Origin of the sequence: Mesorhizobium sp. M0195 (assembly GCF_040322115.1) — a bacterium.
Lineage (GTDB): Bacteria > Pseudomonadota > Alphaproteobacteria > Rhizobiales > Rhizobiaceae > Mesorhizobium.
On sequence record NZ_JAMYSV010000001.1, the window covers coordinates 498763 to 609113 of the forward strand.

The 110351-nt window shown below is 63.3% G+C and carries 109 protein-coding genes, 1 tRNA gene and 2 pseudogenes (1 of these 112 running past the window's edge); 50 read left to right on the forward strand and 62 right to left on the reverse strand.

Going from position 1 to position 110351, the window contains the following annotated elements; genetic code table 11:
* Both NKJ12_RS02510 and NKJ12_RS02515 read left to right on the forward strand, forming a co-directional pair.
* On the forward strand, positions 1–234 hold the 3' end of the coding sequence (locus NKJ12_RS02510) for a PLP-dependent cysteine synthase family protein (RefSeq protein WP_352701151.1). The gene continues 852 nt to the left of window position 1, outside the view; the window shows 234 of its 1086 coding nt (coding positions 853–1086); its start codon lies off the left edge, out of view; the stop codon is at positions 232–234.
* Between the two features lie 25 nt (positions 235–259).
* Complete coding sequence (locus NKJ12_RS02515; RefSeq protein ID WP_352701152.1) at positions 260–1747, forward strand: pyridoxal phosphate-dependent decarboxylase family protein; 1488 nt, start codon at positions 260–262, stop codon at positions 1745–1747.
* 49 nt (positions 1748–1796) lie between these two features.
* Here the strand turns inward: NKJ12_RS02515 and NKJ12_RS02520 are convergent, their stop codons facing one another.
* The 4 genes from NKJ12_RS02520 to NKJ12_RS02535 all read right to left on the reverse strand — a co-directional run bounded on the left by NKJ12_RS02520 (position 1797) and on the right by NKJ12_RS02535 (position 6670).
* Positions 1797–3437 (reverse strand): ABC transporter substrate-binding protein, encoded by a 1641-nt coding sequence (locus NKJ12_RS02520; RefSeq protein ID WP_352689808.1) that lies wholly within the window; start codon positions 3435–3437, stop codon positions 1797–1799.
* Between the two features lie 212 nt (positions 3438–3649).
* A complete protein-coding gene (locus NKJ12_RS02525) occupies positions 3650–4651 on the reverse strand; it encodes an alpha/beta hydrolase (protein WP_352508622.1) in 1002 nt (333 codons plus the stop codon).
* Between the two features lie 16 nt (positions 4652–4667).
* Positions 4668–5345 (reverse strand): isochorismatase family protein, encoded by a 678-nt coding sequence (locus tag NKJ12_RS02530; protein ID WP_352701153.1) that lies wholly within the window; start codon positions 5343–5345, stop codon positions 4668–4670.
* Positions 5346–5365: 20 nt separating this feature from the next.
* The gene (locus tag NKJ12_RS02535; RefSeq protein ID WP_352701154.1) at positions 5366–6670 is read right to left on the reverse strand and encodes a M24 family metallopeptidase; all 1305 of its coding nucleotides are present in this window, start codon (positions 6668–6670) and stop codon (positions 5366–5368) included.
* 267 nt (positions 6671–6937) lie between these two features.
* On the opposite strand from NKJ12_RS02535, the pseudogene NKJ12_RS02540 reads away from it, so the two are divergent.
* A pseudogene (locus NKJ12_RS02540) lies at positions 6938–7219 on the forward strand (GIY-YIG nuclease family protein); the annotation flags it as partial.
* Between the two features lie 137 nt (positions 7220–7356).
* On the opposite strand, the gene NKJ12_RS02545 reads toward NKJ12_RS02540, so the two are convergent.
* From NKJ12_RS02545 to NKJ12_RS02585, 9 genes are all read right to left on the reverse strand, one after another.
* The gene (locus NKJ12_RS02545) at positions 7357–8334 is read right to left on the reverse strand and encodes a GlxA family transcriptional regulator (protein ID WP_352701155.1); all 978 of its coding nucleotides are present in this window, start codon (positions 8332–8334) and stop codon (positions 7357–7359) included.
* A 107-nt stretch (positions 8335–8441) separates the two neighbouring features.
* Entirely contained in the window at positions 8442–9206 is a 765-nt protein-coding gene (locus NKJ12_RS02550) for a DUF5131 family protein (RefSeq protein WP_352701156.1), read from the reverse strand.
* A 4-nt stretch (positions 9207–9210) separates the two neighbouring features.
* Positions 9211–10389, reverse strand: coding sequence for a three-Cys-motif partner protein TcmP (locus tag NKJ12_RS02555; RefSeq protein WP_352701157.1), 1179 nt, complete (start codon positions 10387–10389; stop codon positions 9211–9213).
* A 356-nt stretch (positions 10390–10745) separates the two neighbouring features.
* Positions 10746–11927, reverse strand: coding sequence for a cystathionine gamma-synthase (locus NKJ12_RS02560; RefSeq protein WP_352701158.1), 1182 nt, complete (start codon positions 11925–11927; stop codon positions 10746–10748).
* Positions 11924–13348, reverse strand: a complete 1425-nt coding sequence (locus tag NKJ12_RS02565; RefSeq protein ID WP_352476860.1) for a pyridoxal-phosphate dependent enzyme — start codon at positions 13346–13348, stop codon at positions 11924–11926. The genes NKJ12_RS02560 and NKJ12_RS02565 overlap by 4 nt, the downstream gene beginning before the upstream one ends.
* Before the next feature lie 319 nt (positions 13349–13667).
* A complete protein-coding gene (locus tag NKJ12_RS02570; RefSeq protein ID WP_352701159.1) occupies positions 13668–13874 on the reverse strand; it encodes a winged helix-turn-helix transcriptional regulator in 207 nt (68 codons plus the stop codon).
* Positions 13875–14185: 311 nt separating this feature from the next.
* Positions 14186–15532 carry an FAD/NAD(P)-binding protein gene (locus NKJ12_RS02575; RefSeq protein WP_352701160.1) on the reverse strand — a complete coding sequence of 449 codons (1347 nt, stop codon included), beginning with the start codon at positions 15530–15532 and terminating at the stop codon, positions 14186–14188.
* 49 nt (positions 15533–15581) lie between these two features.
* Positions 15582–16034, reverse strand: coding sequence for an RrF2 family transcriptional regulator (locus NKJ12_RS02580; protein WP_352476864.1), 453 nt, complete (start codon positions 16032–16034; stop codon positions 15582–15584).
* Between the two features lie 147 nt (positions 16035–16181).
* Complete coding sequence (locus NKJ12_RS02585; RefSeq protein WP_352701161.1) at positions 16182–16514, reverse strand: hypothetical protein; 333 nt, start codon at positions 16512–16514, stop codon at positions 16182–16184.
* A gap of 205 nt (positions 16515–16719) precedes the next feature.
* Between NKJ12_RS02585 and tauA the strand changes: the two genes are divergently transcribed.
* The 4 genes from tauA (at position 16720) to NKJ12_RS02605 (ending at position 19640) form a co-directional block, all read left to right on the forward strand.
* Complete coding sequence (tauA, locus tag NKJ12_RS02590) at positions 16720–17733, forward strand: taurine ABC transporter substrate-binding protein (RefSeq protein ID WP_352701162.1); 1014 nt, start codon at positions 16720–16722, stop codon at positions 17731–17733.
* 111 nt (positions 17734–17844) lie between these two features.
* Positions 17845–18588 (forward strand): taurine ABC transporter ATP-binding protein, encoded by a 744-nt coding sequence (locus NKJ12_RS02595; RefSeq protein ID WP_352701163.1) that lies wholly within the window; start codon positions 17845–17847, stop codon positions 18586–18588.
* A complete protein-coding gene (locus NKJ12_RS02600; protein ID WP_352701164.1) occupies positions 18585–19451 on the forward strand; it encodes an ABC transporter permease subunit in 867 nt (288 codons plus the stop codon). The genes NKJ12_RS02595 and NKJ12_RS02600 overlap by 4 nt, the downstream gene beginning before the upstream one ends.
* A gap of 6 nt (positions 19452–19457) precedes the next feature.
* Complete coding sequence (locus tag NKJ12_RS02605) at positions 19458–19640, forward strand: hypothetical protein (protein WP_254817964.1); 183 nt, start codon at positions 19458–19460, stop codon at positions 19638–19640.
* A gap of 58 nt (positions 19641–19698) precedes the next feature.
* Here NKJ12_RS02605 and NKJ12_RS02610 read toward each other — a convergent pair whose 3' ends face one another.
* Positions 19699–19884: a hypothetical protein gene (locus NKJ12_RS02610; protein WP_352701165.1), complete on the reverse strand. Its 186-nt coding sequence runs from the start codon at positions 19882–19884 to the stop codon at positions 19699–19701.
* A gap of 303 nt (positions 19885–20187) precedes the next feature.
* Between NKJ12_RS02610 and NKJ12_RS02615 the strand changes: the two genes are divergently transcribed.
* The 3 genes from NKJ12_RS02615 (at position 20188) to NKJ12_RS02625 (ending at position 22894) form a co-directional block, all read left to right on the forward strand.
* The gene (locus NKJ12_RS02615; protein WP_352701166.1) at positions 20188–20547 is read left to right on the forward strand and encodes a septal ring lytic transglycosylase RlpA family protein; all 360 of its coding nucleotides are present in this window, start codon (positions 20188–20190) and stop codon (positions 20545–20547) included.
* A 259-nt stretch (positions 20548–20806) separates the two neighbouring features.
* Positions 20807–22084, forward strand: coding sequence for a polyhydroxyalkanoate depolymerase (locus NKJ12_RS02620; RefSeq protein WP_352701168.1), 1278 nt, complete (start codon positions 20807–20809; stop codon positions 22082–22084).
* A gap of 192 nt (positions 22085–22276) precedes the next feature.
* Complete coding sequence (locus NKJ12_RS02625) at positions 22277–22894, forward strand: transglutaminase-like cysteine peptidase (RefSeq protein ID WP_352476804.1); 618 nt, start codon at positions 22277–22279, stop codon at positions 22892–22894.
* A 9-nt stretch (positions 22895–22903) separates the two neighbouring features.
* Here NKJ12_RS02625 and NKJ12_RS02630 read toward each other — a convergent pair whose 3' ends face one another.
* The 4 genes from NKJ12_RS02630 to NKJ12_RS02645 are packed head-to-tail and all read right to left on the reverse strand — an operon-like array spanning position 22904 to position 25696.
* Entirely contained in the window at positions 22904–23272 is a 369-nt protein-coding gene (locus NKJ12_RS02630; RefSeq protein ID WP_352701169.1) for a helix-turn-helix domain-containing protein, read from the reverse strand.
* Between the two features lie 53 nt (positions 23273–23325).
* Entirely contained in the window at positions 23326–23862 is a 537-nt protein-coding gene (locus NKJ12_RS02635) for a Smr/MutS family protein (protein WP_352701170.1), read from the reverse strand.
* Complete coding sequence (gene mltA / locus NKJ12_RS02640; protein ID WP_352701171.1) at positions 23859–24965, reverse strand: murein transglycosylase A; 1107 nt, start codon at positions 24963–24965, stop codon at positions 23859–23861. The genes NKJ12_RS02635 and mltA overlap by 4 nt, the downstream gene beginning before the upstream one ends.
* A gap of 23 nt (positions 24966–24988) precedes the next feature.
* Positions 24989–25696: a Tim44/TimA family putative adaptor protein gene (locus NKJ12_RS02645; RefSeq protein ID WP_352701172.1), complete on the reverse strand. Its 708-nt coding sequence runs from the start codon at positions 25694–25696 to the stop codon at positions 24989–24991.
* A gap of 198 nt (positions 25697–25894) precedes the next feature.
* Between NKJ12_RS02645 and NKJ12_RS02650 the strand changes: the two genes are divergently transcribed.
* Positions 25895–26386 carry an FxsA family protein gene (locus NKJ12_RS02650; RefSeq protein ID WP_352701173.1) on the forward strand — a complete coding sequence of 164 codons (492 nt, stop codon included), beginning with the start codon at positions 25895–25897 and terminating at the stop codon, positions 26384–26386.
* Positions 26387–26499: 113 nt separating this feature from the next.
* A complete protein-coding gene (gene secB, locus NKJ12_RS02655) occupies positions 26500–27000 on the forward strand; it encodes a protein-export chaperone SecB (RefSeq protein WP_254817954.1) in 501 nt (166 codons plus the stop codon).
* A 284-nt stretch (positions 27001–27284) separates the two neighbouring features.
* Here the strand turns inward: secB and dnaQ are convergent, their stop codons facing one another.
* The 5 genes from dnaQ to NKJ12_RS02680 all read right to left on the reverse strand — a co-directional run bounded on the left by dnaQ (position 27285) and on the right by NKJ12_RS02680 (position 31098).
* A complete protein-coding gene (dnaQ, locus tag NKJ12_RS02660; protein ID WP_352701174.1) occupies positions 27285–27989 on the reverse strand; it encodes a DNA polymerase III subunit epsilon in 705 nt (234 codons plus the stop codon).
* A gap of 85 nt (positions 27990–28074) precedes the next feature.
* A complete protein-coding gene (gene coaE, locus NKJ12_RS02665) occupies positions 28075–28677 on the reverse strand; it encodes a dephospho-CoA kinase (protein WP_352701175.1) in 603 nt (200 codons plus the stop codon).
* Positions 28674–29516, reverse strand: a complete 843-nt coding sequence (locus tag NKJ12_RS02670; RefSeq protein ID WP_352701176.1) for a shikimate dehydrogenase — start codon at positions 29514–29516, stop codon at positions 28674–28676. The genes coaE and NKJ12_RS02670 overlap by 4 nt, the downstream gene beginning before the upstream one ends.
* Positions 29509–30108, reverse strand: a complete 600-nt coding sequence (locus NKJ12_RS02675; protein WP_352701177.1) for a Maf-like protein — start codon at positions 30106–30108, stop codon at positions 29509–29511. The genes NKJ12_RS02670 and NKJ12_RS02675 overlap by 8 nt, the downstream gene beginning before the upstream one ends.
* A 171-nt stretch (positions 30109–30279) precedes the next feature.
* On the reverse strand, positions 30280–31098 hold the full coding sequence (locus tag NKJ12_RS02680) for a pyruvate, water dikinase regulatory protein (protein ID WP_254817949.1): 819 nt from the start codon (positions 31096–31098) through the stop codon (positions 30280–30282).
* 401 nt (positions 31099–31499) lie between these two features.
* On the opposite strand from NKJ12_RS02680, the gene hemE reads away from it, so the two are divergent.
* From hemE to rho, 3 genes are all read left to right on the forward strand, one after another.
* Positions 31500–32528, forward strand: coding sequence for a uroporphyrinogen decarboxylase (gene hemE / locus NKJ12_RS02685; protein ID WP_352701178.1), 1029 nt, complete (start codon positions 31500–31502; stop codon positions 32526–32528).
* Positions 32529–32530: 2 nt separating this feature from the next.
* Positions 32531–33076, forward strand: a complete 546-nt coding sequence (hemJ, locus tag NKJ12_RS02690) for a protoporphyrinogen oxidase HemJ (RefSeq protein ID WP_352701414.1) — start codon at positions 32531–32533, stop codon at positions 33074–33076.
* A gap of 166 nt (positions 33077–33242) precedes the next feature.
* Positions 33243–34508, forward strand: a complete 1266-nt coding sequence (gene rho, locus NKJ12_RS02695; protein ID WP_023675925.1) for a transcription termination factor Rho — start codon at positions 33243–33245, stop codon at positions 34506–34508.
* 135 nt (positions 34509–34643) lie between these two features.
* On the opposite strand, the gene NKJ12_RS02700 is transcribed toward rho, so the two are convergent.
* Positions 34644–36659, reverse strand: coding sequence for a thioredoxin domain-containing protein (locus tag NKJ12_RS02700; protein WP_352701180.1), 2016 nt, complete (start codon positions 36657–36659; stop codon positions 34644–34646).
* A gap of 59 nt (positions 36660–36718) precedes the next feature.
* Here NKJ12_RS02700 and mnmE point away from each other — a divergent pair, with 59 nt between their 5' ends.
* The 5 genes from mnmE to NKJ12_RS02725 all read left to right on the forward strand — a co-directional run bounded on the left by mnmE (position 36719) and on the right by NKJ12_RS02725 (position 42583).
* Positions 36719–38044, forward strand: a complete 1326-nt coding sequence (gene mnmE / locus NKJ12_RS02705) for a tRNA uridine-5-carboxymethylaminomethyl(34) synthesis GTPase MnmE (RefSeq protein ID WP_352701181.1) — start codon at positions 36719–36721, stop codon at positions 38042–38044.
* Between the two features lie 218 nt (positions 38045–38262).
* A complete protein-coding gene (gene mnmG / locus NKJ12_RS02710; RefSeq protein WP_352701182.1) occupies positions 38263–40137 on the forward strand; it encodes a tRNA uridine-5-carboxymethylaminomethyl(34) synthesis enzyme MnmG in 1875 nt (624 codons plus the stop codon).
* Positions 40134–40775 carry a 16S rRNA (guanine(527)-N(7))-methyltransferase RsmG gene (rsmG, locus tag NKJ12_RS02715; protein ID WP_352701183.1) on the forward strand — a complete coding sequence of 214 codons (642 nt, stop codon included), beginning with the start codon at positions 40134–40136 and terminating at the stop codon, positions 40773–40775. Before mnmG ends, rsmG begins: the two co-directional genes overlap by 4 nt.
* An 85-nt stretch (positions 40776–40860) precedes the next feature.
* Positions 40861–41661 (forward strand): ParA family protein, encoded by an 801-nt coding sequence (locus tag NKJ12_RS02720; protein WP_254817943.1) that lies wholly within the window; start codon positions 40861–40863, stop codon positions 41659–41661.
* A gap of 40 nt (positions 41662–41701) precedes the next feature.
* Entirely contained in the window at positions 41702–42583 is an 882-nt protein-coding gene (locus NKJ12_RS02725) for a ParB/RepB/Spo0J family partition protein (RefSeq protein WP_352701184.1), read from the forward strand.
* Positions 42584–42824: 241 nt separating this feature from the next.
* Here NKJ12_RS02725 and holA read toward each other — a convergent pair whose 3' ends face one another.
* The gene (holA, locus tag NKJ12_RS02730) at positions 42825–43871 is read right to left on the reverse strand and encodes a DNA polymerase III subunit delta (RefSeq protein WP_352701185.1); all 1047 of its coding nucleotides are present in this window, start codon (positions 43869–43871) and stop codon (positions 42825–42827) included.
* Between the two features lie 350 nt (positions 43872–44221).
* On the opposite strand from holA, the gene NKJ12_RS02735 reads away from it, so the two are divergent.
* The 4 genes from NKJ12_RS02735 (at position 44222) to lpdA (ending at position 49424) form a co-directional block, all read left to right on the forward strand.
* Positions 44222–45454, forward strand: coding sequence for a 3-methyl-2-oxobutanoate dehydrogenase (2-methylpropanoyl-transferring) subunit alpha (locus NKJ12_RS02735; RefSeq protein WP_254817940.1), 1233 nt, complete (start codon positions 44222–44224; stop codon positions 45452–45454).
* Between the two features lie 2 nt (positions 45455–45456).
* Positions 45457–46470, forward strand: coding sequence for an alpha-ketoacid dehydrogenase subunit beta (locus NKJ12_RS02740; RefSeq protein ID WP_352701186.1), 1014 nt, complete (start codon positions 45457–45459; stop codon positions 46468–46470).
* Positions 46471–46481: 11 nt separating this feature from the next.
* Complete coding sequence (locus NKJ12_RS02745) at positions 46482–47855, forward strand: dihydrolipoamide acetyltransferase family protein (RefSeq protein WP_352701187.1); 1374 nt, start codon at positions 46482–46484, stop codon at positions 47853–47855.
* Between the two features lie 174 nt (positions 47856–48029).
* Positions 48030–49424, forward strand: a complete 1395-nt coding sequence (lpdA, locus tag NKJ12_RS02750) for a dihydrolipoyl dehydrogenase (protein WP_352701189.1) — start codon at positions 48030–48032, stop codon at positions 49422–49424.
* Positions 49425–49591: 167 nt separating this feature from the next.
* Here the strand turns inward: lpdA and NKJ12_RS02755 are convergent, their stop codons facing one another.
* Positions 49592–50695 (reverse strand): saccharopine dehydrogenase family protein, encoded by a 1104-nt coding sequence (locus NKJ12_RS02755; RefSeq protein WP_352701190.1) that lies wholly within the window; start codon positions 50693–50695, stop codon positions 49592–49594.
* Positions 50696–50818: 123 nt separating this feature from the next.
* On the opposite strand from NKJ12_RS02755, the gene NKJ12_RS02760 reads away from it, so the two are divergent.
* From NKJ12_RS02760 to NKJ12_RS02770, 3 genes are all read left to right on the forward strand, one after another.
* The gene (locus NKJ12_RS02760; RefSeq protein WP_352701191.1) at positions 50819–51247 is read left to right on the forward strand and encodes an Lrp/AsnC family transcriptional regulator; all 429 of its coding nucleotides are present in this window, start codon (positions 50819–50821) and stop codon (positions 51245–51247) included.
* Between the two features lie 354 nt (positions 51248–51601).
* The gene (locus NKJ12_RS02765) at positions 51602–51967 is read left to right on the forward strand and encodes a RidA family protein (protein ID WP_254817935.1); all 366 of its coding nucleotides are present in this window, start codon (positions 51602–51604) and stop codon (positions 51965–51967) included.
* A 22-nt stretch (positions 51968–51989) separates the two neighbouring features.
* Complete coding sequence (locus NKJ12_RS02770; RefSeq protein WP_352701192.1) at positions 51990–53219, forward strand: amidohydrolase/deacetylase family metallohydrolase; 1230 nt, start codon at positions 51990–51992, stop codon at positions 53217–53219.
* 167 nt (positions 53220–53386) lie between these two features.
* Here NKJ12_RS02770 and NKJ12_RS02775 read toward each other — a convergent pair whose 3' ends face one another.
* The 6 genes from NKJ12_RS02775 to NKJ12_RS02800 form a co-directional block, all read right to left on the reverse strand.
* Positions 53387–55165: an NAD(P)-binding domain-containing protein gene (locus NKJ12_RS02775; protein ID WP_352701193.1), complete on the reverse strand. Its 1779-nt coding sequence runs from the start codon at positions 55163–55165 to the stop codon at positions 53387–53389.
* Between the two features lie 132 nt (positions 55166–55297).
* Positions 55298–57331, reverse strand: coding sequence for an aldo/keto reductase (locus NKJ12_RS02780; protein WP_352701194.1), 2034 nt, complete (start codon positions 57329–57331; stop codon positions 55298–55300).
* 59 nt (positions 57332–57390) lie between these two features.
* Positions 57391–58488 carry an ABC transporter ATP-binding protein gene (locus NKJ12_RS02785; RefSeq protein WP_352701195.1) on the reverse strand — a complete coding sequence of 366 codons (1098 nt, stop codon included), beginning with the start codon at positions 58486–58488 and terminating at the stop codon, positions 57391–57393.
* An 8-nt stretch (positions 58489–58496) separates the two neighbouring features.
* Positions 58497–59363, reverse strand: a complete 867-nt coding sequence (locus tag NKJ12_RS02790) for a carbohydrate ABC transporter permease (RefSeq protein ID WP_352701196.1) — start codon at positions 59361–59363, stop codon at positions 58497–58499.
* Positions 59360–60220 (reverse strand): carbohydrate ABC transporter permease, encoded by an 861-nt coding sequence (locus tag NKJ12_RS02795; protein WP_254817930.1) that lies wholly within the window; start codon positions 60218–60220, stop codon positions 59360–59362. The genes NKJ12_RS02790 and NKJ12_RS02795 overlap by 4 nt, the downstream gene beginning before the upstream one ends.
* Before the next feature lie 204 nt (positions 60221–60424).
* Positions 60425–61696 (reverse strand): extracellular solute-binding protein, encoded by a 1272-nt coding sequence (locus tag NKJ12_RS02800; protein ID WP_254817929.1) that lies wholly within the window; start codon positions 61694–61696, stop codon positions 60425–60427.
* Positions 61697–61802: 106 nt separating this feature from the next.
* Between NKJ12_RS02800 and NKJ12_RS02805 the strand changes: the two genes are divergently transcribed.
* The gene (locus NKJ12_RS02805) at positions 61803–62675 is read left to right on the forward strand and encodes a helix-turn-helix domain-containing protein (RefSeq protein ID WP_352701197.1); all 873 of its coding nucleotides are present in this window, start codon (positions 61803–61805) and stop codon (positions 62673–62675) included.
* A gap of 9 nt (positions 62676–62684) precedes the next feature.
* Here NKJ12_RS02805 and NKJ12_RS02810 read toward each other — a convergent pair whose 3' ends face one another.
* Both NKJ12_RS02810 and NKJ12_RS02815 read right to left on the reverse strand, forming a co-directional pair.
* Positions 62685–63923, reverse strand: a complete 1239-nt coding sequence (locus tag NKJ12_RS02810) for a M24 family metallopeptidase (RefSeq protein ID WP_352701198.1) — start codon at positions 63921–63923, stop codon at positions 62685–62687.
* A 187-nt stretch (positions 63924–64110) separates the two neighbouring features.
* On the reverse strand, positions 64111–64449 hold the full coding sequence (locus tag NKJ12_RS02815) for a hypothetical protein (RefSeq protein ID WP_254817926.1): 339 nt from the start codon (positions 64447–64449) through the stop codon (positions 64111–64113).
* A gap of 398 nt (positions 64450–64847) precedes the next feature.
* Between NKJ12_RS02815 and NKJ12_RS02820 the strand changes: the two genes are divergently transcribed.
* Entirely contained in the window at positions 64848–65720 is an 873-nt protein-coding gene (locus NKJ12_RS02820) for a ferritin-like domain-containing protein (RefSeq protein WP_352701199.1), read from the forward strand.
* A 141-nt stretch (positions 65721–65861) separates the two neighbouring features.
* On the opposite strand, the gene NKJ12_RS02825 is transcribed toward NKJ12_RS02820, so the two are convergent.
* Positions 65862–65936, reverse strand: a tRNA-Gly gene (locus NKJ12_RS02825).
* A gap of 232 nt (positions 65937–66168) precedes the next feature.
* Here NKJ12_RS02825 and NKJ12_RS02830 point away from each other — a divergent pair.
* From NKJ12_RS02830 to NKJ12_RS02845, 4 genes are all read left to right on the forward strand, one after another.
* A complete protein-coding gene (locus tag NKJ12_RS02830) occupies positions 66169–66666 on the forward strand; it encodes a prolyl-tRNA synthetase associated domain-containing protein (protein WP_254817917.1) in 498 nt (165 codons plus the stop codon).
* A gap of 102 nt (positions 66667–66768) precedes the next feature.
* Positions 66769–67761 (forward strand): thioredoxin, encoded by a 993-nt coding sequence (gene trxA, locus NKJ12_RS02835; RefSeq protein WP_352701200.1) that lies wholly within the window; start codon positions 66769–66771, stop codon positions 67759–67761.
* A gap of 163 nt (positions 67762–67924) precedes the next feature.
* Positions 67925–68596, forward strand: a complete 672-nt coding sequence (locus NKJ12_RS02840) for an LON peptidase substrate-binding domain-containing protein (protein WP_023675985.1) — start codon at positions 67925–67927, stop codon at positions 68594–68596.
* An 83-nt stretch (positions 68597–68679) separates the two neighbouring features.
* Positions 68680–68919: a Trm112 family protein gene (locus NKJ12_RS02845; RefSeq protein ID WP_352701201.1), complete on the forward strand. Its 240-nt coding sequence runs from the start codon at positions 68680–68682 to the stop codon at positions 68917–68919.
* A 37-nt stretch (positions 68920–68956) separates the two neighbouring features.
* Here NKJ12_RS02845 and NKJ12_RS02850 read toward each other — a convergent pair whose 3' ends face one another.
* From NKJ12_RS02850 to NKJ12_RS02860, 3 genes are read right to left on the reverse strand one after another with little or no spacing between them, the layout of a single operon-like run.
* Positions 68957–72265: an error-prone DNA polymerase gene (locus NKJ12_RS02850; RefSeq protein ID WP_352701202.1), complete on the reverse strand. Its 3309-nt coding sequence runs from the start codon at positions 72263–72265 to the stop codon at positions 68957–68959.
* Entirely contained in the window at positions 72262–73740 is a 1479-nt protein-coding gene (locus NKJ12_RS02855) for a DUF6504 family protein (RefSeq protein WP_352701203.1), read from the reverse strand. The genes NKJ12_RS02850 and NKJ12_RS02855 overlap by 4 nt, the downstream gene beginning before the upstream one ends.
* A complete protein-coding gene (locus tag NKJ12_RS02860; RefSeq protein WP_352701204.1) occupies positions 73682–74740 on the reverse strand; it encodes an ImuA family protein in 1059 nt (352 codons plus the stop codon). Before NKJ12_RS02860 ends, NKJ12_RS02855 begins: the two co-directional genes overlap by 59 nt.
* A 184-nt stretch (positions 74741–74924) precedes the next feature.
* Here NKJ12_RS02860 and NKJ12_RS02865 point away from each other — a divergent pair, with 184 nt between their 5' ends.
* Positions 74925–75347 carry a metallopeptidase family protein gene (locus NKJ12_RS02865; RefSeq protein WP_023680515.1) on the forward strand — a complete coding sequence of 141 codons (423 nt, stop codon included), beginning with the start codon at positions 74925–74927 and terminating at the stop codon, positions 75345–75347.
* Positions 75348–75619: 272 nt separating this feature from the next.
* On the opposite strand, the gene NKJ12_RS02870 is transcribed toward NKJ12_RS02865, so the two are convergent.
* A complete protein-coding gene (locus NKJ12_RS02870; RefSeq protein WP_352479716.1) occupies positions 75620–75826 on the reverse strand; it encodes a DUF1737 domain-containing protein in 207 nt (68 codons plus the stop codon).
* A 28-nt stretch (positions 75827–75854) separates the two neighbouring features.
* The gene (locus NKJ12_RS02875; RefSeq protein WP_352701415.1) at positions 75855–76733 is read right to left on the reverse strand and encodes an HpcH/HpaI aldolase/citrate lyase family protein; all 879 of its coding nucleotides are present in this window, start codon (positions 76731–76733) and stop codon (positions 75855–75857) included.
* 281 nt (positions 76734–77014) lie between these two features.
* Here NKJ12_RS02875 and NKJ12_RS02880 point away from each other — a divergent pair, with 281 nt between their 5' ends.
* The 4 genes from NKJ12_RS02880 to NKJ12_RS02895 are packed head-to-tail and all read left to right on the forward strand — an operon-like array spanning position 77015 to position 82027.
* The gene (locus NKJ12_RS02880) at positions 77015–78559 is read left to right on the forward strand and encodes a DUF4153 domain-containing protein (RefSeq protein ID WP_352701205.1); all 1545 of its coding nucleotides are present in this window, start codon (positions 77015–77017) and stop codon (positions 78557–78559) included.
* A gap of 4 nt (positions 78560–78563) precedes the next feature.
* Positions 78564–79256 (forward strand): response regulator, encoded by a 693-nt coding sequence (locus NKJ12_RS02885; protein ID WP_352479713.1) that lies wholly within the window; start codon positions 78564–78566, stop codon positions 79254–79256.
* The gene (locus NKJ12_RS02890; protein WP_352701206.1) at positions 79244–80830 is read left to right on the forward strand and encodes an ATP-binding protein; all 1587 of its coding nucleotides are present in this window, start codon (positions 79244–79246) and stop codon (positions 80828–80830) included. The genes NKJ12_RS02885 and NKJ12_RS02890 overlap by 13 nt, the downstream gene beginning before the upstream one ends.
* 30 nt (positions 80831–80860) lie before the next feature.
* Positions 80861–82027 carry an NAD(P)/FAD-dependent oxidoreductase gene (locus NKJ12_RS02895; RefSeq protein ID WP_352701208.1) on the forward strand — a complete coding sequence of 389 codons (1167 nt, stop codon included), beginning with the start codon at positions 80861–80863 and terminating at the stop codon, positions 82025–82027.
* Between the two features lie 36 nt (positions 82028–82063).
* On the opposite strand, the gene NKJ12_RS02900 is transcribed toward NKJ12_RS02895, so the two are convergent.
* From NKJ12_RS02900 to NKJ12_RS02915, 4 genes are all read right to left on the reverse strand, one after another.
* On the reverse strand, positions 82064–82552 hold the full coding sequence (locus NKJ12_RS02900; protein ID WP_352701209.1) for an SRPBCC family protein: 489 nt from the start codon (positions 82550–82552) through the stop codon (positions 82064–82066).
* Between the two features lie 37 nt (positions 82553–82589).
* Positions 82590–83033, reverse strand: coding sequence for an SRPBCC family protein (locus NKJ12_RS02905; RefSeq protein WP_352701210.1), 444 nt, complete (start codon positions 83031–83033; stop codon positions 82590–82592).
* Positions 83033–83344, reverse strand: coding sequence for an ArsR/SmtB family transcription factor (locus tag NKJ12_RS02910; protein WP_352507368.1), 312 nt, complete (start codon positions 83342–83344; stop codon positions 83033–83035). Before NKJ12_RS02910 ends, NKJ12_RS02905 begins: the two co-directional genes overlap by 1 nt.
* 92 nt (positions 83345–83436) lie before the next feature.
* A complete protein-coding gene (locus NKJ12_RS02915; RefSeq protein WP_352479709.1) occupies positions 83437–83862 on the reverse strand; it encodes a GNAT family N-acetyltransferase in 426 nt (141 codons plus the stop codon).
* A gap of 155 nt (positions 83863–84017) precedes the next feature.
* Here NKJ12_RS02915 and leuD point away from each other — a divergent pair, with 155 nt between their 5' ends.
* From leuD to NKJ12_RS02945, 6 genes are all read left to right on the forward strand, one after another.
* On the forward strand, positions 84018–84623 hold the full coding sequence (gene leuD, locus NKJ12_RS02920) for a 3-isopropylmalate dehydratase small subunit (RefSeq protein WP_254817902.1): 606 nt from the start codon (positions 84018–84020) through the stop codon (positions 84621–84623).
* A 61-nt stretch (positions 84624–84684) separates the two neighbouring features.
* On the forward strand, positions 84685–85611 hold the full coding sequence (locus NKJ12_RS02925) for an Ivy family c-type lysozyme inhibitor (RefSeq protein ID WP_352701211.1): 927 nt from the start codon (positions 84685–84687) through the stop codon (positions 85609–85611).
* A gap of 322 nt (positions 85612–85933) precedes the next feature.
* Positions 85934–86317, forward strand: coding sequence for a RidA family protein (locus tag NKJ12_RS02930; protein WP_254817900.1), 384 nt, complete (start codon positions 85934–85936; stop codon positions 86315–86317).
* 51 nt (positions 86318–86368) lie between these two features.
* Positions 86369–86719 carry a VOC family protein gene (locus NKJ12_RS02935; protein ID WP_352570210.1) on the forward strand — a complete coding sequence of 117 codons (351 nt, stop codon included), beginning with the start codon at positions 86369–86371 and terminating at the stop codon, positions 86717–86719.
* Positions 86720–86858: 139 nt separating this feature from the next.
* The gene (gene leuB, locus NKJ12_RS02940) at positions 86859–87962 is read left to right on the forward strand and encodes a 3-isopropylmalate dehydrogenase (protein WP_352701212.1); all 1104 of its coding nucleotides are present in this window, start codon (positions 86859–86861) and stop codon (positions 87960–87962) included.
* Positions 87963–87966: 4 nt separating this feature from the next.
* Positions 87967–88455 (forward strand): GNAT family N-acetyltransferase, encoded by a 489-nt coding sequence (locus NKJ12_RS02945; protein ID WP_352701213.1) that lies wholly within the window; start codon positions 87967–87969, stop codon positions 88453–88455.
* Here NKJ12_RS02945 and NKJ12_RS02950 read toward each other — a convergent pair.
* The 4 genes from NKJ12_RS02950 to NKJ12_RS02965 form a co-directional block, all read right to left on the reverse strand.
* On the reverse strand, positions 88445–88816 hold the full coding sequence (locus NKJ12_RS02950; RefSeq protein ID WP_352701214.1) for a DUF805 domain-containing protein: 372 nt from the start codon (positions 88814–88816) through the stop codon (positions 88445–88447). The genes NKJ12_RS02945 and NKJ12_RS02950 overlap by 11 nt on opposite strands.
* Complete coding sequence (locus NKJ12_RS02955; protein WP_352701215.1) at positions 88813–89088, reverse strand: hypothetical protein; 276 nt, start codon at positions 89086–89088, stop codon at positions 88813–88815. Before NKJ12_RS02955 ends, NKJ12_RS02950 begins: the two co-directional genes overlap by 4 nt.
* A 108-nt stretch (positions 89089–89196) precedes the next feature.
* Positions 89197–89910: a DUF805 domain-containing protein gene (locus NKJ12_RS02960; RefSeq protein ID WP_352701216.1), complete on the reverse strand. Its 714-nt coding sequence runs from the start codon at positions 89908–89910 to the stop codon at positions 89197–89199.
* Positions 89911–89997: 87 nt separating this feature from the next.
* Positions 89998–91845: a DEAD/DEAH box helicase gene (locus tag NKJ12_RS02965; protein WP_352701217.1), complete on the reverse strand. Its 1848-nt coding sequence runs from the start codon at positions 91843–91845 to the stop codon at positions 89998–90000.
* Between the two features lie 455 nt (positions 91846–92300).
* Here NKJ12_RS02965 and NKJ12_RS02970 point away from each other — a divergent pair, with 455 nt between their 5' ends.
* Complete coding sequence (locus tag NKJ12_RS02970) at positions 92301–93335, forward strand: aspartate-semialdehyde dehydrogenase (protein ID WP_352479700.1); 1035 nt, start codon at positions 92301–92303, stop codon at positions 93333–93335.
* A 523-nt stretch (positions 93336–93858) separates the two neighbouring features.
* Here NKJ12_RS02970 and NKJ12_RS02975 read toward each other — a convergent pair.
* Positions 93859–94257, reverse strand: a pseudogene (locus NKJ12_RS02975) (ACT domain-containing protein).
* Between the two features lie 253 nt (positions 94258–94510).
* On the opposite strand from NKJ12_RS02975, the gene NKJ12_RS02980 reads away from it, so the two are divergent.
* The gene (locus tag NKJ12_RS02980; protein WP_352507359.1) at positions 94511–94921 is read left to right on the forward strand and encodes a DoxX family protein; all 411 of its coding nucleotides are present in this window, start codon (positions 94511–94513) and stop codon (positions 94919–94921) included.
* 206 nt (positions 94922–95127) lie between these two features.
* Positions 95128–95391: a YMGG-like glycine zipper-containing protein gene (locus NKJ12_RS02985; protein WP_023680734.1), complete on the forward strand. Its 264-nt coding sequence runs from the start codon at positions 95128–95130 to the stop codon at positions 95389–95391.
* 71 nt (positions 95392–95462) lie between these two features.
* Here the strand turns inward: NKJ12_RS02985 and rpsP are convergent, their stop codons facing one another.
* The 7 genes from rpsP to NKJ12_RS03020 all read right to left on the reverse strand — a co-directional run bounded on the left by rpsP (position 95463) and on the right by NKJ12_RS03020 (position 102501).
* The gene (gene rpsP / locus NKJ12_RS02990; protein ID WP_254817891.1) at positions 95463–95864 is read right to left on the reverse strand and encodes a 30S ribosomal protein S16; all 402 of its coding nucleotides are present in this window, start codon (positions 95862–95864) and stop codon (positions 95463–95465) included.
* A 50-nt stretch (positions 95865–95914) separates the two neighbouring features.
* Positions 95915–96241, reverse strand: coding sequence for a chorismate mutase (locus tag NKJ12_RS02995; RefSeq protein WP_254817890.1), 327 nt, complete (start codon positions 96239–96241; stop codon positions 95915–95917).
* Between the two features lie 7 nt (positions 96242–96248).
* Positions 96249–97877, reverse strand: coding sequence for a signal recognition particle protein (gene ffh, locus NKJ12_RS03000; protein WP_352701218.1), 1629 nt, complete (start codon positions 97875–97877; stop codon positions 96249–96251).
* Between the two features lie 409 nt (positions 97878–98286).
* On the reverse strand, positions 98287–99255 hold the full coding sequence (locus NKJ12_RS03005) for a CPBP family intramembrane glutamic endopeptidase (protein ID WP_352701219.1): 969 nt from the start codon (positions 99253–99255) through the stop codon (positions 98287–98289).
* A 147-nt stretch (positions 99256–99402) separates the two neighbouring features.
* Positions 99403–100005 carry a DUF1236 domain-containing protein gene (locus tag NKJ12_RS03010; protein ID WP_352701221.1) on the reverse strand — a complete coding sequence of 201 codons (603 nt, stop codon included), beginning with the start codon at positions 100003–100005 and terminating at the stop codon, positions 99403–99405.
* 63 nt (positions 100006–100068) lie between these two features.
* On the reverse strand, positions 100069–101163 hold the full coding sequence (locus NKJ12_RS03015) for a zinc-binding metallopeptidase family protein (RefSeq protein WP_352701222.1): 1095 nt from the start codon (positions 101161–101163) through the stop codon (positions 100069–100071).
* 90 nt (positions 101164–101253) lie between these two features.
* Positions 101254–102501, reverse strand: coding sequence for a flavin monoamine oxidase family protein (locus NKJ12_RS03020; protein WP_352701223.1), 1248 nt, complete (start codon positions 102499–102501; stop codon positions 101254–101256).
* A 185-nt stretch (positions 102502–102686) separates the two neighbouring features.
* Here NKJ12_RS03020 and NKJ12_RS03025 point away from each other — a divergent pair, with 185 nt between their 5' ends.
* Complete coding sequence (locus tag NKJ12_RS03025; protein WP_352479692.1) at positions 102687–103481, forward strand: lytic murein transglycosylase; 795 nt, start codon at positions 102687–102689, stop codon at positions 103479–103481.
* Between the two features lie 92 nt (positions 103482–103573).
* Here the strand turns inward: NKJ12_RS03025 and NKJ12_RS03030 are convergent, their stop codons facing one another.
* On the reverse strand, positions 103574–104167 hold the full coding sequence (locus NKJ12_RS03030) for a hypothetical protein (RefSeq protein WP_352479691.1): 594 nt from the start codon (positions 104165–104167) through the stop codon (positions 103574–103576).
* Positions 104168–104358: 191 nt separating this feature from the next.
* Positions 104359–105582, reverse strand: a complete 1224-nt coding sequence (locus NKJ12_RS03035) for an argininosuccinate synthase (protein WP_352701224.1) — start codon at positions 105580–105582, stop codon at positions 104359–104361.
* A 168-nt stretch (positions 105583–105750) separates the two neighbouring features.
* Between NKJ12_RS03035 and NKJ12_RS03040 the strand changes: the two genes are divergently transcribed.
* Positions 105751–106392, forward strand: coding sequence for a LysE family translocator (locus NKJ12_RS03040; RefSeq protein ID WP_352701225.1), 642 nt, complete (start codon positions 105751–105753; stop codon positions 106390–106392).
* Positions 106393–106438: 46 nt separating this feature from the next.
* Here the strand turns inward: NKJ12_RS03040 and NKJ12_RS03045 are convergent, their stop codons facing one another.
* The 3 genes from NKJ12_RS03045 to NKJ12_RS03055 form a co-directional block, all read right to left on the reverse strand.
* Complete coding sequence (locus NKJ12_RS03045) at positions 106439–106891, reverse strand: hypothetical protein (RefSeq protein ID WP_352479688.1); 453 nt, start codon at positions 106889–106891, stop codon at positions 106439–106441.
* Positions 106888–108120, reverse strand: coding sequence for a dual-specificity RNA methyltransferase RlmN (rlmN, locus tag NKJ12_RS03050; protein ID WP_352701226.1), 1233 nt, complete (start codon positions 108118–108120; stop codon positions 106888–106890). Before rlmN ends, NKJ12_RS03045 begins: the two co-directional genes overlap by 4 nt.
* Positions 108121–108381: 261 nt before the next feature.
* Positions 108382–108888 (reverse strand): invasion associated locus B family protein, encoded by a 507-nt coding sequence (locus NKJ12_RS03055; RefSeq protein WP_023721899.1) that lies wholly within the window; start codon positions 108886–108888, stop codon positions 108382–108384.
* A 361-nt stretch (positions 108889–109249) separates the two neighbouring features.
* On the opposite strand from NKJ12_RS03055, the gene NKJ12_RS03060 reads away from it, so the two are divergent.
* A complete protein-coding gene (locus tag NKJ12_RS03060; RefSeq protein ID WP_352701227.1) occupies positions 109250–109858 on the forward strand; it encodes a methyltransferase family protein in 609 nt (202 codons plus the stop codon).
* A 40-nt stretch (positions 109859–109898) separates the two neighbouring features.
* On the opposite strand, the gene NKJ12_RS03065 is transcribed toward NKJ12_RS03060, so the two are convergent.
* Positions 109899–110261, reverse strand: a complete 363-nt coding sequence (locus tag NKJ12_RS03065; protein ID WP_352701228.1) for a YkvA family protein — start codon at positions 110259–110261, stop codon at positions 109899–109901.
* Positions 110262–110351: the final 90 nt, after the last annotated feature.

Consider the following 110351-nt stretch of genomic DNA (forward strand, 5'->3'; position numbering starts at 1 on the left):
AAGGCGCTGGCGCAGAAGGAAGGGATTTTCACCGGCATCTCCGGCGGGGCGACCTTCGCGGTGGCGCGGCAGATCGCGGAAAAGGCGCTACCCGGCTCGGTGATCCTGTGCATGCTTCCCGACACCGGCGAGCGTTACATGACCACGCCGCTGTTCGACGGCATCGAAGCGGAGATGGACGCCGAGGAGACCGCGCTTTCGCAGTCGACGCCCGGCTGCCAGTTTCCGGCGTGACGGCGGCACATCGGGAGCGGCCTGCATGGACACGAAACCTGGATTGGCCGTCACGGCCAGCGAGGAAACGCTTGACCCCTCGAACTGGGCCGATGTGCAGGTCCTGTCGCATCGGATCGTCGACGATGCCGTCGCTTACCTGCGCGATGTCAGAGAGCGTCCGGTGTGGCAGGAGATGCCGGTCGATGTGAGGACCTTCTTCACATCGCCGCTGCCGCGTTCGCCGGCGCCGCTGGCAGAAATCTATGGCGACGTCACCAGGAGCTTGATGCCCTATCCGATGGGCAACATCCATCCGCGCTTCTGGTCCTGGTATATGGGCTCGAGCAATTTCACCGGCGCGCTCGGCGATTTCCTGGCGGCGATCCAGGGCTCCAACCTCGGCGGCGGCAACCATTCCGCCGCGCTGATGGACAACCAGGTCGTCGACTGGTGCAAGGAAATGATGGGCTTTCCGCAATCGGCCAGCGGCACACTGGTCAGCGGCGGCTCGATGGCCAACATCATCGGTCTGACCGTGGCGCGCAACGCCAAGGCCGGCATCGACATACGCGAGCACGGCCTTGCTGGCATCGACAAGCCACTGCGTTTCTACGGCTCCGACCAGCTTCACTCCTGTCATCGCAAGGCGATGGAGGCGCTCGGCCTCGGCAACCGGGCGCTGCGCCGCATCCCGAGCGATGCCGGGCTGCGGATCGACATCGCTGCGTTACGGGCGGCGATCGCCGAGGACCGTGACGCCGGTTTCAAGCCGGCCTGCGTGATCGGTACGGCCGGCACGGTGAACACCGGCGCAATCGACGATCTGCAAGCGCTGGCCGACCTGGCGGCAAAAGAGGATCTGTGGTTTCACGTCGATGGCTGCATCGGCGCCTTGCTTGCGATTGCGCCGGACAATTCGCATCGCGTTGCCGGCATCGAGCACGCCCACTCAATCGCGCTCGATCCGCATAAATGGCTGCACGCGCCCTTCGAGGTCGGCTGCGCGCTGATCCGGGATGCCTCCGCGCATCGCCGCACGTTCGCGGTGACGCCGGAATATCTGGAATCGACGCCGCGCGGCCTGGCCTCCGGCCAATGGCTGCACGACTACGGCTTGCAGACCTCACGCGGCTTCCGGGCGCTGAAGGTGTGGATGGCGCTGCGAGAACACGGCATCGAAAAGTTCGGCCGGCTGATCGACCAGAACATCGCGCAAGGGCATTATCTCGGTGAGCTGATCGAGGCCGAACCGGCGCTCGAGCTGGTGGCGCCGGTGAACATCAACATCGTCTGCTTTCGCTATCGCGCCGATGGGTTGGACGCTGAGCGCCTGAAAGCGCTCAATACCGAGATCATGCTGAGGCTGCAGGAAGAAGGCATCGCCGCCATTTCCGACACGACGGTGCATGGCCAGCATTGCCTCAGGGTCGCCATCAACAACCACCGTACCCGGCGTGACGATCTGGACCTGCTGGTGCGGGAAACGGTGCGCCTCGGGCGGGAGATTTCAAGGGCGGGCACCGCCGGCTGACGCCGGCTTCCGCTGCCTTGGGCGCCGGCTTTCCGTCGGGCGGCACGAGTCACGCCTCGAGCCAAACCTTCTCGAAATGCTGCTCGAGCGACTGGTGCTGCTCGCAGCCGTGGACGCCCTTGCGGTAGGTGCGGTAGACCGAGCGCCAGTAGGGCTGGATGATAATGCCGGAATCGCGGAGATTCTGCTCGATCTTCGCCATGATCTCCTTGCGGTCGCCGGCATCGGGCATCGCCAGCGCCTTGTCGAGTAGGCTGTCGAATTCCGGATTGGCGTAAGCGCTCTCGTTCCAGGCGGCGCCCGATTTGTAGGCCAGCGCCAGCACCTGGATGCCCAGCGGCCGGCCGAGCCATTCGGTGCAGGAGAACGGATATTTGCTCCAGTCGTTCCAGAAGGTGGCGGCCGGCAGCACCGTGCGCTTGATCTTCAGCCCAGCCTCGCGCATCTGCGCTGCGATGGCGTCGCCGGTGGTCTTTTGCCAGTCGACGTCGACCGAAATGAGCTCGTATTCGTGATCGGCCTTGCCGGCCTCGGCGAGCAGGGCCTTGGCTTGATCGATGTTGCGCACGGCTGGGCCGATATCGGCATATTCGGGATGCATCGGCCCGACATGATGGTTCTCGGCCGGCTTGCCGCGGTTGTCCATGCCGATCTTCAGCACAGCGGCGTTGTCGACGGCGAGCTGGGCGGCGCGGCGCACCTTGATGTCGTCATAGGGCGGATTGGCGACATTGAAACGCGCGACGATCGTCGAGCCGGTGGCGATCTCGGAATTGCTCAGGCCCATCGAGTCGGTCTGCGCAACCGTGTCGGAGGCGGTTTCGTGGTCGGTGTCGATCTCGCCCGATTCGAAGGCCGACAGCATGGCGTTGGGGTCGGAGCCGTAGTCGACCCATTTGATGCCGTCGAGGTAGAACTCGCCCTTCCACCATGGCTTGTCTTTGCGGCGGACTTCGGCGCCGACCTCGGCGTCCCATGCCACGAGTTCGCACGGCCCGGTGGTGATCGCCAATGCCTTCAGCGGGTCGCCGTCGCCTTCATAGCTGCGGTGCATGATCAGTGCCGGATAGTCGGCCATGCCGGCAATCAGTGAAATGTCGGGCTTGGGCAAATTGAGCCGCACGGTGAAGTCGTCGACGCGTTCGATGCCGCCGTCGACGGCTTTCTTGGTGTCCGCGTTGACCAGCGCGCCCATCCGCGCGGCGACAGAATTGCCGGCGACGGACGCATCGCACCAGCGCGTCAGATTGTGAATGACATCGTCGGCGTTGAAGGTGTCGCCATTCGACCAGTTGACGCCTTTGCGGACATGCAGCGTCAGCACGCGGGCATCGTCGCTGGTCTCCCAGCTCTCGAGCAGCCATGGCTCGAAGGTGAAGTCGCGGTTCCAGCGCACCAGATATTCATTACACTGGCGGGCGACGTTGGACATCTCGACGCCGTCGAAGGTGCGCGGATCCTTCCAGCCCTTGACGTTCATGGCAACGCGCAAGACGCCACCGCGCTTCGCCTCCTCGGCCCTGGCCGGTGACGGAGCAAGCCCGCCAAGCGCCAGCGCGCCGGCAGCGCTGACACCAAACGCGGCCATGGTGGCGAGATATTCGCGCCGGTTCATCTGGCCCTTCTTGAAGCCGTCGGCGACGGGCGCGGCCTGCGGATGCAATTTCCGATCGGTCAGCATGAACTTCATCGTCGTTCCCTCTTTGTTGGGCGCCTCCGACCGACCGCGCCGCGGGGGTGGATGCGTTTCGCAGGGGCGCCTTACGTGAGGTGATGATAATGCTGGCCTGAGCGGGCAAGTGTTCAGGTTCCCGCAGTTGTTGTGCGCTGTTCCGCAGTGGGGAGCTTGAGGAGAGAGGATTTCTGCGCTTGCCTGGCCGGCATGAGAGCCGCACTCCGCCGTCACTCCGGCCACTTGCCCCCGCCCAGCGCGGCTATAGCCGCGACGATGCGATCAAAGGCCTCGCTGGCGCGCGGCACGGTCTTGCGGGCGCGCAGGAAACTGTGCACGAGGCGCGGCTCCTCGCGCCACCATGCCTTACCGCCGGCGGCAAGGATGCGGTCGCGATAGGTCTGGCCGTCCGATGACAGCGGATCGCATTGCGCGGTGACGATTACCGTCGGCGGCAGGCCGGAGAAGTCGCTATCGCCAAGTGGCGAAAATGTCGGGTCGTCCGGCGACTGCCCCTTCGCTGCCCGGATATGGCGATAGAATTCGACGTCCCGCAACGTCAGCAGCGGCGCTTCGGCGTGCTCGATATAGGAGCCGGTGCGCGCTTTGCGGTCCAGCTCTGGGCCGTCTAGCTCGTCACCGCCGAGCTCGGGATAGATCAGCACCTGGCCGATCGCGCGGCGAGGATGAGTGCGTGTCGCCTGCGCCACTGCTGCGGCCAGGTTGCCGCCGGCGCTCTCGCCGCAGAGCACGATCGGCAAGCCGGTCGTCGCCGCAGCCCATTCGAACACCGCCAGCGCATCCTCGAAGGCCGCCGGATGCAGATGTTCCGGCGCCAGCCGGTAGTCGGCGGACAGAACCGCAAAGCCGGTGCCGGCGCAGATCTCGGCGCAGATGTCGTCATGGCTGTCGAGCCCGCCAAGCACGAAACCGCCGCCGTGATAATAGACGACCATCGCCTGCGGCGCCGTTCCCGCCATATGGTAACGCCGGACCGGGATCGCACGGTCGCCGACGCTGCTGTCGCTGGCCTTGACGCCGGGTGGATAGGGCTCGCGAAACGCCCGGCACATGGCGTCATAGACCGCCCGCTGCCTGTCGATCGGCATGTAGACGATTTCGGGCGGATACCACTCGTTGACCCGATCGATATAGGCCCACAGCTCCGGATCGAGCAGCGTCAGGTATTTTCCGCGGTCTGTCGTTTCGGGTCGCTCGGCTTCGGTGACCATCGCGGCGCGATCCCGCTCAGAGCTCGGCGTAGAGCCGGGCGGCGTTTTCGTAGCTGAAACGCAGCGGCACCGAGCCCTCGACCTGCCAGGCATCGACCGTCTCGCCGGCCAGCAGCCGGCAGGCGGCCTCGGTGGTGGTGACGGCACCGCCATAGAGCCGGTTGGCGAGGTTGAGGATGGCCGTCTGGTGCATCGCCGTGCTGCCGCTGCCGCAGGCATCCTTGACCAGCAGCACGCGAAACCCGAGCGCCACCGCATCTTTGACGGTGGCATCGATGCAGGCCTCGGTCCAGACGCCGGCAACGACCAGCCATTCGATGCCGTCGGCCTTGAGCCGCCCGGCGGCAGGCCCTCCACCAAAGGCGCTGGCCTGCGTCTTGACCAGCATCGTCTCGCCGGCTGCAGGCGCCACTTCCGGACAGATCGCCGTCAGCGGATCGTCCTTGTCGGAGAAAGCCGACTTGCCGTTGGCCTCGACCGGATGGAACGGCTGTGCCGCGGCGAGATCGACGACATAGGCCCAGTGATACAAAGGCACATGATTGGCTCGTGCTGCTGCCTGCAGGCGCTGTACGTTGGCGAGGATGTCGCCATAGCCTTCGACCAAATAGCGCTTGTCCCGCCGATGCTCCTCCTGGAGATCGATGAACACCGCCGCCGCCTTGCCGGGCTTGATCGAGATGGGGCTTTTCATGCAAAACTGCCTGTCAGCACTCAAACGTGCGTGTCAAGAAAATCGTCCTCGTAGGGGAAGCGCGACAGAAGTTCGGTGCCGGTCTCGGTGATCAGGATCTCGTCCTCCAGCTTGACGCCCTCGCGGCCGCCCTTCTCGCCGATATAGCTTTCGACGCTGACCACCATGCCGGGCACGATGACACCGTCGCGACCATAGGTTTCGTAATCCATGGCGTGCGCGATGAACGGCGTCTCGCCATGCATGCCGACGCCGTGCATGACCGAGGTATAGCGCTGGTCGACGAAGCGGTCCGGGATCTTCCAGGCCTTTTCGGCAATCTGGCGAAACGCCATGCCGGGCTTGACGACCCCGATATTGTGCTGAACCTGGTCGTGCGCCATCTTGTAGAGCGACTTCTGGTAATCCGTCGGCCTGCCCGGGCCGCAGCGGAAGGTGCGCGAGAAATCCGAATAATAGCCGTAGCAGCCGATCGTGTCGGTATCGAGCGCCAAGAGTTCGCCCGGCCTGATCTTGCGGCCGCTCGCTTCGTTGAACCAAGGATTGGTGCGCTGGCCCGAGGTCAGCAAACGGGTTTCGATGAACTCGCCGCCCTGCCGGATCACCTCGCCATACATGATGGCGAACAGCTCGTTTTCGGAAACGCCGGGCTTGATCGCCTCGCGCACGGCATAGACGGCGGCCTCGGCGCCGGCCATCGACACCTGCAGGCATCTTACTTCCTCGGGCGTCTTGACCGCGCGCACCGCCAAAATCTCGCCCTGGCAATCGCGGACGTCGCAGCCGCGCTTTTTGAGCGCCAGCGCCTGCAGATGGCTGCAGCGGTCGAGGCCGAGCTTCATCGAGCCGCCGCCATGCGCCTTGAGCAAATCGGCGATCTCGTCGGCGAAGGGACCCGCGGTTTCGTCGTCGCGGCCCGACACCGAAGACCATACCAGCTTGGACGGACGCGCCTCGTCGATCGTGTCGAGCACCATCGAGACATGGTAGCTCTGCGGATATTCGAACAGCACGATCGGCCCTTCGGTGGGGATGAAGAAGTAGCGCGTCGAGTTGCGCAGGAAATAGCCGAACATGTTGCGCGAACCGGTGGCGTAACGCTGGTTGTAGGGGTCGAACAAAACGACGCCGCCATAGCCGGCCTCGCGCATCCAGGCACGCAGCTTGGCAAGGCGCCCCTTGCGCAGCGCGTCGGCGTCGATGAAGGACGGCTCGGTATCGGACAGCCACATGCCGCCGGCCGGATCGGCCGCCGCCGGATGGCGCATGCGGTCCTTGAAGTCGACGTCCTCGGTGCTGTCGGGGTCAAAAACGACAATGCTCATGGGTGCCTCCTGGAAGCGGCGAGGATGGGCCAAGGGTGGCGCAAAGTCTGTGCGAAATCCCGCAGGTGTTGTGCCGGATGCCGCTAGGCGGCAGCCCCCTTCAATTACCTCGGCGATTGACTGTGGGCCCGAACGTTTTCGTCATCCTAGGGCGGAGCAAGGAGCGAAGCGACGCAGCGCAGACCCTAGGATCCATGCCGTGACATTGGTCGTAGAATGCGGCGGAATGGCGCTTGTGCGCGCATCGATGCTCGCTACCCTGAAACCATGACCGGCTACGTTTACATGACCGCAAGCCAGAAGCGCGGCACGATCTATATCGGGGTTACGAATGATCTCGGCCGCCGCATGCCGGAGCACAAATCCGGCGAGGGCTCGCGGTTCACCAGCCGCTACGGTGTGCAGCGTCTGGTCTGGTATGAGGAACATTTCGACATTGTCGACGCCATCCAGCGCGAGAAGTCGCTGAAGCGCTGGCCACGCCAATGGAAGATCGAGCTCATCGAGAAGACCAATCCGGAATGGTTCGAGCTTTTTCGCGGGACGGGTCCGCAGGCGCACTGCCGCGAGGTAACGGCATGGATCCCAGGGTCCGCGCCGCGTCGCTTCGCTCCTTGCTCCGCCCTGGGATGACGAAGTGGAGGGGTGTTCGGCCAATCTCCGACGTTTGCGGCTTGCAGAGGCCCCTAATGCCTCCGCATCACCTTCGGCGCATGCCCATGCTCTTCCCGAAACGCGCGGGCAAAGCTCGACATCGAGGCAAAGCCGCAGGCGAGCGCCACGTCGCGCACCATCAGCGTGGAATGCGCCAGCAGGTCGGCGGCACGCTTCAGCCGCAGCCGGCGGTAGTAGCCGTTGGGCGAAATGCTGAGCTCGGAGCGAAAATTGCGTTCGAGCTTGTCGGAGGAGACGCCAAGCCTATTCGCCAACTCCGCCATGCCGAGCCGTTCCTCCACTGCATCCTCCATGATGGCGATGGCCGACAGCACCAGTTCATTCTGCACGCCGGTGCGTAAGCGCAGCGGCATCAGCTTGCGGTCGACGCTGGAGCGCAGCGGGCTGTGCACGAACCACTCGGCGACGCCGGCCGACAGCTCGGCGCCATAATCGCGGGTGATGATCTCCAGCATCATGTCGAGGCTGCCGACACCGCCGGCCGAGGTGAAGCGCTTGCGGTCGATGACGTAGAGATCGCGCCTGAGCTCGATGTCGGGAAAGGCCTCGGTGAAGGCGGCCTGGCTGGTCCAGTGCAAGGTGCAGGCATGGCCGTCGAGCAGGCCCGCGCGGGCAAGGAAGAACGCCGCATCCGCCACAGCACCGATATGGGCGCCACCGCGCAGGCTCTTGCGGATCCAGCTCACGGCATCGTACGCGACGAGATGATCGGCATCTCCGCCCGAGCAGACGACGATGCGATCGACCTTCGGCGCGTCATGGGCGGAAAAGCCGGGCTGGATGACGACGCCGTTCGAAGCCTCGACCGGGCCTTCGGCGGCGCCGACAATGATCCAGCGATAATAGTCCCGCTTGGCCAGCACGTTGGCGGCGCGCAACGGCTCGATGACCGAACTGAACGCCATCATCGGAAAGCCGGGGAAGACGAGGATGGCGAAAGTTAGGGGGGCGTCGGTGGGTTTTGATAGGTCGCGCGTGGGGGTGGTCATGGGTTCACCGTGCCTGTCGGCAACTGGACGGAACGCACAATTCTGCCGAATGCGGTCGAGGTCAATTCACAGCAGCGATGGCGATGAGACCCCGAAAGCTGTTGTTACTACGCTGGTGCGACAGATGCGGCCGTGACGGGAAGCTGGTCCCAGGTTCGGTTGTCTAAGAGGCGCCCATTGCGCTTTTTGTTCGCTCCACCCCATTGCTTGAAGTGAAACGCAACACTCGCGCGCTCGCATTGATCGCGTATCGACCTCACCCAATCCGGATCCATGAAACGAGCGCCCGGCCCGCTCTCGCCTCCTGCTATTACCCAATCAATTGCTTCGAGATCTAGCCGGTCCAAGGGGCCAAGTAGTGGCTCTAAACTTAAGAATTTGATTGCCGCGCCAGTCATTCGGAGGTCGTCCACGCGGGATAAGTAGTTGTCATTCTCAACGCTCACCCCCATCCAGACGTTTGAAGGCCAATCCAAGCTAGTCGACAAAATCCGAAGGCGTTCAGATCGTTTCGTAAGAATTTGATATGTGTGCTGCGGTGTCCCGTTCATTACCGCGAAGACGCTTTGAATGAACTCCAGGGGGACCTTTTCGTGAAAAAGGTCTGACATCGAATTGACGAAAATCAGCCGTCCTCGCTTCCATGTTCCTGGTAAGGCGAGTGTATCGTAGTCGAGCCTGATCGAGCCGTTCCATTTTGCCCGCCCGCCCGATATGCGGGTGGTTCCCGCATATTTGGGCTGCCCCATCGCCTCAAGGCGGCTTGCCATCCGCATGGCGTAGCAATTGGTGCAGCCAGGAGACAGAATTGTACACCCGGCGACGGGATTCCACGTTGCCTCCGTCCATTCTATGCCTGAATTAGTAGCCATCGTCTCAACCTTTGAACCTAATTCTAACATGCTCTGGATAGGTAAATGCTTTCCGTTTACCTGTGGTGGAATACGCTTTCACCTTAGTTTCTTTTTCAAGTTTTATGAGAATTTCACGATAGTTAGGCCTTACATACGGTGTATCGACGCTGTGTTTCTGATAAATTTGATCAAACGTGACCTCTTGGTTCGCATACTTGGCAAGCAAATCTCCTTCCAAGGCGTCAAGTGGCCGTTGAAGTGAAAAAAGCAGCGGCATATCTGCATCAGCGGGTGAATACGTCAGCGATGGGACCCCTTGGTCATGGGTCGAGCTTTCCTTGGCCATAATGCCCTTCATGATGTCGTAGCCTTTAAAATGCTTTGAGACAAAAATTAGCTTGTGAGACGTTCGGGTCCCTGCTGCATTCCTGAATGTGAATGGAAGGACAAACGTCCCTCCAAGATTCTTGATCTCATTCGCAAGAGCCTCGAGGATAAGAGCCTCTCTTAGATCCGGCTTTTTGCCTTCCAACTGCTTCCTAAGGGCATTAGCCCTGGCTTCCCCGAACAGAGCATTCATGTGACTTGTGACGGCGGGATTGTTTATACCCGCGTTAATGCGGTTGTAGTTAAAGAAGAAGACGCAATCGCATCCCCAATCTTTGATAACCCCGTTCACTATCTTGAGTGACAGGCCCTTATAGCCGAAGGGGTCTACGAACGAGAACGAAGGAATTAGCGTAGTTTGCATGAAGAACCTAGCCGCGTCTTCATCTATCTCCCCGCACGAAACTTCAGGCTTGAACTTAAGATTTTCGATTCCTTGAAGAGCATCTATTTCTTCTTGTAGTGTCGACGTGTTGTCCTTGTTTGCGTCATTGAGCAGAGCAACGAGCATTTTCGCCATTCTTGGGTTGCTGATAGCACGTTCCAGAACGAGTAGAGGCGTAGAGGCGGATCCGTCCCTATAACGACCAGGGCCAGCATACAGGTCAATATAGGCGATCTTGCCATTCTTGAGTTCAGCAGTCGGCATCACAACCGTCGCCCAAGCGCTGAAGTATTTTTCTACGATTCGAGCCTTGACCTCGGACTGGTCGCTGCGCTCCTCAAAAAAACCTCTTGCCCATATCGCTTCCCCAGCTTGGAACAAAACAAGAACGATGTCAATAGGTGATGTATCCTGGCAGAGAACTGCCAAAATAATCTCTCAGTAACTTTCTAATGTTGGTCAAGCGATTGTTGATTTTGACGCCGAAACACGCTCGGATCTTTGCGCTTACGCCTCGTAGCCGCCGTCGAAGCCAGTAGTCATCGTGACAGGCCTGCGCGAGGCCGGTCATAAATGGGTCCCATCATCCATGGTGTGTGAGCGGCATCGCGCGGCGGATCGCCGTGAGCGAGCTTGACGCCATCGGCATCATTGACGAGAGCGTACCTCTCCCGGTGTACGGGATGCCGGTAGGCAGGTGAGGGGCAGCGCCGGCATCGATAGTTGATCACCTCACATCCCTTAAGGGCTTTCAATGCCTGGAGTGCCCCACCACCGGCTCCCCCTCAGCCCTTCAGCGCCTGATCCAAATCCGCGATCAGATCGTCGCCATCCTCGATCCCGGCCGATAAGCGCACCAGCGAATCGGAAATCCCGATCTCGGCGCGTTTTTTCGCGGGGATCGAGCCGTGCGTCATCAGCGCCGGGTGCTCGATCAGGCTTTCGACGCCGCCGAGGCTTTCGGCCAGCGTGAACAGTTGCGTGTGTTCGAGGAAGCGCTTGGTGCCGGCGAGGTCGCGGTCGAGCTCGACGGTGATCATACCGCCGAAGGCGTGCATCTGCCGCCTGGCGATGGCGTGCTGCGGATGGCTGGGCAGGCCGGGATAGATGACACGACGGATGTCGGGGCGGCTTTCCAGCCAGTGCGCGATCTTCTGGCCGTTCGAGGAATGGCGCTCCATCCTGAGCGCCAGCGTCTTCAAGCCGCGCAGCGCCAGGAAACTGTCGAACGGCCCGGAAATGGCGCCGATGGCGTTCTGCAGGAATTTCAGCCGCTCAGTGAGATCCTTGTTGTCGCCGACCACGGCGACGCCGCCGACCATGTCGGAATGGCCATTGAGGTATTTGGTCGTCGAATGCACTGATATGTCGATGCCGAGCTCCAGCGGCCGCTGCAGATAGGGGCTGCAGAAGGTGTTGTCGGCGACCGAAAGCACGCCTTTGCGCCTGGCCAGTGCTGCGACCGCTTCCAGATCGACGACACGCAGCAGCGGATTGGTCGGCGTCTCGACCCAGAGCAGCTTGGTCTCAGGGCGGATCGCCGCTTCGACGGCGGCAAGATCGGTGAAGTCGACGAAGTCGACCTGCAAATTGGCCGAGCGCTTGCGCACCCGTTCCAGCAATCGGAACGTGCCGCCATAGATGTCGTCGGTGGCGACGATATGCGCGCCTGAATCGAGCAGTTCAAACACCGTGGCGATCGCCGCCAGCCCCGAAGCGAAGGCGAAAGCGGCTGTGCCGCTTTCGAGGTCGGCCACAGCGCGTTCGAAGGCAAAGCGGGTCGGGTTCTGGCTGCGGGCATATTCAAAGCCCTTGTGCACGCCCGGGCTCTGCTGGCCATAGGTCGAGGTGGCGTAGATCGGTACCATCACCGCGCCCGTCGTCGGGTCGTGGCTCTGGCCGCCATGGATGGTGCGGGTCGAGAAGGCGAGGCGGTTTTTGCCCGATACAGTGGCTTTTATGGTCATCGGGCGCGCCTCAGATGGTTGATCAGGTCGATGCGGGTTATCAGGCCAATAAATTCGTCGCCGTCGAAGACGATGGCGACCTCGTTGCGGTCGAACACCGGCAGCAGCGCGTCCAGCGTCTGGCTGGCCTGCAGCGTGTGCAGATTGGTGGTCATCGCCGTCCTAACCGGGGCCTTGAAGCGGTCCCAGCGACTGTCATAGGGGCCTTCGACCTTGGCCAGGATATCGCTTTCGTCGATGATGCCGACGAGCTTGCCCTCGTCCAGCACCGGCAGTTGCGAGACATCCGAGCGGCGCATGCGGCCATAGGCGTTGAGCAGGCTTTCGTCGGGGCCGACGGACACGACATCGCCGGTGCGGAGCGTGCGCATCACCAGGTCGCGCAGGTCGCCATGCTGCTCCTGCTCGGCAAGGCCCTGCTCGGCCAGCCAGAAGTCATCGAAGACTTTCGACAGGTACTTGTTGCCGCTGTCGCAGACGAAGGTGACGACGCGCTTCGGCACGGTCTGCTCGCGGCAATAGCGGAGTGCTGCCGAAAGCAGCGTGCCCGACGACGAGCCGGCGAGAATGCCTTCCTTCGAAAGCAGGTCGCGCACCGCAAGCATGCTCTGCTTGTCGGGGATGGAATAGGCCTTCCTGACCAGCGACAGATCGGCATTGGGCGGCACGAAATCCTCGCCGATGCCTTCGACGGTCCAGCTTCCGGCCTCTACCATCTTGCCGGTCTTGATCAGGGGCGCCAGCACCGAGCCAACCGGATCGGCGAGCACCATCTCGGTCTTCGGCGAGACTTTCGCAAAGTAGCGGCCGAGCCCGGTCAACGTGCCGCCTGAGCCGACACCGACGACAACCGCATCGACATCGCCTTCGAGCTGTTGAAAGATTTCCGGCCCGGTCGTGGTCTCGTGGGCGTGCGGATTGGCCGGATTGGCAAACTGGTTGGCATAGAAGGCGCCGGGCAGCTCGGCGGCGATCTTTTCGGCCATGTCCTGATAATATTCGGCATGGCCCTTGCCGACATCGGAACGGGTCATGCGCACTTCCGCGCCGAGCGCCCGCAGATGCTGGATCTTTTCGCGCGACATCTTGTCAGGCACGACGAGGATGATGTGGTAGCCCTTGGGGATGCCGACCTGGGCGAGACCAAGACCGGTGTTGCCGGCGGTCGCCTCGACGATCGTCCCGCCGCGTTTCAGTTTGCCCTGTTTTTCGGCGGCGGCAATCATCGACAGCGCGATGCGGTCCTTGATCGAGCCGCCGGGATTCTGGCTTTCGAGCTTGATGAACAGCCGGCACTTGCCGATGTCGAATTTGGTCAGCTCGACGACCGGCGTCTGCCCGATCAGGTCGAGAACCGAGGCATAGGGCGGGCGCAGGCGGGACGATGCATCGTCCTGTGCCACGATCTTGTGCTTGCTCATATCAGATGCTCCGTTGCCAGAATGAGCAACCGCCCTGGAAGACGGCAACCTATCGTCTTTTCCAGCCGTTTGCAGTTGGAAAGAAGATAGATCGTGCCAATCCGGCCGCCAGCAGGGGAATGGAATTTCGCGAAAGCTTCGCCGGCTCCAGGCAGGGCAAAAGATTTGCAGAACCTGCTTAGGGTTCAGGCGATCGCGGCCTGGGCTTCGATCTCGATCAGAAAATCCGGATTGCCGAGGCCGGCGACGCGCAGCACCTTAATGATCGGCGGCGCGCCACGGTTTGCCCAGAAGGCCATCCAGGCGCCGAAGGCCGGCCCTATGTCCAGGTCGCCGGCGATATAGACCGAGAGGCTGACGAGGTCTTCAGCATCTTGTCGGAAAGCGAAGGGATCAGCCGGCGCAGTTCGGAATAGCGCATCGGCTGTTCCTTGATGCGCGCCAGGATCACCGTCTTCCATTTGCCGCCGAGCGCGTCGAGCGCGAACTCGACCGGACAGCCGTAGAGTCTTCCGTGTTGGGTCATGCGCCATGGTAGGCAAGGCACAGTGACGACGAAAGCAGAATTTGCCCGGCCATCTGGCCAGGGTCGGGGCTTATGGCCTCGCCGACTACAAAATTCCTGGAGGAGAACGAAGACGAGCGTGCGCGACACCAATCCGGTCAATGCGAGACGGCCGAAACGTGGCGTCATCGCTTAGCTGTCTCGACCACCACGGGCTGGCTCTGGTGGAGCGAGCTCCCGCACCCCTTGTTCGCCTTCAGCGAACGCGGTCGAGATCTTTTCACCCAACGGCGACGGTCTTGCATCCGAATTGCGTCTAGACAAAGAGGTCCTCATCCGAGCAAGCGCTTGCTCAGCCGCGCGCACTGCACGCGAATATCGGGAATGGCGTCGATCTCGAAGAAGGTGCCGCGCGTCAGTGGCCCGACGGCGAGGATCTTGGCGGATACCGTGCCGTCGCCGGCAATGACCTCGCAGTTCGCGGTCACGTCGAGGCCGAGGCGCAGCGGATCCGGCCGTGCCAGTCCACGCTCGACCAGTGACCGCACCACGCTGTTCGAGGTGGTCGAGATGTCCCTGGCGATGCCTGTGCAATCATAGATGCGGGTGACGTCGAACCTTTCGAGCTGCTGTGTGTGGCGCGACTGGACCTGTACGCTGAAGCCGTCGCCGGCGGCGATCTCGACGACGCGCCCGGCGACAAGGCGGACGCGGCCCGCTTGCACCGCCTCGGCGACGCGGGTGTAGACTTCCGGCGCCATGCGATGGCGGTGGATGTCCCACCAGGCCTTGGTGTGCTCGACGAAGCGGCGCTTGGCCGAGGACGGCCAGTTCTGCCAGATCTTCTGGTTGAAGGGTCTCAGACCGTCGACGACGTCGCGCCAGTCAATACCGGCCTTCTGGTTTTCCCGGATCAGGTCGCGGAACCAGCCGACGAAATAGGAAAGCTGGGTGCCGAGCGGAATGTCGGCGACGTCGAGCTTGATCGGATTGCCCTTGCGATGTGGCGAAGGCAGCAGGCCGCGCCGCGACACCGCGACGATCGCGCCGCGGTGGCCGCGCTGCTCGAGCGACAGGAAGGCATCGACCATGCTCAAGCCGGTGCCCAGCACCAGGACTTGGGCTTCGGGGTCGAGCGCAGTGTCCGCCTCGGATCCCATTCTGATCGCATGCCCCTGCCCCGCCCCCGGCTCTTCGTCATGCCCGGTGGCGAGCACGGCAAGATGCGCGACCACGCTGGTGCCGTTGGCCAGCGCCACCTCGACGCCGGAGGCGGTCGGCGAGATCGACAGGCTCTCCTCGCGGATCAGGCGCAGCCGGCCCGTCTGCTGCTCACGCGTCTCGAGCTCGTCGAGCAGCTCCTTGAGATAGCGGGCGTAGACGCTGCGCGGTGCATAGACCGGCGCCTGTTCCGGCGTCGCTATCCCGCGTTCAAGCAGCCAGCGCAAGAAATTGCCCGGATCGTCGGCATAGGCGCTCATGCCCGACGCGCTGACATTCAGCACATGCGCCGACAGCAGCGTTGAATAGGCCATGCCTTGCCCAAAATGCGGGCGTTTTTCGATCAGGCTGACGCGGAGATCGGGATTGGGCGACTTCAGCAGATGCGCCGCAAGCACGACGCCGCTGGCGCCGCCACCGACAATGATGATCGAATTTGGCGTAACGCGCCCGGTCATACGCACACCAGCTGTGCTGGCGATCGTCGCCGGCTCAGGAGAGATTGGTTCAGGCCTGGATTTTCAACGCCGCCGAAAAGTCTTCGTCGCCGACGATATCGCGCATTTCGGCGAGGCTGCGCTGATCCAGCACCTCGGCGATGGCCTGCCGGACCTCCAGCATCAGGTGTCGGACTTGGCATGTCGCCTCGTTGCAGTCTTCGCAGCGCTGATACTGGGTGCGGCTGGCGCAAGGTATGGGGGCAAGCGGTCCGTCGAGCACACGCACGACGTGCCCGACCTTGATCTCGTCCGCCGGGCGCGCCAGGCGATAGCCGCCGTCCTTGCCCTTGCGGCTCTGGACGAACCCGGCATTGCGCAATTCGCCAAGAATGGCATCAAGGAACTTCTTCGGAATATTGTTTCCTGTGGCGATGTCGTTGACGAAGGCGAGCTGTCCAACCGGCAGGCGCGCCAGATGGACGAGCGCCTTGAGGCCGTATTTACCTTTTTTCGTGAGCATAACCCGAACGTTTCTCTGTCATGCGATGGCGCAAGGCCACCGGTTGCGAAACGCCTGGCGTGCCTCCCCGCCGCGTCCAAGCTGTCACTACAGATAAATTCTAGTAACATGATATACAAGCTCAGAAACGTTGATTTTGCTTCGTTTTCAAGCCGCAATGGCCATTTTGGTTGGGGCTTGTGCCCTTGCGAGCACAGGAGCCGCCGCGAATGGCACACCGGCAAACTGGCCGGCGGCAGGAATGTCCCGATCGGCTAGGATACCGACGGCAGCTTCTGCCCCTGAATTTGAAGGCCAAAGCATGCCGCGCACGGCAACAAGGAGGGTGGCGTCGCTCATCGTCCTCTCCAATCCTTCAATGTCGATAAGGATACTAGACTTAACCGCGAACACAGGGAACTTGTTTCCAATTTGTTGGCTATTCACAGCATGAATTTGCCGATGCAGGGGCGAACGCGGGAAAATCCTTGCTGCGCGCATGGACGGCGCGGAAGCGGTTCCCGGGCAAGGACGACGATTCTCACCCGGGGCCATCACCCAGAAGTGTGCGAATGGGCAACTGCCATAGCCAGATGACTTTTTCTAACAAGGCCGAACCGATTGGAAGAATTTAACTCTACAAGACCAATAGAGTTAGGTGACTATGAGACGCAATCCGGTTTTTCTCGTTTCCAAGGAGCCTTTCATGTCCACCATTTCGCGACGTATCGTTCTCTTGTCTTCGGCGGCCTTGGCTGGTGCCGCCTTTCTCGGCCCAGCCGATGCGCAGGACTTCAAGATCACTATCGGCTACCAGACGGTCGTCGAACCCTCGAAGGTGCCGCAGGCCGACGGCGCCTATGAGAGCGCGACCAAGGCGGCAATCGACTGGCGGAAATTCGATTCCGGCGCCGACGTGATCGCCGCCATCGCTTCCGGTTCGGTCGACATCGGTTATGTCGGCTCGAGCCCGCTGGCGGCGGCGGCGAGCCGCGAGCTTCCAATCCAGACAATCTTCATTGTCGGGCTGATCGGCGAATCCGAGGCCCTTGTCGCCCGCAACGGCGCCGGCATCGAGAAGGCCGCCGACCTTGCCGGCAAGAAGGTGGCGGTGCCCTTCGTTTCGACGACGCATTACAGCCTGCTTGCCGCGCTGAAGCATGAGGGTATCGACCCGAAGTCGGTCGATATTCTCAATCTGCGGCCACCGGAGATCGCGGCGGCATGGGCGCGCGGCGACATCGACGCCGCCTATGTCTGGGATCCGGCACTCGGCCAGATCAAGACGACGGGCAAGGTCGTGCTGGATTCCTCGCAGGTCGCCGCCTGGGGCGCGCCAACCTTCGACGCCTGGATCGTGCGCACCGACTTCGCCGAAAGGAACCCGGAAGCGGTGCGCGACTTCGTCAAAGTAACGGGCGCTGCCTATGCCGACTTCCTGGCCAAGCCGGATCAATGGTCGGTGTCCTCGCCGCAAGCGGCCAAGATCGCCAGGATCACCGGGGCCAAGCTCGAAGACGTGCCGCAACTGCTGAGGGGCTATGTCTTCCCGACGCTCGAGGAGCAAGCCTCGGAAAAGTTCCTCGGTGGCGGCACTGTCAAGGCGGTCGAGGCGACATCGGCCTTCCTCAAGGAGCAGGGCAAGATCGACGCCGTGTTGCCGGATTATTCGAAATACGTGTCGTCGAAATATGTCGGCGAGGCGCTGGCCTCGAATTAGCGGCGGCTCAATACCGCGCGTCCTCCCTTCCCTGACGCGCGTTGCCTGCCCCGGAGCCGCTGACGAGGAACGGCTTCGGGGCAGGCAGGTTCAGAATATCGGCGACCCCACATGACGCATCTCGTGCTCGACCAAGTCTCGGTTCACTATGACGGCCAGCCGGCGCCGGCCGTCGAACGCGTGTCGATTGACATCGCTAAGGACGACTTCGTTGTCCTGGTCGGCCGTTCCGGCTGCGGCAAGACCTCGTTGCTCAACGTCGCCGCGGGCCTGGTCGAGCCTGTGCGCGGACGCGCCACGATTGGCGGCAGGCCGATCACGGCGCCAGGCTCGGACCGCGCCGTCGTGTTCCAGAACGACGCATTGTTTCCGTGGCTGACCGCGCGGGAAAATGTCGCCTTTGCTCTCAGGCTGCGCGGTGTCAGGGCCGCCGAACGGGCGCGGACTGCCGACGACCTTCTGGCGCTGGTGAAGCTCGACGGCGACGGCGACAAGCGCATCTGGGAGCTTTCCGGCGGCATGCGCCAGCGCGTCGGCCTGGCCAGGGCGCTGGCAGCCGAGCCGCAATTCCTGCTGCTCGACGAACCGCTGGGCGCACTCGATGCGCTGACACGGGAACGCATGCAGACAACGCTGCTCGATCTGTGGACGGCAAGCCAGGTCGGCGTGCTGATGGTCACGCACGGCATCGACGAAGCGCTGGTGCTCGCCACTCGCATCATTGTGCTCGCTCCCGGCCCTGGCCGGGTGGTGCGGAGTGCCGGCGAGGCCATTCGTAGCATCAAGGCCGATCCCGCCTTCGCCGCGGCGCGCGGCGAGCTGACCGACGCGATCTTCGAAGGGGAGGCAGCATGACCGTTACCTCCTATACCGAGCGGCCGCAGCGCTCCAAAGTCGACGACGGAGCCGACGCGCTGTCGGTGCCATGGTCGCGGCCGCGGCCGAGACGCAGCCGCGTTTCGGCCCGCGTGGTCAGCGCGATCACCATTCTAATGGTGGTGGCGGTGTGGACGGCATCGGCCCGCCTGCAATTGGTGTCGCCGGTTTTCCTGCCGTCGCCTGTGGCAGTCTGGAACAAATTTGTCGTCGTCGCCGGTGACGGCTTTGTCGACGCGACGCTGCTCCAGCATATCGCCGCCAGTCTGTGGCGGGTGTTTGCAGCGCTGATCGTCGCCCTTGTCATCGGCGTTCCCATCGGGCTGGCTATCGGCATCAGCACGATCGGGCGCGGCATCTTCGATCCGCTGCTCGAATTCCTGCGGCCGATCCCGCCGCTGGCCTATCTGCCGCTGATCATTATCTGGTTCGGCATTGGCGAGCCGTCCAAGATCCTGGTGATTGCCATTGCCATGCTGGCGCCGGTTGCGCTGTCGACGGCATCGGGTGTTCGCGGCGTCTCGCAGGAACGCATCAATGCAGCGCGCTCGCTTGGCGCCACGCAGCGCCAAGTGATCAGGCACGTCACCCTGCCCAGCGCGCTGCCCTCGATCCTGACCGGTCTGCGCATCGCGCTTGGCGCCGGTTGGTCGACGCTGGTCGCCGCCGAGCTGGTGGCCGCGACGCGCGGGCTCGGTTTCATGATCCAGTCCGCTGCCCAGTTCCTCGTCACCGACGTGGTGGTGATGGGCATACTGGTGATCGCGGCCATTGCCTTCGTGCTCGAATTCATCATCCGCAGGATCGAGCGGGTGCTCGTCCCGTGGGCAGGGCGGGAATGACCGACAATGCCCCATTCCATCGCTGTATTGTTCGCGCATTTCGGCCATTGGCTCCGCCTGATCAAGGCCGGGGACAAACAGCCGCCTGACGGCGAACGCAAAACGCCGGTGCATCTGGACGCGGAGCGCAACCGCTTACCGCCGCGCGACGAAAGTTTCTACTGGGGCTGGCAGTACTGGTCGCGGTGACCGGCCGCCAGGGTCCGCTGTGCGCTGCTCTCAAGGGAGCTTGAGCATGGACGCCCGTTCAAACGCGCGAACGGTTCGCCCAGGCCAGGCCGGCCAGGCCGACCAGCGCGGTGACGATGCCGACATAGAGCCATTGCGACTGGCCGGTCATAAAGCTGCCGCCGATAACGCCGATGCCTTGCAACGTCCACAGCACGCCCATGGCGAGCACAATCAAGGCCAGCAGATTTTTGATCAATCTCATCGCTAGAACTCCGTTCCAAGTCGATCATAAACCGCGTTCCAGCCGGAATGGAACAGCGAAAAGAGGCCGCTCGATTACACCAACTTCTACTTGGATGCTAATCTCTGATCTTGTGCAAGACGCCCGGAGATCGGCGCAGACATCATCAAAGAAGCTGCGCCTCGCTGCGGAAAGTCTCTGACAAATTGTTTCGCGCCGACTCCAAACGTGTAACATTGCCATGGAACCGACAGATCATTGCCGCATTTGCTGCCTTGTTCCGCACCTAACGGCTTGGGTCTGTCAACGGAGCTAACCCCAAGCATGAAGAAAAGCTATCAGGCCGCGCTCGTCGCGGCCACGATTGCGGCCGGCCTGACGGTCGGCGCATCCACCGCCAACGCCGCCGCTCAGTGCGGCCGTGCCTCCTGGTACTCACTGCATTCCAGAACCGCTTCCGGCGAGCGCATGAACCCGTCGGCGCTGACCGCCGCGCATCGCAGCCTGCCGTTCGGCACCAAGCTGAAGGTGACCAATCGCAACAATGGCCGCAGCGTCGTCGTGCGCATCAACGACCGCGGCCCCTTTATCAGGGGCCGGATGCTCGATCTGTCGAAGGGCGCAGCCAGTCAGCTTGGCTTCATCAGCTCGGGCCATACGGCTGTCTGCATGGCACGGGTCTAACGGTCCGGCCGCCACGGCCGGACACCGCCTCCAACGATTGCCCCAATAGCCGCGCTCCCTGCCTGGCCTTCGCAGGCGCACATTGAGCCGGCTGTTGCCCTTCCAGGCGGATTCTCAATGCCTTGGACGAAAGAACGAGCATAAATCACGCAGGTTGACGTATTGCATCGCAGCAGATTGTTGCTAACTTCCCCGCAAAGCATTCAAGGCTCGGCGCTGCTCGTCGGCCCTTCGATCGCAGTCGGCAGCGGGGTTCTCGATGTTCTACCAGCTCTACGAACTGAACCACGCCGCCTTGCAGCCGGCGCGCCTCTATGCCGATGCGGTGCGCCTGTTCTACTCCAATCCGCTCAATCCGGTCTCACACACGTCCTGGGGCCGCTCGGTTGCGGCAACGGCCGAACTGTTCGAGCGCACGACGCGCCGCTACGGCAAGCCGCAATTCGGCCTGACCAAGACCGTGGTCGACTGGAAAAACGTCGAGGTCAGCGAACGCACCGTCTGGTCGCGGCCGTTCTGCAACCTGGTTCGTTTCGAGCGGGCGGTTCCTGCCGGGCGCCGGCCGGATCCGAAGCTGTTGATCGTCGCGCCGATGTCGGGCCACTACGCGACGCTGCTGCGCGGCACGGTGGAGGCGATGCTGCCCTATGCCGACGTGCATATCACCGACTGGGTCGACGCCCGCATGGTGCCGCTGGCCGACGGTAGCTTCGATCTTGACGACTATATCGACTACATCGTCGACATGCTGCATGCGCTGGGGCCCGACACCCATGTGATGGCGGTGTGCCAGCCTTCGGTGCCGGTGCTGGCGGCGGCGGCACTGATGGAAGCCAAGGGTGATCCGTTCGTGCCCTCGACGATGACGCTGATGGGCGGGCCGATCGACACGCGCCGCAATCCGACAGCGGTCAATCTGCTGGCGCAGGAAAAGGGGATCGACTGGTTCCGCGACAATGTCATCATGCGCGCGCCCTGGCCGGTGCCGGGCTTCGGCCGCGAGGTCTATCCCGGCTTCCTGCAGCTTTCGGGTTTCATGAGCATGAACCTCGACCGACACATCACCGCCCACAAGGACTTCTTCATGCATCTGGTGAAGCATGACGGTGACAATGCCGAGAAGCACCGCGAGTTCTACGACGAATATCTGGCGGTGATGGATCTGACGGCGGAATTCTACCTGCAGACCGTCGACACCGTGTTTGTCCGCCAGGCCTTGCCCAAGGGCACGATGACGCATCGCGGCGTGGCGGTCGACCCTTCGGCGATCCGTAATGTCGCCCTGTTTACGGTCGAGGGCGAGAACGACGACATCTCCGGCCTCGGCCAGACCAAGGCCGCGCACGATCTGTGCATCAACATCCCGGCCGACCGGCACGCCCATTACATGCAGCCTGCGGTCGGCCATTATGGTGTGTTCAACGGCTCGCGCTTCCGCTCCGAAATCGTGCCGCGCATCGTTGATTTCATTAGCAGCTACGGCCGTCAGAACCGCGTTGCGGTGAAGCCGAAACTGGTCCGGACCGGCAAGAAATAGGCGATCGACGATGACGCTGCGCCCGCGACTTCGCATCAGGTCGGGAACGGTCTAGTCCATCCGAGCTGTTGCACAATAGTCGCGTTGGCGCCACGCGGGTAACCATGCCGCAAAATCAATCCATCCTCATAATTGACACGGGCTGTAAATACCCCTTAACGTTTCGTTAATAACAAGGGACAAGCGGGGACAATGATTTCCTCACCAATGGCGAGAACGCTGCGCCTGTGCGCGCTGGCCGGACTTACTGTGGCGGCAGGTTGGGCCAGTTCGGCCTCGGCGGCCGGCCCGATGATAACGGGTGGCCCGACCTCGCAGCCGATCGGCCATTATGATTTCTGCAAGAGCTACGCGTCCGAATGCTCGATCCGCCCGAAGGATCTGTCGCCCGCCAGCCTGACCGGCTCGCTGTGGCGCAAGCTGCTCAGCGTCACGGCAAAGGTCAACGCCGCCGTCAAGCCGGAGAGCGACTTCGACATCTACGGCAAGGATGAGGTCTGGGCCTATCCCGACAAGGGCGTTGGCGATTGCGAGGACTATGTCCTGGAAAAGCGCCGTGAGCTGAACCGGCTGGGCGTCTCGTTTGCCGATCTGCTGATGACCGTCGTACGCAAGCCGGATGGCGAAGGCCACGCCGTGCTGACGGTGCGCACCGACAAGGGCGACTACATCCTTGACAATCTGACCGACCAGGTCCGTCCCTGGGACCAGACCGGCTATCGTTTCCTCAAGCGACAGGCGATCGACAATACCGGCCGCTGGGTCTCCATCCGCGGCGGCCAGCAGGTTCTGGTCGGCTCGGTCCAGTAACAAGGCAGCTCATTTCGGCCGTGCCAGCGCGGCGCGGATCGACGCAATGATTTGGCGAAGCTCGGCTTCGTCGAGCTTTTCAATGTTGTCGGCCAGGAGATTGGCAAGCTCGGTCGCCGCCGGGCTAAGGCCCGACGTGTCGAGCTTGACGCGCGGATGCGAGGTTTCGGCCAGCCGCGCCAGTTCCTCGGCGTCGTCCCAAATGATGTTGAAATAGCCGATGATCTTCTGGATCAGCGTCCAGCTCGGCGCACCGCGGCGGCCGTGTTCCAGCGCTGAGAGATAGGCTGCGCTGACGCCGATCGCCTTGGCCATGTCCTTCTGGCTGACGCCGCGCTCGTTTCGCAGCACGCGAAGCTTTTCGCCGAACGGGGTCACAAGCGCACCTTCATGGGTGCATCCTCATAGGTGCGTCCCTCATCGGCATGTCCTCATGAGCGCGCCCGCCGCAAGCGGACATAGAGCGCACCCGAGCCGCCATGTTTGCGGGCGGCATGGTCGTGGCTGGAGACGAGAGGCCGGAAGGCGGGTGTCGACAGCCATGAGGGCACGGCGCGCCGCAAGACGCCATCACCGCCCGACGAAGAGCCCTTGCCGGTGATCACCAGGACGTAGCGGATGCCGCCGGCATGCGCCCGGCACAGGAAGGAAAACAGCAGCGAATAGGCTTGGTCCTGGGTCAGGCCATGCAGGTCGACGCGGCCCTCGATCGGCAGCCGGCCCTTCGACAGCTTGTCCAGCGTCGGTTCGTCGAGTGCGTGGGAGACATGCTTCGCCTTCGGCTTTGCGGCCGCGGCAGGATTGCCCGCGCCCTGTGCCGGCGGCGGCGCCTGCCTGGTCTCGTCGATCTCCGGCCCAACGTGCGGAATTTCGACGGCAGTTCTGCCCTTCAGCGGTTTTGCCGTGCGCGCCACCAGGTTCCACAGCACCCGGTCGTCCTCGCTCAGCCTGTCGATGCGCCGGGTCATCGGCCTGCTCCTGAAACCAGCGACCGGGGGATCAGCGCATAAAAATCGGCGGCGTTGCGGATAACGCCGGCGATCTCGCCGGCCGCATCGCCCGACCCGGCAAACAGATCACCGCGGGCCGGCCCGGTGATCGCCGAACCGGTGTCCTGCGCGATCATCAGCCGCCGGAACGGTTTTCCGTCGAAGGCGGTCAGCGACGGCGCATCGATATAGAAGGGCGTGCCGAACGTGTGCAGCAGCCGGTCGACGGCGATCGAGCGGCCGGGTGTCAGCGGCACCTTGGCGGCAGCAATCGGGCCGAGCTCCCGGTCGTCGATGCCCGTTTCGCGGAAGAAGATATAGGAGCGGTTGCGCCACAGGGTCTCGTCGACGCGCTCCGGATGCGCCTTGAACCAGGCACGGATCGACTGCATCGTCACTTTCTCCGGCGGGATCTCGCCTTCCTCGCTCAGGATCTTGCCCGGTCCGGTAAAGCGCTGGCCGGATTTGGCGGCATAGGTGATGCGGCGAAGCCTGCCATCGGTCATGTTGAGCCGTGCCGCGCCCTGCACGTGAATGAAGAAGGCGTCGACCTTGTCGGCGAGCCAGGCGATTTCCAGCCCTTTTCCGGCAAGCGCGCCGCGTTCGATCTCGCCGCGGTCGAAATATTCGACCGGGCCGTTCGCCGCCGCACGAGCGAAGGCGAGATAAGGATCCAAGCCGGAAGGACGAGTGCCGTCGTCGATGTCGACCAGGTCGGCCGGGCGCGCCAGCAACGGCACCGAAAATCGTTCCGTGCGCACCGGCGAGGCTTCGACCTCCGGCTCATAAAAGCCGGTTACCAGGCCGGGACCACCATCTTCGGTATCGATACGGGCCGGAACGAAATGGCGCTCGAAAAAGCTTCGGGCCTGCAACCGATTCGCCGACGAAACGGTACGCGCTTCGGCGTAGGCATCGGCAAAGCCATTGTAGTCGACGCCGAGCGCGCCGGAGCGGTAGGGTTTGGTCAGGATATGAAAGGCCGAGCGGCGAAAGGCGTCAAAGGCAGGGAGATGGTCGTCCTCGCCCCAGCCCGGCAATTCGCCAAAGGATTTTTCGCTGAAGGCTCGAGAAAGCGACACGACAGCCTCCGCCGCCGTCCAGTTCACTCTTCTTCTTCGGTGGCGACGAGCTTCCAGTTCGGATCGCGCGAGCGCGTGTCGCGGGCGAAGGTCCAGACGTCCTTGACCTCGGCGACGGTCTCGGGATCGCCGTCGATGACAGCGCCGGCCTTGTCGCGGGTCGCCGAAATCAGCTCGCTGACAATGCGCAGCGTGATGTGCGCCTCGCTGCCCTTCATCTCGGCCGAAACGATGTCGGCCTTGTCGATGCCGACGAAGGAGGACTGGATCTTTTCGGCTTTCGCCTCACGGTCGCCGATGGCCGCGACGAAGCCGTCATAGACCTCGCGCGACAAAAGGTTCTTCAAGGTTTTGCGGTCGCCATCGGCGTAGGCCATGACGATCATCTCATAAGCCATCTTTGCGCCGTCGACGAAGGTCTTCGGGTCGAACGTCGGATCATTGTCCTTGATCGCCCGCAGGCCCCGGTTGAGATCGGTGTCGGGCTTGGCAAAGGCATCGATCGCCGCATAGGTGTCGGCCGCCGGCTCTCCTGTCAGGCGCTTGCGCGGCAGCGAAACCACGTTCTCGGGTTTCTGGGGGGCATCCTTGTCGTTTTTGCGCGCTGCCGTATATGGATCGAAGGGCGGGCGCTCGTTGCCCGTGCGTCGGCCAAGCACGTTGCGCAGCTGGAAGAAGATCACCACCGCCGCAATCAGAAAGAAAATCGTGCCGAAGTCGAAGAAGCCCATATCTTGCGCCGATCAATCCCTGCTTTGGCCGGACCAGCGGCCAAGCAGGGGCCGCGATCACATAGCGTTCGGTATCCAAAGCATATAGAACGCATGGCGCAATCATTCAAATCAAAGGCAGCCATACCTATCTAACAGCTCTGGTGCCAGCGGCGATTGCTCGCCGGCCGGCAAAACATCGAAACGATCGGTCAAGATTTGCGTATCTCGCTGTTTCCCCTGTTCATTCTTGCGCTCCCGCTGCTGGAGATAGCCGGTTTCGTCATTGTCGGCCGCCAGATCGGCGCGCTGGCGACGGTCGGGCTGGTGCTGGCCTCGAGCGTCGCCGGCGCCTTGCTCCTTCGACACCAGGGTTTTGGCGTCATGGCCAGGGTACGTGCCGAAATGGACGCCGGGCGTGATCCGAGCGGCCAGCTTGCGCATGGCGCCATGATCGTGCTGGCCGCGATCCTTTTGATCATCCCCGGCTTCCTCTCGGATATTTTCGGCATTCTGCTTTTCCTGCCGCCAGTGCGCGATCTTGCCTGGCGGATGCTGAAAGGCCGCATCGTGCTGGCCACCGATCTCAGCAGTGGTTTGCGGGCAAGGCAACGCGGCAAGGTCATCGATCTCGACGACGGCGACTATTCGCGTGCCGACGACCATACGCGCGGACCGGATTCTCCCTGGCGCCGCCTCAAGGACGAGTAGCCGCAAAGCAATCAGCGTCTTTTGCAAACTTGTCTTGTCGGGCCGGCCATGATAGCGAACGCCCGAATTTCAATCCGGTCAGCAACGCTGCCCAGGCAAAAGGACCACAGCTTATGGCCAGCAACGACGACGCGCCGACCGGCGCAGCCAACGGTAATGGAAATGCGGCGCAGCCTTCGCTCAACGTGCTTGCGCAATATGTGAAGGACCTGTCCTTCGAAAGCCCCGGTGCACCGAACTCGTTGCGCGGTCGCGACAAGGCTCCCGGCATCGCCATCAACGTCAACGTCAACGCCAACCCGCTTTCGGACAAGCAGTTCGACGTCAATTTGACGCTGAACGCAAAAGCGTCGTTCGACCAGGAAGTGCTGTTCAATGTCGAACTGGTCTATGGCGGCGTCTTCGCCATCAGCGGCTTCCCGCAGGAGCACATGCTGCCGATCCTGTTCATCGAATGCCCGCGGCTGCTGTTCCCGTTCGCCCGGCAGATCATTGCCGAGGCAACACGCAACGGCGGCTTCCCGCCGCTGATGCTGGACCCGATCGATTTCGCGCAGATGTTCCAGCAGAAGCTGGCAGAGGACCAGGCTGCCGCCAAGGTCAAGGTGAGCTGAGCGCGGCTGTCTCGCCAGCGTTTGAAAACCCGGCCTTGCGCCGGGTTTTTTGTTTGAGACGTCGGCGGGACAGCGCCCCCCTCTGTCCTGCCGGACATCTCCCCCGCAAGGGGGGAGATCGGCTATCATCCCGGCTTTCGCCAATCTCCACGCTGCAGGCCGCAGGAGTGAGCGGAGCGCTGAAGCTGCCAATCTCCCCCCTTGCGGGGGAGATGTCCGGCAGGACAGAGGGGGGTGTGAAGGATCGCTACAGAACGGCTTTCTGCATTTACTACACAGACGTCTTAGCTCGCCTCAACCCGCAGCCAGAGCGCCTTTTCGCCCAATGTGCCAACCATGCCCGCGTGCGCGGTGCGCTCGGCGTCGGTCAGGCGCGACGGCAAGGCGATCGGCCTGACGCCGATCGAAATATCGATGTCTTGGACATTCTGCCTGCCGCCCTTCGGAGTCAGGATGCTGTCGAGGATAAGGCTTGCCTGCTTGCCGCCGATGAGCTCGATATAGACCTCGGCCAGCAATTCCGAATCGAGCAGCGCGCCGTGCTTGGTGCGGCGGCCGTTGTCGATGCCATAGCGGCGGCAGAGCGCGTCGAGCGAATTGGGGCCCATCGGATGCTTGCGGCGCGCCAGCGCCAGCGTGTCGACGATCCGTCCCGGATCGATGGCCGGATGACCAAGCCGGCCGAATTCGAGATTGAGGAAGCCGATGTCGAAGCCGGCATTGTGCGCGACCAGTTTGGCGCCGTCGATGAAGGCCAGAAACTCCTCGGCGATCTCCATGAAAGTCGGCTTGCCGACGAGATCGGCGGCGCTGATGCCGTGCACGGCCTGCGCCTCGTGATGGATCTGGCGGCCTTGCGGGTTGATATATTTGTGGAAGGTTCGGCCGGTCGGGAAACGGTTGACCAACTCGACGCCGCCAAGCTCGATGACGCGGTCCTCGCGCGTGTCGAGGCCGGTGGTTTCCGTATCGAAGATGATCTCACGCATCGAATCAGTCCACTGGTGCCGGCATCATTCTAGCCGAATCACACCAGGAACAAAATGGCAACAACTATGTGGGTCTGCAAGCCTCTTAACCAGGCCTGGCTGCCTTATCCACGACTAGTTCGGCGATGATGGCCTTGACGGCTGCGCGAGCGGCGTCAAAGCCCTGACCAGTGTCGATGACAAAGTCAGCGCGCCGGCGCTTTTCGGCGTCGGGAACCTGCCTGGCCAGGATCGACGCCAGTTTCTCCTCGTTCATGCCCGGCCGCGCCAGCACGCGGGCGCGCTGAACTTCAGGCGGTGCGGTGACGACCACGACCTTGTCGACGCGGTTCCCACCACCGGTCTCGAACAGCAGCGGTATATCGAGCACGGCAAGCGGCGCGCCGGCGGCACGATTTTCAGCTAGGAACGCATCGGCATCGGCATGGACCATCGGATGGATGATCGCTTCCAGCCGTTTCAGCGCGGGGGCGTCGCCGAGCACGCGCTCCGCCAGTGCCGCGCGGTCGACCGCACCGGATCTGGTGGTGCCGGGAAAAGCCGCCTCGACCAAGGGCGCGGCCTTGCCGGCATAAAGGCGATGCACAGCCTCGTCGGAATCATGGACCGGCACGCCGGCCTCGGCAAACATCTTGGCCGTGGTCGATTTGCCCATGCCGATCGATCCGGTGAGGCCGAGCACGATCATTTTATCGCGCCGATATCGGCAATAACTATTTGCCGCAGTTCGGCGGTGACTTCTGGCCTGATGCCGAACCAGCGCTCGAAGCCGGGCACCGCCTGGTGCAGCAGCATGCCGAGCCCATCTACGGTTCTCAGGCCGCGCGCTTTGGCGGCGGCAAGCAGCGGCGTCTCCAGCGGTGCGTAGACGATGTCGGTGACGATGGCGCGGTCCGGCAGTCTGCCCGGATCCGCGGACAGGCCTTCATTGCCATGCATGCCGAGCGCTGTCGTGTTGACCAGCAGGCCGGCATCTTCGAGGAATTCGCCGGTCGCCGCCATGCCATGGGCGGAGACGCCGGCACCGAAGCGGTCGCGCAGCTCCTGCGCCCTCGCAAGCGTCCGGTTGACGATGCGGATGTCGTTGATGCCGCGCTGCTTCAGCGCATGGATGACCGCGCGAGCGGCGCCGCCGGCACCGAGCACCACGGCGGGGCCGTTGGCCGCCCAGCCCGGTGCATATTCGTCCAGATTGGCGGCAAAGCCATGGGCATCGGTGTTGCCGCCCCACAATTCGCCATTCTCGAACCACAGCGTATTGACCGCACCGATCTGTTCGGCGTCGGCGTCACGCCGCTCGGCCAAAGCGAAGGCGGCTTCCTTGTGCGGGATGGTGACGTTGCCGCCGCGATAGCCTTGTGCCTGAAGCGTCTGCAGGAATTCGGCAAAGGCCTCCGGTGCAACGTCAATGGCCTCGTAGACACCGTCGATGCCGTATTTCGCCAGCCAATGGCCGTGGATCTTCGGAGACCTGGAATGGGCGATCGGGTGGCCGGTGACGAAGGCTTTTTTCGAGGCCTCAGCCATCGATCGCACCGAACTCACGCAGCTTGGCCAGCACCGGCAAAAGTGGCAGACCGACAATGGTAAAATAATCGCCTTCGATTTTTTCGAATAGCTGGATGCCTTCGCCTTCGATCTGGTAGGCGCCGACGCTGGACAACGCCGTGGCGCCGACTCGCGCCAGATGGCGGCCGATGAAGGCCGGATCGAGCTTGCGCATGGTCAGACTGGCGATGCCGACATGCCGCCACAGAACCTGGCCGTCACGGGCGAGCACGACGGCGCTGTTGAGATGATGCGTCTTGCCCGACAGCGCCAGCAGATGACGGCGCGCCCCTTCCATGTCGGCCGGCTTGTGGAACAACTCGTCGCCGAGCGACAGCGTCTGGTCGCAGCCGAGCACCAGGGCGGCGGGCGTGCGCTCGCTGACTTCGGTGGCCTTGGCTTCGGCGAGCACCAGGGCGACGTCCTCCGGCGACACGCCAGTATTCTGCAGCGGCGCTTCCAGCGCGCGCTCATCGACAGAAGCCGGAACCGCTTCGACAGTGATGCCGGCATTGACGAGCAGCGCCTTGCGGAACGGGCTGCCCGAGGCAAGGATGATTTTTTCGGTCATTTTTTTCGCCCGTTTCCTGGCGTTCACTAGGGTGTGTCGGGATTCAGGTCAGGCCGAGTCGAGAATGGTGGGTTCCGAGAACCGGAACGGAGCGGACATTTGGGTCCGTGAGTGCCGGAAGCACAGGAAACCGCCGTTCGCAGGCCGGCATCACCTGAATATCGACATGCCCTACCGCGTCTTGCCGCGCAGGGCAACGATGGCCGCCGCCGTCTCCTCGATCGAACGGCGGCTGACGTCGATCATCGGCCAGCCATGCCGCGTGCATATCTGGCGGGCATAGGCGAGCTCTTCGGCGATCGCGGCACGGTCGACATAGTCGGTCGGTTCGTAGGCGCTGGTGCCGAGAATGCGGTTCTGCCGGACCTGCGATATCCGTTCGGCGGTGGCGACCAGGCCGACGATCAGGGGCCGCGTGGCATTGACCAGGCTTTCGGGCACCGGCACGCCGAGCACGATCGGGATGTTGGCGGTCTTGATGCCGCGATTGGCGAGATAGATGCTGGTCGGCGTCTTCGAGGTGCGGGAGATGCCGACGAGCACGATGTCGGCATCATCCATATTGGCCGGCAGCTGGCCATCGTCATGCTCCATGGTGAAGTTGAGCGCGTCGATGCGGCGGAAATATTCGGCGTCCAGCACATGCTGGGCACCGACGCGTCGGCCGGCAGGCGTGCCGAGATAGGACTGGAACACCGTCAGCACCGGTTCCAGCACCGAGACGCAAGGCAGGCCCATGGCCGCGCAGCGTTCGTCGATGCCGCGGGCAAGCTTCTGGTCGACCACCGTGTAGAGGATGATGCCTGGCTCCTCTTCGATGTCCTCGAACACCTTCGTCACCTGCTTTTCGGTGCGAATGAGCGGATAGATATGTTCGATGGCGCGCGCATCCTTGTATTGCGCGGAAGCCGCGCGGCCGGCAGCCAGCAGCGTTTCGCCGGTCGCGTCGGAAATCAGGTGAAGATGAAAGAAGCTTTGCGGTTTGTTCACAGGATACATTCCAGGCTGTGGGCCGATGTGGATAAGCCGGGCGGAAAACTCGGCCACCGCAAAGCGACTGTATCAGATGCCGGTTTGTCCACAATTCGATGTGCTGTCGGCTTCTCCTGGCGGTTGGGGACAAGTCCGGGGACGGAGCTTTTTGCCTTCGCTTCATCCACAGGGGCAATTTCCCTGGCGTGGCGGCAACGCATTGACTCCAGTCGTAAATTCGCGGTTTTCCACAAAGTCCTGCAATCCCGCTGGAGAAGCGCGCGACAATATGCTGGCTGGTCTTTTCCAGGGCAAAGCGGGACAGGAGACAACCACCACAACCAACAGACTCTTAGAATCATAAGATTCCTAAACATAGAATATTTAATTATAGGGAAGCCTGGAAAGGCTAGCGCTCAATGCCTCAAGACCGGATCGTGCTGGACGTGTTGAGAGGCAAGACGGCGCTTCCGCCACCGGTCTGGATGATGCGCCAGGCCGGCCGCTATCTGCCGGAATACCGGGAGACGAGGAGGCGGGCCGGATCCTTCCTCGATCTTTGTTACGACCCGGATCTCGCCGTCGAAGTGACGCTGCAGCCGATCGAACGCTTCGGCTTCGATGCATCGATCCTGTTTTCCGACATCCTTGTCGTGCCGCATGCGCTCGGCCGCGACGTGCGCTTCGAGGAAGGACGCGGCCCGCTGCTGACGCCGATCACGGCTGTGGAGATCGAGGCTCTCGACGGCGAAACGTTTCACGTGAATCTCGAGCCGGTCTACGAGACGGTGCGGCGATTGCGCGCCAGACTGCCCGATGAAACGACGCTGATCGGCTTCTGCGGTGCGCCCTGGACAGTGGCGACCTACATGATTGCCGGCCACGGTACGCCCGACCAGGCGCCGGCCAGGCTGTTCGCCTATCGCGAGCCGGCGGCCTTTCTTCGGCTGCTGAAGGTGCTCGCCGATCATTCGGCTGCCTATCTGATCCGCCAAATCGAAGCCGGCGCCGATGTGGTGCAGATCTTCGATTCGTGGTCAGGCGTGCTCGACGAAGCGTCTTTCGAATTGTTCTGCGTCGAGCCGGTGGCCGAAATCGTCCGGCAAGTGAAGGCCCTCCATCCCAATGTTCCGATCATCGGCTTTCCCAAGGGCGCGGGAGATCACTATCGAAGCTATCGCCAGAAGACCGGCGTGACCGGGATGGGCCTCGACTGGACTGTGCCCTTGTCGACGGCGAAGGAATTGCAGCGCGACGGCGCCGTGCAGGGCAATCTCGATCCGCTGAGGCTCGTAGCCGGCGGCAAGGCGCTTGCCGACGGTGTAGCGGCGATCCTGAAGGCGCTGGGCGACGGACCACTGATCTTCAACCTCGGCCACGGCATCACGCCGGAGACGCCGCTGGCGCATGTCGAGCAGATGGTGAAACTGGTGCGGAGCGCATCGTGACGATGATGGGCGCAGACAATGCGAACAGCACCAATAGCGGTCGAGGGGTGATGCGCCGCGCGGCAATTGCGATCGCCATCTTCCTGGTACTGGCCGGGCTGCTGTTTTTCTTCGGGCCCGATGATTTCTATCCCTGGGCGAAGGCGATCCATGTGATTGCCGTCATCTCCTGGATGGCGGGTATGCTCTATCTGCCGCGCTTGCTGGTCTATCATGCCGATGCCGAAAAAGGCTCCGTCCAGTCGGAGACTTTCAAGGTGATGGAGCGCCGCCTGCTGCGCGGCATCATCAATCCGGCAATGGTGATTACCTGGGCATTCGGCCTGTGGCTCGCCTGGAAAGGCTTTGGTTTTCAGGGCGGCTGGCTGCATGCCAAGATCGCTGCGGTGGTTGGTCTGTCGGCCGTGCATGGCTATCTCGCCGGCGCCGTCCGCAAATTTGCCGAAGACCGCAATGAAAAATCGGCAAGGCACTGGCGGATCGTCAATGAGATCCCTACATTGCTGATGATCGTCATCGTCGTCCTGGTTATCGTAAAACCGTTCTGACGTCCTCGGTTGCCCGCAAAAGGCGGCTTGCTCTTTCAACCGACCGACGATAAAAGACGGGTCTTCCTTCCCGTCATGCGCCGCCCATTTATCGCTTCGGCCGCGCCCGGCATTTGTCGCATCCCGCCGATATTTTTCCCAAAGCTTACTCAGAGTCCGTCTAATGATGCAAGAAATGAAGCTCACAGAGTTCAAGAACAAGAAACCACCAGAGCTGATCGCTTATGCGGAATCGCTCGAGGTCGAGAACGCCAGCGTCATGCGCAAGCAGGAGCTGATGTTCGCGATCCTGAAGAGACTGGCGACCCAGGATATCGAGATCATCGGCGACGGCGTCGTCGAAGTGCTGCAGGACGGTTTTGGCTTCCTGCGCTCCGCCAATGCCAACTATTTGCCAGGCCCCGACGATATCTACATTTCACCATCGCAGATTCGGCGGTTCTCACTGAAGACCGGCGATACGGTCGAAGGGCCGATCCGCAGCCCGAAAGAGGGCGAGCGCTATTTTGCGCTGCTCAAGGTCAACACGATCAATTTCGACGACCCTGAAAAAATCCGCCACAAGATCCATTTCGACAATCTGACGCCGCTTTATCCGACCTCGCGGCTGAAGATGGAGATGGAGGTTCCGACCTCCAAGGATATTTCGGCGCGCGTCATCGACCTGGTGGCGCCGCTCGGCAAGGGCCAGCGCGCCCTGATCGTGGCGCAGCCGCGCACCGGCAAGACGGTGCTGTTGCAGAACATCGCCCATTCGATCACTACCAACCACCCGGAATGCTACCTGATCGTGCTTCTGATCGACGAGCGGCCTGAGGAAGTGACCGACATGCAGCGCTCGGTGAAGGGCGAGGTCGTCTCCTCGACCTTCGACGAGCCGGCGGTTCGCCACGTCCAGGTTGCCGAAATGGTCATCGAGAAGGCCAAGCGCCTCGTCGAGCACGGCCGCGACGTCGTCATCCTGCTGGATTCGATCACCCGCCTCGGCCGCGCCTACAACACCGTCGTGCCGTCATCCGGCAAGGTGCTGACCGGCGGTGTCGACGCCAACGCGCTGCAACGGCCGAAGCGCTTCTTCGGTGCTGCCCGCAATATCGAGGAAGGCGGTTCGCTGACCATCATCGCCACGGCGTTGATCGACACCGGCAGCCGCATGGACGAAGTCATCTTCGAAGAGTTCAAGGGCACCGGCAATTCGGAAATCGTGCTCGACCGCAAGGTGGCGGACAAGCGCATCTACCCGGCCATGGACATCCTCAAGTCCGGCACCCGCAAGGAGGACCTTCTGGTTCCGCGCCAGGACCTGCAGAAGATCTTCGTGCTGCGCCGCATCCTGGCGCCGATGGGAACAACCGACGCTATCGAGTTCCTGATCGACAAGCTCAAGCAGACCAAGACCAACGCGGATTTCTTCGATTCGATGAATACGTAGGGTTGCGGGCCTTCCCTTCTCCCTGGTGGGAGCAGGTGGCGAGCGAAGCTCGGTCGGAGACGGGTGCTCCAGCTTGGCAACGACGGCACTCCGTTCAACACCCCTCGTCCGAGAAGGGACGGCGCGTCAGGTCCATCACCGCCGCAGCATCCGTTCCAACTCCCCAGCTTCCGTTATCACTGGCAGGCAGACCTGCCCGGTGCAGAGCCAGGCGCCGGACTTTTCGGTTGGTGGCAGGACGCCGCCTGGCAGCGTCGGCAGGTTTGTCGCAGAGCCGACAGGCACGACGATGTCCACCCGGCGCGGGTCCGGATTTCGATTCGCAACCGGAACAAGCCCGGGATTCTCTGGGTCATCCACAATCACCAATTTCAACGGCTCGAACGCCAAGGCACAGGCATTGACCATACCCGCCTGGCCATAGGGCTGGTGCTCGGCCCGGCCGGCCGCATGCTCGGCGACTGTCCAGGCTTTTTCCCAGAGATCGAGATCGCCGGTCAGCGACGACAATCGGACCAGGGCTTCGATGATCTGGCCGGTAGCCGAGGGAATGGCTTCGTCGACATCGCCTCGGATGCGGATCGGCACATCCGCGCTGTCGGACGCGGTCAGATAGTAGCCGGTCTTGTCGCTGTCCCGGTGCCAAAGATCGAGTTGCTCAATGAGGTTCCCGGCGCGATCGATATAGTCGGGATTGCCGGTCGCCTCGAACAGCGAGATAGCGGCATTGGCCATGGCCGCATAGTCGCTCGACAGCGCGGGAAACAATTTCTTTTCCCCGAGCATGGAATGCGGCAGGCGGGCGTCGCGAGCGGCGCCCGCAATGGCGGCAAAGGCCGCTTCCGCCGCTTCGATCCAGTCGGATCGGCCAAGCGATCGTCCGGCCTCGGCAAGGGTTGCGATCGTCAAGCCGTTCCAGTCGGTTAGGGCCTTGCCGTCACGCCCAGGCCGAACGCGCTGTTCCCTCGCTGCCAGCAGCCTTTGCTTGAGCGGAACCAGGAGGTCACGATCGACGACGCTTTGTATTTGCTGGGCTTCGGTTTGGTGGATGATCGGCTTGCCTTCCCAGCCATGCGGATCGGCAAGTGTGAAGTATTTGAAAAACAAGGCTGATTCGTAGCCAAGGGCGGTCTCGATTTCATCCCTGCTCCAGGTGTAGAACAACCCCTCCTCGCCCTCGCTATCGGCATCGAGGCTGGCGGCAAAGGCACCGCCCTCGACCCGCATTTCGCGCAACAGCCAGGCAATCGTCTCTTCGATTCGCAGCCGGAATAATTCCTCGCCGGTCGCCGCATAGGCCCAGTTGCATAGCCGGACGAGCTGGGCATTGTCGTAGAGCATTTTTTCGAAATGCGGCACCAGCCATCCAGCGTCGGTCGAGTAGCGGCTGAGTCCGCCGCCAATATGGTCGTAGATGCCGCCGGCCAGCATCTTTTCGAGGCTGAGGAGAACGGCGTCGCGGTGGGATGCGGTGCCATCGCGCAGCCAGGACAGCCAGAGGCTCTGCATGAAGGGCGCGTTGGGGAATTTCGGCGCGCCGCGCAGGCCGCCCAGCTCGCGGTCGATCATGCTGTCAATGCCGTTGGCGAACTTTGCCAGCATGCCGCGGTCGAGCACGGCCTTGGCATGGCTGCCCGCCAGCCGCGTCTCGACATACGTGGTTAAGCCGTCGGCACTTTGGTTAACGCTTTCTTTCTTCTCCCGCCAAGCCTTGTCAACCGCCTCCAGCACCTGCACGAAGCCCGGCCGGCCGTAGCGGGCCTCGCGCGGAAAGTAGGTGCCGCCCCAGAACGGCTTGCCATCCGGGGTCAGGAACATGGTCAGCGGCCAGCCGCCTTGCTCGCCCATCGAGGACAATGCCGCCATATAGATCTGGTCGATGTCGGGGCGCTCCTCGCGGTCGACCTTGATATTGACGAAGAGACGGTTCATGACGGCGGCGACGTCGTCGTTCTCGAAGCTCTCATGCGCCATGACGTGGCACCAATGGCACGCGGCGTAGCCGACAGAGAGCAGGATCGGACGCTCGCGCGCCTTTGCTTCGGCCAGAGCGGCGGGCGACCACGGCCGCCAGTGCACCGGATTGCCGCTGTGCTGCTGCAGATAGGGGCTGGCCTCTTCGGCAAGCAGGTTTTGTGCAGGCAATGTCACGGCGCTACTCGAAGGCGGAATGAACAGGCATAGCTAGGGCGCTTCGGCAGAGCGGGCAAATGATTTTGAAAGACTCCATCGTAGCGCTGTCGAGCGGGCGCCTGCCGGCCGGCATTGCGGTGATCCGGATTTCCGGGCCGCAGAGTCGATTCGTTGTCGAAACGATTTCCGGATCGACCGTGCCGAACCGCGTGGCCAGCTATCGCAAGCTCCGGGGGCGCGACGGATCGGTGCTGGACAGCGGCCTGGTCGTCTTCTTTGCCGGGCCCGACAGTTTCACAGGCGAGGACGTCGCCGAGTTCCACGTGCATGGCGGACGCGCCGTCGTGGCGAGGATGCTGGAAACGATCGCCGGCTTCGATGGCGTCAGGCATGCCGAGCCTGGCGAATTCACCCGCCGCGCCTTTCTCAACGGCAAGCTCGATCTGGTCGAGACCGAGGCGCTGGCCGATCTCATCAACGCTGAGACCGAAGCGCAGCGGCGCTTTGCCGTTCGCAACGCTCAGGGCGTGCAGAGCGAACTCTATCTGGGCTGGCGCCGACGGCTGATCCACGCCCGGGCGATGATCGAGGCCGAGATCGATTTTGCCGACGAGGACGCCGTGCCGGGTTCGGTCGCCGAGACGGTCTGGTCCGATGTTCAGACCATGATCGACGAAATCGAGCGCCATGTCGCCGGCTTTCGTGCCGCCGAAATTATCCGCGACGGGTTCGAAGTCGTCATCCTTGGCGCGCCGAATGCCGGCAAGTCCAGCCTGTTCAACGCCTTGGCGCGGCGCGAAGCGGCCATCGTCACCGACGAGCCCGGCACGACCCGCGACCTGCTAGAAGTGGTGCTGGACCTGGAAGGGGTGCGGGTCAGGGTAACCGACACCGCCGGTCTGCGCGAGGCGCCCGGCAAGATCGAGGCGATCGGCATCGAGAAGGCCAGGACCAAGGCGCACAGCGCTGATCTGCTGTTGCTGCTGGAGGATCTGGCGGAGCCAGTCGCGATCGGTGTGGTGCCGAGCGGCATTCCGGCGCTGAGGGTCGGAACAAAAATTGACCTGTTGGGAGGCAAGTCACCCTCGCCTACGGCGCACTATGATTTCGCCATCTCGACGCGGGACGGCACGGGTCTGGCCGAGTTGCTGGACGAGATCGGGCGTCGTGCCGCAGCGCAGATCGGCAAGGCCGGCGATATCCTGCCGTCGCGGCTGCGGCACGTCGAGTTGCTCAACGAGACGAAACGCTTCCTGGTCGCAGCAGCCAGTGGTCATCGCGGGCAGGAGCTACTTGCCGAGGAACTGCGCCTGGCAGCGGATCGGCTTGGACGAATCGTCGGGGCGGTCGATGTCGAGGATATGCTGGACGTTATCTTTTCGCAGTTCTGTATCGGCAAATGACTCACGTGAAACATTGCAAACAACGGTGGCGGAAGGCGAGCGACGGCGCTCCTTCGCCGTCCCGCCGATGTTCTGCGCCACCGAAGGGACCAACGCCGTGACTCACGTGAAACACCAGGCGCCGATACCGCTACATTGTTTCACGTGAAACGAGCAGTGTTCTTGACAGCATGTGGCTGTGGGCACATGTGTCGGCAGATTTGAATCGGAATATACAAATGACCAATCGCTACGATGTGGTTGTGGTAGGCGGCGGCCATGCTGGGTGCGAGGCCGCAAGCGCCGCTGCGCGGGCTGGCGCCAGAACGGCGCTGGTGACGCTGCGCTTCGACACGATCGGCGTGATGTCCTGCAATCCGGCGATCGGCGGCCTCGGCAAGGGCCATCTGGTTCGCGAGATCGACGCCATGGACGGGCTGATGGGCCGCGTTGCCGATGCGGCCGGCATCCAGTTCCGGCTGCTCAACCGCCGCAAAGGGCCGGCGGTGCGTGGTCCGCGAACGCAAGCCGACAGAAAGCTCTATCGCCTCGCCATGCAAGCGGCGATTCGCGAGCAGGCCGGTCTCGATGTGGTCGAGGGCGAGGTTCTCGATTTTGAAATCGACAATGGGCGCATCGCGGCGGTGCTGCTGGCGGATGGACGCCGGCTCGCCTGCGGCGCCGTGGTGCTGACGACCGGCACTTTCTTGCGCGGGCTGATCCATATCGGCGAGAAGAAGATCGTCGCCGGCCGCATGAACGAGCAGGCGAGCGTCGGCCTGTCGGCGACGATGAGCCGCGCCGGCTTCAAGCTCGGGCGGCTGAAGACCGGCACCCCGCCGCGGCTGGACGGCAGGACGATCGATTGGGCGTCGCTGGAGAGCCAGGCGGCGGACGAAGACCCCGTGCCGTTCTCGCTGCTCACCGAGCGCATCGAAAACCCGCAGATCCACTGCGGCATCACCCGAACGACCCACGCCACGCATGAGCTGATTCGCGCCAATCTCGGCCGCTCGGCCATGTATTCGGGGTCAATCGAAGGCGTCGGGCCGCGCTACTGCCCGTCGATCGAAGACAAGATCGTCAAATTCGGCGATCGCGACGGCCACCAGATCTTTCTGGAGCCGGAAGGGCTGGACGACGATACGGTGTACCCGAACGGCATTTCGACCTCGCTGCCCGAGGACGTGCAGCTCGACATGCTGAAGACCATTCCGGGGCTGGAGCGGGCAACCATGCTGCAGCCGGGCTATGCCATCGAGTATGACCATGTCGACCCGCGCGAGCTCAAGCCAACGCTGGAGACAAAGCGGATCGGCGGGCTTTTCCTCGCCGGTCAGATCAACGGCACCACCGGCTACGAGGAGGCCGGCGCGCAAGGACTGCTCGCCGGCCTCAACGCGGCGCGGAAGGCCTCGGCGAGCGATGAAATCGTGCTCAGCCGCACCGAAGCCTATATCGGGGTGATGGTCGACGATTTGACCAGCCGCGGCATCGCCGAACCCTACCGCATGTTCACCTCGCGCGCCGAGTTCCGGCTATCGCTGCGAGCCGACAACGCCGATGAACGGCTGACGCCGCTGGCGATGAGACTGGGGATCGCCTCGCCGGAGCGGATGCAGCGGTTCAACAATGTCGTGCAAAACCTTGAGAAGGCGCGACAGCTCGCCCTCGGCACCACCATGACTCCCAATGAGGCGGCGCGCCACGGGCTCGAAATCAACCGGGACGGCGTCCGTCGCTCGGCCTATGAGTTGCTGGCCTATCCCGGCGTGGACATCGCCTGGCTGGCGCGCATCGAACCGGCTTTCGCGGCGATCGACAGCAAAACGGCCGAACGTCTTGAAACGGAAGCTAAATATTCTGTCTATCTCGATCGCCAGCAGGCAGACGTCTCGCAGATCAGGCATGAGGAGAGCCGGCTGATTCCCGAATCGCTCGACTTTGCCTCTGTTCCCGGCCTGTCCAATGAGTTGAAGCAGAAGATGTTGGCACGCCAGCCGCGCTCCATTGCCGATGCGCAGCGTATGGAGGGCATGACGCCGGCGGCGCTGGCAATCATCGTCGCCCATGTGCGCAATGCCGAGGCCGCCGCGCGAAAGCAGGTCGCGTGAGCGCTGCGTCCTGGGCAAACCTGCAGGCGGCAGCGGGCCCAGTTTCACGTGAAACATTCGATCGCCTGGTCGAGTTCGAGGCCGTCTTCCAGAAATGGAACCGCCGGATCAATCTCGCCGCGCAATCGACGCAGGACGATGTCTGGCGCCGCCACATCCTCGACAGCGCGCAGCTGGCGCGAATCAAACCCGAGGCGAAGCGCTGGGTCGATCTCGGCTCGGGCGGCGGGTTTCCCGGCCTCGTGCTGGCCTTTTTGCTTGCCGAGCGGGACGGCGCCAGCATTGATCTTGTTGAAAGCAACCGGAAGAAAGCATCGTTCCTGCAAACGGTCGTCGGACAGTTCAATCTGCCCGCCACGGTCATCACGCGCCGCATCGACGATAGCTATCCTATTGTTCCGGCACCGCAAATCGTCACAGCCAGGGCACTCGCCTCGCTGCCCGACTTGCTCGACCTGGCGGCGCCGTGGCTGACCAAGGGGTCGCATGGCCTGTTTCACAAAGGCCGGGATTACCGCGCCGAAGTGGCAGAAAGCGCTCAACGATGGTCTTTCGATCTGGTAGAACATGCCAGTGCAACCGACGCGCAGGGCGTCATTCTCGAAGTATCCGACTTGCGACCGCACCCTGGCTTGTGACCGGCGACCCCAAATGAGTTTCTCGCCCAAATGAGTTTCTCGCCCAAATGAATTTCTGGCCCAAATGAATTTCTGGCATAGACCCATGATGAAGAACGGCCCCCGAATCATCACCGTCGCCAACCAGAAGGGCGGCGTCGGCAAGACGACGACGGCCATCAACCTGGCCACCGCACTGGCGGCCATAGGCGAACAGGTGCTGATCGTCGACCTCGACCCGCAGGGCAACGCCAGCACCGGGCTCGGCATCGACCGGCGCGACCGCACCGTCTCCTCCTATGATGTGCTGACCGGCGAACTGGACCTCGAAGCGGCGGCAATCCCGACGGCGGTGCCTGGCCTGTCGATCGTGCCGTCGACGCTCGACCTGCTCGGCATCGAGATGGAAATCGCCTCGGCGCCGGATCGGGTGCTGCGGCTGCGCAACGCGCTGCGGGCTTCGGCCGCGCGCTCGGCCAATTTCGGCTATGTGCTGATCGATTGCCCGCCCTCGCTCAACCTGCTGACACTGAATTCGATGGCTGCGGCAGATTCGGTGCTGGTGCCGCTGCAGTGCGAGTTTTTCGCGCTGGAGGGCCTGAGCCAGCTTTTGGAGACGGTCGAGCAGGTGCGCCGTTCGATCAACCCCGACCTGACGATCCAGGGCATCGTGCTAACCATGTTTGACGGGCGCAACAATCTCGCCAACCAGGTGGTGCAGGATGTCCGGGCACATATGGGCGACAAGGTCTATGAGACCGTCATTCCGCGCAATGTCCGCGTTTCCGAGGCGCCGTCCTATGGCAAGCCGGCGATTCTCTACGACCTCAAATGCTCGGGCAGCCAGGCCTATCTGCAGCTTGCCTCGGAAGTGATCCGCCGCGAGCGCAAATTGCGGGCCGCCTGAACGATAAGCCGATTCGACACCGAAACGATCTGGACGGACGATGAACGAAGACCCTTCGAGAAAAAGACTGGGACGGGGACTGGCGGCGCTGATCGGCGAAATCGATCGCCCGCCGGCTCCGGAAAAGCCCGGGCTGGCGGCCGACGGCAAGGTGCCGATCGAGTTCCTCAGCCCCAACCCGAAGAACCCGCGCCGGCATTTTGGCGACGCCGACCTGACCGACCTCGCACAGTCGATCCGCGAACATGGCGTGGTGCAGCCGGTGGTGGCGCGGCCGTCGAAAACCCAAGCGGGCCGCTACGAGATCATCGCCGGCGAGCGTCGTTGGCGCGCGGCGCAACGCGCCGGGCTGACCGAAATCCCGATCATCGTACGCGACGTCAACGACCGCACGGCGCTCGAGTTGGCGATCATCGAAAACGTCCAGCGCACCGACCTCAACCCGGTCGAGGAAGCGTTGGGCTACCAGCAGCTGATCGACGACCACGGCTATACCCAGGCCGATCTCGGCCAGGTGATCGGCAAGAGCCGCAGCCATGTCGCCAACACGTTGAGACTGCTCAAGCTGCCCGACGTCATCCGCGACATGCTGGTCGACGGCGCGCTCTCGGCCGGCCACGCCCGTACCCTGGTGACGGCCGACGACCCGGCCGGGCTCGCCAAGCGGATCATCGATGAAGGGCTTTCGGTGCGCCAGGCCGAGGCGCTGGCGCAAATGCCGGTCGGCGCGCCGGCGGCAAAGCGCCAGCCCGCGCCCCCGCCGCAAAAGGATGCCGACACGCTGGCGCTGGAAAAATTGATGACCAATACGATCGGCATGATCGTCACGATCGAGCACAACCAGCGCGGCGGCGTGATCAGCGTCGCTTACCGGACGCTGGAGCAGCTTGACGAGCTTTGCCGAAGGCTGAAGCGGGAGTAGTGGGTTGCTAAGACATCGAGGCCTTTAGCCGGCAAACAAAGTGTGGCTGCCGCCGCGCCGGTGATTGGCTAAATCGTCGAAGTAGTTAATCTCCCCCCTTGAGGGGGAGATGGCCGGCAGGCCAGAGGGGGTCGTCTCACATCAAGCGCCCACGTCGTCTGTCGTCGCGGAAGGCGCTGGCGCTTTACGCTCGCCGACCCCTCTGTCGCCTTCGGCGACGTCTCCCCCTCGAAGAGGGAGATCAGGCTCGCTGCGCCAGCCTTGCGCTCTCCACGGCAATGCCGAGCAGGGCCTGGCGTGCCAGCGCGATCGACAGATCCGGCCGCCGGCGTGTCTGCAGGACCGCCGTCTGCAGGCGGTTGAGTGCGCGGCCGAGCGCTTCGCTGCTCCAGCGTTCGAGGGCTTTCTCCACCAGCTTGCGCCGGGAGAAAAAAACCGGCGGGCGCGCCGCGGCAACGACCGAAGCGGCATTGCGGCCGCCGGCATCCATCTGGCCGCGCATGGCCTGGATCGTCTGCAGCTGCCGCATCGCCGATGAAAGCACCAGAAAGGGCTGGCCGCCGGACTGGCAATGGCGGGTAAAGGCGGTGTCGAAGTCGGCGATCCTGCCTTCGAGCAGAGCGTCGACCGCCGCATCGAAGGAGAGGCCTGAGACGTCGCCAGACGTCGCCTTGACGTCGTCAAGGCCGATTTCGGCCTGGCCATGCGCATAAAGCACAAGCTTTTCGATCTCGCCGCGCGAGGCCAGCCGGTCGCCGCCGAGATTGCGGCGCAGCGCCTGCCGGGCCTCCAGCGTCATCGACATGCCGGCCTTGCGCAGTTCGTCGTCGATGACCGTATCGATATCCCTGGCTTCATCGGCATAGCAAGGCAATGCCATGGCATTATCCGCCGCCTCCACCACGGCGCGCAGGCCGACGCCCTTCTTCAGGTCGCCGGCCTCGATAAGGATGATGGCGTCCCGTGCGGGCTCCGACGTCAGCGCCTTGACGTCGTCGGCAAGCGCCTTCTGGGCGCCGGCATTGCGCACCCATAGCAGGCGCCGCTCCGAAAACATCGGCACGGTGCGGGCCTCGTCGAGCAGGCGGCCCTCGTCGCGGTCGACTTCCGATCCGTCCAGCCTGACCACTGAGAACGGATCGTCAAGCGGCAGGCCGGTCTTGCCGGCAAAGGCCTTTGCCCGCTCGGCAACCAGCCCGCGATCGGGACCGTAAAGCAGCACGATCGAGACGCGCGGATCCGGCTTCGCGAGCCATGCATCGACTTCGTATGCTTTCTTCTGTGCCATGGGCGCTGATTAGCACGAGGCGGGCGCAGGGTGAACGGAGGGTTGGCGGGATTGTATCGCGACGCCTATGGGACAGCGCCCCCCTCTATCCTGCCGGACAGAGGGGGGCGCGAAGGAACTCGACAGAGGGATCTTGCCAGCAGGAATCCCTTCTCATGCGCCAGATCGGGCCGGACCATTCGCCAAATTGCGCATGGCGGAGGAAGATCGACAAGAAATTTCGCGGACATATCTTCATCTTGACGAGTGCTGGCCGGCGCGGTCGTTGGCCCGAAGCCGCGCCCGACGAATTGGCACTGGTCCGGCGGTGTGCAACTATCCTGGCCGGGCAACAGTGGAGGACCGAGATCATGGCCGATGCCGGAATGTTGCGCTTCCATGTTCCGGAACCGGAAGTGCGGCCGGGCGGGACGCCGGATTTCTCCAATGTGAGCATTCCAAAAGCTGGCTCGGTGCCGCGCCCGAAGATCGACGTCGACCCGCGCGACATCCGCGATCTGGCCTTCTCGATCATCCGCGTGCTCAACCGCGCTGGCGAGGCGGTCGGGCCGTGGGCAGGGCTGCTTTCGGACGACGAGTTGCTGGAGGGGCTGCGCCATATGATGACGCTGCGCAGCTTCGATGCGCGCATGCAGATGGCGCAGCGCCAGGGCAAGACCTCTTTCTACATGCAGCATCTCGGCGAAGAGGCAGTGAGCTGCGCCTTCCGCAAGGCGCTGTCGCGGGGCGATATGAATTTTCCGACCTATCGGCAGGCCGGCCTGCTCATCGCCGACGGCTACCCGATGGTCACGATGATGAACCAGATCTATTCGAACGAGGCCGATCCGCTGAAAGGGCGGCAATTGCCGATCATGTATTCGTCGAAGGAGCACGGCTTCTTCTCGATCTCCGGCAATCTGGCGACGCAGTACATCCAGGCGGTCGGCTGGGCGATGGCCTCGGCAATCAGCAACGATTCAAAGATCGCCGCCGCCTGGATCGGCGACGGCTCGACCGCCGAGTCCGACTTCCATTCGGCGCTGGTGTTCGCCTCGACCTACAAGGCGCCGGTCGTGCTTAACGTCGTCAACAACCAGTGGGCGATTTCGACCTTCCAGGGCATCGCCCGCGGTGGCTCCGGTACTTTTGCCGCCCGTGGCCTCGGCTTCGGCATCCCGTCGCTGCGCGTCGACGGCAACGACTATCTCGCCGTCCATGCGGTGGCCAAATGGGCGGCGGAACGGGCGCGCAGCAATCTCGGGCCGACGCTGGTCGAATACGTCACCTACCGCGTCGGCGCGCATTCGAGCTCCGACGACCCGTCGGCCTACAGGCCGAAGGCCGAGTCCGACGCCTGGCCGCTCGGCGACCCGATCGTCAGGCTGAAGAACCACCTCATCCAGCGCGGCGTCTGGTCTGACGAACGCCACGCCCAGGCCGAGGCGGAAATCCTCGATACGGTGATTTCAGCGCAGCGGGAGGCCGAGCGCCACGGCACGCTGCATGCCGGCGGCAAGCCTTCGGCGCGCGATATGTTCGAGGGCGTCTATGCCGAGATGCCGCCGCATCTCAGGCGCCAGCGCCAACAGGCCGGGGTCTGACCATGCCGCGGCGGACCATGATCGAGGCGATCCGCGACGCCATGGACGTGTCGATGGCGCGCGACGAACGCGTCATCGTGTTCGGCGAGGATGTCGGCTTCTTCGGCGGCGTCTTCCGCTGCACGCAAGGCCTGCAGGCGAAATACGGCAAGAGCCGCTGCTTCGATGCGCCGATCAGCGAATCCGGGATTGTCGGCGCGGCCATCGGCATGGCGGCCTACGGGCTGAAGCCTTGTGTCGAGGTGCAGTTTGCCGACTATGTTTATCCGGCCTATGACCAGATCGTCTCGGAAGCGGCGCGGCTGCGCTACCGGTCGAACGGCGATTTCACCTGCCCGATCGTCGTGAGAATGCCGACCGGCGGCGGCATTTTCGGCGGCCAGACCCACAGCCAGAGCCCGGAGGCGCTGTTCACGCATGTCTCCGGCCTGAAAGTCGTGGTGCCGTCGAACCCGCACGACGCCAAGGGCCTGCTGATCGCAGCGATCGAGGATCCCGACCCGGTGATCTTCCTGGAGCCGAAGCGGCTGTATAACGGCCCCTTCGACGGTCATCACGAGCGGCCGGTGACGCCATGGTCGAAGCATCAGCTCGGCGAAGTCGCCGATGGCCACTACACGGTGCCGCTCGGCAAGGCGGTGATCCGGCGGCCTGGTGCGGCAGTTACCGTGCTTGCCTACGGCACGATGGTCTATGTCGCCCAAGCAGCAGCCGAGGAGACCGGCATCGATGCCGAGATCATCGATCTGAGGACACTGCTGCCGCTGGATCTCGAGACGATCGTCGCCTCGGTCAACAAGACCGGGCGCTGCGTGGTCGTGCATGAGGCGACGCTGACATCCGGCTTCGGCGCCGAACTTTCGGCGCTGGTTCAGGAGAACTGCTTCTACCATCTGGAAGCGCCGGTGGCGCGGGTCACCGGCTGGGACACGCCCTATCCGCATGCGCAGGAGTGGGACTATTTTCCCGGTCCCGCCCGGCTAGGCCGCGCGCTCGTCGAAACGATGGAAGCCTGAGGGGGAAGACGATGGGCGAATATGTCATCAAGCTGCCCGATGTCGGCGAAGGCGTCGCCGAGGCCGAGCTGGTCGAATGGCAGGTCAAGGTCGGCGATCTCGTGCGCGAGGACGCCGTGCTTGCCGCGGTCATGACCGACAAGGCGACGGTCGAAATTCCTTCGCCCGTCGATGGCGAGATCCTCTGGCTGGGTGCGGAGATCGGCGACACTGTGGCGATCGGCTCGCCGATTGTCAGGTTGAAAGTGGCGGGCGAGGGGAACGTCAGGGTTGGCGCGACGCTTGCAGACGTTACGGCGGAGGGTGCCCCTGACGATGCGCGGGCTCGCCCGTCCTCGGGCTTGGAGCCGTCATTACCCAATTTGGCGCCGTCATCCTCGGGCTTGTCCCGAGGATCTGCCGTCCCACACGGATATGACGCAATCAGTTCCGAGAGGTCGGTAGATTCTCGGGACAAGCCCGAGGATGACGGCGCCAGGTCCAAGGTCAACAGCGCGCCGCGTCCCGAGGGAGAAAAGCCACTGGCCTCGCCGGCCGTCCGCCTCAGGGCGAAAGAGGCCGGCATCGACCTTCGGCAGGTTTCGGGAACCGGCCCGGCCGGTCGCATCCGGCATGAGGACATCGACGCCTTCCTGGCGCGGGGGCCACAGCTGGCGAAGGCCCCTGGCCTCGCCCGCAACGAGACGGTCGAGGACATCAAGATAGTCGGGCTCAGGCGAAAGATCGCCGAGAAGATGACGCTGGCCAAGTCGCGCATCCCGCACATCACCTATGTCGAGGAGATCGACGTCACCGCACTCGAGGATTTGCGCGCCGCGCTTAACAAGGAGAAGCGGCCGGGCGCGGACAGGCCGAAGCTGACGCTGCTGCCGTTCCTGATGCGGGCGATGGTCAAGGCCATTGCCGACCAGCCGAACCTCAATGCGCTGTTCGACGACGAAGCCGGCATCGTCCACCAGCATGGCGGCGTCCATATCGGCATCGCGGCGCAGACGCCTGCGGGGCTGATGGTGCCGGTGGTCAAGCACGCCGAGGCGCGCGACATCTGGGACTGCGCCGCCGAGGTTAACAGGCTCGCCGAGGCGGCCAGGTCGGGCACGGCGACACGCGACGAGCTTTCGGGCTCGACCATCACCATCACTTCGCTCGGCGCCATGGGTGGCGTGGCGACGACGCCGGTGATCAATCATCCGGAAGTGGCGATCGTCGGCGTCAACAAGATGATGGTGCGGCCGGTATGGGACGGCAGCCAGTTCATCCCGCGCAAGATGATGAACCTGTCCTCCAGCTTCGACCATCGCGTCGTCGACGGCTGGGACGCTGCGGTGTTTATCCAGCGCATCAAGACGCTGCTAGAGACGCCCGCGTTGATTTTTGTGGACTGAGGTAATGAGAACGGTCGCAACGGCCCCCTCACCCGGCCTCCGCTTCGCTACCCTCTCCCCGAGGGGAGAGGAGGTCGCCAGCGCCGGCGCTAGCCTCTTCTCCCCAGCGGGGAGAAGGTGGCCGCGAAGCGGCCGGATGAGGGGGCCTTTCTTCGCCAACAAGAGCCTATCGCCATGAAGGAAATCTCCTGCAAGTTGCTGGTCATCGGCGCCGGTCCGGGCGGCTATGTCTGCGCTATCCGTGCCGGGCAGCTCGGCATAGATACGGTTATCGTCGAGTTCGGCAGACCGGGCGGCACCTGTCTCAATGTCGGCTGCATTCCGTCCAAGGCGCTGATTCATGCGGCCGAAGAGTTCCAGAAGCTCTCGCACATGGCGGGTGGAAAAAGCCCGCTCGGCATTGCGATCGCCGCACCATCGCTTGATCTCGCCGCCACCATGGCCTGGAAAGACGGGATCGTTAGCCGGCTGAACAACGGTGTTGCCGGTCTGCTGAAGAAAGCTGGCGTGAAGACGGTGCATGGCTGGGCGACATTTCGCGACGGCAAGACCGTTGCCGTCGACACCGAGATCGGCATGCAGGTGATCCGCGCCGAAACGGTGGTGATTGCGACCGGCTCGGCGCCGGTCGAGTTGCTATCGCTGCCGTTCGGCGGACCGGTCATTTCGTCGACCGAGGCGCTGGCGCTGAGCGAAGTTCCGGAGAGGCTGGCGGTGGTCGGCGGCGGCTATATCGGGCTGGAACTCGGCATCGCCTTTGCCAAGCTGGGGGCCAAGGTGACCGTGGTCGAGGCGTTGCCGCGCGTGCTGGCGCAATACGATGCGGAACTGACCCGGCCGGTGGTTAAGCGGCTGGCCGAACTCGGCATCGAGGTGCTCGTGAACGCCAAGGCCAAGGGGCTGTCCACCAAGCGCGACGCGCTGCTGGTCGAGACGAATGGCGGCAAGAACGGCAAGATCGCTGCCGACAAGGTCCTGGTCACGGTCGGTCGCAAGCCGGTGACCGAAGGCTGGGGGTTGGAGCAGATCGACCTCGACATGGCCGGCCCCTTCATCCGCATCGACGACCAGTGCCGCAGCTCGATGCGCGGTATCTTTGCCATTGGCGACGTCACCGGCGAGCCGATGCTGGCGCACCGGGCGATGGCGCAGGGTGAAATGGTCGCCGAGATCGTCGCCGGCCACAGGCGCAGCTGGGACAGACGAGCGATCCCGGCTGTCTGCTTCACCGATCCGGAGCTGGTCGCCGCGGGCCTGTCGCCGGAAGAGGCCAAGACGCGTGGCGAGATCAAGGTCGGACTGTTTCCCTTCACCGCCAATGGCCGGGCAATGACGAAGTTGGGCGAGGACGGATTCGTTCGGGTCGTTGCCCGCGCCGACAACCATCTGGTGCTCGGCATCCAGGCCGTCGGCCAGGGCGTGTCGGAATTATCTACGGCCTTTGGCCTAGCGCTGGAGATGGGTGCGACGCTGGAGGATATCGCCGGAACGATCCATGCCCATCCAACACAGGGCGAGGGTTTTCAGGAAGCGGCGCTGAAGGCGCTGGGGCGGGCGGTGCATGTTTGAGGCTCGCGCTCTCCCCCCTTGAGGGGGAGATGGCCGGCAGGCCAGAGGGGGTCGGTTCGACTGGATGCGACCTCCCTTGCGACAGATGGAGGTTGGCGCTCTTCGCGAGGCGACCCCCTCTGTCGCCTTCGGCGACGTCTCCCCCTCGAGGGGGGAGATTACGCAGCTCATTCCGCAAGCCGGCTAACCATCTCGTGCTGCGCATAGGCGCGGCCGAAGCGGTTGGCCAGAAAAGCGTCGAGCGCGATGTCCTCCTGCTTGATGAAACCTCTTGCCGGCAAGGTGCCGTCGGCGAGCATGTCGAGCACGGCGCAGATCGCCGATGCGGTGGTGATCTGGATGGCGCTGCGCACCTTTTCGCCGTCGCGCCTGGCGTAGATCTTGTTGGCATAGGTCTCCTGCAGCAGACGGCCGTTCTTGCGGCCGCTGACGGTGACGAAGACGATAACCACGTCCTGCAGCGTTGCCGGCAGGGCGCTTTCGAAAATGTCCTTCAGCACGTCGCGGCGGTGGCGCAGGCCGAGGTCGTTGAGCAGCGCCTTCATGATCGCGGCATGGCCGGGATAACGGATGGTGCGGTAATTCAGCGTGCGCACCCTGCCTCTCAGCGTTTCGGCCAGCGTGCCCAGCCCGCCCGAGGTGTTGAACGCCTCATAGGTGACGCCGTCGAGCGAGAACTCCTCGCGCTCCTCGAGCGGCGGCACTTCGATCAGCTCGCCTTCGACGATCGCCTCGCAAGGCTCGCAATATTCGTTTATGACGCCGTCGGTGCTCCAGGTCAGATTGTAGTTCAGCGCATTCGACGGGTACTGCGGCAGCGCGCCGACCCGCATGCGCACGCTCTCCAGCGTGTCGAAGCGGCTGGCGAGGTCGTTGGCAACGATCGAGATGAAGCCGGGCGCCAGGCCGCATTGCGGAATGAAGGCGCTGCTGCCGGAGCGCGCCAGCTCCTTGACGCGCCTGGTGCTGACGACGTCCTCGGTCAGATCGAGATAGTGCACGCCGGCACTGGCCGCCGCCTCCGCGATGCGCGTCGTCAGATGGAAGGGCGCGGCGCTGAGCACCGCGAACTTGCCGGCCAAGGCCGCTTCGAGGGTGCCGGCGGCTTCGATGTCGAGTTCCAGCGTCTCGACTGTTTCAGGCAGTTCGGCCGCGCCGAGCTGCGCCGCCGAGCGGTCGACGAGCGTGACATGGTAGTTGCCCGTGGAAGCCAGCATCTCGGCAATGGTCGAGCCGATCTTGCCGGCGCCGACGACGATGATTTCCTTCATGACAGGTCCCTCGCACCAACATTGGATTGATGGCTAGAATCGCAGCTTGCCTGTCGAAAGGAAGCGTGAGACTGTACGAAACGCAGTCTCTCTTTGTGCAATGTGCCGGCAAGGTTCGTCGAAATGCTCAGCGATGCCGACCAGGCTCTGCTTTCCCTGCTGCGCATCAATGCACGCGCCTCGACCGCCGAACTGGCGCGGCGGCTGGGCGTGTCGCGGACCACGGTGCAGAGCCGGATCGAGCGGCTGGAGCAGCGCGGCATCATCACCGGCTATGGTGTCAGGCTTTCGCCCGACTACGAACAGGGGCTGGTCAGGGCGCATGTCCTGCTTACCGTCACCCCCAAGCTCGCCGACAAGGTGGTGCGCAGCCTGCAGGCGCTGGCACAGGTTCGAACCCTGCACTCGGTCAGCGGCAATTTCGACATGATCGTTGTCGTCGAAGCGCCGTCGATCAGGGATCTCGACACGCTCCTCGACCAGATCGGCGCCATGGACGGGGTCGAGCGGACGTCGTCGTCGATCATCCTGTCGACGCGGATCGACCGCTGAGCCGGCTGGCGTCGCGGGTCCAGACGCTGGCGGGACAGCGCTCGCCTCTGCCCTGCCGCGCATCTCCCGCTCCAGGGGAGATTGGATGTCACCGCGGCTTTCGCCAATCTCCAAGGTGGCTGAATGGATGCTATCGGCGAAGCTGCCGATCTCCCCGCCAGAGGGGGAGATGCCAAGTAGTGGGAAGAGGGCAGGACAGAGGGGGGCGCGAAGGATCACCAAGGGCGGTGATCGTTCTGGCGTTACCGCAGCAAAGCGATATAGGCTTTCAAAATGTGGATCGATGGCGTGCAGCCGCCCCCAATCTCTCGCAGCATCGCGCGTTCACCCAAAGGACCTAGACAGGAGGCCTCCTTGCCCAAGCAGTGTTTCGGAAAATCCCATGTGCCGTTGTCGCCCGCGGTCAGGGCCGGCGATTTCGTCTATGTCTCAGGCCAGGTGCCGGTCGGCAGCGACGGGCTGGTGGTCAAGGGCGGCATCGCCGAGCAGACCGAACAGGTGCTGTCGAACGTCAAGGCGGCACTGGCGCTGGCCGGCTGCACGCTCGACGACGTGGTCAAGACGACGGTCTGGCTCGAGGACGCGCGCGATTTCGGCATCTTCAATACGGTCTACGCCCGGCATTTCCCGAAAGATCCGCCGGCACGCACGACGGTGGAGTCACGGCTTATGATCGACATCAAGATCGAGGTCGAAGCCGTCGCCTACAGGCCGGCCTGACGGAAAAGCGGAGACAGGCGCAATGCAATTCGATCTCCTGATAAAGGGCGGCCGCCTCATCGATCCGGCGTCGGGCCTCGACGCACAACGCGATCTGGCGATTGCCGACGGCCGTATCGCCGCCATCGACGCCGAAATCCCCTTCGAACGTGCAGCCCGCGTCATCGACGCCACGGGCTCGATCGTCGCGCCCGGCCTGATCGACCTGCACAGCCATGTCTATTGGGGCGGCACGTCGCTCGGCGTCGATGCCGACCGGCTCGCCGCAAAGAGCGGCACCACCACCTTCGTCGATGCCGGAAGCGCCGGCGCCGGGAATTTCCTCGGCTTTCGCCGCCACGTCATCGAGCGCTCGAAGGTCCGTATCCTGGCTTACGTCAACATTTCCTTTGCCGGCATTTTCGGCTTTTCGCAGACCGTCGCGGTCGGCGAATGCAGCGACCTCAGGCTCTGCGAGCCGCGCGAAACGGTGGCGGCGGCGCGTGAGCACGCAGACGTGATCGTCGGCGTCAAGGTCCGCTCCGGTCGCCATGCCGGCGGCAGCAGCGGCATCGCGCCGGTCGATCTCGGGCTGGAAGCCGCCGACAAGGCTGGCCTGCCGCTGATGGCGCATATAGACGAGCCGCCGCCGGGCCGCTCGGAAGTGCTGCCGCGGCTGCGCAAAGGCGATATCCTCACCCACTGCTTCCGGCCGTTTCCCAACGCACCGGTCTTCGCTTCGGGCGCGGTGCGGCCGGACATGCGGCTGGCGCGCGAACGCGGCGTCATCTTCGATATCGGCCACGGCATGGGCTCGTTCGATTTCGAGGTGGCCAAGGCGATGCTGAGCGAGGGGCTGGCGCCGGACGTGATCAGCAGCGACGTGCACCTCTACTGCGTCGACGGACCGGCCTTCGACATTCTGGTGTGCATGTCGAAGCTGCTGGTCCTCGGCATGCCGCTGGTCGAGGTGCTGCGCGCCGCGACACAGCGGCCGGCCGAAGCGATCGCCAGGCCCGATTTGGGCAGGCTTGCGGTTGGTGCGGTCGGCGACATCGCGGTGCTGCGGCTGCGTCCGGGCCGCTTCACCTTTGTCGATTCGGTCGGCGCCTCGCTGGTCGCCGAGCAAAGGCTGGTCTCGGACGGCATCGTGGTCGGCGGCAACTGGTGGCCGAACGAGGCGCTGGACGATCTCGGCGAAACCGAGCGCTTCGAAGCGCATGCGCACGACACGCATGTCGAGGTTGCCGCCCGGCATTTCGGGCGTGGGTGATCTCCCCCCTTGAGGACCCCTTGAGGGGAGATGGCCGGCCGGCCAGAGGGGGTAGGTCCGACGGGGCTCGGCCTGCTGCTGCTGTAGAGGAGGCTGGCGCTCGGCGCGCGGCGACCCCCTCTGTCGCCTTTGGCGACATCTCCCGCTCAAGGGGGGAGATCACAGCTTCACCGCGGCGTCCCATAAACCGGCGTCGCAATGCCTTCCATCCTCGCCTTGATCTGCAGCGCCACGAACTTCGAATAAAAGCGCGACAGCGCCAGATTGCCGCCGTGGAACCACAGCGCTTCCTGCGCGGTCGGCTTCCACATGTTGCGCAATTCGCCTTGCCATGGACCCGGGTCGCCTTTCACGCCCGAGCCAATCCCCCAGCACGGCCCGACCTTGCCAGCAACTTCACGGGAGACGATCGACGCCACCGTTTCGTTCATCGAGAGATAGCCGGTGCAGGCAATGATCGCGTCGGCCGCCAGTTCGGTGCCGTCGTCGAAGAGGATGCCTGTCGGCGTCAGCGACTTGATCCCGACGCCGCTGCGGATGCCGATCTCGCCGTCGATGATCAGATCGCAGGCGCCGACATCGATGTAGAAGCCCGAGCCGGTGCGGTAGGCCTTCATCAAAAGCCCGGTCTCGTCGTCGCCGAAATCGATGGCGAAGCCGGCGCCGCGCAAGCGGTCGTAGAAGGCCGCGTCGCGCGCCTTGATGATGTCGTAGAGTGCGCGCTGGCCCTGTGGCAGCAGCGCGAACGGCGTCGAGGCGACGATCATGTCGGCCTTCTCAGTGGTGATGCCGCGGGCCAGCGCCTTTTCCGAAAAGATTTCGAAGCCGATTTCCATCAGCGTGTCCGACTTGACCACCGTCGTCGGCGAGCGCTGGACCATCGTCACCTCGGCGCCGCTCTCCCACAGATCGACGCTGACGTCATGGCCGGAACTTGCGGCGCCGATAACGGCGACCTTTTTGCCGCGGAATTTCTCGCCGCTGAAATATTGGCTGGAGTGCAGGATCTCGCCCTGGAAGGTCTCGGCGCCCGGCAGGTCGATCTGCCTGGGCGGGCCATAAGCACCGGTTGCAAAGACGATGTGCTTCGGCTTTAGCGTGATGCGCTGGCCGGCGCGGTCGACCTCGACCGTCCAGACCTTTTCGGCCTCGTCGTAGGACGCGCTGATGCATCTTGTGGAGGTCCAGTAGTTGAGCTCCATGACGCGCGTGTACATTTCCAGCCAGTCGCCCATCTTGTCCTTGGGCGTGAACACCGGCCAGTTCTCGGGAAACGGGATGTAGGGCAGATGGTCGTACCAGACCGGGTCGTGCAGCACGAGCGAGCGATAGCGACTGCGCCAGGAATCGCCGGCCTGCGCATTCTTCTCGATGATGATGGCCGGCACGCCGAGTTGCCTGAGCCGTGCGCCCAGCATGATGCCGCCCTGGCCGCCGCCGATGACCAGGCAATAAGGCTGCTGGCCGGCGCCGAGTTCACGCGTCTCGCGCGCCCTCGCCTCCAGCCAGGTCTCGCGCTCCGGATCGGCCTTGTGGCGGACGCCCAGAGGCCGCGCCGGGCCCTTGCGCTCCTCAAACCCCTTGAGATCGCTCATCGCCGTAAACAGTGTCCGGCATTTGCCGTCCCTGAGGCGCATGATACCTTGGCTCCACGCTGATGACGTCTCGAAAGAAAACCAGGCTTCGATAATGCCTTCGTCCGAAGTCGCTTCGCTGCTGAGCTGCCACCGAGCAGGCCTTGTCATTGCCAGCGTGGCTTCCAGCATGTCGCGGATCGCCGCGCGGCCTTCCATGGTCTTGATGTTCCAGGTGAAGGTCAGCAGGTCGCGCCAGTAACAGTCCTCGACGAACAGGTTGATTGCGGCCGCGACGTCGCCCGCCTCGAGCGCTCGCGCAAAAGAACCGAGCCAGGTGGCCGCCTGTTTCGACGGTGATATGTCGAGCATCTGTCTTCCCTATGTCCAGCGACTTCGGCGCTGCCCTTTAACCTTATCCTCTCTCCCGAAGAGCGGGGAGAGGGTAGGTGAGGGGCAGCGCAAACAGTCCGGAAATTAAGGGCGCAGCGCAAGACCCCGCTATCAGGCGCGCGCGCGGGCCTGATCCGAACCGCTATCAAGCCATGCAAGATCGTCCGGCGAAAGTGAGATGTCGAGCGCCTGGAGGCTGTCTTCCAACTCGTCGAGCGTGCGCGGCCCGATCAGCGGGACGGACGGAAAGGGCTGTGCCAGGACATAGGCGAGCGCGACGTGGATCGGGCTTTTGCCCAGCCGTTTGGCGAGCTCGATGGCGCGGTCGCGGCGGCCGAAGTTCCTCTCCGAGTACCAGACCCGGACCAGTTCCTCATTGTCGCGCCGGTCGCGGCCGGCGCGGTCGGTGAAGAAGCCGCGGCCCTGGCTCGACCAGGCGAAGTTCGGCATTTGCCGGGCGGTAAGCCAGGCCTTCCACTCGTCGCTGGAGGACGTGACGCAGCCTGCCCAGATCGGCTCCAGCATCTCGGCCAGCGAGAAATTGTTGGAAAGGGCGCCGGGTTTCTGCTTGCCGGTGCGCTCGGCATAGGCAATCGCCTCGTCCATGCGTTCCATCGTCCAGTTCGAGCCACCGAACGGACCGCGAATGCGGCCGGCCTTGACCTCGCGATCCATCGCATCGACGAACTCGTCGACCGGCACGTCCGGGTTGTCGCGATGCATGAAATAAACGTCGATATGGTCGGTCTGCAGCCGCTCAAGCGACTGGGTGAGCTGCTTGCCGATGACGTCGGGATAGCAGAGCGGCGAGTGCGCACCCTTGCCGATGACCACCGATTGCTCGCGCACGCCGCGGTTCTTCAGCCACTGGCCGAGCAGCGTCTCGGTATAGCCGGAACCGTAGACGAAGGCGGTGTCGAACAGATTGCCGCCGGCCTCAAAATAGGCGTCGAGCAGGATGGCGCCCGACGAAAAGGTGCGGAAATCCTCGAAGCCGAGCGCCAGGCACGAGGCCGGCCGCGGCAGGCCCGGAATGCCGCGCTTGGGGATGGCGGTCCCGCCGGAGCGCAGCTTCCGCCCGGAGATCGTGTTGACGCGCTTTGCCGGTTTCTCGATGTCATATTCGAGCCCGATGGCGGCCCGCCATCTATCGAGCACGCGCAGATTGCCGAGACTGTCGGCCCAGCTCATGCCCGGCCAGGCGAACTCCTGCTTCCCGCCGAGAATGGCCTCGCCGGCGGCGTCCACCTCGAATGCGTAAAGCCAGCCGTCCTCCTTGACCTCGACCACCTCGGTGTCACCCGGACGGATGATGCGGATTTCGCCGGTGCCGCCTTGCTGGCCGCCGGCATACCAGAAATCCGCCACCTCGATGCGGCCCTTGCTGCCGAGAATACGCAATACGTTGTCCTGCGCGAGCGAAATGCTGCAGGAGACTTCCGCGACGATGCCGCCCGGAAAATGCAACAGCGCCGACGCCCATTCGTCGACGCCGGATTGGCCGAGATGCGCAGCGCCGACCACTTTGTCCGGCTCGGCAAAGGGCTTTCCCGCCGCGGCGCCGGCAATCAGCCGCGCCATCGAGACGGGATAGCCGCCGACATCGAGAATGCCGCCGCCGGCGAGATCCTTGGCGTAAAGCCGGTGCTCCGGCATGAAGCCCGGCATGGCGAAGCCGAAACTGGATTTGATCATCTTGATGTCGCCGATCGCGCCGGCCCTGATCAGCTCGACCAGCCTGGCCGTCTGCGGATGCAGCCGGTACATGAAGGCTTCGCCGAGAAAGGTGCCGGTCTTGCGCGCGGCATGGATCATGGCGTCGGCCTCGAAGGCGGTCAGGCCAAGCGGCTTTTCGCAAAGCACATGTTTTCCGGCCTCGGCTGCCTTGATCGCCCATTCGGCATGGCTCGGATGCGGCGTTGAAATATAAATCGCGTCGACGTCCGGAGCGCTAAGCAAAGCCTCGTAGCCATCGAGGATGCGGGCGCCGGGGAAAGCCTCAGTGAGCCCGGCCTTGCCGGGATTACGCGCCCCTAAGGCGACCAATGTGCCGGTGCGCGAATGGGCGACGCCGCCGGCAAAGGCCTTGGCGATGTTGCCGGGCCCGAGAATGCCCCAGCGAATTTTTTCTGGCTTGGACGTCATGTCAAATCTCCGTGGGGTGGCCGCGACCAATCGCGATCGGACAAAAGAAACTAGATGGGTTAGCGAATGCGTGCGCCGGTGGCGTCGAAGAGAAGCGAGCGGTCGGCCTTGATCGACACCACCAGGTCGTCGCCGTTCGCGCGATGCCGCGAGGCCTCGCGCTCGATGATCAGTTCCTCGCGCTCGCCCCCGGTCCCGGAATTGGCATAGACATAACTCACCGATCCCAAGTGCTCGGCGACGTCGGCCTTGAGGGTAAGGTCGCAATCGCCCTGGCCGGCGTCGAAGAAATGCTCCGGCCGCACGCCAAGCACGACATCGCCGCCTGTCGCAGGCAGAGCATCCGAAAGCGGCTTGCGCAGTCGCGCGCCGCGATGATTGACCAGTTCGACGACCGCAGCGCCGTTGTCGGCCCCGACCATTTTCGCCGCCAGAAAGTTCATTTTCGGGGAGCCGACGAAGCCGGCAACGAAGCGGTTGGCGGGGTCGTCGTAGAGATCGAGCGGCGCGCCGATCTGCTCGATGTTGCCGGCGTTGAGGACGACGATCCTGTCGGCCAGTGTCATCGCCTCGGTCTGGTCGTGCGTCACATAGACCATGGTAACGCCAAGCTCCTTGTGAAGGCGCGATATCTCGACGCGCATCTGCACCCTGAGCTCGGCGTCGAGATTGCTGAGCGGTTCGTCGAACAGGAACACTTGCGGCTCGCGCACGATGGCGCGGCCGATGGCGACGCGCTGGCGCTGGCCGCCCGACAATTGCCGCGGCCGCCGCTTCATCAGCTCGGCGATGCGCAGGATTTCGGAAGCCCGCTTCACCCGCCGCTCGGTATCTGCCTTGGGGTTGCCGGTCATTCTCAGGCCGAAGCTCAGATTCTGCTCGACCGTCATGTGCGGATAGAGCGCGTAGGACTGGAACACCATGGCGATGCCGCGATCGGCCGCCTCGACGTCGTTCACCACCTTGCCGCCAATGGCGATCTCGCCGTCGCTGATGTCCTCGAGCCCGGCGATCATCCGGAGCAGCGTGGACTTGCCGCAGCCGGAAGGGCCGACGAAGACGACGAATTCGCCGTCATCGATATCGATATTGGCGCCGTGGACGATTTCGAAGACGCCGAAGCGCTTGATGACGTTTTTGAGTGTGACTGCAGCCATGCTGATCCTTACTTGATGGCGCCGGCGGCGATGCCGGCGACGAAATGGCGCTGCAGAAGCACGAACACGACGAGCATTGGCGCCGTCAGCATCACCGCGCCCGCCATGATGCCGCCCCAGGACACCTTGGTGAGACCGATCAGCGTGCCGAGCGCCACCGGCGCGGTCATTGCGCCCGGCTTGGAATTGATCAGCAGCGGCCACAGATAATTGTTCCAGGAAGCAAGGAAGAGAATGATGGCGAGCGCCGCCAGCATCGGCCGCGCCAGAGGCAATGCGACGAACAGGAATATCCGCCATTCCTTGACGCCCTCGACCTTGGCCGCGTCGAACAGCTCGTGCGGCATCATCGAAAAACTCTGCCGCATGAACAGCACGCCCAGCGAGTTGAACAGCGGCGGCACGATCAGCGCCACCCAGGTGTTGGCGAGCTTGAAGTCGCGCGCCACCATGATGAATTGCGGGATCAGCACGACCGCATAGGGCAGCGTGATGGTGCCGAAGATGATGGCTACGACCATGCCCTTGCCGAAGAAGTTGTAACGCGCCAGCGCCCAGCCGGCCATCGAGGTGAGCATCACCGACAGGAAGGTATAGGTCACCGCCACCGAGACGGAGATGCCGATGGCGCCGATGAAATTGGTGCCGCGCTGCAGATTGCTGACATTGTCGAGGAAATTGCCGTGCGGCAAAAGCTCGATGTCGGGGCTGAAGATGCCATTGTCGGGCATCGTGGAAAAGACCACCATCATCCACAGCGGAAACAGCCAGACCAGCGCCAGCGGCGTCAGGAACAGATGCAACGCGATGCTGCGGCCCAATCTGGCCTGGGAACGGCTGACCTGGGAATGGCTGATTGGGGAGCGCGAGGTCATTTCGGTTCCCTCGTCAGCCATATCTGCACCAGCGAAATGGCAATCGCCAGCCCGGCCATGGTGTAGGCGACGGCCGAAGCGTAGCCGAAATTGAGCGACCGGAAGCCCTGGCGGTAAAGCAGCAGCCCGAGCGTTTCGGTGCCGCCGCCCGGCCCGCCGCGCTCGGTAATCAGGAAGGGCTCGGTGAACAGCTGCATGGTGCCGATGATCGACAGCACGGCGCAGAACACGATGATCGGCTTGAGCAGCGGCAGCGTGATGTAAAAGAACTGTTTGACCTTGCTGACCCGGTCCAGGGTCGCCGCCTCGTAGACATCCTCGGGGATGGACTGCAGGCCGGCGAGCAGGATGATGGCGTTGTAGCCGGCCCAGCGCCAGGTCACCGCCATCATGATCACCGCCATCGCCGGGGTGACGTTGGTAAACCAGTCGACACTGGGCAGGCCGATGCTGTTCAGCAATTTGTTGATGATGCCGTAGTCGAGATTGAACATCAGCCGGAAAACCGCCGAATAGGCGACCTCACCGACCACGACTGGCGCGAAGAAGGCAAAGCGGAACAGGCCACGTGCCTTGAGCAGCGGCGAATTCAAAAGCACCGCCATCACTATCGCCAGGGAAATCATCACCGGCACCTGGATGACGAGGATCAGCAATGTGTTCTTCAAGGCATTGAAGAAGGCGGGATCGCCGATCAGCCGGCCCCAGTTGAAGGTCGGCGCGAACCGCCACGGCACGGTGCGCGTCGCCTGGAACGAGATCAGGAAGGAATCGATGATCGGCCACAGCCAGAAGATCGAGAAGATCAGCAGATAGGGCGCGAGAAAGCGATACGCCGTGGCGTTCTGGTAGCGCATCGTTTTCCTCCTTTCTGCTTTCAAGTTCTTGCCTTCTACCCTTGTGGAGAAGGTGGATCGGCGCATAGCGCTGAGACGGTTGAGGGGGGATGGCCGGAGTGCCGCCGGCGCCGAGCTGGAGCACCCCTCATCCGTTGCCTTCGGCGATACCTTCTCCCACAAGGGGAGAAGGGGAGCCGTGCGCTCGGAGCCGCCTCGTCTAGATCACGACTTGACCGGCAGGCCGGTCGCCGCGGCGATCTGGCTTGCGGCATCGTCGAGCGCTGCCTTGGCGTCGGGATAGCCGCCGGCCAGATATTTGGTCTGCACCGCGCGGATGATGATTTCGGCGTCGCTCTGGAACGGCGTGCCGCGGCTGGGGACGACCTTGGGCAAGGTGCCGAGGATGTCCTTCCACACGGCTTGGCCACCCCAATAGGGCAGGCCTTCGGAGACGTAAGGGTCGTTGAGCGCCGAGATCAGCGACGGTACCAGGCCGAAGCCTTTCAGCATGGTGATCTGGCCCTCATTCGTCCCTAGCGTGTATTTCAGATAGGCGTAGGCGGCTTCCTTGTTCTTCGACACCGAAGTGATGGCGAGCGAGGAGCCGCCGAGATTGGCGGCGCGCGGACCGTCGGCGGTCAGGCTCGGCATCAGATAGACGCCCCATTTGCCTGCGCCATCGGGCGACTCGGTGCGTATGGTGCCTTCATACCAGCCGCCATACATCTGGCTGGCGACCTTGCCGGCGGTGTTGTTGGTGATCTTGGTGCTCCAGTCGGCAGAGGAAATGATGCCGGCGTCCTTCATCTCCTTGATCTTGGTCATGGCATCGACGCATTTGGGCTGATTGACGGTGATCGATTGACCATCGGCGGAGAAATAGGCGCAGCCCTGCTCGTTGGAGATCATGCGGAAGAATTCGGAATCGCCGTTGAAATCGGCGTTGGTCATCGTCACGCCGGGATTGGCGGCCTGGATCTTCTTTGCGGCGGCGATGAAATCGTCCCAGGTCTTGATCGAAGACGGGTCGACGCCGGCCTTCTCATAGAAGTCGCGGCGGTAGAACATCGCTACAGGGCCCGAATCCCAGGGCATCGCATAGGCCTTGTCGTCCACCTCGAGCTCGGTGCGCTTGAAGTCGGGGAATTTTGCCTGGTCTTCCGCAGTGTAGCCGAGCGTATGCAGGTCGACGAAGCAATCCGGGAACTGGCTCCAGTAGTTTTCCGCCTCGCCGTTCTCGATCGTCACGATGTCCGGCAGCCCCTCGCCGCCGGCGGCACAGCCGGCGATCGATTTGTCGTAGGTCGGCTGGTTGCCGAGGTCCTCGACCGTGACCTTGATGTCGGGATACTGCTTGTTGAAGCCCGCTATGGTGGCCTTCAGCGACGAAGCGGCGATGTTCCAGCTCCAGATCGTGATTTCACCGGACTGCGCAAAGGCCGGGCTGGAGCCCAAGGCAAGCGCGAGCGCGGCGCAGGTCAATTTTAAGCGCATTGAAATCCTCCCATTTCAGTTGCTCTCTGTTTGCGAGCCTGGCTAGACTAGGCTTCGGGAAAGCCTTGTCCGCGACAAAGGGAATAAGAAATGAGCGGAAAGTAAGATGCCGGAAAGGCCGTTTTACCAGCCTGGCGCCAGCAGCGTGGAGGGCCTGCCGCTGCTGCTACAAATGTTCCACACCCAGCCCCTGGTGATGCTCAAGCCGCATTGGCATGCCCAGGTCGAGGTGAATTTCATCGTGCGTGGCGCCGTGCATTACCGCATGGACGGGCACGGGCTTTCGCTTTCTGCGGGCGACATGTGCCTGTTCTGGGGCGGCCTGCCGCACCAGATGGACGAAGCCTCCGACGATGCCATCTACGCCGGCGCGCATCTGCCGCTGGTGCATTTCTTCCGGCTGCATTTGCCCGTCGACGTCCGCAACAGGCTGATGACCGGCGCGACGCTAGTGACCGACGCCACAGACCGGTCGGACGACCACAATTTCGAGCGCTGGAACCGCTATGCCCGCTCCGGCGACCCGGTCAAGGCGGAGCATGCCGTCAACGAGCTTTTGCTGCGGCTTGAGCGGGTGCGATTCGAGCCCTACCGGCTGGTGCCGGAAACGCCGGTCGAACAGGAGCTTGGCAGCCCGTTCGATCAGCAATCGCTGCGCAATGTCGGGCGCATGTGCGACTTCATCGCCGAGAATTTCCTCTACGAGATCGATTGCGTCGACATCGCCGCGGCGGCCGACATCCATCCCAAATACGCCATGAGCATCTTCAAGAAATCGACCGGCATGACGCTCAATGAATATGTGAATTTGCTGCGCCTCAGCTACGCGCAGGCGCTGCTGATGCATCAGGATGCCAATGTGCTGCGCGTCGCCATGGAATCGGGCTTCGGCTCGCTCAGCGCGTTCAACAAGTCGTTCCGCAAGCTTGCCGGCATGTCGCCGTCGGATTTCCGCAGGGGCGTGGCCGGCGCCAGATAACGGCTGGATTCAGCCGATAACCCCCAGACGTCTCGGCAGGCGGTTCATCGGCGACGGCCCGTTGGCGGTGATCAGGAACTGGTCCTCGAGATTGAAGCCGGCGAGACCGTCGATGTAGAGCGGGATCTCGAATGCCAGCACCATGCCGGGTTCGATCGCGACATCGCAGTCGGCCGAAATGAACGGCCATTGCTCGGAAAACACGGAATGGCCGACGCTGTGCCCGAAATGGCCGCGGCGATAGGAACGCAGGCCCTGGCGCGCCAGGCTTTCGCTGGCGGCGCGATGCACGGCGGCCAACGGCCTTCCGGGCATAAGCGCGGCAAGCCCGTCGGCGAAGGCGCGTTCGGCTATCGCATGCAATTCGGCCTGTTCGGGCGACGGCGGCCCGAAGGTGAAATTCCGCGACATATCCGAGGCATAGCCGTTCACGCTGCACACCATGTCGGCCTTCAGCGGATCGCCGGCAGCGGCGATCGCGTCGGCGCCTTTTGGGCGAGCGCCCAGCGTGACGTATTCCGCCGTCGAGATTTGCTGTGACGACCCGGCGGCTGCATCCGCGACGCCTTGCCGGTAAAGCGCGACCAGCTCAGACTGACGCATGCCGGCCGCTGCATGCTGCTGCAGCCGCGTCAGGCCGGCCTCCGATAGGACGATGCCCTGCTCCAACAGGTCGATCTCGCTCTGCGACTTGATCGCCCGCAGCCGGTCGAGGATCGGCGAACCGTTGACCAGGGCAGTGCCCGGCAACATCGCCTGCATCGCGGAAAAATCGCTGGCCGAGACGAAATCCAGCTCGATGCCGAGCGTCGCACGCTCCAGCCCGAATTCTGCGAGGATCGTTTTCAGCTCGCGGACGGAGCGGGCAAGCTCGAAGGTCGCCGGACGTGAAAAACCGGGGCCGCGGCCAACCAGGCCGGCCTCGATGCGCTGCGCAACAGGCCGGTCGGCAGTCGCCGGCTCGAGCGACGCCGATTCGATCCAGATCGGATGTGTGCGTACCATGGCGCCGGCCATCGCCGCCGGGAGTTGGGCAACCTGGAAATCCGCCACCACGACGCCGATCGGCAGGTTGCCTCGCTTGGGAACAACGACGAAACCGGCGCCGGCCCTTCGGAACAGGCCTGCCGGGCCGATCCAGGCACCGGTGGCATATTGGAACGCCTCGGGCTCGCAAAGCACCAGCGCCTCGATGCCGGCGCGCTGCATCAGGTCAGTTGCGCGCTCGCGGTCGACAAAGCCGGTCATGGGATCTCCTCAAATGCAATCGAAACCGACGCCGATGCGGCGGCGTTTGGCCTTAGCGTAGCTTCAGTGCCGCCGTGGAGCAGCTTTTTTCTGGAAGCGCTGTTCACCTTGAGAGTTTGTCGTCGGGAAACGAAAAAGCCGCGGCGAACCGCGGCTTTTCAACACAACAAGTGGCTGCTTCGAAAGCTTATTCGGTTTCGTCGGAAGTGTCGTCGGCAGTGTCTGCCGCGTCATCTGCGGTCTGTCTTGCCAGCGCTGCCTGCAAGGCCAACGTGGCCTGTGGTGAGGCCGGTGTCGTCGCAACGACCGCCGCTGCGTGAGCAACTCCGTGCGTCGACTTGTCCCTGGCCGCGGCGGAGGTAGCGGCTCCGTGTCCCTGCGAGCCGGCCCCGGCCGAGTTTCCACCGTTGCCGTTGCTGCCGCCATTGCCGTTGCCATTGCCATTGCCGCCGGGAGCAGCGAGGACCGGAGATGCGACAAGGGTGAGAGCGGCTACAGTCGCGAATAGACAGGTGCGCGTTTTCATAGTTCCTCCTTCGAATCGCCCTCCCGCCAGGATGGGTTCTAGATGAAAAACGTCAGGACTTCCAATGTGAAAGCCGGCTGTTACTAGCTTTGTTCAAATACAGTATTCTGCAAGATGGACCTTGGTCCGAAACCGGCACGCAAAAGTCCTGAATTTTATCGACAGCGTACTTCGGATGACCGCAACGGCTGGATTTTTGCTGCCGTCAGATCAAGCGCCGCTACAGCGCATGTGCGTCGGCTGACATGAGGTTACAATCGAGGAAACCTCGGTGCTCGCCATCCGGCGAGATCATTTAAGCCGATTGAGGAACATTCCACCCTTCGTGAAGTTGGAAGCGCAGGCCCGCTTTTGAGGTGCCAAAATGTTTGATGCCGGCGGGCTTTTGGGAGGAAGCCATGATCCGCGTCACGCCTGCATTTCGTGTTTCACGCCGCCGCGCATTGCAGTTTGGCCTGGTAGCGACGCTCGCTTCGGCCACCGGGCTTGCCCCGGTTTCCCGCGCCTATGCGCAGGATGAGGTCAAAGACGAAGACATTTTCCGGTTCGCCCTCAATCTCGAATATATGGAAGCCGAATATTACCTGCGCGGCACAACCGGAAAAGGGATCGATGATTCGGATGCCGGCCCGAAGGCCGGCGCTGTGGCTGGCGGCAAACAGGTTCGCTTTGACACGCCTGCAATCGGCGAGTTCATGCGGGAGGTCGCCGAAAACGAACTTGCCCATGTCAGGTTCTATCGCAAGACACTTGGAAGCGATGCCGTCGACCGGCCGGCAATCGATTTCGATGCGGGCTTTGCGGCGGTTGCCAAGGCGGCGGGGCTCGGAGCGAACTTCGATCCTTTCGGCAACCAGATGAACTTCGTGCTCGGCGGCATGCTGTTCGAGGATGTCGGCGTCACTGCCTATGCCGGCGCCGCGCCCCTTCTGAAAAACAAGGATTTCCAGGCCGCCGCCGCTGGCATTCTGGCCGTCGAGGCCTATCACATGGGGATGGCGCGATCGTCGCTTTACCGAATGGGCGAGGATGCCTGGAAGGCCGCCAATGCGGTTTCCGACGCCCGCGACAAGATCGATGGACCGGAAGACAAGGACCAGGGCATCCGAGTGGACGGCAAAGCCAATATCGTTCCATCGACCCCGGATGCAATCGCCTTCACGAGGACGCCGCAAGAAGTGCTTCGGATCGTCTATCTGACCGACCAGAAAGGCGTCAGCAAGGGCGGCTTCTACCCGAACGGAATGAACGGAACGCTCAAAAGCACCTGAGCGGTCTGCGGATGAATCTCGTGGCAAATGAACTTGCGCGCGCGGCCAGGCGATTCGGCGCGCAGCGCCCTGTTGGCGCGCAAAAACGAAAAAGCCGCGGCGGACAGCGGCTTTTCGATGCTTGATTCCCCTTGAGAGAAATGGAGCGGGTGAAGCGATTCGAACGCTCGACCCCAACCTTGGCAAGGTTGTGCTCTACCCCTGAGCTACACCCGCTCGCACGGCTTTTGGGCCGCAAGCCGCGCCTATATGGCTGAAGAGCGCGGCGATTGCAACAGGGAATTCGCAGGCTTTTTTGCTTCGCCGGCAATGCGGAGAAGTGCTCCTCCGGACGTCGCAAGGCAATCACCCCCCGCGTTGCGCGACGGACTTGTCTTGGCCGCATCATTGGCCGTAAACGGCGTTAGCCGAACAAGCCGTTGAAAGCGGGCCACCAGAAGAAAGACCGATGCCGAAGACCGAAGCCGAACTTTTCGCCTTTCTTGCCGGACTCGGGATCGAGGTATCGACGCGGCGGCATCCGCCGCTGTTCACGGTCGCCGATTCGCAGGCGCTGCGCGGCGAGATTGCCGGCGGCCACACCAAGAACCTGTTCCTCAAGGACAAGAAGGACAATTTCTTCCTGGTCAGCGTCGACGAGGAGGCGGTGGTCGATCTCAAGCAGATCCACCATCTGATCGGCGCTGCGGGGCGCGTGTCTTTCGGCCGGCCGGAGATGCTGATGGAGCTTCTCGGCGTCGTCCCGGGCGCGGTCACGGTGTTCGGGCTGATCAACGACACCGAGCGAAGGGTCAAGGTCGTTTTGGACGAGAAGCTGATGAGCCATGCGGTGGTCAATGCCCACCCGCTGACCAATGAAGCGACGACTTCCATCGCTGCCGCGGACCTGGTCAAATTCGTCGAGGCAACCGGACATGATGCTGTTATCTTGAAAGTCTCGGCATGATCGCCACATGGGTGACTAAGACCGGGGTGACTGAAACCGGGTTCTAAAGAAGGATGTTGCGCCCGTCCCTTGGCCGGCGGCGCGACCGAAAGGCGACGAGAGATGAGCGATAGCAACCCCTTTGGCGGCCCATTTGGCAGCAATGGCGGCCAGTATGCCACCACCGTGCAATATGGCGGCACCGACGCCGCGCGTGAGAAGGTCGCGCTTGCGGAGGCGCCGGCCGATGTCATCAAGGACACAACGACCGCTGGATTTGCCGCCGACGTTATCCAGGAATCGCGTCGCCGGCCGGTGCTGGTCGATTTCTGGGCGCCGTGGTGCGGCCCCTGCAAGCAATTGACGCCGCTGCTGGAGAAGGCGGTGAAAGCCGCCGGTGGCAAGGTCAAGCTGGTCAAGATGAATATCGACGACCATCCATCGATCGCCGGCCAGCTCGGCATCCAGTCGATACCGGCGGTCATTGCCTTCAAGGACGGCCAGCCGGTCGACGGCTTCATGGGCGCCATTCCCGAGAGTCAGATCACGCAATTCATCCAGAAGGTCGGCGGCAAGAACGGTGGCGCGCCGCAAGTGGCCGAGGCACTGGCCGCCGCTGCCGAGGCGCGCGACGCCGGTGACGTGCAGACCGCTGCCGACATTTATGATGCCATCCTGGAACAGGCGCCGGAGACGATCGAGGCGATCGCCGGCTTGGGCGATCTGCTGTTCGAGGCCGGCGATACCGAAGGTGCCGAGACGGTGCTGGCGCGGGCGCCGGAAGCGAAGAAGGATGCGCCCCAGCTCGCCGCGCTGCGCGCCAAGATGGCGCTCGCCGCGCAGGCAGCAGTGCTCGGCAATCCGGCGGAACTGGAACGGCGGCTGGCCGAAAATCCCGGGGATCACCAGGCACGGTTCGAGCTCGCCATGATCCAGAACGCTAAGGGTGATCGCATGGCGGCGGCCGACAATCTGCTGGCGATCATCAAGGCCGACCGCTCGTGGAACGACGACGGCGCCAGAACCCAGTTGCTGCAGCTCTTCGAGGCATGGGGCATGACCGACGAAGCAACGCTGTCGGCACGGCGCAAATTGTCGTCGCTGCTGTTTTCCTGAGCCGGCGCAGACTGTTTTGTCGTGCGGGCTTGCGGTGGGCGGCAGCTGCGCCAGATTAGGTTTTCGGACGGCGTTCGATTTCAGGTTTCCGGTGTTGCGCCTTGTGCCGGCCGGGAGGAGACGGATTTGGTGCGCTTCCTGACAAAGCGATCGGAGGATTGAGGTGCAGGCGGGAAACGCGCATTACCGGCTCGCTGCGGACTTACCGTCGACCATGCCGATCTTTCCGCTCGAGGGCGCATTGCTGCTGCCGGGAGGCCGCATGCCGCTCAACATCTTCGAGCCGCGCTATCTGCAGATGGTCGACGAAGCGATCGCCGGGCCGCGGCTGATCGGCATGATCCAGCCCAGCCTCGACGGTGCACTGCGTCCAGACGGCGAGCCGGAGCTCTGCAATGTCGGCTGTGCCGGGCGCATCATTGCGCTGTCCGAGAGCGGCGACGGCCGTTACCTGATTTCGCTGCAGGGCGTGTGCCGGTTCCGCATTGTCCAGGAACTCACGGTCAAGACGCCGTTCCGCCAGTGCCGGCTGGCACCTTTTCTCGCCGATCTCGACGAGGAGCAGGCAGACGCCGAGATCGACCGGCCGGCGCTGCTCAAAGCGTTTCGCGCCTATCTGCAGGCCAACGATCTGGAGGCCGACTGGGAGAGCGTCAGTCGCGCCGAAAACGCCATGCTGGTCAACGCACTGTCGATGATGGCGCCCTACGGGCCGGCCGAGAAACAGGCGCTGCTCGAAGCGGCCGATCTGAAGACACGCGCCGAGACCCTGATCGCCATCACCGAAATGGCGCTGGCGCGCGACAATGAGGATTTCGGTTCGAGTTTGCAGTAGGTTGGCCCTCCTTCTCCCACAAGGGAGAAGGAGAGGCCGCGCGCAAAACCTGAAGCGGTCGCCTTGTGGAAAGGATGGATCGAATGGCGGATGGACGTGACGGGAACAGGACTGTCGATCCCAAGCTGCTGGAACTCTTGGCCTGCCCGCTGACCAAGGGACCGCTTGCCTGGGATCCGGAGCGCGGCGAGCTTATCTCGCGGGTCGCAAAGCTTGCCTATCCGGTGCGGGATGGCATTCCGATCATGCTGCCCTCGGAGGCGCGTACGATCGCCATTGACGATGCCGTGCCCACGCCACCGCGCCTGGGTGGAACGTCCTGAGTGCTGCGGTTCAGAGCCGCTCCATAGCGATCCCCCTCTATTGAAAATTGCGCCCTTTGGGCATGACCTTCTCTGCCTTTCCCAATAGTTCCGTTTGCGCGATGCTATCGGGCCGCTTCTCCTCGGGGCCGCTCGAAGGTTCATCCACAAGCCTTGCCTCCTCAAGCAGCACCGACAGCCACGGCGTCAGATCCTCGACCTTCTCGGCGACGATATGGATGACGTCCGATTCCGATTGCAGCTTGCCGGTGACGCGGATGAGACGCGCGCCCATGACGATGGGGCGGAAGCGGTTGAAGGTTCTTTCCCAGAAAATGATATTGGCGACCGCATTCTCGTCCTCCAACGTCAGGAAAATCGCCTTGCCATTGCCCGGCCGCTGCCGCACCAGCACGAGGCCGGCGACCGAAACGCGGCGGCCGTCCCGCACCTGGCCGAGCCGCGCATTGGGCGTGACGCCGGACCGATCCAGCCTTTGACGCAGGAAGGCGACCGGGTGTGCCTTCAGCGACAGGCCGAGCGAGCGGTAGTCGTGGACGACGTGCTCGCCGAGCGGCATTGCCGGGAGCCGGGTTTCAGGCTCGAGATCGCGCAAGCGGATCGCCGGCTGATCGAACAGCGGCAGCTTTTCGGCGGCACTCTTGCCGTCGAGCGCGCGGACCGCCCATAGAGCGTCGCGGCGGTTCAATCCAAGCGAGCGGAAAGCGTCGGCCTGTGCCAGTTTTTCGATCTCGTCGACGTTGAGGCCCGAGCGCAGCCAGACATCGCGCACGGATGCGTAGCCGTCGCCGCGTCGCAGCACAAAGGTCTCCATGCGCTCCTTCGACAGGCCCTTGACCTGGCGAAAACCAAGCCGGACGGCATGGCTGGTCCGGATGACGCCGCGCATCTGGGCATGGCGGTCAAGGATACGATCCGGATCGAAAGGCGATTTCTCCAAGGCGCAATCCCAGCCGGAAAAATTGACGTCGACGTCGCGGATCTCGACGCCGTGGTCATGCGCGTCGCGGACAAGCTGAGCCGGCTGGTAAAACCCCATCGGCTGGGAATTCAGGATCGCGGCACAGAACACGTCGGGATAGAAGGTCTTGAACCAGCAGGAGGCATAGACCAGCAGGGCGAAGGAGGCGGCGTGGCTTTCGGGAAAGCCGTATTCGCCAAAGCCTTCGATCTGCTTGAAGCAGCGCTCGGCGAAGTCTTTTTCGTAGCCCTTGCCGACCATACCGTCGACCATTCTCTTGCGGTAATTGCCGATCGTGCCGGTGCGCTTGAACGTCGCCATGGCGCGGCGCAGTTCATCGGCCTCGCCCGGCCTGAAGCCGCCGGCGACGATGGCGATCTTCATCGCCTGCTCCTGGAACAACGGCACGCCCAGCGTCCTGCCGAGGATTTTTTCCAGTTCCGGCTTGGGGTATTCGGGTTTTTCCTTGCCTTGCCGGCGGCGCAGATAGGGATGGACCATGTCGCCCTGGATCGGGCCGGGCCGCACGATCGCCACCTCGATGACGAGATCGTAAAAGTTTTTCGGCCGCAGCCGCGGCAGCATCGACATCTGCGCGCGGGATTCGATCTGGAAGACGCCGATCGTGTCGGCACGGCAGATCATGTCGTAGACATGCTTGTCCTCGGCAGGCAGAGTGGCCAGCACATAGGGTTGGCCGTAATCGTCCCGCGCCTCCGGATAATGATCCCGGAGCAGGGTGAAGGCGCGCTGCAGGCAGGTCAGCATGCCGAGCGCCAGCACGTCCACTTTAAGGATTTTCACCGCGTCGAGGTCGTCCTTGTCCCACTCGACCATCTTGCGCTCGTCCATCGCCGTCTTGACGATGGGCACGATCTCGTCGAGCCGGTCCCTGGTGATGACAAAACCGCCGACATGCTGCGACAAATGACGGGGAAAGCCCATGATCTCATTGGCGCATTCGATCACGTGCCTTGTCGATGGATCGGTCTGATCGAGGCCCCCGGCTTTTGTCTCCTTTTCGCCGAGTTCCGAGGTCGACCAGCCCCAGATCGAACTGGACAGCGCGCTGCGGACGTCGTCCGACAGGCCCATCGCCTTGGCCACTTCGCGCATCGCCGAGCGGCCCCGATAGCTGACGACGGCAGCGGCCAGCGCGGTGCGCTTGGTACTGTATTTGGAATAAATGTACTGGATGACCTCCTCGCGTTTTTCATGCTCGAAATCGACGTCGATGTCAGGCGGTTCGTTTCTTTCCTCGGAAATGAAGCGCTCGAAAAGCGTGTCGATCTTGTCCGGGCCAACTTCGGTGATGCCGATGCAGAAGCAGACGATCGAGTTGGCGGCGGAGCCGCGCCCCTGGCAGAGAATGTTCTGGCTGCGGGCGAATTTGACGATGTCGTGGACAGTCAGGAAATAGCGCGCGTAATTCAAGCGCTCGATCAGGGCGAGCTCCTCCTCGATGCGTTGCGTCACAAAAGCGGGCACGCCCGAGGGGTAGCGGATGGCGGCCCCCTCCTTGGCCAGCCTTTCCAGCTCGGCCTGCGGCCCGAGGCCCGATTCCGTCGGCTCGTCGGGATAGTTGTATTGCAGATCACTGAGCGAGAAGGTCAGCTCGCTGGCAAAACGCAGCGTTTCCGCCAGCGCTTGCGGATGCCTGCGGAAAAGCCGTGCCATCTCCAGCGGCGGCTTTAAGTGGCGCTCGGCATTGGCCGCCAGCTCCAGCCCCACCTCGGCGACGGGCACATTGAGGCGGATCGCCGTCAGCACGTCCTGCAGCGGGCGCCGTTCCGACGTATGGTAGAGAACGTCGTTGGTGGCCATCAGCGGGATGCCGGCCAGCTCGGCCATCGCCGCCGCCTGCTCGATACGGAAGCGGTCGTTACCGCGGTAATCCGGCGAAACCGCCAGCCTCAGGTTTTCGCCGAAGCGATCCCTGAGCCGGCTAATCAGTGCGAGGCCAGCTTCCGCGTCCGCCGACAGATCCGGCAATATGGCCAGCGACAGGAGATCGCCCCATTCAAGAAGATCGCTCTGTTTGAGAAGCGTTGCGCCCTTTTCGTTCTCGTCGCGCAGATTGGCCTGTGTCAGCATGCGGCAGAGATGCCCCCAGCCCTTGCGGTCCTGCGGGTAGGCGAGGATGTCCGGCGTGCCGTCGCAAAAAACCAGGCGGCAGCCGGGATGATAGGAAACACCCTCCACCTTGGCCTGCTGCCAGGCGCGTACCACGCCCGCCACCGTGTTTCGGTCGGCGAGACCGATCGCCGAAAACCCCAGGAATTTTGCCGCGACCACCAGCTCCTCCGGTTTCGAGGCACCGCGCAGGAACGAGAAGTTCGACTGGATGCCGAATTCGGCATAGGGGATGGCCGTCAGCGCATTCATGCGAAGATCCCATGCATGAACCAGCGCGGCGGGACTTGAGAGGCGCCGTAAAGGCCCTGGCGATAGAGCCAGTAACGGCGGCCGTCGGCATCCTCGATGCGGAAATAATCCCGGGTCGAGGCATCTTCTCGTCCCGCCGCCTCTCGCCACCATTCCGGCGCGATGCGCTCCGGCCCTTCGGCGCGCGCCACCCGGTAGAGCGCGCGCCGCCAGCGGAAGTTCAAAGGCGGGCCTTCCGGCATTTCGGTGGCTGGCACTTCGATCGGCTCGGGCGAACGGAAAAGCCGGATCGGTCGCTCAGGCTGGAAGACGGTCGTGGGAGCGTCCTTCGCCTTGTCCGGCTGCTTCGGCGGCGAGCTTCTCTGCGGCGCCTCCGTGAAGGGAAGGGTGGCGACGGCGCGCTCCGGCAAATGGCTCTCGACGGCAACCGGCTTCAAGACCGCGCCTTCGCCGAGCCGGGCGCGAATGCGGTCGGCAAAAAGCGCGATATCGGCACCGTCGTCGCTCGTCTCGCCGGCAAGGTCTGCCTGCTGCATGTCGTAGGCGGCGGCGGTCAGCACCGAAAGGCGTACGAGATCGAAGCCATAGCCGGCGTCGATATCCCGTTCGAGCGCGGCAAGCCTTTCGTGGAACAATTTCTGGATCAGCCGCGGCTCGCGCAGAGGCCGCGAGGTGCCGACGGCGATGCGGCTGACGCCGCCATCGACGCGGAAAAGCAGCAGCGCCAGCCGCCTTGCGCCCTCGCCGCGACGCTCGAGGTCGCTCTTCAAGGTGGTTGCCAGCATGCCGGTCAGCCGCTCGATGTCCTCGGTCAACATAATCGGCTCGGCAAGATGACGCTCGACCGAAAGCGGTGCCACCGGCAGGCGCGGCGACACGGCTTCGTCGAGGCGGCCGAGCGCCTGGTCGAGGCGCAAGAGCAGCGATGCGCCGAAGCGGCGGGCCAGCGGCGCGCGCGGTGCTGCCATGACGGCGCCGGCCGTGCGCAGGCCGACGCTTTCGAGGCTGGCGCGGACCTCCGGGTCGATGCGCAGCGCCGCCAGCGGCATGGGCGCGAGAAGCGCTTCCTCCTCACCATCGGGCACGATGCGGTCGCCGGCAAACCGCGCCGCCGCCCAGGCAGCACCAGGCGTGGCGGCAAGCCCGGCGCGGACATCGAAGCCCTGATGGAAAAAACGCGCCAGGATATCGTCCAGCATGGAGCGTTCGCCGCCGAAAAGATGCGTGCAGCCGGTGACGTCGAGATAGAGGCCGTCGGTCCCGTCGAGCGCCACCAGCGGGGTATAGCGGTCGCACCAGTCGGCGAGGCCTTCGAGCAGGCGCCGGTCGGCCTCCGGATCGGCCTCCACGATGTCGATCGAGGGATGCATGGCGCATGCGTCGGCTATGCCCATGCCGCGCTTCAGGTTAAGCGCCTCAGCCCGTTCGTCGAGGGCGGCGATGCGCTGGGCGTTCCCTTGGCGATGGCTGATCACCAGCGGCAGGTGATCCGACGGCCGGGAACGCCAGGACCGCCCCAGACGCTGCCGCAGGATCCTCTCGGCGGCGAGATGCGGAAACCACAGAGAGAGGATTCTTTGGCCGTTCTGGGGCCGATTCCTGAGACCTTCCTTGCTCGCCCCGTCTTTCTTCGAATATGCGTTCATCGGGGTTCCACTCCAGTGTGAATTGTCCGGGCAAGGCCGTGCGGCTCTTGCCGATGGCGACGGTGAAGGCGGGCCGGCCGATCGAGCCGGCGAGCGGCCCGGCGATTGTCTGGCGCGCTGCCGCCGGTGCCGCCGACAGGATGAGGCGGACGGGCGCTGCCGTCGGCTCGGGCTCGCCGGCCTGGCGCAGCAGGAACAGCGGCCGGCCGGCACTCTGCGCCCGGGCGTGCAGCCGCCGCGTCGCGGTGAGATCCAGCCGCTGCGGGCTGCCGCGGATTTCGAGGATGACGGCGGCCAGCGCCGTCATCCGGGCAGCCTCCTCGGCGACCCACAGCGCATCGAGCAGCCTTGGCGCCTCGGAAAACAGCAATTGCTCCGGCTCGATGCCGAAAAAGGCGTGAAGCCCCCTGGCGTAGGGGAAGCCGGCCTCGCGGAAAACCTCGGATGTGCCGATCCACAGCACCGGCAGTCGCGGGCCCTGGCTGAGGATCAGGCTGACGAGCGCGAGCACAAAGCCGGCGACGGCCCCGGCATCGCGCGTCGCGGCGCCATGAAACTCGCTCAGCGCCGACTTCGGCAGGCCACCGCTCAGCGCAGCATCGAGGCGCTCCGCGCCGGTGGACAAAAACGCATCCTGCGAAGCCACGGCGAGGCCGCGCCGGACAATAGTTAGATTTCGAGGCAATGTCAGAGTCTGGGGGCTGACATCCGCATCAACGGGGGCTGCGCCGGCCGACGCCTCCAGACGCTCGGACAGCGTTCCCTCGATCTTCGCGATCTGGCGGCGCAGGGCAAAAACAGTCTCCCGCGCCACGGCGCTGGTCGCCATGACGGTCAGCTTCCATTCACAATTGTTCCTGTTATGTTCCTATAGATTCCAGAGGCCGGCCAAAGAGTCAAGCGGAGTCATGGGGAATTTATTCCTGTAGTGGGGGCGTGGCACGGTCACCCCAGCCCGGCCATTTGCCGAGTCCGGCTCGAAAGCCTATATGCCGGGATCAAAGGGACAAAGCATGGCTCGCATCTACCAAACACGCATCTGGCACGACCAGCTTTCGCCAACGATGGAGGAAATCGAGCTCCTGGCGCTGGAGGCCTATGCCCATCTGCCGGAGGACTTTCGCAAGTTGACCGGCGAGATCGTCATTCAGATCGCCGAATTCCCGACCGACGAGATCATGGACGACCTTTCGCTGGAAACGCCCTTCGACCTGTTGGGGCTGTTCGAGGGGCGCGGCATCGCCGAGCGCTGGAATCCGCAGACCGGCGAGGGGCCGAACCGCATCACGCTCTATCGTCGCGCCATCCTTGACTACTGGGCCGAGAACGAGGAAACGCTGGGCGACATCGTCACCCATGTGCTGATCCACGAGATCGGCCACCATTTCGGCCTGTCGGACGACGATATGGAGAAGATCGAAGAGGCAGCGGAGTGAGCGACCCCGCTCCTCGTCATCCTGGGGCGGAGCAAGGGGCGACGCGGCGCAGACCCCAGGATCCATGCCGTGATGGTGGTGCAGTGCTCCGGCGGTGCAGAACCGAACGCTCATCATCCCGTTCTGGGTAACGGGGGTGGTAGATCACACTAATCCTGATCCGCCGTGCCCTTCGGCAGAGGTAACGGCATGGATCCTAGGGTACTCCGCGACGTCGCTTCGCGACTGCTACGCCCTAGGATGATGAAGGACGAGCGCTTCGGCGAACCTCCCTACCAATCGCTGAGCTTGGTGTCGGGGCCGTATTCCTGGCCCTCGATGTCCTTCACCACGGCCTGGCCGCAGCGCATGGTTTTCGCTTCCTTGTCATAGGCATAGGTCGGTGAGCCGAACAGGTGCCAGCCCGTGTTCAGCGCCGCCGTCACCTTGTGGCAGAAGCTGGCATCGTCCGGGCCGGACAGAAAGCGGTAGAGTTTCATTCTTCAATCCTGTTGTCAGTTACGATAATCATGCGCGAACAGCGGCGGCCTTCGCCAGCAGTTTTTCGGCCTGCGCCAGATGCAGCCGCTCGACCATTTTTCCGTTCAGCGCAATCACCGCCTTGCCGGCATTTGCGGCAAGCGCGAAGGCTTCCTTGATCGCGCGCGCCTCGGCCAATGCGTCAGGCGTCGGTGCAAAAGCGCGGTTCGCCGCCTCGATCTGGGCTGGATGGATCAGCGACTTGCCGTCAAAACCCATGGCGGCGGCTTCCGCGCACTCGCGCGCAAACCCGTCCATATCGCGAAAATCATTGAAGACGCCATCGAGCAGGTCGAGGCCGCCGGCACGCGCCGCGAGCACCATTTGCATCAGCCATGGCACGAGATAGCGCCGATCGGGCGTGGCGAGAATGCCGGTGTCTTTGACCAGGTCGTTCGTTCCGGCAACGAAACAAACCAGGCGCGAGGACGGGTCGCGGCCGAGCTCGGCAATCGGCCCGATATTGAGCAGCGCCTTGGGCGTCTCGATCATCGCCCATAATTTGACCTCGTCCGCGATAAAATTGTCGTCTAGCACGTCGCCGGCCTCGAGGATGTCGCGCGGAGTGTCGACCTTGGGCAGCAGGATGGCGTCGGGCGTGCATTTTGCCGCGGCCAGCAGATCGTCGGCGCCCCATTCGCTCGACAGCGCATTGATGCGCACCACCATTTCGCAGCGCCGGTTGGAACGGCCGGCGAAAATCGCCGCCAGTTTTTCGCGCGCGGAAAGCTTGTCGGCCGGGGCGACGGCGTCCTCGAGATCGATGACGACGGCATCGCAGGTCAGCGGCGGAATCTTGGCCAGCGCCTTGTCGTTCGAGGCCGGAACGTAAAGCACCGAGCGGCGCGGGCGGTAGCTTTCGGTGATCATGTTCGATCTATGCCGCCTGCAGCCAGCCGAGGCAAGCCGTGCATAAAAACTGCACGTAATTTCGGAAAATCTCCTCGTCTGCGCCCCGCTTGCCACCCGGCAGAATGCGACAAGGGCGGCATGCAAGAGCAAACGAACTCCCGTTGGTCCGTGCCGTACCGGCTTCGCCGCGAAAGCTGGTGGCTCGTCGATCCGCCCCAGACTTTGGCAACCCTCCTCCCTTTCGTCCGCAAATCCCTGCCCACCGGCCGCATCAAAGCCGCCGAGAAAGCCCGATCATGACAGTATTCCTCTCGGCGGCGCCGAGCTATTGCAGCCGCTTCGGCGTTGCCGTCCTGCTCGTCGCGTTGGCCGATTTCTTCTTCTATGGCCAACCGGCGGGCATCACGCTTTTCCTGTTCGGCGTTGCGATTGCCGCGGCGAGCATGGCTCTCCATCCTCTCGGCGTCTTCAACGATGGCAAGTTCTTGTTCAAGCCGGTTGCGCTGCTTGTGGGGCTGCTGCCGCTTGTGGAAAATGTCAGCGCACTGTCCGTCTCCATTGCGCTGGCGGCGATGGCCGTCTTCGTGCTTTCGCTGGGAGGGCGATTGCGACACGGGCTTGCCCGCGTTGCCGGCCAGCTTTTGACCTTCCTGCTCGCAGCGCCTTTTCGGTTCATCCGCGATTTCTTCCGCTGGCGCAAGGCGGCGCGGCGGCTTGGCCGACGACGCATGCGCCTTGCGGCGATCGCCGTCTGGGTCATGCCGCTGAGCCTCGGCGCAGTGTTTCTCGCGCTGTTCGGCGCCGCCAATCCGGTCATCGAATACTGGTTTTCGCTGATTGACCTCTTCGCCCTGCTCAACCTCATGCAGTTGCCGCGTCTTGCCTTCTGGCTATTCGTGCTCGTCGGCGTATGGGCCTTTCTGCGGCCGCGCCTGCCGCGGTTTCTCCGCCGCCGCAGGGTGTCGCCAGCCAGCGCAGCGGCGACGCCGGCCACCAGGACCACGATCGAGGACATCGTCTTCGGCAAGGCCGCTATCCTCCGCGCGCTCGTCGTCTTCAACATCCTGTTCGCGGTGCAGAGCGCACTCGACGCCACCTATCTGTGGGGCGGCATCGCGCTTCCCGACGGGCTGACCTATGCCGCCTACGCGCATCGCGGTGCCTACCTGCTGATCGTCACGGCACTGCTGGCCGCCGGCTTCGTGCTGGCGGCGCTGCGGCCGGGCAGCGCGACCTCCGGCGATCCGCTCATCCGCCGGCTGGTCTATGTCTGGGTGGCGCAGAACATCGTTCTGGTGATCTCGTCGATCCTGCGGCTCGATCTCTATATCGGCATCTATGCGCTGACCTACTGGCGTGTCGCCGCCTTCGTCTGGATGGGGCTGGTGGCGGCGGGCCTTGCCCTGATCATAGCCCGCATCGCGCGCGGAAAGTCTAACGAATGGCTGCTTTCCGCCAATCTTCTGACGCTATCGGCGACGCTCTATGCCTGCTCGTTCATCAACTTTGCCGCGCTGATCGCCAACTACAATGTCGACCATTCCTTCGAAATGACCGGCCAAGGCACCCAGCTCGACGTCTGGTACCTGCGCTCGCTCGGGCCCGGCGCCTTGCCGGCACTCGATCGTTTCGTGCAGCACCAGAGCAGGACGGTTTCCGCGCAGGATGCCTCCATCCGCGAACTCGCCGGCTGGTATGCACAGGACGAAGCACGCTTCCGCGCCGGCCAGGAAAACTGGCGCGGCTGGAGCTTTCGTGACTGGCGGCTCAACCGCGCCCTCGACAGGCGTGGCCCGTTTGTGGTTCCTCCGATGTCCGAACCCTTCATGCCGGGCCGCTGATTTGATGCCGCACCACATACTGGTCGCCGACGACGATCCGCACATTCGCGAAATCATCTGCTTCGCGCTCGAAAAGGCCGGCATGAAAACGCTGGCAGTGCCGGACGGCGCAGCTGCCTTGCTGGCGATCGAACGCCGTGCTCCCGATCTTGTCGTGCTCGATATCGGCATGCCGGAAATGGACGGGCTGGAAGTGTGCCGGCGGCTTCGCCACACATCCGACGTGCCGGTGCTGTTCCTGTCCGCGCGGGATGAGGAGATCGACCGCATACTGGGGCTGGAAATGGGCGGCGACGACTATGTCACCAAGCCGTTCAGCCCGCGCGAGCTGGTCGCCCGCGTCAACGTCATCCTGCGCCGCGCCCGGCCTGCGCCCGAACCAGCCGACGACCGGCAATTCTCTCATGGCAGACTGGCGCTGGTGCCGGCAAGCCATACAGCCAGCTTCGACGGCAAGCCGCTGGCGCTGACCTCGATCGAATTCGCCATCCTGAAAGGGTTTCTGGCGCGGCCGGCGCATGTGCTCGGCCGCGACATGGTGATGGCCAATGCCTATGCCGCCAACATCCACGTCGCCGACCGCACCGTCGACAGCCATATCCGCAACATCCGCGCCAAGCTCGCGGCCATCGGCTGCGTCGATGCGATCGAGACCGTGCATGGCGTCGGCTTCCGGCTCGGTCGATGCGGGAGTTGAGCGCCCGAAAATGGATTGGCAGCAAATGGCGGCCACGGCTTGCCACGGTCGTCATTGCCATCCTGATCATGGTGATGGCGCTGCCGCTGGCCGGCCTGTTCTTCTTCCGGCTCTACGAGAACCAGCTGATCCGCCAGACCGAGGCCGAGCTGATCGCACAAGGCGCCGCCCTCGCCGCGATCTATGCGCAAGAGGTTCGTGAGGCCGGCCTTGCCCCGGAAAAGCTCGGCACATCCATGCCTCCACCCAGTACAGGGGATCGGGCTTCTCCCTACCAGCCAATCGAACCGCGCCTCGATCTTGCGTCCGACAGGATCCTGCCAACCCGACCAGCGGCCACGGCGGCCAGCGTCGATCCTGCCTTCGCGGCAATCGGCGCGCGGCTGTCGGGCATTCTTGCCGAGACGCAGAAAACCACACTTGCCGGCTTCCGGCTGCTCGATCCCAGAGGCGTGGTCATCGCCGGCCGTGAGGAGGCCGGCCTGTCGCTCGCCGCTGTCGAAGAAGTTCGCGCAGCGCTTGCCGGCCGCTACGCCAGCGCGCTCAGGCTGCGGGTTCCGGACCAGCCTTCGCCGCCGCTCTATTCGGTCAGCCGCGGCACCAAGGTTCGCGTCTTTGTCGCCATGCCGGTTGCCGTTTCCGGCAAGGTCGCCGGCGTGGTCTATCTGTCGCGGACGCCAAACAACATCGTCAAGCATCTCTATGGCGAGCGCGGCAAGGTGGCGCTGGCGGCAATTGCCATTCTAGGCGGCACGCTGCTGATCGGGCTGGTTTTCCTGCGCACCGTCAGCCGGCCGATCTATGCGCTGATGGAACGCACGAATCGCATCGCCGCCGGCGACCGCGCGGCGATCAGGCCGCTTGATCACCACGGCACGCGCGAAATGGCGGCGCTTTCTGCCGCCTTCCTCGACATGGCCGAGAAACTGCATGCACGCTCCGACGGCATCCAGACTTTTGCCACCCACGTCTCGCACGAGCTCAAATCGCCGCTGACGGCGATCCAGGGCGCCGCCGAACTGTTGCGCGATTCGGGCAGCGCGATGGACGAGGCCGAACGGCGGCGCTTTTCGGACAATATCGTCACCGATGCCGGCCGGCTCAATCTGCTGGTGCGCCGCCTGCTCGACCTGGCGCGCGCCGAAAATCTCGAGCCCAGCGGCGAAAGCACGTCGCTCACTGCTGCGCTGGCGCTGCTGCCGGCCGACGACAGGCTGGCGGTGCGCCTCGAGGCGGGCGCCCGGATCGGTCTGCGCATATCGGCCGAAAACGCGGCGATCGTGCTGGCCAACCTCATCGACAATTCGGCGCGGCACGGCGCAACGCTGGTTTCGATCACGGCCGCAAGCGCGGACGGCAACGCCACCATTGTGGTGGACGACGACGGCGCCGGCATTTCGCCCAGCAACCGAGGCCGCATCTTCGAGCCGTTCTTCACCACGCGCCGCGATTCCGGCGGCACCGGCATGGGCCTCGGCATCGTGCTGGCCCTCCTGAAAGCGCATGATGGCACGATCCGGCTGGTTGACTCCGCGAGCGGCACGCGCTTCGAGATCATCCTGCCGGCGGCGTGACTCGGCGATTCAGACCGGAAGGGCGAAAAGGTGCATTACGACGTCGTCATCATCGGTGGAGCCATCGTCGGCTCGTCGGTTGCCTATTACCTGCGCGAGGAAGGGTTTTCGGGCTCGATTGCACTTGTCGAGCGCGACCCGCAATTTTCTCATGCGGCGACCACACTGTCCTGCGCCTCCATCCGCCAGCAGTTTTCGATCCCGGAAAACATCCGTCTGTCGCAGTTCACGCTGAAACTGTTCCGGCGGCTCAGGGAAGAGTTTGGCGCGGATGCCGATATCGGCTTTCGCGAAGGCGGTTATCTCATCCTTGCCGGCGAAAACGGGCTGCCTATCCTGCGGGCCAACCACGAAGCGCAGATGGCCGAGGGCGCCGACATCCTGCTCGAGGATGCGGAGGCGCTCGTCCGCCGCTTTCCGTGGCTGTCGGTCGAGGGCATTTCCGCCGGCGCCTATGGCCGCAGCGGCGAAGGCTGGTTCGACGCGCATGCGATGCTGATGCTGTTCCGCAAGGCACTGCGGACGAAGAACATCGATTTTATCACGGCGTCGGTGACGGGTATCGAGCGGCTAGGCGGCCGCGTCACTGGTGTATTTCTGGACAATGGCGAGCGGCTCGAGGCCGGCACCGTCGTCAACGCCGCCGGGCCGAATGCCGGCAAGGTGGCGGCAATGGCAGGGCTGGCGCTGCCGGTGGAGCCGCGCAAGCGCAACGTCTTCGTCTTCGAGGCGCGCGAGAAATATGAGGACATGCCGCTGCTGGTCGACCCGAGCGGCATCTATGTCCGGCCGGAGGGCTCGGTCTACATTACCGGTGGCGCCGAGCCGGAAGAGGGCGAAGGACCAGCCGATCCCGCCGACTTCGACCCCGACTGGCCGCTGTTCGAAGAGGTGATCTGGCCGGTGCTGGCGACCCGCATTCCAGCCTTCGAGGCGATCAAGCCGACGCGCGCCTGGGTCGGCCATTACGACTACAACACGCTCGACCAGAATGCGGTGATCGGCCCGCATCCCGAGGTCGGTAATTTCCTCTTCGCCAACGGGTTTTCCGGTCACGGCTTGCAGCAGGCTCCAGCGGTCGGCAAGGCGCTGGCCGAACTGATCGTGCATGGCGGCTATCGCACGGTGGATTGCTCGGCGTTCGGGTATAGCCGGATCGCCGATGGGCGGCCGTTTCGGGAATTGAATGTAATTTAACGCTAGCCCGAAAGGATGCTACCGTTGCTTGGTGGATTAAGCCGCCACCAAGCCGTCCGTACCAAGATACGCCTGAAGCCAGCCCAGCACCTGGGCCCAGCCTTCGGCATGCTTCGTCGCGGCAGCAGCGAGGCCGGCGAAGCCGCCATGGCAGATGGTGACGCGTGTGCCGCCGGCGATCGGCTCCAGCAGCCAGGCGACTTTGGTTTCGCGGCGGCCAAGCGTCGGATGGTCCCAGCCGTATCTCCGCGTCTGCACGATCCGGCGCGGCCCTTCGATCTCCAGGAATTCGCCGCTGGCGGGCAGGTGTCTGCCGGCCGCCGTCTCGACGGTGACGCTCCAGCGGCCGCCGACGTGGAGGTCGGCCGTCCATCCGGTCATCCGGTAGGTCGTGGCGGACCCCCACCAGCGCTCGACCTCGCGTGTAACGAGCGCGTCAAAGATCCGCTCGGGCGGCGCGCAAACATCGGCGCTCGCCATAACGGTCTTGCCATTGGTCATGCTGTGCACCGCGGCACTGTACATCGCCTGTCTCCAGAAACGTTTCGCTATCGAAACAACCTCACTTCGACGCCGGGCGCGACAGGCCTTTGCCGGTTTCGAGCAGGCTCTTCAGGCTGGACAGGATGAGCGGCCAGCCGTTCGCCACATGGCCAAGCAGCTTGTGCGGTCCATCGGCTTCGTGTGTGATGGCGAGCTTCACCATCTCGCCCTCCTGCTCGATGGCGAAGGTGCAGCGTGTGTAGCCGTCCGCCTTGACCTCGGGCATGAACTCGTTGCGCCATTTGAGCACGATGCGCTTGGGTGGATCGATCTCGAGGACGTCGCCGCTGTCGGTGACGCGGCCGTCGGTGTAAACCATCTTCCACGCCGAACCTTGTTTCCAGTCGCTTAGCATCTGCGCGCCGAGGAAATATTGCCGCTGGAACTCCGGCTCGGTCAGCGCTTGCCAGAGTTTTTCGGGCGAGGTGCGGATGTAGGTGACATAAACGAAAATGTTGCTCATCAGTCTTCCCTTTCGAGGCGTTTCTTCAAATCGCTGAGGGCGCCCAGTCGCCCCCGCTCGAATTTGCCGATCCAGCGTTCGGCGATCTCGTTGATGGGAACCGGATTCAGATAATGTTGCTTCTCGCGTCCCTTGCGGATGGTGATGACGAGGTTTGCTTCTTCCAGGATCGCCAGATGCTTGGTCACCGCCTGGCGCGTCATGTCCATCTCACCGCACAGCGCGTTCAGCGTCTGCCCGTTCCTTGCATGAAGGCTGTCCAGTAATCGCCGACGTGTCGGGTCGGCCAAGGCGCGAAAGACGGCATCCATGCTCATGACCCTAATATGCAACCATCTGGTTGCATGTCAAGAGGCAAAACCTTGGCCGAGGATGCGCAGGTTGAGGTCGCTGAAAGTGGATTTCAGCGCTTGCGGCCGAACCAGAATGCGTTGGGCATGCGCTCCATGCCGATACGCTCATAGAAGCCGACGGCGTCGGGCATGGAGATCAGGCTGATGGCGACCGACGGTCCGAGTTGCCGGCGTGCCTCGTCCATCAGACCCTTGCCGATACCCAGCCCTTGCGCCGATGCAGAAACAGCGAGCTCGGAGATATAGCAGACCCAGGAAAAGTCGGTGATGCCGCGAGCGACACCGACCAGCGGCTTGCCTTCTGTGTCGAGACGCGCGGTGAGCACCAAATTGGCCGCTGACAACATCGCCTTCAATCGAGTGTTGTCATCGACGGGCCGTGTCTCGCCGAGGCCGGATTCCACCAGCACGCGGCGGAACTCGGCGATGCCGAGGCCCGGTTCGCTGGCGTAAAGGATCGTGGATCGCGTTGTCATGTCGATAAAAGTGCACCATGGGCCGGTGGTTTTGAAGCGCTTTGTGTTTCGATCGACGACGGAAGTCCAGAAACAGCCGCCTTTTATTTGCCCGCGGCTTTGTGTAAACCGGGCGCCAGCAATTCCCCGCAACGAGAAGAAGACGGGCAAGAACCATGGAAAAATTCACCAAGCTCACCGGCGTCGCCGCGCCGATGCCGATCGTCAATGTCGACACCGACATGATCATCCCCAAGGATTATCTCAAGACGATCAAGCGCACCGGGCTCGGCACCGGCTTGTTCGCCGAGATGCGCTACAAGGACGACGGTTCGGAAAACCCGGACTTCGTGCTCAACAAGCCGGCCTACCGCAAGGCGCAGATCCTGGTCGCCGGCGACAATTTCGGCTGCGGTTCGAGCCGGGAACATGCGCCGTGGGCGCTGCTCGATTTCGGCATCCGCTGCGTCATCTCGACCTCGTTCGCCGACATTTTCTACAACAACTGCTTCAAGAACGGCATCCTGCCGATCACCGTCAGCGCTGAAGACCTGGAGAAGCTGATGGACGATGCCTCGCGCGGTTCCAACGCGACGCTGTCGGTCGATCTCGAGACCAAGGAAATCCGCGGGCCGGACGGCGGCGTGGTCAAGTTCGACCTCGACGAGTTCAAGCGCCACTGCCTGCTCAACGGGCTCGACGATATCGGTCTGACCATGGAGAAGGCCGGCGCCATCGCTTCGTTCGAGAAGAAGAATGCTGCTGAGCGCCCCTGGGCCTGAGCGGTACGATAACCTGGTCGCGACAGGCCGGGTTCGTGGCGGCTGAACGGAGGGGACAGTCATGACACGTTCGCTTCTTGCCGGGGCCTGCGCGCTGGCGTGGATTCTGATGCCGGTGGCAGGCGTGCATGCACAGACCGATATGGTGCTCGTGCCGGCTGACGATGCGTCCGGCGGGGCCGACCAGGGCGCGTTGAGCAATGCGGCCCTAGCCGACAATGACAAACAGGCGCCGATCCCGTTCGAGGGCGGCCAGCTGACCATCACCCAGGAGGAAGAGTACGGGGAACGGGTGCTCGCCTTCGACGGCAAGGAACTGGCGCGCAATTACGACGTATTCTTCGACAAGGTCGTCGAGGTCGGCGGTGTCAAGGTGGCGCTGGTCGATATCGGCGACGGCGGCAATCAATGCGGCCCGGCCAAGGTGATGGTGTGGAAGCCGGAAGGCGGCACGATCCAGACGACCACGGTCGAGCAGGATGAATGCGGCGCACCGCCGGCCGCGATCTCCGACAGCGCCATCTATTTCGTACCCTATCTTTTGCCGGGTGATTCCAAGCCGGCGCTGCAATGGTCGCCGACGGACGGGCTGACGACGTCCGGTAATCTGACCTACATGCCGGAGCCGGGCACCGACTGGAAAGACGTCGATCCGTCGAAATACGACAACATCATTGATGCCTTTCACAACGAGGCCGTCTACAGGCTAGCCGAGACGCTGCTCGGCAAGGACATGCCCGACATGGCGACCAGCCTGCTGGTCGGCGGCGGTACTGAGGAGACCGCTTCGGGCGCCTTTTTTGCCAGCGGCTGCGTACCGCATGACTGCGGCGGCAATGACGGTTTCATGGCCGTCGACCCGGTCAACCATAAGCTCTATTTTGCCCGCCGCGGCGACAAGCCCGAGCCGGACGCGTGGCCGGCGGTGAGTACATGGCCGGCCGACGTCAAGGAAGCGCTGGACAAGGCGCTGGGGTCGGCGAATTAAGGTTTCGACAAGGGGTCGCAACTGCGCATTCGTCATCCTCGGGCTTGACCCGAGGATCCATGCCGCGACCGTTGTCGGAAGGCGCGGCTGAGCAGAAAATTCTGCACCGTGGCAAAGCCCATGATGTCTCGGCATGGATCCTATGGTCTACGCTGCGTCGCTACGCTCCTTGCTCCGCCATAGGATGACGACGGATAGATGCTCCGGCCAATCTCCAAGGTTTGCGTCTTGCCGCCTCGTGACAACAATTTGCCTAGCTTGGCTCATGACCCGCCCGGCCCCCTCTGCTAGACGACGCTCAGCAACCCAACGAGGCCGCCCCATGCGAAAACTGATCTCCACCGGTTCGCCCTTCGAGAAGACCGCCGGCTATTCGCGCGCCGTGGTGCAGGGCGACTGGTGTTTCGTGTCCGGAACGACCGGCTACGATTATGCCACTATGACGATGCCGGAGACGGTCGAGGCGCAGACGCGTAATTGCCTCGCTACCATCGCCAAGGCATTGCAAGACGGCGGCTTCGAAATGGCCGATGTGGTGCGGGCACATTACTATATCACCGATGCGGCTTTCGTGGATGTGGTGTTCCCGATCCTCGGCGAGGCCTTTGGCGAGATCAGGCCGGCGGCAACGATGATCGTGTGCCAGCTCAACAAGCCGGAGATGAAGATCGAGATCGAGGTGACGGCGCTGCGGCGCACAGCCTGATGCCTGTCACGGTTGCGACAACGACACGGTTAGCACGAGGATCGGCCCATGGTGAAGGTCAGGCGCATCGTTGCAAACATAGACACGCAGGATATCGCGGCGGCAAAACCCTTCTATCAGGATGTGCTCGGCCTCGATCTCAAGATGGATATGGGCTGGATCGCTACCTACGGCTCGCAAGAGACGATGTCCGTGCAGGTCAGTTTCATGGCCGAAGGAGGGTCAGGAACGCCGGTGCCGGACATCTCTATCGAAGTCGACGACGTCGATGCCGCGCTTGAAAGCATGAGGACGGCCGGCTTTGCCATCGAATACGGTCCGGCGGACGAACCCTGGGGCGTGCGGCGCTTCTTCGTACGCGACCCGTTCGGCAGGCTGGTCAATATTCTTTCGCATCTGTAGGCGTTTTGGCTTGAGCATCGGATTCTGCCAAAACCGGTTTCCACTTTTGGGTCCGATGCTCTGAACCGCAGGGTTGCGCGCCGGCTGCTTGGCGTTTAGCAAGGCCGCGTTCATGCGCTAAACAATCGGGACGGTTCTCATGGCTTCGAAAAATCTTCTCCTGCTTGCCGGCGACGGCATCGGCCCCGAGGCGATGGGCGAGGTGAAGAAGCTGATCGCCGCCATGAACGACAGGCTCGGCAGCGATTTCGTCACCGATGAGGGCCTTGTCGGCGGCTGCGCCTATGACGCGCATGGCGCGGCGATCTCCGATGCCGACATGGCCAAGGCGATGGCCGCGGACGCAGTGCTGTTCGGCGCCGTCGGCGGACCGAAATGGGATGCGGTGCCTTACGAGGTGCGCCCGGAGGCGGGTCTGCTGCGGCTGCGCAAGGACATGGAGCTGTTTGCCAATCTCAGGCCGGCAATCTGCTATCCGGCGCTGGCGGCGTCCTCCTCGCTCAAGCAGGAGGTGGTCGAAGGGCTCGATATCCTCATCGTGCGCGAGCTCACCGGCGGCGTCTATTTCGGCGAGCCGAAGCAGATCATCGATCTCGGCAACGGCCAGAAGCGCGGCATCGACACCCAAGTCTACGATACGTTCGAGATCGAGCGCATTTCGGGCGTTGCCTTCGAGTTGGCACGCACGCGCAAGAACCACGTCACCTCGATGGAAAAGCGCAATGTGATGAAATCTGGCGTGCTGTGGAACGAGGTCGTCACCCAGACGCACAAGGCGCGCTATGCCGACGTCAAGCTCGATCACATGTTGGCCGATGCCGGCGGCATGCAGTTGGTGCGCTGGCCGAAGCAGTTCGACGTCATCGTCACCGACAATCTGTTCGGCGACATGCTGTCCGACATCGCCGCCATGCTGACCGGCTCGATCGGCATGCTGCCGTCCGCCTCTCTCGGCGCGCCGGATGCGAAGACAAAAAAGCGCAAGGCGCTCTACGAGCCGGTGCACGGCTCGGCACCCGACATCGCCGGCAAGGGCATCGCCAATCCGATCGCCATGATCGCCTCCTTCGCCATGTGCATGCGCTATTCCTTCGGCATGGTTGAAGAGGCCGACCGGCTGGAAGGCGCGATCGCCGCCGTTCTCGACCAGGGCTTGCGCACCAGGGATATTCATTCGCCGGGGATGACCGAGGTCGGCACCGCTGAGATGGGCGACGCGATCATCGCCAAGTTCCTGGGCTGATCCCGTGTCGGTCGACGTCCGCTGGGCGACGACCGAGGATGCCGCGGCACTCGCCGCCGCCATGCTTTGCGAAATGGCGGTGCATTACCGGCAGCCGCCACTCGACGCCAGCCAAGCCTTGTCGGCGGCGCAGAAATGGCTTGGCGACGAAAGTCCGGCCTATCCGCATTTTGCGCTCGCCTTCGTCGATGGTGAAGTTTGCGGGCTGGCCTCGGTTGCGATCGCGCATCCCGGCATCGATCTCGAGCGGCTGCTGTTCCTCAAGGACCTATTCGTACGCGATGATGCCCGCAATGGCGGTGTCGGTCGAGCGCTGATGGCATTCCTTGCCGGCCATTGCCTGCGCGAAGGCATCGGCCGCATCGACCTGACCACCGAGGACTGGAACGAGCGTGCGCTGCGCTTCTACGTCGGACTCGGCGCGGAGCGCCAGGGTCGGAAGGTCTTCCTCAGGCTTTCGAGCGAGACGCTGAAGGCGATCGCTAAACCCTGACGCCCGCCGGCACCGGCCCCCAAGGGTTTTCACTGACCTTGGATGGGATAAGCCCAAGCGCCAACAGACCCAGCGTGTTGAAGCCGGGAACGAAGTACAGCAAAACGAACCAGCCGCTCAGGCCGATGTCGTGCAGGCGTCGTACCATAAGGGCAAACCACGGCAGGACAGTCAGTAGCAGGAACACGAAGGCTGGCGCATAACCCAAAGCTCCAAATTCCAGGTCGCCTCTGACAGCTGTGATCGCTGCATTGATGAGGACGCCGAACGCAAGAAGCGCGAAGAACACGATCAGCGTGAGCAGAAAAAAGCCCCAAAATTCCTTGCGGCAGGCGCGGCCGGTGAAGCTGACATGTCTCACTTTGAATGCGCGCCAGAAATAAGCCCATAATCCGGTGGATTGGGCAGGTTCAACGCCGTTGGGAATGAGCTGCGGGATTCGGCAGCCCTTGGCCTTCCTGCAATGACGGCGCGCGCAGTCCCATCGTCCGGCTGGAACTCGACGGGTGCGCCTCTGACCAACGCCACGCCGGGACTCAGATCCTCATGCCCGACGATGTAACGCTTGCCGTCGGCTCCATTGATGTATCCGAAACCCTGATCCTGGTCATAATGATAAATCGCGCCGCGCATTGCTTGCCCCCAAATACTGTGCCGTACTGATACTATCCAAGGTTGTTTTCAATTGCAATATGCACGCATGACATGTGCGAATGGAGCGGCTGCGAGGCACGGCGCCGGCTAAACCCTGACGCCTGCCGGCACTGGACCCCACTGGTTTTCACGTGCCTGTGTCGGGATGAGCGCGAAGATCAGGATGATCACGGTGCCGAAGGTCGGGATCAGGAAAAGCAGGAAGAGCCAGCCGGTCAGGCCGATGTCGTGCAGCCGACGCACGTTCAGCCCGAACCACGGCAGGGCTGTCGCCAGCAGAAAGAGACCGAAAAGGCCGACCGTCACTGCCGGCAATTCACTGTTGTCGAGATTGCCCATGGCGTCGTCGATGAAGACGCCGATGCCTATGACCACAATCAGCGCGATCGTCCAGAACAGGCAATACCCCCAATATTCCTTGCGGCGGGCACGGCCGGCGAAGTTGAAGTAATTCTCGGTCAGACCCAGCCAGAAATAGTTCCACAGGCCGGCGGATTCGGCCGGACTTTGTTCAGCGGAACGGCCGAAATGCTGCGGCTGACGTGCCGCTGGCGCATTGCCAGCCTGAGACGGCACGGCGGTTGCAGTGGAGGCGTCGGCAGGCGCACTGCGAGGTTGGGCGCGGATCGAAAAAACATCGCGTGCCCGTCCGCCAGCCGGCTGGAATTCGACGGTAGTACCTCCGGCAATCGATGCTTCGCGGCGCAAATCTTCGCGCGCCAAAGTGTAGCGGTTGCCGTCGGCTCCGGTGATGAAACCAAAACCCTGGTCTTCGTCGTAATGAAGAACTTCGCCGCGCATGTCCTGCCCACCCCCGTTTCCCTGCCCCAGACTGTGCAAAGTTCCGGCAGACCGCAAGGGCGTGCGGAAATGGAGAGTGCTGGCTATTTACCCCGGCCGTTTCTTCGATTTCTTGTGTTTCGCAGGTCCACCTTCGAACTTCGCCTTGGCCGGTTTCCCGGCCCAGGGCTTCGTCTCGAATGCCGGGCGCTGGTCGGCCGGTGCGCGCTTCTCGAATTTGGGCGCATGCTGATCGAAGGTGCGCTTGCCGCGGTGCGGCTTCTTGTCGGGCCTTGGTTCCTGATAGCCGGCTCGCGACAAATCCGGCGTGGCGTCCAGCCGCTTGACCGCAATGTTGCCCTGCAGCTTGCGGTCGGGACCGATCGCAGCGAGGAAGCGCTCGGCCCAGTCCGCCGCGATCTGCACGAAGGTTTCCTCCGGCTGCATCTTGATCGCGCCTATCTCGCGCTTGGAAATGCCGCCTGTCCGGCACAGCATCGGGATCAGCCAGCGCGGCTCGGCGTTCTGCCGGCGTCCGACCGACAGCGAGAACCAGACGCTGTCGCCGAAATCGTCGCGGCGGCTCGGTGCCTCGTCGCGGCGGGCGGCTCTGTCGCCAGCGGGTCTGTCGCCCGACGGCGTGAACGGAGCGACGTCCAAGAGATCCTCGGGCGCCGAGCGGCTGGAGCGGCAGAGACGCACGAAGGCCGCCGCCACCAGTTCGGCGCCACGTTGGTCGAGAAGCGCGTTGACGAAGCCGCGCTCATCGTCCGTCACCGGCTCGCTGAAGACCGGGTCGGCGAGGATGCGTTCGTCGTCGCGGCGCAAGACGTCGTCGGCCGAAGGCGGGCTCGCCCACGTCGCCGCAAGGCCGGCGCTTTGCAGCAGGCGTTCGGTGCGCCTGCGGGCATTGTTGGGCACGATCAGCGCGCTGACGCCCTTGCGTCCTGCCCGTCCCGTCCGCCCGCTTCGGTGCAGGAGCGTCTCCGGGTTGGTCGGCAAGTCGGCGTGGACGACCAGTTCGAGGTTGGGCAGGTCGATGCCGCGTGCCGCGACGTCGGTGGCGATGCAGACTTTTGCGCGGCCGTCGCGCATCGCCTGCAGCGCGTGGCTGCGCTCGTTCTGGCTAAGCTCGCCGGACAGCGCCACGACGGAAAAGTTGCGGTTGTTGAAGCGCGCCGTCAGATGGTTGACGGCGGCGCGGGTGTTGCAGAACACCAATGCATTCTTCGCCTCGTAGTAGCGAAGCACGTTGATGATGGCGTTTTCGCGGTCCGCCTGAGCGACGCTCAGCGCCCGGTATTCGATGTCGAGATGCTGCTTCTCCTCGCCCGAGGCCGAGATGCGTACCGCATCGCGCTGGTAGCCCTTGGCCAGCGTGGCGATGGAGCGCGGCACAGTGGCGGAAAACATCAGCGTGCGGCGATCGGCGGGTGCCGCGTCAAGGATGAATTCCAGGTCCTCGCGAAAGCCGAGGTCGAGCATCTCGTCGGCCTCGTCGAGCACCACTGCCTTGAGCGCCGACATGTCGAGCGAGTTGCGGGTGATGTGGTCGCGCAGGCGGCCGGGCGTGCCGACGACGATGTGGGCGCCGCGCTCCAGCGCGCGCCGCTCGGTGCGCATGTCCATGCCGCCGACGCAGGAGGCTATCGCTGCCCCGGTCAGCTCGTAGAGCCATTCCAGCTCGCGCGTCACCTGCAGGGCCAGTTCCCGCGTCGGCGCGACGGCCAGTGCCATGGGTGCCGCCGCGTGGGAAAAGCGTTCCGCGCCGTCCAGAAGGGTCGGCGCCAAAGCCAGCCCAAAGGCGACGGTCTTGCCGGAGCCGGTCTGGGCCGAAACCAGCGCATCGGCCTGGCCAAGCTCGAGAACCGCTTTCTGCACCGGCGTCAGCTCGACATAGCCGCGTTTTTCCAGCGCCTTTGCCAGCGCGGGAACAATAGCTTCGAAATTGGACATCTTGCTCTTTCGAAATTCGGATTCTGAATACCCGGCGACGGGTAAATGTCGGCAAGCGCCACGGACGGGCGCCACGAGCCAGACGATACCCGTTCGTACTTGGTGCCGATGTCATTGTACAGGGCGGGCGGGTTGGCCTGCTTGCGATTGACTCTGGACGCAAACCGCGTAAAAGCCGGCACCGAACGGGATAGTTTCGATGCGCGGCCTTATGATGGCGCTCCTTGCATTCGACATCCCCGGCCCCAATGCGAACCATTGGGCCGGGTGCGTCGGTGCGTCTCCTCGTTCCAGCAAACCCACGTTGTTGCTCAAAAAAACCGGCAAAACGACCACCAAAACGGTCTGATTCCCTTGGCCTAACCACCCTCTCCCGGGTCCGGCCCGGGGGTTGAAACCCGCATCGGCCGGCGGGTTTTCTCCAGAAACCGAGCGGAGAGGGACAGGAGATTTCGATGAGTTTCAAGGTTGCGATCGTCGGCGCCACGGGCAATGTGGGCCGGGAAATGCTTAACATACTGGAGGAACGCGGCTTTCCGGTAAGCGAGGTGGTGGCGCTGGCCTCGCGGCGCAGCCAAGGCACGGAAGTGTCGTTCGGCGACCGCACGCTGAAGGTCAGGGCGCTCGACCAATATGATTTTTCAGACACCGACATCTGCATCATGTCGGCTGGCGGCAACGTCTCCAAGGAATGGTCGCCGAAGATCGGCAAGCAGGGCTGCGTCGTCATCGACAATTCGTCGGCCTTCCGTTACGACCAGGACGTGCCGCTGATCGTTCCGGAAGTGAACCCGGATGCGATCTCGCTGTTCACGCGCAAGAACATCATCGCCAACCCGAACTGCTCGACGGCGCAGCTGGTCGTGGCGCTGAAGCCGCTGCATGACGCTGCCACCATCAAGCGCGTCGTCGTCGCCACCTACCAGTCGGTCTCCGGCGCCGGCAAGGAAGGCATGGACGAATTGTTCACGCAGACGCGCGCGGTGTTCGTCGCCGACACCGTCGACGTCAAGAAGTTCACCAAGCGTATTGCCTTCAACGTCATCCCGCATATCGACGTCTTCCTCGACGACGGCTTCACCAAGGAAGAGTGGAAGATGGTGGCCGAGACCAAGAAGATGCTCGACCCCAAGATCAAGCTGACGGCGACCTGCGTGCGGGTGCCGGTGTTCATCGGTCATTCGGAAGCGGTCAACATCGAGTTCGAAAAGCCGATCACCGCCGATGAGGCGCGCGAGATCCTGCGCGAGGCGCCGGGCTGCCAGGTCATCGACAAGCGCGAGGACGGCGGCTACATCACGCCACTGGAATCGGCCGGCGAGGACGCCACCTTCATCTCGCGCATCCGCGAGGATTCGACCATCGACAACGGCCTTTCGATGTGGATCGTCTCCGACAATCTGCGCAAGGGCGCAGCACTCAATGCGGTTCAGATCGCCGAGCTGCTGGTCGAGCGCGGGCTGATACAGCCAAAGAAGAAGGCGGCGTAGTTTCGCTCACGGCCGTATCGCCGCTATCGCGGCTGGCCCTCCGCGGGGGCGCCGGAAGGCCGGCGGCCTGCGGTCGCAGGCTCGGCCTTCGGCCACGATTTTTGCTCAGCTTGCTTTTCGCTCACGGCCGTACCGCCGCTAACGCGGCTGGCCTTCGCGGGGCTCCGGACGACCGGCGGCCTGCGGTCGCAGGCACGGCCTTCGGCCGCGATTTTTGCTCAGCTTGCTTTTCGCTCACGGCCGTATCGCCGCTGCCGCGGCGGGCCCTCCGTGGGCGCGCCGGACGACCGGCGGCCTGCGGTCGCAGGCTCGGCCTTCGCGATCTCTGCTCAGCTTGCTTTTCGCTCACGGCCGTATCGCCGCTATCGCGGCTGGCCCTCCGCGGGGGCGCCGGAAGGCCGGCGGCCCGCAGTCGCGGGCTCGGCCTTCGGCCGTTAGCGCCCTTCTCCCCGCTCACGGGAGAGGTTCCGGCAGGAGGATGAGGGGCAGCGCAGGCGTCTCAATAGGCAGCAAGGCGCCGGCGTCACAGCCGGTTCTCCTCCGCTAGGTCCAACAGCAACTCCAGCGCCTCCTCCGCCCGGTCGGCGGGCACGAACAGGTGATCGTGGTAGAAGGCCGAGACCGGATTGACGCCGATGCCGGCCGCGGCCAGTCGTGCGGTGATGGCGGCGAGGAAGCCGATCGCGTCCAGCGACGAAATGGATGTTGAGCGTCAGCATCCGGCAGCGGAACACGGTTTTCAGTCCAGCGGCCTTGGCATGGTCGATCAGCGTCATGCCCTCGCGCTCGCGAAATAGCATCACCGGGTGAGCCTGTCGGGAACGGGCGCATCGGGTGGCAACGTGGTGAACACATGAACCCCGGCAAGCAATTCCGGCGTCATTGCCGCCGGCAACTGTTTCAGGTCGGTCTCTCCGGCCATCGATTGCTTTCGTTGTGCGACTAGGCGGCTGCTGCGTCGAGCGCTCGAAGACACTTCTATGGATTTTCGATAACGCCCTCCACCTCACCCCGCAAGGTGGACTTGGCCAGGTTCGTTGCTGACTTAACGTACACACCCAAAGTTCGCCGCTGGAGTGGAAAAACTGGAGGCATGTCGGATCGCCGTCACGGGCCGCGTCCTTGGTTCGAGCTGGCGGAGGAGCCAGTGCTCACAACGACCGGAGGGAACATCAATGACCATGTCTCAGGCAGCACCCGTCTCATCGCGTGCCTTGTGGGCCGGCCGCGTGCTCAGCGCCGTCGTCGTGCTGTTTATGATCTTCGACGGCGTGATCAAGCTACCGCCGCTCGAAATCGTCACCCAGACCATGGTGCAGCTCGGCTGGCCGGCCGATGCCAATGTCTCGCGCATGCTCGGCATCATCGGACTGGTCTCGACAGCGCTTTACGCGCTGCCGCGCACCTCGGTGCTCGGCGCCATCCTGCTCACCGCTTATCTCGGCGGCGCCGTCGCCACGCATGTGCGGATCGGCAGCCCTTTATTCTCGCACATACTGTTCGGCGTCTATCTCGGCGCCATCCTCTGGGGTGGCCTGTATCTGCGCGATCCAAGGGTGCGCGCGTTGTTCCCGTTCAGCCAATAGCGGCGACTTCGAAAGCCGTTCGATGGTGGCCACGCCGCCAGAGCGGGCGCGATCTGCCGCCGCTTTTCTACACTTTGGATCAAATCGAGTTGGATCAAATCGAGCGCTGCCGGGCGGCAGCCGATCTTCTTCTTTGGATCAAATCGCCTGGTTGCGAGTTAGGAGGTTCAGCGGCGAGGACGGCACCCTGTTGGAGAGGAACGACAATGAAAAAGGTGATGATCTTGATGGCCTTGCTGGTACCGCTCGGTGCCTGCTCCCGCACTGAGCAAGGCGCGGCAGTTGGTGGCCTGGGCGGTGCGGCGGTCGGCGCTGCGGTGGCCGGCAACCCAACCAAGGGCGCGGTGATCGGTGGTGCGGCCGGCGCTTTGGCCGGTGCGCTGATCGGCCGTGCCAGCGAAAGCGGCCAGTGCCGTTATCGCGATCGTAACGGTCGTGTGTACGTTGCGAGTTGCCCAGAGGGCTATTGATCGGGCCGCACCATGCGGACGAACAGCAAAACGGCGGGCAAGGCCCGCCGTTTCGTGGTTGTGGAGATGATTTATTCGGCGCTGGCGGCTTCCGCCTCGGCCGGCGCGGCTGCAGCGGCGGCAACGGCCGCGGCGGCATCTTCCTGCGCCTTCTTCAGCAAGGCTGCGCGCTCCTGCGCCTTCTTGCCGGGCTCGGCCTTCTTCGGGTTGGAGCGGGCTTCGCGCTTGGCGATGCCGGCTTCATCGAGGAAGCGCAGCACGCGGTCGGTCGGCTGGGCGCCATGCGACAGCCAATGCTTGACGCGCTCGGCGTCGACCTTGACGCGTTCGCCGTCCTTGGGCAGCAGCGGGTTCCACGAGCCTAGCGACTCGATGAAACGACCGTCACGCGGCGAACGCGCGTCGGCGACGACGACATGGTAATAGGGACGCTTCTTCGAGCCCGCACGGGCCAATCGGATTTTCAGTGGCATTTCTCTTCTCCTAAAAGCTCTGATTTGGTTGATCGGCTGGTGGCTGGTCCTCAGCCGGTTTTCGTCACGCCGTTGGATGCGGCGATCTGCTCGTGATGGCGGATCACTTCGCGGACGACGAAGTTCAGAAATTTCTCCGCGAAATCCGGGTCGAGATGGGCGTCCTTGGCCAGTTGGCGAAGACGGGCGATCTGCTCCTGCTCACGCGCCGGGTCGGCAGGCGGCAGGCCATGTTCCGCCTTCAGCACACCGACTGCCTTGGTGCAGCGGAAGCGCTCGGCCAGCATGTGGATCAGCGCCGCGTCGATGTTGTCGATCGAGGCGCGATAATTGGCCAGCGCCGCACGTGCGTCCGCCATGTCCTTCTCTTCGTTCATGGCGCCCTCACTTCTTCTTGCCGAGGCCATTCTTGCCAAGCATTGGCAGCCCGCCACCGCCCGGCAGGCCGGGAAGTTTCATGCCGCCGGGCAGCCCAGGCAGGCCACCGCCACCGGGAAGACCGCCGGGCAGGCCCTTCATGCCGCCGAGCCCGGCCGCCTGCGCCTGCTTCTGCAAGGCTTCGAGCTGCTTGGGGTCCATCTTGGAGAGATCCGGCATGCCGCCGCCCATCATGCCGCCTCCGGGACCGCCTGGGCCGCCAGGCATCATGCCGCCGAGCCCCATCTTGGAAGCGAGGCCGCCCATCATGCCGCGCATCAGGCCGCCGCCTTTGCCCTTGCCGCCCATCGCCTTCATCATGTCGGCCATGCCGCGATGCATCTTCAACAGTTTGTTGATTTCGGCCGCGTCGGTGCCCGAGCCGGCGGCGATGCGCTTCTTGCGCGAGTGCTTCAGAATATCGGGGTTGGCGCGCTCCGCCTTGGTCATCGACGAGATGATGGCGAGCTGGCGGCCGAACATCTTGTCGTCGAGACCGGCGGCGGCCATCTGATCCTTCATCTTGCCCATACCGGGCATCATCCCCATGATGCCCCCCATGCCGCCCATTTTCGACATTTGCTGAAGCTGGCCGGCGAGGTCGTTCAGGTCGAACTTGCCCGACTGCATCTTCCTGGCCATCGCCGCCGCCTGTTCGGCGTCGATGTTCTCGGCCGCCTTTTCGACGAGGCTGACGATGTCGCCCATGCCGAGGATGCGGTCGGCGATACGCTTGGGATGGAATTCCTCCAGCGCGTCCATTTTTTCGCCGGTGCCGATCAGCTTGATCGGCTTGCCGGTAACGGCGCGCATCGAGAGCGCCGCACCACCGCGGCCGTCGCCGTCCATGCGAGTCAGCACGAGGCCGGTGATGCCGACGCGCTCGTCGAAGCTTTTTGCCAGATTGACGGCGTCCTGGCCGGTCAGCGAATCAGCAACCAGCAGGATCTCGTGCGGCGACGACATCTTCTTGATGTCGGCCATCTCGACCATCAGCGGCTCGTCGATGTGGGTGCGGCCGGCAGTGTCGAGGATGACGACGTCATGGCCGCCGAGCTTGGCCGCCTGCACGGCGCGGCGGGCGATATCGACCGGCGTCTGGCCGGCGACGATCGGCAATGTGGCGACCTTGACCTGCTCGCCGAGCTGGCGGAGCTGCTCTTGCGCGGCGGGACGCCGCGTGTCGAGCGAGGCCATCAAAACCTTCTTGTTTTGACGGTCGGTGAGGCGCCTGGCGATCTTGGCCGAGGTCGTCGTCTTGCCGGAACCCTGCAAGCCGACCATCATGACGACGACCGGAGCCGGTGCATTGAGATCGATGGCGACGCCCTCGGCGCCGAGCATCTCGACCAATTCGTCATGGACGATCTTGACGACCATCTGGCCGGGCTTGATCGACTTGACCACGGCGGCGCCGACGGCCTTCTCGCGCACCTTGTCGGTGAAGGAACGCACCACTTCCAGGGCCACGTCGGCCTCGAGCAACGCACGGCGTACCTCGCGCAGCGCCGCCGAGACGTCAGCCTCCGACAAGGCGCCGCGGCCGGTGAGGCCGTTCAGGATCGAACCAAGGCGCTCTTGCAGGGACTCAAACATTGGTCAACCCACCGCGCGACAGCGCCTTGGATTGATTTTGATCCCTGTCGGGCCGATGGCCCTCCACGCCTCTTGTGCGTTCCTGTAGCGATTCAAACATTCTTTTTCCTTTTCCCTGGCACCCGGATGATGCCCGAGAGGTAATGCGTTCGCGCCAACTGTCCAAGCAAAAGCCGGTCCGGGCAAAAGCCCAAAGCCAAAAAGCACCCGGGGGCGCATAGCGCTGCCGGGTGTTGGCCTCCGGGATCGATTTACAGCACTTCACCTCAAGGAGGTTTCGGCGTCCCGGTCGGTTTGCTCGGAGGAATACTCGTCGCGGATTTCGCGGCGTGTAGACAGGAAATCGGCCGCAGAGTCAAGCTTTGGTCAGGCTTTGCGCCAAATATGCTCGGGCGGCAGGCAAGGCGCATCAGCGCACGCCGCCGGCGAGCGGCATATCCGGCTCGACCTTCAGCGGTGAGCGCGGATGCAAAAGCAACAGAACAGTCAACAGGGTGCTGACGATGCCGATCACGGCGATGAGGACGGCGTCTAAAGTCGTCCAGCCGGCGGATTCGAGCGGCTTGGCGTTGAACAGGGCGAAGGAATTATAGCTTTGCTGGTGCGAAATCAGCAGGAAACCGGTCAGATTGTTGCCGAGATGGGCGCCGAAGCCGGCACCGAGATTGCCGGTGGCATAGACCAGAAGGGTCAGCAACAGCGCAAAGGCGGCGATCGAGGCCAGCACGCAGGCATTGATGGCGGCGCTCGAACCTGGGCTCCAGTGCAGGGAGGTGAACAGCAATCCCGGCAGCAGCGCCCAGATGAAAGGGTTCTGGAACCGGCTCGCCAGGCCCCTGAGCAGATAACCGCGAAAAAGCATCTCCTCCGACGAGGTCTGCAGAAAGGTCAGGGTGGCGATCGGGATCAGGAACAAAAGCCACCAGGACAGGCCGATCGCGCCGCGCGCGATGTCGGGCTGCAAACCATAAAGCAGGATCTCGGAAAGCAGCGAGGTGATCAGCACCGCGGTCAACCCTTTCAGGAACCCCGCCCAAGAAATGCGCCGGCTGACGCCAATCAGGGCGGTCAGCTTTTCGCGATGGATCCAGCCCATTGCAGCCCAAAGGCCGAGCCAGATTCCGGCAAATGAAGCCAGCGCCGCGAGGATGCCCGCAGGAGAGGCCATGAAATCCTGCACCGCTCCTCCACCTGGCGGGGCGGTGCCAGATGACGCCTGCCAAACGGCAAAGGCATATGTGCCGCCGAACAGCACGGCGGCAGTGGTTCCGAGCCAGAACAGGATGACGACCACCGCTCCAAGCAGAAGCCGCGGCAAAGTGGTCTTGTTGTTGGTGGTGTGCCGGTACTGTTGGAAGGCGGTTGGGTCGATCGTCACGCGGGCTCGCTGGCTGGTGCTTCGGCTCGCAAGGTCTAGAACATCGGCCGCAATGTGGAAACCGGTATTGCAGCGGCAGTACCGGCTTGTGGCAATGTCGGCAGTGCGAGCGGCCGCCGCTATACGGTGACCGCCCTGTTTGTATTGTCAGCGCTCGACGTACATGATGCGCCTGGTGCCTGGATCGACCAGTGCCGGCTGGCCGTTCACATAGACATAGCGGTAATCATAGTCCGGAATCTCGCGCAGCTCGACGGTGTCAGGCAACGTCGCGCCGGTCACCACCTCGCCCTCGAGATAGACCGGTTCGAGCCGATGCGTACGGACATAGGTGCGGATCTCGGCCGGCGGTCTGCGGATAGGCTCGATCGCCTCGCCGGCAACGATCGCTCCGGTATAGGTGTCGGAATATTCGGCGCTATCGGCAGGCGGCGTCACGACGGCAATGTCAGCGCTGGCCGGACGCTGTGTCAGGACCACACGGCTGCCGCCGAAATCGGCCGTCACATAGTCGGAATAGACCCAGCCCTGGCCGTTGGCCTCGGCGATGGTGCACCATTTGCTGTTGGCGATGCAGCCGTCGAGCGTCGCCGACTGGCCGGCCGCGAGCACACCGATGACCGGATATTGCGGGCCGGGGCCGGCGCGTACATTGAGATCGGTGATGGCCGAGACGGCGGTGTCGGCCAAAGCAGAGCCCGACATCGCTATGAGCGCTCCGGCCATCGCCGGAAACAATATGCGTTTCATGGTTTTCTCTCCGTTTCACAGTCCCTCGGGACCGAAAACGAAGCAAAGCCGCATGCGTTCCGGCTAAAAGGCTTCGGCCGGCTCACGATTTGTTCCAGTCGTTTTCGGCAGGTCGGTCAAAAGCTCGTGAACAAAAGCAAGTTTTTGCGCCGCCACGTCCGAGATGACGAAGGGATAGAGATCGGGCAGGCCCATACAGCGGTTGATCGAGTTGGACGCCTCCGACAGCACCAGCCAGCGCTCGAGAATCCTTTCGAAGGGCTCTGGCCTGGGGGCGGGTTCCGATGGTGCCGGCTGCAACTTGCCGCCGGTATCGGCGCGCGGCAGCTCGTTGGCTTCAACGGTCTCCAACCGGCCGAGCGGGAAATTCAGGGCATGCACCATCTCCAGCGTGTCGGTGATGTGCATGTGATGCGCCCATGTCTCGGCCCAGTCCTCCCATGGGTGCGACGTCGCATAGGCGGAGATATGGCGCTGCTGCCAGTCGGGCGGCGCGCCATCGGCATAATAGGTCTTCAGCGCCTGTTCGTAATCGGCGCGCTCGTCGCCGAACAAAGCGCGAAAACCGGCAAGCCTTTGCGGATCGTCGCGGATCAGGCGGTCCCAGTAATAATGGCCGAGTTCATGGCGGAAATGGCCGAGCAGCGTGCGGTAGTTCTCGCCCATCTCGACGCGCCGTCGCTCGCGCTCTGCCGAATCCGCCTCGGCGACGTTGAGCGTGATCCGGCCGTTGTCGTGGCCGGTCAAGATACGCTCGCCGCCGGGACCGCCGCCGATCGGATCGGCAAGAAAATCGAAAGCGAGGCCGATCTCGTCGCCGGGATTCTGCTTGGGTGCGACTGGCAGGCCGAAGGCGAGCAGCGAATACACGGCACGCTTCTTTGCCGCCTCGACACGGATCCAGCGGCGGCGGTTGCCGTCGACCGACAGATCCGGGATCAGCTGGTTCAGCGCACAGGCGCGGCAGAAGGCGTGGCCGGGCTCAGCCATCCAGTTGCAGGCGCATTCGTCGGCATTGGTGCAATGGAAGACGTCGCCGCCGGACAGCGCGAAGCACGCATGCTCGGGATCGTAGAGCACGAGGCTGGCGCAGTTCAGGCATTGCGCGTTCTCGAAATAGAGACGATGGCCGCAATGCGGGCAGTCGAAAAGCTTCATTGGCGTCTCAAATCATTCGAAATGCGAAGGACAATACGAGCAGGAGAACGCCAAACGCCTGTCAGCTGCCCACGTTCCTGCCGGCCGACGCTATTTTGCCGCAAGCTGGGCGACGACCTCCTTGGCCACCGCCGCGCCCGATAGCCTGGCGCCGCCGCACGTCTGCATCAGCGGACCGGCCAAATGCTCGCCGGCGAAGAAGATCTTTTCCGCCACCGGCTGCATCAGCGTGGCGCGCGCTTGCGAGCGGCCTGGCCGCGCCGCCGCATAGGCGCCGCGCACGAACCGCTCAGCGCCCCAATTGGTCATCATCGCGCGTCCGACATGTTTTCGCACGTCGCCGCCAAAGATGCCGCAGAGCCGGTCGACGACGAAGTCGATGCCGGCCGCCTCGCCCGCCGACGACATCTCCCAGGCGAAATCGCCGCCGACGAAACCGACCATCAGATCGAGGTCGAAGGGAAAGCAGAGGAAGTAGATGTCGTGTCTGGCCAGCCGCTCGATCAGCAAATCGTCGAACGGCTCCAGGCCGAGCCTTGTACCGGATATTTCGACCGGCAGCTTGGTCAGCATGCCCATCGGCAGGTCGAAGAAGGCGGCGAAATGCGCGTCGGGGAGTGCAGGCGAGAACGCAATCTCCTCGAAGGCGAGCACTGCCGGCGAGGCGGTGACGATAACCGCCTTGGCGCAGATGGTACCGCGATCGGTGACGCAGGCTACGCCCGGCCCATCCCAGACGATCTTGCGCACCGGCGTCGACAGTTCCACCGGCACATCGGCGCCGAAGCGCGCAACCAGCGTACCGAAGCCTTCCCTGGTGAAATAGTTCGGATCGAGATCGGCGGCGGCCTGAAAGTCGCGGATCGATATCTCGTCCTCGTCGGCGCCGAAATCCATCGGCCCGGCGAAGGTTGCGGCGGCGCGCGGCGCGTGTCCCTTGGCGAGCAATGCCGAAAGACGGTCGTCGTCGCCTTCCCTCACCTGATGTGCCGCCACCAGTTCGAACAGCCTTGCGTCGGCCACCTTCATCGCCGCCTCTTCGGCTTCGCTTGCCTTTCGCTCGCGGTAGTAGAGATGATCGACATCCATGTCGTGATGGTGAAGCGTCCAGGCGGCGGCTTTCGCCTCGGGAAAATAGGGATTGCGGTCCGCGGCATGCAACCAGGCGCAGCCGATGTCGAACGGCACGCCGAAATGCTGATCGCTGGTCCAGGCGCGGCCGCCAATGCGGTTCATCGCTTCCAACAATTTGAAGGAAAAACCGGCAGCGCGCAGGGTCTTGGCAGCCGAAAGCCCGGCTGAACCGGCGCCGATGATCACGACATCAACGTCTTCCATGCTTATTCTGCCCCCGCCACAATAATTACTTGATCGTAGGCAAATTCCCGGGCGTCCGCCAGTGTGGTGGATTTGAGGTTCCTGCTGTATTGAGTGCATCGGCGTGGCGCCGGGGCAGTGACAAGCAGGTGTTTCGCAGGCAAGTTCGCAATTGGGAACGTGATTCAGGCAACCAGGAGAGCAGCATGGCATTTCTTGCCAAGAAGATGTTTGTAGTGGCCACGGTGGTGGCGGTGCTTGCGCTGGCGACGGGCGCGCAGGCGGCCAGCTGTGGCAAGAGCGGCGCCGGCTTCGAGGCGTGGAAACCGGAGTTCGCCGCAGAGGCCAAGGCCGACGGCGTCGGCTCGAAGGGTCTGGCCGCTCTGGCTCGCGCAACCTACGCGACAAAGACGATCTCCGTCGACCGCGCCATCCATAAGGCTTTCAGCGGCTCGGTGGAAGCTTTCATGAAGCGCCGTGGCGCGTCCGCGATCATTGCCAGGGGCCGCGCGCTGAAGAAGGCCAATGCTGCGCTGTTCGACAAGATCGAACAGAATTACGGCGTGTCGCCGGGCGTGTTGCTCGCCATCTGGGGCATGGAGACCGGCTTCGGTTCCGCCATGGGCAACCAGAATACGGTCTCCGCCATTTTAACGCTTGCTTATGACTGCCGCCGTCCGGAGTTCTTCTACCCGCATGCCATTGCGGCCCTGAAGCTGGTTGATCGCGGAGCGTTGAGCGCCTCGTCGGTCGGTGCCGCGCATGGCGAGATTGGTCACACGCAGTTCCTGCCCGGAAATGTTTTGACATATGGCGTAGGTAACAAAAACCTGCGCGACAAGGCCACTGCGTTGGCTTCTACCGCCAACTTCCTCAAGAGTCATGGTTGGCGACCGGGCGCCAGCGCGCAGGCGAATATCGGTGCAATTGCCGGCTGGAATTCCGCGAGCGTCTACCAACAGGCCATCGCCCATATCGCCGACGCGATCGACGGCGGCTGACTAGAAATGTCCGTTCGACAAAAAGCCCGGCCGTGTGCCGGGCTTTTTTGTCGGTGCGTGTGGCATGCCAAGAGCGGCGAGCGCCTGGGCTCTCAATTGTTCACGTAACCGCCGCCCAATGGGCATTTCTTGGAAGCGGGAACCTCGAAGGAGCCTGAGTAAACATTTGAGCAGGTACGGAACTTGGAGTTCGGTGGCGTTGAAGGAGCCGCCTTTGGCCTGCCCTCGATCACCGTCGGGACTCCGGCAGCTTGCGAGTAGCTGCCGCCCAAGGGGCATTTCTCGGAAGCGGCAACCTCGAAGGAGCCGGTGATAACATTTGAGCAGGTACGGAATTTGGGGTTCCGCGGCGCCGGGGTGGCCCTAGCAGCCGCCTTTGACTTGCCCTTGATGACCAGCCAGATTTCGGTCGATTGGTCGAGCTGCAGGCTGTTTATGTCGGAGTAGCTGATGCGTCCGGTGCGCACCCCTTCGGCAAGGCGCTGGCAGAACAGGGCCGGCATGCGCTCCTGCGAGACGCCCATGAAGGAGGCGATATCGTGCTTGAGCGTGATGCCCCATGCGTGGACAGCGGTGACACATCCGCCCAAGTTCGCGCCCGGGTTGCGTTTCGCGCTTGCCTCTGACAACTGGCACACCGTCAAGGCGGTGACCGTTGCAAGCAGAATAAAAACACCATTTTTCATTGTCAAAAGCCCCCATACAGCAAGCGGGAACTTAGATGAAGTCGCCAAAAGGTCAAACAGAACTCTTTTGAGGTGGTTTAATTTCTGTTATATTAGAAGTAACAAATAAAACCCGGCGTCTCCGCCGGGTTTCTCGAACCGTTTCAGCTTTCACGGGATCGGTAGAGCGGCCCCAGGGTGCTGTTCAGATGTCAGCTTTTTCGACTACGCGCCGCCAGCGTGCGCAGCCTGAGCGCGTTGAGGCGGATGAAACCTTCGGCATCCTTCTGATCATAGGCGCCGCGGTCGTCCTCGAAGGTGACCAGCGCATCGGAATAGAGCGTCTTCCTCGACTTGCGGCCGGTGACAATCACGTTGCCCTTGTAGAGCTTCAACCGCACGGTGCCTTCAACGTCTTCCTGGCTCTTGTCGATCATCGCCTGCAGCATCAGCCGCTCGGGCGCGAACCAGAAGCCGTTATAGATCAGCTCGGCATAGCGCGGCATGAACTCGTCCTTGAGATGGGCGGCTCCGCGGTCGAGCGTGATCGATTCGATCGCCCGGTGGGCCGATATCAGGATGGTGCCGCCGGGGGTCTCGTAGACGCCGCGCGATTTCATGCCGACGAAACGGTTCTCGACCAGATCTAGCCTGCCAATGCCGTTGTCGCGGCCGAGATCATTGAGCGCCGCCAGCATCGTCGCCGGCGACAGTTTCTTGCCGTCGAGCGCGATCGGATCGCCTTTGAGGAATTCGATCTCGATCTCGGTGACCTCATCCGGCGCATCCATCGGCGATATGGTGCGCTGGTGGACGAATTCCGGCGGCTCGCTCCACGGGTCCTCTAGCACCTTGCCCTCGGAGGAGGAGTGCAGAAGGTTGGCGTCGACCGAGAACGGCGCATCGCCTTTCTTGTCCTTCGGCACCGGGATCTGGTGCTGCTCAGCGAAGTTGATCAGGTCGGTGCGCGACTTGAACGACCAGTCGCGCCAGGGTGCGATGACCTTGATGTCGGGGTTCAGCGCATAAGCGGAAAGCTCGAAACGCACCTGATCGTTACCCTTGCCGGTGGCCCCATGCGCGATCGCGTCGGCGCCGGTCTCCCTGGCGATCTCGACAAGATGTTTCGAGATCAGCGGCCGGGCGATCGAGGTGCCGAGCAGATAGCTGCCTTCATAGACGGCGTTGGCGCGGAACATCGGGAAGACGAAATCGGATACGAACTCCTCGCGGACATCTACGATGCGGATGTCCTTGATGCCCATCATCTCGGCCTTGCGCCTAGCCGGCTCCAGTTCGCCACCCTGGCCGAGATCGGCGGTGAAGGTGACGACCTCGGCGCCGAGCTCGGTCTGCAGCCATTTCAGGATGATCGAGGTATCGAGGCCGCCGGAATAGGCGAGCACGACTTTCTTGACGGCTTTTGCTTTCGACATGGTGGGCAGTTCCGCGACAGGGGTTCTTCGCGGGCGAGGTATCACGGCGTTTTAGGCCAGCGCAAGGGACGAACGATGCCTGGACCAGATGCTGTATCGCTCAGAGGCTGGCGAGCACACGGGTCCTGCGCTATGGCTGCGCCGTCTTTTGCCGCTACGAGACGAGCCATGTCCTTCATCCCCGACAGTACGACGCTTATCCAGTTCGCCATCGCCACCTTCATCCTGGCGATCACGCCCGGGCCTGACATGACGCTGTTCGTCTCGCGCACGCTGAGCCAGGGCCGTGCCACCGGCTTTGCCTCGATGGCCGGCGCCTTGTGCGGCACACTGATTCACACCACGCTGGTGGTGGTCGGCGTCTCGGCGCTGATCGTCGCCTCGCCGATGGCGTTCTTCGTGCTGAAGATTTTCGGCGCCGGCTATCTGGTCTTCCTGGCATGGCAGGCGATCACAAAAGGGTCGGCGTTTTCACCGGAGAAGAAGAGCGGGCCGCAGATCTCGCTGTTCCGCAGCTGGGCCGCGGGGCTCGGGGTCAATCTGCTCAACCCGAAGATCATCCTGTTCTTCATGACCTTCCTGCCGCAATTCGTCTCCGCGCATGATCCCAACGCGCCGGGAAAGCTGTTCTTCCTCGGCGTGGTGTTCGTCGTGCTGGCGATCCCGGTGACGGCGCCGATGGTGCTGGCGGCGGAAAAATTCTCGGCCGCGATGAAATCCAGCCCGCGTGTGACCCGCGTCGTCGACTATCTGTTTGCCGGAGTTTTTTCGGCCTTCGCGCTCAAGATCCTGACGGCCCAGGCGAAATAGGTACTTTCATTTTGCGCATGATCCTTTCCGAACCTTTGGTTCGGGGTCATGCGCTGATCTGGCGCCAGCTTCCGGCCGAGCGCCCGGCGCTCAGCCAGTAGAAAATACCGCCGACCATACCGCAGCCGATCACCGCCAGCATGACGCTGGTGTTGGTAACCTCGAAATTGGCATCGGCCGTCTGGTGGACGAAGCCGAGGAAGACCGCCGCCACCGCCGCGCCCGCCAGTGCATAGAACAGCCAGTCCCGCCGGCCAAGGATCTCGGAAATCAGGATGGCGATCGCCGCCGGCATGAAAGCGAAATAGGCGACGAACAGCCCGACGAAGGGGACTGAAAACCACAGCGAAGCCTGCGCCGCCGGTTGCGTCTCATCCGTCATCAGCCCAAGAGACGCCAGGAACATGATGTTAAGGAAGGCGCTTGCCGCCAGCGAAGCAACGCCATAGCCGACAAGGATGACGGCGAAGCGGATCAGATAGGCGACGACGCGATTCACGCCTCGCCATGCCCCGCGATCATCATCGCTTCCAGCGCCAGCCGGTCGACCTTGCGCATACGCTCGGAGTCCGACTTGAGCTGGCCGCAGGCGGCGAGGATGTCGCGGCCGCGCGGCGTGCGGATCGGCGAAGCATAGCCGGCATTGTTGATGTAGTCGGCGAATTTCTCGATCGTCTCCCAGTCCGAGCACTGGTAGTTGGTGCCCGGCCACGGATTGAACGGAATCAGATTGATCTTGGCTGGGATGCCCTTGAGCAGCTTGACCAGCGCCTTGGCGTCCTCGATCGAATCGTTGACGTCCTTCAGCATGACATATTCGAAGGTGATCCGCTTGGCGTTGGACAGGCCGGGATAGGCCCGGCAGGCAGCGATCAGCTCGTTCAGCGGATACTTCTTGTTGATCGGCACCAAAAGGTCGCGCAGATCGTCATTGGTGGCGTGCAGCGAGATCGCCAGCATCACACCGATCTCCTCGCCTGTGCGGAAGATCTCGGGCACGACGCCCGATGTCGAGAGCGTGATGCGCCTCTTCGACAGGGAAAGCCCATCGCCGTCGGATGCGATCAGCAGCGCCTTCTTCACCGCCTCGAAATTATAGAGCGGCTCGCCCATGCCCATCATGACGATGTTGGACACTTTCCGGCCCTCGGCCGGCACGATGGCGCCGTCGGGTGTGTCGCGGTCGGGGAAATCGCCGAGCCGGTCGCGGGCGGTCAAAAGCTGGGCGAGGATTTCCTCCGCCGTCAGATTGCGCACCAGCTTCTGCGTGCCGGTGTGGCAGAAGGAGCAGGTCAGGGTGCAGCCGACCTGCGACGAGATGCAGAGCGTGCCGCGGCCTTCTTCGGGAATGTAGACGGTCTCGATCTCGACCGGCCGGCCGGCGCCGCGCGGCGGAAAGCGGAACAGCCATTTGCGGGTTCCGTCGGAGGAAATCTGCTCCTCGACGATCTCGGGCCTGGCGACGGTGAAATGCCTGTCGAGCGCGGCGCGCAGATCCTTGGAGATGTTGAACATGCCGGCGAAGTCGGAAACGCCGCGCACATAGATCCAATGCCAGAGCTGTTGGGCGCGCATTTTCGCCTGGCGCTCCGGCACGATGCCGGCGGCGACGAGGGCGGCCCCGAGTTCGGCGCGCGTCAAGCCGATCAGCGACGGTTTTTCAGGCGTCGTGCGGGTGCGCAACGCGTCACGCGCGCCTTCGACGGTAAGATCGAATGAAAGGGTCATTGTTGCGCCAATATAAGCGATTTGCGGCCGAATACAGCATCGTGCCCGAAATGAAGCGCGGCGCATAGCACAGGTTAGCGGCGGAGTCATGCAGGTGGTCTTTCCTTCTCCCCTGCGAGAAGGTGGCCCGAGCGTAGCTCGGTCGGGGGTGTTCCAGCTTGGCGCCGACCGCGTTCCGTCCAACACCCCTCTTCCGTCTCGGCGCTGCGCGCCGATCCACCTTCTCCCACAAGGAGGGAAGGGAAGACCGCGCCTAACCGCCTACTTGCACTTGGCGATCGAGGCCAGCGCCGCCGAGATGCCCTTCAGCGAGAAGACGTAAGTGGTGGTGTTGCCGCGGCCGGACTTGGCCGACACCTTCATGTCGGTGCCGGTCTTCATCGCGGCGATCAGCACCGGCTCCTCGGCGGCGTTCTCGACCCAGGCCGACTTGCCGCGCGTGAACATCGAGAAAGACTTCTTGTCGATGGTGACGGTGGCCTTGGAACCCTCCTGGAAGGTATAGCCGGCAATGAATTGCGGCTCGTAGGACACTTGCTGCCCCGGCCGCTGGCTGACGAAGAAGAACATGTCGCCGTGATCGAGCGTCGGCGGCTGCTTGTCGGTTGGCACGGTCAGGACATAGCAGACCTTGCCGCCGCCCGACGCCTGATAGCTGTAGGTGCCCCAGGCATTATGCTGGCCGATCTTGGTGGCCGACTGCGCCAGCGCGGGCGCCGTCAGGGCCACCAGGGCCAGGCTGGAAACTATAGCAATCAATCCGCGCATCGCTTTTCCCGTATTCCACTGGTGCGGCGGCAGGCCGGCTCGGCGTCCTGCCCGTCGCTTCATTTTGATTTAATCTGGGTTACCAAACGGTGAATTTCCCTAAGAAAAGGATGTTCACGCCAGGAAACCGCCGCCGTCTTCGCACTGCCGCTCGAAAAAGCGGCTGGCGCACTGTCCCTGCCGCGACTTGGAGGCCACGAAAACGGCAAGAGTTTGACTTTTCAAGCAGCTAGGTTTCGCGGCGATTCCCGCTTTTCTTGAGGTACGTGACGAATTTCCCTGCAGGCGGTACCATGTCTGCGTTTGTCGCCACGGCACTCGGCCAGGGTGCCCTCCTTGGCGGCTTACGGGAGATTTGGCCATGGCCATTTCCGAGACAGTCCTGATCCTCGCGGGCGGCACAGTCGTCCTGGCGATCGTGTTTGGCATTCGTGTCGGCGTCCGCGCGGCGGCTAGCGGCGCGGTGCCCCGGTCGGATGGCGGAGACGCGGCGGGCGGATCGGGCGCGTCCGACGTGCCCGGGGTCATTGCGCTACCGCCTTTGAGTTTCCTCGGCTTCCTGGCGGCGGCAACCGTGCTCGAGGTGCTCGCGCCGCTCCCGGTCATGGCCGGGCAGGCGCTCGCCCGCTATCTGGCCGGCGCCGTGCTCGCGGTGTGCGGCTTCGTGTTCCTCTTTATGGCGGCGGGCCGCTTTCAGGCCGCTGGAACCAACATACCACCGACCTTGCCAACGACGGCGCTGGTCGTCGACGGTATCTATCGGCGGACCAGAAACCCGTTGTATCTGGGAGCGACCCTCATCTATCTGGGCTTCGGCGTCGCCGCCGGAAGTCTTTGGGCTATCGCGCTCGTCATCCCCCTGCTGTGGGTGATCAATACCGGCGTCATCGCGCCGGAAGAGCGCTATCTCGAGCGCAAGTTCGGAGATGCCTATCGCGCCTACAAGGCGCGGGTGCGGCGGTGGGTTTGACGGCCGGAAAGTCTCGCGCGATTTTTTGCGCCGTGCCGGCTCAGCTCTTGTCGGCGATGGCCTGTTTGGCGGCGAGCCGGTGCGCGGGCGTGATGTGGGCGCTGACGGTTGTGATCGCGGCGGTCAGTACGGCGATGTCGTCGGTGAAGCCAAGCCCAACGATGAAATCGGGGATGACGTCCGTCGGCAGCACGAAATAGCCGAGCGCAGCCAGCAATGTGCCCTTGGCGCGAAGCGGCGTCTTCTTGTCCATGGCGCAGTAATAGGCGGCGACCACCTCTTCCATAAACGGGATATGCCGGGCGGCTTTCTTCGCCGTACGCCAGAACTTGTCGCGCACCTCACTCTCGTTGCCCGGCTTGCTGCCGAGGCCGAAGAAATCAAAACCGGATTTTTGCGCCATCAATCTCTCCGTGCGGCCGTCGCGTGACTTCACGCATGACCACGAGGCAAAATGTGGTGAAAGCCGAACCTCGCTGCAAGGTGCAGCTAG

What these genes read in the sequence shown, in the direction of transcription:
- NKJ12_RS02515 (WP_352701152.1), top strand. Translation starts at nt 260, where the DNA reads ATGGACACGAAACCTGGATTGGCCGTCACGGCCAGCGAGGAAACGCTT.
- NKJ12_RS02520 (WP_352689808.1), bottom strand. Translation starts at nt 3,437, where the DNA reads ATGAAGTTCATGCTGACCGATCGGAAATTGCATCCGCAGGCCGCGCCC.
- NKJ12_RS02525 (WP_352508622.1), bottom strand. Translation starts at nt 4,651, where the DNA reads ATGGTCACCGAAGCCGAGCGACCCGAAACGACAGACCGCGGAAAATAC.
- NKJ12_RS02530 (WP_352701153.1), bottom strand. Translation starts at nt 5,345, where the DNA reads ATGAAAAGCCCCATCTCGATCAAGCCCGGCAAGGCGGCGGCGGTGTTC.
- NKJ12_RS02535 (WP_352701154.1), bottom strand. Translation starts at nt 6,670, where the DNA reads ATGAGCATTGTCGTTTTTGACCCCGACAGCACCGAGGACGTCGACTTC.
- NKJ12_RS02545 (WP_352701155.1), bottom strand. Translation starts at nt 8,334, where the DNA reads ATGACCACCCCCACGCGCGACCTATCAAAACCCACCGACGCCCCCCTA.
- NKJ12_RS02550 (WP_352701156.1), bottom strand. Translation starts at nt 9,206, where the DNA reads ATGGCTACTAATTCAGGCATAGAATGGACGGAGGCAACGTGGAATCCC.
- NKJ12_RS02560 (WP_352701158.1), bottom strand. Translation starts at nt 11,927, where the DNA reads ATGACCATAAAAGCCACTGTATCGGGCAAAAACCGCCTCGCCTTCTCG.
- NKJ12_RS02565 (WP_352476860.1), bottom strand. Translation starts at nt 13,348, where the DNA reads ATGAGCAAGCACAAGATCGTGGCACAGGACGATGCATCGTCCCGCCTG.
- NKJ12_RS02570 (WP_352701159.1), bottom strand. Translation starts at nt 13,874, where the DNA reads ATGACCCAACACGGAAGACTCTACGGCTGTCCGGTCGAGTTCGCGCTC.
- NKJ12_RS02575 (WP_352701160.1), bottom strand. Translation starts at nt 15,532, where the DNA reads ATGACCGGGCGCGTTACGCCAAATTCGATCATCATTGTCGGTGGCGGC.
- NKJ12_RS02580 (WP_352476864.1), bottom strand. Translation starts at nt 16,034, where the DNA reads ATGCTCACGAAAAAAGGTAAATACGGCCTCAAGGCGCTCGTCCATCTG.
- NKJ12_RS02585 (WP_352701161.1), bottom strand. Translation starts at nt 16,514, where the DNA reads ATGCGCGCAGCAAGGATTTTCCCGCGTTCGCCCCTGCATCGGCAAATT.
- tauA (WP_352701162.1), top strand. Translation starts at nt 16,720, where the DNA reads ATGTCCACCATTTCGCGACGTATCGTTCTCTTGTCTTCGGCGGCCTTG.
- NKJ12_RS02595 (WP_352701163.1), top strand. Translation starts at nt 17,845, where the DNA reads ATGACGCATCTCGTGCTCGACCAAGTCTCGGTTCACTATGACGGCCAG.
- NKJ12_RS02600 (WP_352701164.1), top strand. Translation starts at nt 18,585, where the DNA reads ATGACCGTTACCTCCTATACCGAGCGGCCGCAGCGCTCCAAAGTCGAC.
- NKJ12_RS02605 (WP_254817964.1), top strand. Translation starts at nt 19,458, where the DNA reads ATGCCCCATTCCATCGCTGTATTGTTCGCGCATTTCGGCCATTGGCTC.
- NKJ12_RS02610 (WP_352701165.1), bottom strand. Translation starts at nt 19,884, where the DNA reads ATGAGATTGATCAAAAATCTGCTGGCCTTGATTGTGCTCGCCATGGGC.
- NKJ12_RS02615 (WP_352701166.1), top strand. Translation starts at nt 20,188, where the DNA reads ATGAAGAAAAGCTATCAGGCCGCGCTCGTCGCGGCCACGATTGCGGCC.
- NKJ12_RS02620 (WP_352701168.1), top strand. Translation starts at nt 20,807, where the DNA reads ATGTTCTACCAGCTCTACGAACTGAACCACGCCGCCTTGCAGCCGGCG.
- NKJ12_RS02625 (WP_352476804.1), top strand. Translation starts at nt 22,277, where the DNA reads ATGATTTCCTCACCAATGGCGAGAACGCTGCGCCTGTGCGCGCTGGCC.
- NKJ12_RS02635 (WP_352701170.1), bottom strand. Translation starts at nt 23,862, where the DNA reads ATGACCCGGCGCATCGACAGGCTGAGCGAGGACGACCGGGTGCTGTGG.
- NKJ12_RS02645 (WP_352701172.1), bottom strand. Translation starts at nt 25,696, where the DNA reads ATGGGCTTCTTCGACTTCGGCACGATTTTCTTTCTGATTGCGGCGGTG.
- secB (WP_254817954.1), top strand. Translation starts at nt 26,500, where the DNA reads ATGGCCAGCAACGACGACGCGCCGACCGGCGCAGCCAACGGTAATGGA.
- dnaQ (WP_352701174.1), bottom strand. Translation starts at nt 27,989, where the DNA reads ATGCGTGAGATCATCTTCGATACGGAAACCACCGGCCTCGACACGCGC.
- coaE (WP_352701175.1), bottom strand. Translation starts at nt 28,677, where the DNA reads ATGATCGTGCTCGGCCTCACCGGATCGATCGGCATGGGCAAATCGACC.
- NKJ12_RS02670 (WP_352701176.1), bottom strand. Translation starts at nt 29,516, where the DNA reads ATGGCTGAGGCCTCGAAAAAAGCCTTCGTCACCGGCCACCCGATCGCC.
- NKJ12_RS02675 (WP_352701177.1), bottom strand. Translation starts at nt 30,108, where the DNA reads ATGACCGAAAAAATCATCCTTGCCTCGGGCAGCCCGTTCCGCAAGGCG.
- hemE (WP_352701178.1), top strand. Translation starts at nt 31,500, where the DNA reads ATGCCTCAAGACCGGATCGTGCTGGACGTGTTGAGAGGCAAGACGGCG.
- hemJ (WP_352701414.1), top strand. Translation starts at nt 32,531, where the DNA reads ATGATGGGCGCAGACAATGCGAACAGCACCAATAGCGGTCGAGGGGTG.
- rho (WP_023675925.1), top strand. Translation starts at nt 33,243, where the DNA reads ATGCAAGAAATGAAGCTCACAGAGTTCAAGAACAAGAAACCACCAGAG.
- mnmE (WP_352701181.1), top strand. Translation starts at nt 36,719, where the DNA reads ATGATTTTGAAAGACTCCATCGTAGCGCTGTCGAGCGGGCGCCTGCCG.
- mnmG (WP_352701182.1), top strand. Translation starts at nt 38,263, where the DNA reads ATGACCAATCGCTACGATGTGGTTGTGGTAGGCGGCGGCCATGCTGGG.
- NKJ12_RS02720 (WP_254817943.1), top strand. Translation starts at nt 40,861, where the DNA reads ATGATGAAGAACGGCCCCCGAATCATCACCGTCGCCAACCAGAAGGGC.
- NKJ12_RS02725 (WP_352701184.1), top strand. Translation starts at nt 41,702, where the DNA reads ATGAACGAAGACCCTTCGAGAAAAAGACTGGGACGGGGACTGGCGGCG.
- holA (WP_352701185.1), bottom strand. Translation starts at nt 43,871, where the DNA reads ATGGCACAGAAGAAAGCATACGAAGTCGATGCATGGCTCGCGAAGCCG.
- NKJ12_RS02735 (WP_254817940.1), top strand. Translation starts at nt 44,222, where the DNA reads ATGGCCGATGCCGGAATGTTGCGCTTCCATGTTCCGGAACCGGAAGTG.
- NKJ12_RS02740 (WP_352701186.1), top strand. Translation starts at nt 45,457, where the DNA reads ATGCCGCGGCGGACCATGATCGAGGCGATCCGCGACGCCATGGACGTG.
- NKJ12_RS02745 (WP_352701187.1), top strand. Translation starts at nt 46,482, where the DNA reads ATGGGCGAATATGTCATCAAGCTGCCCGATGTCGGCGAAGGCGTCGCC.
- lpdA (WP_352701189.1), top strand. Translation starts at nt 48,030, where the DNA reads ATGAAGGAAATCTCCTGCAAGTTGCTGGTCATCGGCGCCGGTCCGGGC.
- NKJ12_RS02755 (WP_352701190.1), bottom strand. Translation starts at nt 50,695, where the DNA reads ATGAAGGAAATCATCGTCGTCGGCGCCGGCAAGATCGGCTCGACCATT.
- NKJ12_RS02760 (WP_352701191.1), top strand. Translation starts at nt 50,819, where the DNA reads ATGCTCAGCGATGCCGACCAGGCTCTGCTTTCCCTGCTGCGCATCAAT.
- NKJ12_RS02770 (WP_352701192.1), top strand. Translation starts at nt 51,990, where the DNA reads ATGCAATTCGATCTCCTGATAAAGGGCGGCCGCCTCATCGATCCGGCG.
- NKJ12_RS02775 (WP_352701193.1), bottom strand. Translation starts at nt 55,165, where the DNA reads ATGCTCGACATATCACCGTCGAAACAGGCGGCCACCTGGCTCGGTTCT.
- NKJ12_RS02780 (WP_352701194.1), bottom strand. Translation starts at nt 57,331, where the DNA reads ATGACGTCCAAGCCAGAAAAAATTCGCTGGGGCATTCTCGGGCCCGGC.
- NKJ12_RS02785 (WP_352701195.1), bottom strand. Translation starts at nt 58,488, where the DNA reads ATGGCTGCAGTCACACTCAAAAACGTCATCAAGCGCTTCGGCGTCTTC.
- NKJ12_RS02790 (WP_352701196.1), bottom strand. Translation starts at nt 59,363, where the DNA reads ATGACCTCGCGCTCCCCAATCAGCCATTCCCAGGTCAGCCGTTCCCAG.
- NKJ12_RS02795 (WP_254817930.1), bottom strand. Translation starts at nt 60,220, where the DNA reads ATGCGCTACCAGAACGCCACGGCGTATCGCTTTCTCGCGCCCTATCTG.
- NKJ12_RS02800 (WP_254817929.1), bottom strand. Translation starts at nt 61,696, where the DNA reads ATGCGCTTAAAATTGACCTGCGCCGCGCTCGCGCTTGCCTTGGGCTCC.
- NKJ12_RS02805 (WP_352701197.1), top strand. Translation starts at nt 61,803, where the DNA reads ATGCCGGAAAGGCCGTTTTACCAGCCTGGCGCCAGCAGCGTGGAGGGC.
- NKJ12_RS02810 (WP_352701198.1), bottom strand. Translation starts at nt 63,923, where the DNA reads ATGACCGGCTTTGTCGACCGCGAGCGCGCAACTGACCTGATGCAGCGC.
- NKJ12_RS02815 (WP_254817926.1), bottom strand. Translation starts at nt 64,449, where the DNA reads ATGAAAACGCGCACCTGTCTATTCGCGACTGTAGCCGCTCTCACCCTT.
- NKJ12_RS02820 (WP_352701199.1), top strand. Translation starts at nt 64,848, where the DNA reads ATGATCCGCGTCACGCCTGCATTTCGTGTTTCACGCCGCCGCGCATTG.
- NKJ12_RS02830 (WP_254817917.1), top strand. Translation starts at nt 66,169, where the DNA reads ATGCCGAAGACCGAAGCCGAACTTTTCGCCTTTCTTGCCGGACTCGGG.
- trxA (WP_352701200.1), top strand. Translation starts at nt 66,769, where the DNA reads ATGAGCGATAGCAACCCCTTTGGCGGCCCATTTGGCAGCAATGGCGGC.
- NKJ12_RS02845 (WP_352701201.1), top strand. Translation starts at nt 68,680, where the DNA reads ATGGCGGATGGACGTGACGGGAACAGGACTGTCGATCCCAAGCTGCTG.
- NKJ12_RS02850 (WP_352701202.1), bottom strand. Translation starts at nt 72,265, where the DNA reads ATGAATGCGCTGACGGCCATCCCCTATGCCGAATTCGGCATCCAGTCG.
- NKJ12_RS02860 (WP_352701204.1), bottom strand. Translation starts at nt 74,740, where the DNA reads ATGGCGACCAGCGCCGTGGCGCGGGAGACTGTTTTTGCCCTGCGCCGC.
- NKJ12_RS02865 (WP_023680515.1), top strand. Translation starts at nt 74,925, where the DNA reads ATGGCTCGCATCTACCAAACACGCATCTGGCACGACCAGCTTTCGCCA.
- NKJ12_RS02870 (WP_352479716.1), bottom strand. Translation starts at nt 75,826, where the DNA reads ATGAAACTCTACCGCTTTCTGTCCGGCCCGGACGATGCCAGCTTCTGC.
- NKJ12_RS02880 (WP_352701205.1), top strand. Translation starts at nt 77,015, where the DNA reads ATGACAGTATTCCTCTCGGCGGCGCCGAGCTATTGCAGCCGCTTCGGC.
- NKJ12_RS02885 (WP_352479713.1), top strand. Translation starts at nt 78,564, where the DNA reads ATGCCGCACCACATACTGGTCGCCGACGACGATCCGCACATTCGCGAA.
- NKJ12_RS02890 (WP_352701206.1), top strand. Translation starts at nt 79,244, where the DNA reads ATGCGGGAGTTGAGCGCCCGAAAATGGATTGGCAGCAAATGGCGGCCA.
- NKJ12_RS02900 (WP_352701209.1), bottom strand. Translation starts at nt 82,552, where the DNA reads ATGTACAGTGCCGCGGTGCACAGCATGACCAATGGCAAGACCGTTATG.
- NKJ12_RS02905 (WP_352701210.1), bottom strand. Translation starts at nt 83,033, where the DNA reads ATGAGCAACATTTTCGTTTATGTCACCTACATCCGCACCTCGCCCGAA.
- NKJ12_RS02910 (WP_352507368.1), bottom strand. Translation starts at nt 83,344, where the DNA reads ATGGATGCCGTCTTTCGCGCCTTGGCCGACCCGACACGTCGGCGATTA.
- NKJ12_RS02915 (WP_352479709.1), bottom strand. Translation starts at nt 83,862, where the DNA reads ATGACAACGCGATCCACGATCCTTTACGCCAGCGAACCGGGCCTCGGC.
- leuD (WP_254817902.1), top strand. Translation starts at nt 84,018, where the DNA reads ATGGAAAAATTCACCAAGCTCACCGGCGTCGCCGCGCCGATGCCGATC.
- NKJ12_RS02925 (WP_352701211.1), top strand. Translation starts at nt 84,685, where the DNA reads ATGACACGTTCGCTTCTTGCCGGGGCCTGCGCGCTGGCGTGGATTCTG.
- NKJ12_RS02930 (WP_254817900.1), top strand. Translation starts at nt 85,934, where the DNA reads ATGCGAAAACTGATCTCCACCGGTTCGCCCTTCGAGAAGACCGCCGGC.
- leuB (WP_352701212.1), top strand. Translation starts at nt 86,859, where the DNA reads ATGGCTTCGAAAAATCTTCTCCTGCTTGCCGGCGACGGCATCGGCCCC.
- NKJ12_RS02955 (WP_352701215.1), bottom strand. Translation starts at nt 89,088, where the DNA reads ATGCGCGGCGCGATTTATCATTATGACCAGGATCAGGGTTTCGGATAC.
- NKJ12_RS02960 (WP_352701216.1), bottom strand. Translation starts at nt 89,910, where the DNA reads ATGCGCGGCGAAGTTCTTCATTACGACGAAGACCAGGGTTTTGGTTTC.
- NKJ12_RS02965 (WP_352701217.1), bottom strand. Translation starts at nt 91,845, where the DNA reads ATGTCCAATTTCGAAGCTATTGTTCCCGCGCTGGCAAAGGCGCTGGAA.
- NKJ12_RS02970 (WP_352479700.1), top strand. Translation starts at nt 92,301, where the DNA reads ATGAGTTTCAAGGTTGCGATCGTCGGCGCCACGGGCAATGTGGGCCGG.
- NKJ12_RS02980 (WP_352507359.1), top strand. Translation starts at nt 94,511, where the DNA reads ATGACCATGTCTCAGGCAGCACCCGTCTCATCGCGTGCCTTGTGGGCC.
- NKJ12_RS02985 (WP_023680734.1), top strand. Translation starts at nt 95,128, where the DNA reads ATGAAAAAGGTGATGATCTTGATGGCCTTGCTGGTACCGCTCGGTGCC.
- rpsP (WP_254817891.1), bottom strand. Translation starts at nt 95,864, where the DNA reads ATGCCACTGAAAATCCGATTGGCCCGTGCGGGCTCGAAGAAGCGTCCC.
- NKJ12_RS02995 (WP_254817890.1), bottom strand. Translation starts at nt 96,241, where the DNA reads ATGAACGAAGAGAAGGACATGGCGGACGCACGTGCGGCGCTGGCCAAT.
- ffh (WP_352701218.1), bottom strand. Translation starts at nt 97,877, where the DNA reads ATGTTTGAGTCCCTGCAAGAGCGCCTTGGTTCGATCCTGAACGGCCTC.
- NKJ12_RS03010 (WP_352701221.1), bottom strand. Translation starts at nt 100,005, where the DNA reads ATGAAACGCATATTGTTTCCGGCGATGGCCGGAGCGCTCATAGCGATG.
- NKJ12_RS03015 (WP_352701222.1), bottom strand. Translation starts at nt 101,163, where the DNA reads ATGAAGCTTTTCGACTGCCCGCATTGCGGCCATCGTCTCTATTTCGAG.
- NKJ12_RS03020 (WP_352701223.1), bottom strand. Translation starts at nt 102,501, where the DNA reads ATGGAAGACGTTGATGTCGTGATCATCGGCGCCGGTTCAGCCGGGCTT.
- NKJ12_RS03025 (WP_352479692.1), top strand. Translation starts at nt 102,687, where the DNA reads ATGGCATTTCTTGCCAAGAAGATGTTTGTAGTGGCCACGGTGGTGGCG.
- NKJ12_RS03030 (WP_352479691.1), bottom strand. Translation starts at nt 104,167, where the DNA reads ATGAAAAATGGTGTTTTTATTCTGCTTGCAACGGTCACCGCCTTGACG.
- NKJ12_RS03035 (WP_352701224.1), bottom strand. Translation starts at nt 105,582, where the DNA reads ATGTCGAAAGCAAAAGCCGTCAAGAAAGTCGTGCTCGCCTATTCCGGC.
- NKJ12_RS03040 (WP_352701225.1), top strand. Translation starts at nt 105,751, where the DNA reads ATGTCCTTCATCCCCGACAGTACGACGCTTATCCAGTTCGCCATCGCC.
- rlmN (WP_352701226.1), bottom strand. Translation starts at nt 108,120, where the DNA reads ATGACCCTTTCATTCGATCTTACCGTCGAAGGCGCGCGTGACGCGTTG.
- NKJ12_RS03055 (WP_023721899.1), bottom strand. Translation starts at nt 108,888, where the DNA reads ATGCGCGGATTGATTGCTATAGTTTCCAGCCTGGCCCTGGTGGCCCTG.
- NKJ12_RS03060 (WP_352701227.1), top strand. Translation starts at nt 109,250, where the DNA reads ATGGCCATTTCCGAGACAGTCCTGATCCTCGCGGGCGGCACAGTCGTC.
- NKJ12_RS03065 (WP_352701228.1), bottom strand. Translation starts at nt 110,261, where the DNA reads ATGGCGCAAAAATCCGGTTTTGATTTCTTCGGCCTCGGCAGCAAGCCG.